This window comes from [Clostridium] saccharolyticum WM1 (genome assembly GCF_000144625.1).
GTDB lineage: Bacteria > Bacillota > Clostridia > Lachnospirales > Lachnospiraceae > Lacrimispora > Lacrimispora saccharolytica.
Genome location: NC_014376.1, coordinates 3,512,357 through 3,627,699, shown reverse-complemented (window position 1 = coordinate 3,627,699; position 115,343 = coordinate 3,512,357). Strand labels below are relative to the sequence as shown.

Genomic DNA, 115,343 nt, shown 5'->3' with positions numbered 1-115,343 from the left:
CAAGGCGCAATGTGGAGCAGGGAGGAGTAACCGTGGAAGGAGAAGCTGTTTCCGATGGAAAGGCTGTATTTACGAAAGATCAGCTGTCCGGAGATGGGGTTGTGGTAAAACGGGGTAAGAAAAAATTTGTAAGGGTAATTGCAAAATAATTAAAAGAGCAAGACAGAATCCGGCTGAATTCAGCCGGATTCTTCGCGTTTATGGCCATGAAGGTTTAATTTCCGGATTCTTGATGGAAAGTGCAAAACAAAGCTTTTCGCTGTAGGTCTCTAATTGAAGGAGAGCTTCATACTCGTTTTTCAGTTTCTCATAAACATTTAAGATGGGCTGGCAGCGGATAGAGGTAGTTTCCAGGATCTCATCAATATGTTCCATGGCAAGGTCAACGATATATGGATCCAGGAGACCGTCATGCTTCATTCTGGTAAGGATGGTCAGTATGCGGTTTGTGGGGAAAGCGGTTTTATAGCTTCTGGTGCCGGTCAGTGCGCTGATGATATCCGCAATAGCCACCAGCCGTTCTTCTGTAGTCAGATCCTCAGCGTTCAGCTTTTTGGGGTAACCGGATCCGTTTAGTTTTTCATGGTGGCGCAGGGCAATGCGTTCAATGGATTTGTCAATGCTGCCACCAAATATTTTTTCCGTGAAATTCACATGGGTCCTCATAATGGACATGGCTTGTTGGCTTAATTTCCCCGGATATTCCAGGATCTCCACCGGGATGGCGATTTTACCCAAATCATGGAGCAGGGAGCCGCACAATACCAGATTCAGCCGGTGTTCACTCAGGGTAAGGAGTTTTCCCAGCTCGTAGCTGATGCTGGTTGTGGTGATGGTATGGGTTACGGTGTGATGGCTTCTGAAATCAATGATAAAGACCAGCATTTTCAAATATTCCGTAGTCTCTTCTTCGGAAAGGGGAATGCTGGTTAGGAATTCGAAGTATTCTGAATCTTTTCTCCATTCCATATCTATGGGTTCCTGAAAGTTAAGCCTGGATGCAAGCTCTACAATATGAGGTGCGAAGACATTGTTTGATCCCTGGATCAGCAGCTGGAGAGTTTCCTTCCAGGATCGCTTCTCCAGTGACATAGAGACATCAATGCGGTCTGCAATATGAAGGATCTGAGATAAGTCTTTTAATTTAGTACTGAGTTCATCCCCCTTTTCTAGAAAGTTCCAGGTGATATGGTGCAAAAGTACTGCAGGGGCCAGATCCTTTAAAGGGGAGAAATACCGAATGAAAAGATATCCGTAGAAGGAATGTTCCCAAATGTCATTGGTTTCAAATTGAATCATCCTGGATATTTCTTCTGTTTTATAGGCTCCTATATCGTGAAGCTGGGCCAGAAAGCAGATATCCCTCAGCTCCTGCCGGGAATATTGCCCCGTATTCCTCAGCATACGGGAAATAATATAAGCCACATGGGAACCATGTTCCGTCAGCCGTGGATCAATGTAATTACAGAAGCGCCGGATAATGCCAAGGACGCTTTTATTATTTAAATTATTTGTGTACTGCAGTTGCATGCATACTCCTCCTTTGTAAACTTTGCTCTAAAAACAGTTTACCATAGGAAACCATTTATGGAAAGAAAAGAAAAAAGATTGTTTTCCATAATATCGTTCGATAAACAGGAAAAGGTGTATGGAAAAGATTAAGGGGTATCTGCCGTTTTTTTCCGTATAAAACCGATTTCATTGACTAAGGTATACGTATATGTTAAAATTAATCAGAGATCGAAAGCAATGAAAAGTCAGGTAAAGTGAGGTTATGGATCTATGGAGAGTAAATACAGGCGCCTTTATAAGGACCTTCTTGAAAAAATAGAAAGGCGGGAATACCGACCGGGAGATAAGCTTCCTGCGGAAGGGGAATTGATGGAGATTTACGGTGCTTCCCGTGATACGGTGCGAAAGGCACTGGAGCTTTTGGCAGAGGATGGCTGCATCCGTAAGGCCAGGGGAAAAGCCGCTGAGGTGGTGGATAAGAGCAAATTTAACTTCCCGGTTTCAGAGATTGCGAGCTTTAAGGAAATTTACCGGTATTCAAATTCAAAGCCAAGGACATTTGTGGAGAATCTGGAAATCGTCAAGAATAACAAGAAACTGATGGATGCGCTGCAGATCGGCCCGGAGGATGAGGCCTTTGTACTGGAACGGGTCCGGGAAATCGATGGAGAAAAAATCATCATAGATAAGGATTATTTTTCCAGGAAAGTAGTGGAAAACCTTCCTTTGCGTGCGGCTCAGGATTCCGTTTATGAATATTTAGAAAACGAACAGGGACTTAAAATCGGCTTTGCCATGAAAGAAATCACCGTCCATATGGCTACGGATGAGGATTACCGCCTCCTTGATATGGGCCGTTATGATATGGTGGTGATTGTAAAAAGCTATACGTACCTGGAAGATTCCACCTTATTCCAATACACGGAATCACGCCACAGACCGGACAAGTTTAAGTTCGTGGATTTTGCCCGCCGGAAGCTATAAGAATCCGTTTCTCCTGATGCTTCCATCTTCATAGGCTGCTGCGATCTTGTCAGATCCGGACAAGTACCGACTGCAGGCTGTTTAAATTCTCTTTTCTGCATATTGACAAAGATATACGTATATGTTATATTGAAATTACAAAATTAACATATAAGTTTAAGTGTGGTAAAAACATGTATGAAGGGAGTATGAATATGGGTAAGTATGAAAGCGATGCAAGAAAGCTATTAGAGTATGTGGGGGGAAAAGAAAATATCGGTGCAGTAAGCCATTGTATGACCAGAATGCGTTTTGCGCTGGTGGACCCGGGGAAAGCAGACACAAAACAGATCGAGGCACTTTCCTGTGTCAAGGGCACCTTTACACAGGCAGGTCAGTTTCAGGTGATCATTGGAAATGACGTACAGTCTTTTTACAATGACTTTGTATCGGTATCCGGTGTGGAAGGGGTATCTAAGGACGAGGTAAAGAAAGAGGCAAAGGGGAACTTAAACCTTTTGCAGCGGGCCGTGGCAGATATTGCGGAGATCTTTGCTCCTTTGATCCCGGCGATTATCGTAGGAGGTCTGATTCTTGGCTTCCGCAACATCATAGGAGAGATCAAGCTTGTAAACGGGGGAACGGAAACGCTTGTTCAGGTATCCCAGTTCTGGTCCGGTGTTCATAGCTTCCTCTGGCTCCTTGGTGAAGCCATCTTCCATTTTCTGCCGGTAGGGATTACCTGGTCTGTTACTAGAAAAATGGGAACAACCCAGATCCTTGGTATTGTTCTGGGACTGACCCTTGTATCCCCCCAGCTTTTAAATGCCTATGCCATGGCATCCGGCGCGGAAGTTCCGGTCTGGGATTTTGGATTTGTAAAAATGGAGATGATCGGCTATCAGGCCCAGGTGATTCCCGCCATTCTGGCAGGATTCGTACTGGTCTACCTGGAGAGATTTTTTAAGAAAATTACCCCCCAGGCAGTGTCCATGATTGTAGTTCCTTTCATGTCCCTTTTGCTGGCAGTAATTGCAGCACATGCAGTGGTAGGACCCATTGGCTGGGCGATTGGTTCCTGGATTTCAAAGATAGTTTATGCAGGGCTTACTTCCAGCTTCCGCTGGCTGTTTGCAACCTTATTTGGTTTTGTATATGCGCCACTTGTTATTACCGGCCTTCACCATATGACAAATGCCATTGATTTACAGCTAATGGCTGAATTTGGAGGAACCATGCTGTGGCCGATGATCGCGCTGTCCAATATTGCACAGGGATCTGCGGTTTTAGGAATGATGTACCTTCAAAAAAAGAATGAGGAAGCAAAGCAGATTTCCATACCTGCCTGCATTTCCTGTTACCTGGGAGTTACAGAACCGGCCATGTTCGGTGTGAACTTAAAGAGAGGATTTCCGTTCCTTTCTGCCATGATTGGTTCTGCCATAGCTGCTACGGTTTCTGTGGGAATGAATGTTATGGCTAATTCCATTGGCGTAGGCGGCCTTCCTGGTATTCTGTCTATCCAGCCCCAGTATATGGGAATCTTCGGACTTTGCATGCTGATTGCCATTGCAGTGCCTTTTGCACTGACAGTCATAATTGGAAAGAAGAAAGGGACCACGTAATGGAGAGCTTTAAGAAATCATGTGTGTACCAGATTTATCCCAAGTCCTTTCGGGACAGCAACGGCGACGGGATAGGAGATTTAAAGGGAGTGCTGGAAAAGCTGGATTACTTAAAGCGGCTGGGTGTTGACTACCTCTGGCTGACCCCGTTTTTCCTGTCTCCTCAAAATGATAACGGCTACGATATCCAGGATTACTGCCGGATCGATCCTCTGTTCGGGACCATGGAGGATTTGGAAGATCTGATTGCAAAGGCCGGAGAACTGGGCATGGGGCTGATGCTTGATATGGTTTTTAATCATACCTCCACAAGCCATGAATGGTTTCAAAAGGCACTTTACGGTGATAAAAAGTTCCAGGATTACTATTTCTTTCAGGAAGGGGTCCCTGGAAATCCACCGACCAACTGGCAGTCCAAGTTCGGAGGAAGTGCGTGGGAATTTTCGGAGGATGCAGGGAAATACTACCTCCATTTATTTGACAAGACCCAGGCAGATCTAAACTGGGAGAATCCCATGGTACGGGAAGAGATAAAAAGGGTAATCCGCTTCTGGAAGGAAAAGGGTATCAAGGGATTCCGGTTTGATGTGATCAATCTGGTATCCAAGCCGTCTGCCTGGGAAGATGATGAGGAAGGGGATGGCCGCCGGTTTTACACCGACGGCCCCCGGATCCATGAGTATTTAAGGGAAATCGTTGTGGATACCGGTCTGGATGCTGATGATATGATCACGGTGGGAGAGATGTCTTCCACATCCATTGACCACTGCATCCGCTATACCAACCCTCTGGAAAAACAATTTAAAATGTGCTTTAATTTTCATCACTTAAAGGTGGATTATAAGGGAGGAGACAAATGGTCTCTAATGCCCTATGACTTTGAAAAGCTAAAAAAGATTTTCCATACATGGCAGACCTGTATGGCGGAAGGGGATGGCTGGAATGCGGTGTTCTGGTGCAACCATGACCAGCCCAGGGCAGTATCCAGGTTCGGCGACGACGGAAAGTACCGAAAGCAGACTGCAAAGATGCTGGCAACAGTCATACACGGTATGAGAGGTACGCCATACATTTATCAGGGAGAGGAAATCGGCATGACCAATGGGTATTTTACGGATATTACCCAGTACCGTGATGTGGAGAGCCTTCATTACTTTGAGATTTTAAAAGAGCAGGGGAGAGAGGAAGAAGAGATTTACAGGATTTTAAGGGAAAGATCCAGAGATAACAGCAGGACTCCCATGCAGTGGGACGGAGAAGGGCAGGCCGGATTCACATCTGGCACTCCCTGGATCGGCGTCAACAAAAACTATGAAGAGATCAACGTTAGGGAGAGTCTGGCTGATCCTGACTCGGTATTTTTCTACTATCAGAAGCTGATTAAGCTGAGAAAAAGCTTCCGGGTGATCCGGGAAGGAAACTATGAGCCTGTCCTGGTAAAGCAGGAAGGGATATTCGCTTATAAAAGAAGATTTCAGAAAGAAAGGCTTCTGGTCTTTGCTAATTTTACCGGAAGGCCCCAGGAGACCGGAGGAAATGAAAACCTGGAGGACTGGGAGATTTTATTATCCAATTATGCCGATCCAAAGATCCATGGAAAAAAGCTTGTTCTGGACCCTTTTGGAACAGTTATGCTGTATTGCTGTGAAAAGGCTTAAAGACCCAGCAGGTGCTGTACCAGGATTTTGATCCCCATAAGGATTAAAATCAGCCCTCCGGCAAATTCCGCTTTCGACTTATAACGGGTTCCAAATACGTTTCCAACTTTAACTCCAAGGATGGACAGGGTAAAGGTGGTGGCTCCGATAAAGGAAACCGCCGGAACGATCTGTACCTGGAGGAATGCAAAAGTGACACCTACTGCAAGCGCATCAATGCTGGTGGCAATAGCCAATGGGATCATGTTTCCGGGGGCCATGGGGGAAGCCTCACATTCTTCCACCTCTTTGCGGAAGGATTCCTTTATCATGTTAAAGCCGATGGCTCCCAGCAGGATAAAGGCGATCCAGTGGTCAAAGGAGGTAATGGCCTCCTTAAACTGCGAACCAAGCAGGTATCCGATGAGGGGCATACCGGACTGGAATCCCCCGAAATACAGGCCTGCAATGACCGCATTGTTCCAGTTCATCTTTGGCATGCATAATCCCTTGCAAATGGAGACGGCAAAGGCATCCATGGATAAGGCTACCGCGATGATGAACAATTCCAGTAATGACATATGATATTCCTCCTGTGTATTAGCTTAATAAATATATGCCCCGGAAAAAATGGATAGAATGTTCAATCCTTTTTATTCAGCCGTATTTTTTCCAGATATTCCAGCAGCTCCGGGTCCAGGTTATCGAAGAGACGATTTTTCTTTGAAGGAATCCGTTCTAAGTGTTCTTTCTTAATCTCAAAGTTTGTCTCTTCGATTTCTTTTTTTAAATCTCTGGCAGAAAGGCGTGTGCATCCTTTTCCCAAAATGATGACCTGTTCCAGCTTATCTGAGGTGGCTACCCGGACCTGGTACTGTCTGCCGATCTGCTGGGAGATCTTTTCTATGTACTGGTCTGCGGTCTCAGCCTCCTTGGTGAAGATTACGTGGATGTTGTGGTAATTCATGACGGTACCCGGGTTACCCCTAACCTTATATCCGTCAAAGACAAGAAGGACATTGCATTTTTTATAGCCCTGATAGTTGCAGAGCACATCCTGAAGCCTGGTTCTGGCGGAGTCCAAGTTGGTCTCCGCCAGTTCTTTTAGCTCAGGCCAGGCAAATATAATGTTGTAGCCGTCCACCAGCAGATAATCGGAACTCATTTTTTGCCTCCTAAAGAAGCAAGCAGATATGCTTGCGTACTCGGTTTGTGCCTAAAGTTTCTTGATGCATTTTATGTAAATCCGTTGAAACAGGATGGTGCTTAAAACCAGGGACATGGTCTCAGCCAGAGGGAAGGCATACCAAATCGCATGAAGACCAAAGACTTTGGCGAAAATATAAGCAATAGGCAAAATACATAAAAGCTGTCTGGCAACGGATACGATAAGGCTGTAGACTCCGTTTCCAAGAGCCTGAAAAACGGAACCAATGATGATGCAGTAGCCGGCGAAGAGGAAGCCTAAGCTGATGATGCGAAGGGCGGGAACGCCGATAGAAATCATGTGCTCAGAAGCATCGAACAGCTGCAGAAGCTGTACCGGGAACGCCTGGAAAATAATCAAACCCAGAAACATGATGGAGACAGAACCAATGATGCTTGAGCGTATGGTCTTCATAATACGGTCCCTGTTTTTGGCTCCCCAGTTATAGGCAACTATGGGTACCATACCATTATTCAGTCCAAATACAGGCATGAAAATGAAGCTTTGGAGTTTAAAGAAAATGCCGAATACGGACACAGCGGTTTCGGAAAACAAAAGAAGGATCTTATTTACTCCAAAGGTCATGACAGATCCTATGGACTGCATGATAATGGATGGCAGCCCCACCTTATAAATATTCGTAATGGTCTCTTTATGGGGACGGAAGCCCCGCATGTTTAAATCCACGTCAGGATTTCTGGTCAGGTTAAAATAAAGCAGGAGCATCATGGCGATGATCTGGCCGATAACGGTTGCAATGGCCGCGCCGGCAATGCCCAGCCGGGGTAAACCAAAAAGTCCGAATATGAGAATGGGGTCCAGAATGATATTGATAACGGCTCCAAGTCCCTGGGTGATCATGTTGTAGATGGTGCGTCCGGTAGACTGCATGATCCGCTCCAAGGCGATTTCCAGATAAACGCCGAAGGAAAAGATCGTACAGATGGAAAGGTAAGCAGTTCCCTGGCTGATGATCTCCGCATTGTCTGTCTGCACTGTAAAATAGAACCTGGAAAAGAGAATTCCCAACAGGGCGGAAACAATATAACTGAGAATAAAAACGAATATTCCGTTAACTGCAGCCAGATTAGCCCCTTTCTGGTTCTTTTCTCCTAAGGACCGGGAAAGGAGGGCATTAACCCCCACACCGGTGCCTACGGCGATTGCTATGATCAGGTTTTGAATGGGAAAGGCAAGGGATACTGCAGTAAGGGCTGTTTCCCCGATCTGTGCCACAAAAATACTGTCGACCACGTTATAAAGCGCCTGTATAAGCATGGAAATAACCATGGGAAGTGACATGGTCAGTAAAAGCTTGTTTACCGGCATGGTTCCCATTTTATTTTCTTCAGGTCTTAAAGCATCCATTGTTTCAGACATAAAAAAAGCCCTCCCTATGTGATAGTAAGCGTGATCATAATTGTAACCTTTTCGACAGGAAAAGTCAACATTGTATGAATTTTTAGGTTCTTTTTCCATTGCTGGAGAGAATTTGTGAAAAATAAATATTGCAGGTTAAAATAGATTATGATATTATAAGTGCAATTCATTGTAGTGAAGTGATGAACTGTTATAAAACAGGCCTGAACAGGGAATCATGAACCTGCAGGAGTTCAGAAGATATACTGAGAAAGGCAGAGAAGGAGACTCTGGCCTATGGACCTCAACAGGAAGAGGGCGTCACCGACTGAGAGCGCCGTCATGTGGGACTTGGCTAAGGGAACACTCCGGAGCCGATATGCCGAAGCGGCGGTCAATCTTTTTTCATAGGACTGACGGTGACTGAGTAGGCTTATCCGTACACATGCGTTAAATGTTTGAGTGGAGGCATTTGCTTATCCGGCTGTCATATCTGCGGCTGGAGGAAGAGGCAGTTGTCTCAATGCGGGTGGTACCGCGGGAACTTATAGCCATATAAATCCCGTCCCGGAATATGTAACTGTATTCCGGGACGGGATATTTTGTTGCAGTTAAGCCATGCTGAAGTATTTGCACAATTCGTGTGTGGGAGCTTGCTCACTAAGCGCAAAATGTGCAAATACTGAAATTATGAATGGCATGGCGGAACGGCTGCAACCCTTTACCGGAATCAAAAACAATTACATTCAGGTAAGGAGAATACAGATATGGAATTTATCAGTGGTGTAAAAGAGAAAGATACGGTCTCCATGGACCGCATAAGATCCGGCGGCTATGAGGGCCGGACGGTAAGAATGGAAGGAAGCGTCCATACCATAAGGGATATGGGAGAGGTTGCTTTTGTGATCCTACGAAAAGCCGAGGGTCTGGTACAGTGTGTATATGAGGAAGGCAAGACGGATTTCGACATAAGCCTTTTAAAGGAAGAGTCTGCGGTCAGGGTCACCGGAGTCGTTTCAAAGGAAGAGAGAGCTCCCTACGGGTTTGAGATCCGTCTTTTGGGGATCGATCTGCTGTCCCAGCCGGCAGAGGCACTGCCCGTGGCAATCAGCAAGTGGAAATTGAACACTTCCCTAGAGACTAAGCTGGCTCTGCGTCCTATTACCCTTCGAAATCCCATGGAACGGGCTAAGTTCCGCCTTCAGGAAGGCATTGTAAGAGGGTTTCGGGACTTTCTCCATTCCCAGAATTTTACGGAAATCCGTACACCAAAGATTGTAGCCCGCGGAGCAGAAGGCGGCTCCAATGTATTTAAACTGGACTATTTTAATAAGAAGGCAGAGCTGGGCCAAAGTCCCCAGTTTTATAAACAGACCATGGTAGGCGTATATGACCGGGTTTTTGAAGTGGCTCCTGTCTTTCGTGCGGAAAAGCACAATACAACAAGACATTTAAATGAATATACCAGCATGGACTTTGAAATGGGATACATTGACGGTTTTGAGGAAATCATGGAAATGGAAACAGCCATGCTGCAGTATACCTTTGGACTCCTTTGCGAAGATTATGAAGCTGAGCTTCAGATGCTTAAGGTCTCTCTTCCCAATGTGTCCAATATTCCCACCGTCCGCTTTGCAGAAGCAAAGGAGCTGGTGGCCGGAAAATACAACAGAAAAATAAGAAACCCCTATGATCTGGAGCCGGAAGAGGAAGTACTCATCGGCCGGTATTTTAAGGAGGAATATGGCAGCGATTTTGTATTTGTTACCCATTATCCCTCAAAGAAGCGCCCTTTCTATGCCATGGATGATCCGGCTGATCCTAAATTTACCTTAAGCTTTGACCTGCTGTTCAAAGGGCTGGAGGTTACTACGGGAGGTCAGAGAATTCATGATTATGATACCATTCTTAAAAAAATGGAGGCCAGAGGCATGAACCCGGAAGATATTTCTTCCTATTTAATGATATTCCAATACGGTATGCCCCCCCACGGAGGTCTTGGGATCGGCCTGGAACGCTTAACCATGCGTCTTCTTGACGAAGGGAATATACGGGAGACTACGTTGTTTCCAAGAGATGTGACAAGGCTGGAACCATAAACACCCTGGGGGTATCCCTTTATGCCCAAAATGCGCGGGCAGAGGAGAGGAAAGGAGATAGGAAAAATGGCGCACATCATTGATGATGATATGATAGAATATGTTGGTATCCTGGCAAAGCTGGAGCTTGACCACGAGGAAAGGGAAGCGGCGAAAAAGGATATGGGCCGTATGCTGGATTATATTGATCAATTAAACGAGCTGGATACGGCCGGCGTGGAACCCATGTCCCATGTATTCCCGGTGCACAACGTTTTCCGTGAGGACGTAGTGGAAAACGGTGACGACAGGGAGAACATCTTAAAAAATGCCCCTGACAGCAAAGATGGAGCCTTTAAGGTGCCGAAAACAGTGGAATAGGGGGATTCTTATATGACATCGAAAGAAATATTATCCCTTACAGCGGTGCAGTTAGGGGAAAAAATAAAATCAGGAGAGGTCACCTCCGTAGAAGCGGTAAAAGCAGCTCTGGGCCAGATAAAGGCCATGGAGCCGGTGCTTAACAGCTATGTGACCATAGCGGAAGAAGATGCATTAAGGCAGGCGAAAGACGTGCAGAAACAAATCGAAAACGGAGAGCTTACAGGCCCATTGGCAGGTGTACCGGTAGCAGTGAAAGACAATATCTGTATCCAAGGTATGAAAACTACCTGCGGCTCAAAAATCCTTTCTGATTTTGTTCCTTCCTATACAGCCTCTGCAGTAGAGAATTTAAAAAAGGCCGGGGCAGTGATCCTGGGGAAAACCAATATGGATGAATTTGCCATGGGAAGCACCACGGAAACATCGGCCTACGGAGTAACGAGGAACCCGTGGAATCCGGACCATGTTCCAGGTGGTTCCTCCGGCGGTTCCTGTGCGGCAGTTGCGGCGGCAGAATGCTTTTATGCCTTAGGCTCGGATACGGGAGGTTCCATAAGGCAGCCAGCTTCCTTCTGCGGAGTTACGGGATTAAAGCCTACTTACGGAACCATTTCCAGGTATGGACTGATTGCCTATGGCTCTTCCCTGGACCAGATCGGTCCTGTTGCCAAGGACGTGACGGATTGCGCTGCGATTTTAGAGGTACTGGCTTCCCATGATGAGAAGGACAGCACATCGGTGGAGCGGAACGATTGTGACTTTACCCAGGCTTTAAAAGAGGATGTGAAAGGAATGAGGATCGGCATTCCTGCAGATTATCTGGGCCAGGGTCTTGATCCTGAGGTGAAGGAGGCTGTGTTAAAGGCCGCCGGGGTTTTAGTGGAAAAGGGAGCTATCGTGGAGACCTTTGATTTAGGGATGGTGGAATATGCCATTCCTGCCTACTATGTGATCGCTTCCGCTGAGGCCAGTTCCAACTTATCCAGGTTTGACGGGGTCAAGTACGGCTACCGGGCAAAGGATTACGAGGGACTTCACGGCATGTATAAAAAGAGCCGTTCCCAGGGCTTTGGGCCGGAGGTGAAACGGCGTATCATGCTTGGCTCCTTTGTATTAAGCTCCGGGTATTATGATGCATATTATCTGAAGGCCTTAAGAACAAAGGCACTTATTAAAAAGGCATTTGACCAGGCATTTTCAGTGTATGATGTGATCCTGGGACCGGCTTCTCCGTCTACAGCACCAAAGCTGGGGGAGAGCTTAAGTGACCCATTAAAAATGTATTTGGGGGATATCTATACCATTTCCGTAAATCTTGCCGGACTTCCCGGTCTTACGGTTCCGTGGAGCAGGGATACCAGGGGGCTGCCCATTGGAGTCCAGTTTATCGGAGACTGCTTTAAGGAAAAGAACATTATCAAGGCAGGCTTTGCCCTTGAGCAGAGCAGAAGCTATGAGATGCCCCCCATGGCAGGAAAAGGGGAAGGAGGAGAGGGAAATGAGTAAACAGTATGAGACCGTCATCGGCCTGGAGGTCCATGTGGAGCTGGCCACGAAAACAAAAATATTCTGCGCCTGCTCTACGGAATTCGGCGGGGCGCCAAATACCCACACCTGTCCGGTATGCACCGGTATGCCCGGCTCCCTTCCGGTCCTTAACAAGCAGGTGGTGGAATATGCGCTTGCGGTAGGCCTTGCGGCAAACTGCCGGATCAACCAGTCCTGTAAGTTTGACCGGAAGAATTATTTCTACCCGGATAATCCCCAAAACTACCAGATATCCCAGCTTTACCTTCCGATCTGCCATGACGGCTGGGTGGAAATCGACACACCGGCAGGAAAGAAGAGAATCGGGATCCATGAGATCCACATGGAAGAGGACGCGGGAAAGCTCATTCATGATGAATGGGAGGACTGTTCCCTGGTGGACTTTAACCGGAGCGGAGTTCCGCTTATAGAAATCGTATCAGAGCCTGATATGCGAAGCGGGGATGAGGTGATTGCCTATTTGGAAAAGCTGAGACTGATCATCCAGTATCTGGGAGCATCCGACTGCAAGCTCCAGGAAGGCTCCATGAGGGCTGACGTAAACTTATCCGTCCGTGAGGCTGGTTCGGCTCAGCTGGGCACCAGGACGGAAATGAAGAATTTAAACTCCTTTAAGGCCATTGCCCGTGCCATTGAAGGGGAGAGAAAACGTCAGATCGAATTGATCGAGGAAGGGAAGCCGGTGGTTCAGGAAACCAGACGGTGGGATGACAACAAGGAATCCTCCTATGCCATGCGGTCCAAGGAGGATGCCAGGGATTACCGTTATTTTCCTGACCCGGATCTTCCTCCTGTGGTCATCAGCGATGAATGGATCAACACTATAAAGGCCAGACAGCCGGAGCTCAGGACGGAAAAGATGGTCCGCTATCAGGAAGAGTATCATCTTTCGGAGTACGATGCGGATATTATCACTGCCTCCAAGCATATGGCAGATATTTTTGAGGCAGTCACCGGGATCTGTAAAAAGCCCAAAGAAGCCGCAAACTGGCTTATGGTAGAGGCCATGAGGCTTATAAAAGAGCACGAAATGGAACCTGAAAATATGACATTTTCTCCGGAAAACCTTGCAAAATTAATCAATTTAGTGGATAATGGTACCATTAACCGTACCGTGGGCAAGGAAGTTTTTGAGAGAATTTTCGCAGAAAACATTGATCCGGAACAATATGTGGAAGAAAAAGGATTAAAGGTTGTCAATGACGAAGGAGAACTGCGCAGGGTAATTGAGGGAATTGTTACTGCAAATCCGCAGTCCGTGGTGGATTACCGCAATGGAAAAGAAAAGGCCTTTGGGTTCTTAGTAGGCCAGACCATGCGTTCCATGAAGGGAAAAGCCGATCCGGGAGCGGTCAACAGGATACTAAAGGACCTATTGGGTTAAAGGAGTCTATATGAGGAGGAAAATAAAATCTATGAAGCCGTATGTTGAGATGACGAAGGAAGAGTTACAGGAACTGAGAAAACAGCTATCCATGCAGTATAAGGAGTTTCAGGGAAAGGACTTAAAGCTTGACATGTCCAGAGGGAAGCCCAGTACGGAACAGCTGGATATATCCATGGGAATGATGGATGTTCTGAGCAGCAATGATGACCTGACCTGTGATGACGGCACAGACTGCCGCAACTATGGGGTCCTTGATGGGATCAAGGAGGCAAAAGAGCTTCTGGCCGACATGATGGAGGTTGCACCTGACCACATCATTATTTATGGCAATTCCAGCTTAAATGTCATGTATGATACGGTTTCCCGTTCCATGACTCACGGTGTTATGGGAAGCACTCCCTGGTGCAAGCTGGATAAGGTGAAATTTCTCTGTCCGGTCCCGGGATATGACCGGCATTTTTCCATAACCGAATATTTTGGCATCGAAATGGTGAATGTACCCATGACCCCAACAGGTCCTGATATGGATATTGTGGAAGAACTGGTGGCAAAGGATGATTCCATCAAAGGAATCTGGTGTGTACCAAAATATTCCAATCCTCAAGGAATATCTTATTCCGATGATACGGTACGCCGATTTGCCCGTTTAAAACCGGCCGCCAAGGATTTCCGCATTTACTGGGATAATGCTTACACCATCCATCATTTATATGACCGGGACCAGGATCATCTTATTGAGATTCTTGCAGAGTGCAAGAGAGCCGGAAATCCGGATATGGTTTATAAATTCGCCTCCACCTCAAAAGTCAGCTTCCCTGGTTCCGGTATTGCAGCCATTGCAGCCAGCCAGAACAACCTGGTGGATATTATGAAGCAGTTAAAGATCCAGACCATTGGTCATGACAAGGTAAACCAGCTGCGGCATGTACGGTATTTTGGAGATATTCACGGCATGGTAGAGCATATGAGAAAGCATGCAGATATTATGAGACCCAAATTCGAGGCAGTGATCCAGATCCTGGACAGAGAGCTGGGCGGTCTTGGAATCGGAGAATGGACCAGTCCCAAAGGCGGCTATTTCATTTCCTTTGATTCTCTTGACGGATGTGCAAAATCCATCGTGGCAAGATGCAAAAAATCCGGCTTAGTCATGACAGGAGCAGGGGCAACGTATCCTTATGGAAAGGATCCCAGGGATAACAATATCCGCATAGCCCCTTCTTATCCTCCTTTATCTGATCTGATCCTGGCTATGGAATTATTTGCTCTTTGTGTGAAGATCGTCAGCATTGACAAGATCCTTGCTGAGAGAGAAGCGTAAAAAAAGATATAAAACAGAAGCGCCGGAAAATGACTTTGGTTCGTCATTTTTCAGCGCTTCCTTTTATTTCAGACCCAATTAGGCCGGTAACTAGTCAAATAATACCAGGTTGATGAACGCCTGGAATGACTCCGTCTGAAACTTGTCCTTATGGAATACCACGTGGTTCATGCAGCTGATGTCCAGGTTTTTCACCTCGATCTCAACAATTTCCCCTTTTTTTAAGGATTCATCAGCAAAGATTCTGGGAACGATGCCGATCCCGATATTTTCCTTTACCGCCTGGAGGATCACATCCGAATTGGTGCTGGACCAGAGGGGCTGGGCCGATAGATTGTTCAGCGCCAGTGCACAGTCAAAGGTATCCCGGAGGGTACAGCCCTGTTCTCTCAACAGAAGGGGTTCCTCAATCAGCCGGTCCAGTGCCACCGGCTGGGCAAGACGCTCAGCAAAGGGATGGCCGGGAGCGCAGATCACTGCTATGGGATAGGAGGAAAACGGGATCTTCTCCAACTGCTCCTCAGGGATAACGCCCTCAATCAGGCCGATATCCAGTTCGTTTTTCAGAAGCTTATTTGTAATCTCCTGGGAATTGTTTATGGTGACATTTAGCTGGGTATCCGGATTTGTAAGAGCAAAGCGGGATACCACTTTAGGAAGCAGGTATGTGGCCAGGGTTACACAGGAACCAATTCGTAAAGGAGCCTGAAGATGCAGGATGCCGGAATAATTTTCCAGATCCTGATACAGTTCCAGGAGAGGGATGACCTTAGACAAATAAAATTTTCCGTTCTCATTGATGACCACTCTGCGGGATACACGGTCAAACAGAGGGGAGCCAACGGATTCTTCCAGTTCATTGATGGCGTGGGAGATGGCTGGCTGGGTCATGGACAGCACTTTGGCTGCTCCGGTGATGCTGCCCTCTTCACACACCGTTTTAAAGATAGTAAGATGTCTTAAGTTCATATCAAAGATCCTTCCATTACCAAGATGTTATATAATAATTTTCATTATATCATTTTGATAATGATATGAATAGGGATTTTGAAAAAAATATAAAATTAATTAAAGCTTTACCATCATCAGATAGGTGGCTCCGTAGCTTCCATCCCTGTATTTAAAGGAATGTTCCCTGGTACCGTAAATTTCGAAGCCAAATTTTTTATAGAGAGCCATTCCCCGCTGATTATCGCATACCACTTCCAGCTCCAGCTGTTCATAGCCCATATCCCGGGAACCTGCCATGATGGCTTCAAGGAGATGGGAACCGATCCCAAGCCCCCAGTATGCCTTGTATGTGGAGATGCCAAAAGAGGCCCGGTGGGAATAACGTTCCATGGCTCCGATGGGATTGATCCCGGAATTTGCAACAATTTCTCCGTTTATCACGGCGCAGACCATCAAATCCTTCTGGCTTTTTAAGTTGGAGGAAAGGAACTCCTCCTCCTGCTGAAGGGGCATATTGATCTCATCCGCGTACCTGGCCATATAATTGGTTTCTTCCGAGGTTTTGCGCATAAGCTCCAGAATGGCGGCAGCATCCTTGGGACCTGGGCTTTTTAAGATGCAGGAAGTTCCGTTTTTTAACAGGATTTCTTTTGGTTTGTATTCCATGGTTTGATTACCTCCTGAAAGGAATAAGTAAACAACTGCCTGTGCCAATGCCTGCAGATTTTTTTTCCGGTTCCCGGCAGACGGCGGGAAAGTTTCCTGCTGAAATAGCGCTGCTCAAGAAGACTTGCCTGCTCAGTGACCTGGCGGGCGCAGCCCGGGAACTCTACGCCATCCAGGTCAGTGAGATGCCTTTACCGCAGTTCACAATTTCTATAAAATACTTCAGTTGTTGCAATGAATCGGATGCTGTTCTCCCATAAAGATAAATATGAATGCAGTTTTAAAGTCTTTTTGCAATGGCCTTTATAAATTCTTCACTGCTTAATGCCGTTTTATTTGGAATGGTGGTGATGAGGGCCAGATCCTTTGTCATTTCACCGGACTCAATGGTGTCTATAGTCGCCTGTTCCAGTTTGTCTGCAAAAGCAGCCAGTTCTGCGTTTCCATCCAGTTCTCCCCGCTTTCTCAAAGCTCCGGTCCATGCAAATATGGTTGCAACGGAGTTTGTAGAGGTTTCCTCCCCTTTTAAATGCTTATAGTAATGGCGCTGTACGGTTCCGTGGGCAGCTTCGTATTCATAGTCCCCATCGGGAGACACCAGGACAGAGGTCATCATGGCAAGGGAGCCAAAGGCAGAGGATATCATATCGCTCATGACATCGCCGTCATAATTTTTGCAGGCCCAGATATAGCCGCCTTCTGATTTCATGACCCGGGCGACCGCATCGTCGATCAGGGTGTAGAAATAGGTAATACCGGCCTCCTTAAATTTACCCTCATAGTCAGCTTCAAAGATTTCCTGGAAGATGTCCTTGAAGGTATGGTCATATTTCTTTGAGATGGTATCTTTTGTGGCAAACCATAAATCCTGGCGGGTGTCCAGTGCGTAGTTAAAGCAGCTTCTGGCAAAGCTTTCAATGGAGCCGTTTAAGTTGTGCATTCCCTGTACAATTCCAGGACCATCAAAGGAATGTACCAGCTCCCGGGCTTCGCTGCCATCCTGAGCGGTATAGACAAGCTCCACCTTTCCAGCTCCCGGGATCTTCATTTCCGATCCTTTGTAAACATCACCGTAAGCATGTCTTGCTATGGTAATGGGCTTTTTCCAGTTGATCACACATGGTTCGATTCCCCTGACAACAATGGGTGCACGGAACACGGTTCCGTCCAGGATCGCCCGGATGGTACCATTGGGACTTTTCCACATTTCTTTTAAGCCGTATTCCTTTACCCGGTCTGCGTTGGGGGTGATGGTGGCGCATTTGACTGCAACCTTATATTTTTTAGTGGCAATGGCAGAGTCAATCGTCACCTGGTCGTTTGTCTCATCACGGTATTCCAGGCCCAAGTCATAGTATTCTGTCTTTAATTCAATATATGGCAGCAGAAGGTGGTCTTTGATCATCTGCCAGAGAATTCTGGTCATTTCATCCCCATCCATTTCGACAATGGGGGTTGTCATTTTAATCTTATCCATGTGTTTGTCCTCCTTAGAAATGTACGTGTTATGCTATAGTATACGATGAATTATAAAATCGCACAAGCCTGTCTATGTAAATTTATCCAGCCATTTTTGAATATTATACACTGTTTCCGGTTCAATGAAATGCTCTACCTTTTCTACCTGCTCCAGTTCATTGGAATTCTGGTTGATATAGCAGAAAAAACGGCGGAGAACTTCGTGGCGGAATAATAAATATTCTCCCAGCTCCATGCCGTCCTCTGTCAGGGATACCGTACCGTATTTTTCAAAGCGTACCAGTCCCTGTTTCCTTAAGTTTCCGGTCATTTTGGAAGCGGAGGAAGGCTTTACATGGAGGCATTCTGCCAGCTCTTTGATCCGCACAGGCTGGCCGTCACTATGGAGCCTGCATATCATTTCCAGATAATCTTCCATGGAGGAGGTGATTTGCGTATGCTCCAAAAGGGAATAACCCTTTAAGGTATAGAAATTATCGGTTAGGGCCATGGTGCCCTCCTTTCTTTTCACCTAAGAATATTACTTATATTTATTCCTTCCTCCGGGAATCTATGAATGGGTGGATAAAAGGAGGGAGGATTCCTTTTTTATACCAAGCAGAAGTGATTAAGAAAAAATGTTTACATCAGTACATAATCCGTGTATAATAAATTCTTACAAGTGTAAGATTAGAGAGAACTATATTGTACCATCATAAATTACGGTAAATATGATGATTTCCGGGTTTCATTTTTTGGAACGGACAACATTCGTCACGGTCTTTCCCTGAATTCATACGGCAGATACCTTCCTTATCTGGCCGCTTCGGATGTATCCGGGGAGGCTATGGTAGAAGTGCTGGAAAAGAAGCACATCCTGTCCGGGGTGGATATTCAGGAAGGCAGCGTCCGCATTGATTATGGTGGGGAAAGTCTTTCTTCCATATTAGGATATACGGGGCCGGTATCCGACGAAGAACTGGAAGCAGGGAAGCGGGAAGGTACGGTTTGCACGAAACAGTCTATGATAGGAAAGGGCGGGATAGAAAAATCTATGGAAGGCTGGCTTCGGGGCCGGGATGGTATGGAACAGTTTTATACGGACGTCGTGGGAAACCGGAATATGCCCCGTATGAGAACCCGCAGATAGCCATAACCGTGGGGATCGCCAACGGTTACAGCTCCGGCAATGTGGTTGGAGCAGGAAAAGGAATTTTCAATTATTATTTTCATCTGGAAGTACCCGCTGATATCCTTACCGGGACGGCTTCCGGGGTGTCCAATAATCTGAGGACAGATTTTGCGGACGGATTAACAGGAGGTATGCTATGAGGCGCAGAAAAAAGAGATTTTTATTCAGTACTGTTTGTACACTTATTATTTTGCTTGCTGGCCTGGCAGGGGCAGCCCTGTTCTTTCAGATACAGGGGAAAATCGGAGCATCAAGGAAAAAGCCGGATGCGCTGTTCCTGGAATACGTCGAATATCTTTCCAGAGCCGATTATAAGGCAATGTATGGGATGCTGGATGAGCAGAGCCAATTAAATATCAGTGAAGAGGATTTTATCACCAGGCATAAAAATATATACGAAGGAATCGGGGCCAACGGAATAACTGCTGAGATTAAGCAGGTAGAAGAAAAGGACGGAGAGGCAGCGGTCAGCTACACCATGAGCCTCAGCAGTATTGCAGGGGAAATCATTTTTAACAATCAGGCGGAGTTCCGGAAGGAAAAGAAAAAGGGCTATGAAATGGTGTGGAATGACAGCGTGATCTTTCCGGAGCTGGGGAGAACCGATAAGGTGAGGGTAATTACGGACAAAGCGCAGAGAGGAAGTGTTTTTGACCGGAACGGGCGGCTTCTTGCGGGAAAAGGCACCGCGTCCTCCGTGGGCCTGGTTCCCGGAAAAATGAGGGAGGACTCTGCAGGAGATTTAGAGACCCTTGGAAAGCTCCTAGGAATGCCGGCTGATTCAATCAAGAAGAAATTATCTGCCAAGTGGATAAAAGAAGATTCGTTTGTTCCGTTAAAGACCATTAAAAAAGTAGATGAATTAAACTTAAATTCCATGGAGCCCAGGGAGGACAATGTTAAAAATAAGGAATTTCAGGATCAGCTTCTGACTGTTCCGGGAGTCCTGATCACAGATACACAAGTTCGCTATTACCCTCTGGGGGAGAGCGGGGCCCATCTGGTGGGATATGTCCAGTATGTAACGGCAGAGGATCTTGAAAAGCATCCGAATGAAGATTATCTGACAGACAGTGTGATCGGCAGAAGCGGAATGGAGGCTTTGTTTGAGAAAGAGCTGAAAGGAACCAATGGACGGACGATTGCCATTGCAGACGCAGGCGGAGCCCTTAAAAAAACCCTGGCTGCAAAGCCCCGTACAGACGGAAGAGATATTACCCTGACCATTGACAGCACCCTTCAGATGGAAATTTATGAGGCATTCAAGGAAGATAAGAGCGGTACGGTTGCCATGAATCCATATACCGGCGAAGTACTGGCTCTTGTCAGCACGCCTTCCTACGATGACAATGATTTTATCCTTGGAATGTCTGAGGAAACATGGGCGTCTTTAAATGATGACGAGAGAAAACCCATGTTCAACCGGTTCCGTCAGAGATTCGCACCGGGATCTTCTTTTAAGCCGATAACCGGTGCTATCGGGCTTACCACCGGGGCTATTGATCCTAATGAGGATTATGGAAAGGAAGGGCTAAGCTGGAGAAAGGATGAAAGCTGGGGAAATTACTATGTTACCACTCTTCATGATTACAGCCCCGCTATCCTGGAAAATGCCTTTATTTATTCGGATAACATTTATTTCGCAAAGGCTGCTTTAAAAATCGGCTTTGATGATTTTATGTCAGGTCTGGATAAACTGGGATTTAATCAGGAGCTTCCTTTTGATATATCCGTAGCAAAGTCTCAATACTCCAATACGGAACGGATCGAAACCGAAGTGCAGCTGGCTGACAGCGGGTATGGACAGGGGCAGATGCTGGTTAATCCCATACACCTGGCATCTCTTTATACCATGTTTGCCAATGAGGGAAATGTCATCAAGCCTTATCTGCAGTACAAACCGGAACCAGCACCGGAAGTCTGGCTGCCGGGGGCATGTTCCCCGGAAATTGCGGACAGGATCCGGACAGCCCTTGGCAAAGTCATCAGTTCCCGGCATGGAACCGGACATGGGGCATACCGGAAGGATATGGAACTTGCAGGAAAGACTGGAACAGCCGAGATCAAGGCATCAAAAGACGACACAAATGGTACGGAGCTTGGCTGGTTTGCTGTCTTTACAACAGATCCCAGTCTGGAGACTCCCATTCTTCTGGTCAGCATGGCAGAGGATGTAAAGGACCGGGGAGGAAGCGGATATGTGGTAAGAAAGGACAAAGCAATTTTGGATTCCTATATTCCAGGCGGGCGGTAAAAAAGGCGGCTGTACCGGTCTGAATTTGGTATGCACTCTCCGTTCTTTTGTTAAAATTCGTATTTATTATCAATAGGATATTAAGAAAACATGCATAAACATATACTAAAAATCCCTAAGATCAAAATCTGGGGATTTTTTAGTGTATGTTTATGCAATTTTTTTTATCTGGCTGAAAAGAAATTGTAATTTAAATAAAAATAAAATAGTCAAATGAAAAAGTAATTCTACTTTACACTGAAAAATACCGAATGTTAGGCCTAAATTCTTTTTTTACAAATGAAAAGTATTCTAAAAGTAAAAAAATCGCGTTAGAAAGCGATCAAGAAAGTCTGTTTTGGATAATCGAACATAAGTTAAGACACACCAAACAGACGATTGAAAAAAATGTACAAAAGTAATTTTCACTAGGGGCTGTCCTTTTATTTAAACGTACATTTAACGGTTGTAACATACTTGAGCAATATTATTAGGAGAGATAATGAAAAGAACGTATGTTCGAAAAAAGTATTGACAATAGGATTATAGAGTATTATAATCTAGATGTCGACAAGAGAACGTATGTTCGAATATTATTATAAAATCAGAGATTGTTACGTGGCAAAATGTATGTAGCAGTTAAATGATCAGAAGAATATTTCAAGAAAAATTCAAATTAAAAGAGGAGAAATAATATGTCAAGTACAAATAAAACATCATTAGGATTAAATATGTGGGAAGCATCGGATAAGCCGGTTAGACAGGATTTTGTCAATGATAATGTTATTATTGATGAGAAGATAACTAAATTAAATAGTGATTTAACTGCATTGAACAATAAATTAGTTCTTAATGCAGAGAGTAAATATCTGGCAAACAAGCAATACGCTTTGCTAAATACAGGCGGTAACAGTTGGATAAATATTAGCTTGTTCGATCTGGGTATTACAGGTAAAAACTGCCAGACTATTGTGCACCTACAGCTTGCGTGTCGTGGACTACTGGAAATGGCTTCTGGGTAACCTATTGTCATCGTTATGATGATACTACATTACAGGTTGGGTTTAATACTTCACTAGCATCAGCTTTCCGCGTTACTCTATTATTTGGACTCATTGATGCCTAAAATGATCATTTACGGTACTTTTACCGTTGTCAAATCATAAGTATTTACCCAGCCGTTCGCATCAGTAATTAATCTGTTTGTCTGTAGATTCATAGTTTGATATATTTGCTTGGTCTTAGCGTCGGCAATAACAACATTATTATTTACGTAGTACATGACTGCCATTTGTTCTAACATGGCATCAATTTGCGCTTTAGTATAGTATCTACTATCATGATCAGTAGATGTCTTATGTGCAGTTAAATTGCTATTTGTGTTTGTTAAATCACTGGCATTTGCCTTCAAGACTAAATCACTATATTATTGAGTAGTGGACCAAAACGGCCCTATCTTTTACAATAATGTGGAAGGAGGGCTTTAACAAATGATAGAGCAGATTTTGGAAAAAGTAATCAATACTATGCTGCCGCACCTGGATAGTGGACAGATGGAGCAGTTGCATAATGCACTGTATATTAATTTTCACGGCGTGGAAGTAAGGGAAGAATGTTACGAGGTAGCAGAAACGGGTATTGACGGCGACGCCTTAAAGGTTAAGATGTTCGTGGCAAGCAAAAAGGCAGTTAACCGACAGGAAAATACCTTAAAGCAATATACAACGGAGATCTGCAAGATGCTGGATTTCCTGGGGAAACGGATTGAGGACATTACCGCCATGGATCTCCGATATTATTATGGGGTCATGAGGGAGCAGCACGGCATTAAAATGACCACCATGCAGACAAGGCTGCATTATTTATCCAGCTTCTGGGATTTCCTCACTACAGAGGAGCTTGTGACCAGTAACCCGGTTAAACGGGTAGGGATCCTGAAGCTGGCCAAGACCATCAAAAAGCCGTTTTCCCAGGAAGAAATGGAAGCACTTAGGGTTAATTGTACGGTACTGAGGGACCGTGCCTTAATGGAGTTTTTGTACAGTACAGGTGTCAGGGTGTCAGAGCTGGCGTTACTGAATGTTTGTGATATAGAAATGGGGCGGCAGGAGTTGATTGTATTTGGCAAGGGAAGTAAGGAAAGAAAGGTGTATTTGACGGATAATGCTAGGTTTTACTTAAAGAGATACCTTAAGGAGCGCATGAAGGAGGAGGGGATAACCGAGGAAGAATTGGAAAATAAGCCTTTATTTGCAACACTAGATCAGCCTCATGCTCGCCTAACTGTTGCCGGAATCCAATACATGTTTAGGCAACTTGGGCGGCGTGCAGGTGTGAAGAAGGTCCATCCGCATCGTTTCCGGAGGACTATAGCTACTGATCTTCTGAATAGAGGGATGCCGGTAGAGCAGGTGTCAAAACTTCTGGGACATGAAAAACTAGATACGACAATGATCTACTGCACAGTCCAGGAGGAAAATGTAAAAGAGTCTCACCGGAAGTTTGCATAAATAGCTGAAATGGATTGATTTTAAGTAGCTGGAATCGGGTACTTTATTAAGTTTACCCTTTTTCCAAACAAAAGCTGGGAATGAAGTAATAAGGAGATATGAGAGATGGCTTAATAATATAGTGATTTAACTGCATTGAACAATAAATTAGTTCTTAATGCAGAGAGTAAATATCTGGCAAACAAGCAATACGCTTTGCTAAATACAGGCGGTAACAGTTGGATAAATATTAGCTTGTTCGATCTGGGTATTACAGGTAAAAAACTGCCAGACTATTGTGCACCTACAGCTTGCGTGTCGTGGACTACTGGAAATGGCTTCTGGGTAACCTATTGTCATCGTTATGATGATACTACATTACAGGTTGGGTTTAATACTTCACTAGCATCAGCTTTCCGCGTTACTCTTTTATTTGGACTCATTGATGCCTAAAATGATCATTTACGGTACTTTTACCGTTGTCAAATCATAAGTATTTACCCAGCCGTTCGCATCAGTAATTAATCTGTTTGTCTGTAGATTCATAGTTTGATATATTTGCTTGGTCTTAGCGTCGGCAATAACAACATTATTATTTACGTAGTACATGACTGCCATTTGTTCTAACATGGCATCAATTTGCGCTTTAGTATAGTATCTACTATCATGATCAGTAGATGTCTTATGTGCAGTTAAATTGCTATTTGTGTTTGTTAAATCACTGGCATTTGCCTTCAAGACTAAATCACTATTTAGTTAAGTCAATTGCCCAAAAACGAAATACGGCAAAAAATCGCATGATACAAAAACGGAATATATCATAATACAAGTGCGGAGTAATAGAGGAAAAACTCCAAATACAATCAATTATAAAACAAAACTAAAATTACAAATAGACAATGAAAGGAGAAACCTATTAATTATGAACCGACCGGAATGTTTACATATCCCCGCCCTCCACGAAGGAGAACAAGCGGAAATCAGTTGGGGAGCGGTGGAAGCAGATAAAAATTATATTGTAGAACGGGTATTTAATGAATCTTTTTTACAGGTTCTGTCCGGTTACACCTGGGATAATTTAGAAAGTATCAATGAACCATGGAGCAGGTATGATCAGGATGCCCTTACCTGGCAACAAATCGAAACCAGAACAGGCAAAGGTCAGCACTGGGAACGCCTGGATTATGATCAGTTAAGCTGGTTGCAGCTTGAGAATCCTTCCTATACCTGGCAGCAATTAGAAAGCCGGGAAATCAGTTTTGAAATATTTAAAGGATTTGGAGTTGAACGGCCCGGCATTGAGCAGGGACGTACCTGGTTGGAATTGGACGAACATAAAAAAGCCTGGAGCAGCCTGGAATCATCCGGACATTCATGGGATGAAGGGGAGAAGGTGACGCTGTCTGGCATATCCTGGAAGAGTATTGACTCCAGATGGCTGACATTGAATGAATGGGAAAGAAAAGGCTTGACGTTCCATGAATTGGATACACAGAAACAGATTGAAGAACACCGGGGAATGACAGATTCCATCCCAATTGGGGCGTCCAACGCAACGTACCGGATCAAAGCATATGGTTCTGAAGGTGATGAATCTGATTATTTAGAGACAGCACAATTGCCGGTGATTCCTGTATTTTACCGCAGCAGTACCATGGAATACCCGGTAAAGACCGGAAAACGTTACGCAGTCCTCCTGAAAGCCCAGGAGGTCAGCGGTCTGGAGAAAATCCGCATGAATCTTCGGTATGATCCATACTTACTGGAATTGACCAGCCTCGCAGCCGGCAGTCTAAGAAGCATAACTAAACCAGGATATTATCCGGAAGAAAATTTAAAAATATATTCCAGTATTCCGGGAAAGCTGTGGTTTCAATCAACCAGACAGTTAAACCAGAATGAATGCTTTAGCGGTTCTATTGCGTTGATAGAATTTATCGCCAAGGGAACCGGGAGTGCAGCAGTATCATTATTTTAAGATGAAGAAGGGAATAGATGGACGATAAAAAGATTATAAAGGATTACATGAATAAAAATAAATGGGAAGTGCCTGATACAAAGACGGAAGAGGACGTATCAAGCGGAGAAGAGAATGAAGCAAAAAGCCGGGAAACACGATTTAGCCGGGCAGCACTGCCTACGGAGAAGGAAGAATTTTCCGATATAAAACAGTATCCAGAATCCCCATTTACCTATTTTGAAACAAATCAGGTAAATGTTCAGTTAAGCACCGGCAATGTTCAATATGAGACAACCGACTTTGTACTGCCCGGCAGGGATGGCTTTGACGTATCCATTGCCAGACGCTATGATTCCGGATGTGCCAATTTAATGGATATGGATCCATATGTCAAAGATAATAAGCTAAAAACAGGTTCTAAAGATAACAGTTTTTATGCCAAAACTTATGGGCTGGGATATGGCTGGTCCTTTGTCCTGCCATCCATTGAGACTGTACCGTATCTTAAATGTTCTTTTATGGTAGTACCGGTTGATCCTCCGAAGTCAATTTTAATGGGACTTCCCGCTTTTGATTATTTTCTGCATCTGGAAGACGGCAGAAGTTTAAAGATAAGCCGGTCCTCAGACTCATTTGTGGATCATACTCTAAAAGATATCAGGATTATCACCAGATCAGGTATGATTCACCACCCATATGCAGCCGGTATTACAAAAGCTTATGATATTATAATTGAATACAAAAATGGTAATAAAGATTATTTTAAAAATTTATATGGAAATGATGGAGACAGGGATAAACTGACGCCCCAGAAGTTTACACTGGCTGCCCGGCAGGACAAGTTTGGAAATGTGATTTGTTACGATTTAAAGGATTATGGCGGTATGGTGATAGTAGACACCTGGGGGCGTACAATCAGCTTGGAAAAGACCGATTACGGACTTATCTGGAGATTGCCGGAAAGCACAACAGGAAAAACATGTGAACTTTCCTACCAAATCGATCAGACGCAGCCTCTTAAGCTTACCGGAGTAACAGACCCCGCAGGCCGTAAGACACAGTACAACTACTATAATCCAGAAGATTACAAGGGAGTTATGAGTTATGCCTCCAAGAAAGCAGTAGGAAATACTACTGGAAATAGGGTACGCAATTATTTGCTGTTAAAGAGCGTCACATACCCAAATCTTGCATCCACTCAGTTGACATATGGCAGGGAAATCAGCATTGTAAATGATGCCGGTGGAAAGCTTACCCATTTTGCATTGACAATGAAAAAGGATCTTGCTGAAGGAAGTGAGTACAACCGGGCAGAATACAGGTACAGGCTTGATTCCGGAGTTTCCTACGAGTACGGCAATGGCACGTATATCGAATATGCAGAAGTAAAACATCGTCAGGACATTTTGGAAACCCATCAGTTTGATGGGGAAGGACAGCTAATAAATAAGGAGGTTCGTTATCAGAATGCCCTTATTTCAAAAGGCGTTTATCAATATAGTAATAAACTACTCGTGTCAGCCGTTGATCAGGTATTTGACAGGAACAATAAATCCCAGTTTCTGAAAAAGGAAACCAACTGGACTTATTCCTCCGATCAAAAAGCAAATGTCATTAAGTATAAGGAAACCTATCCGGATGACCATTCTAGTGATCAGGAAATCAATACAAGCTATGATGTCTACAGCATCGTTCTTGAAACAGAAAGAAAAAAAGGCTCTGACCTGATCATAGAAAAAAATGAGCTTCATGAGGATTTGGGAAAGCGAGTTATAAAATATCATCTGGTCTATGAAAATGGAGTCTTAAAAGAAAAGACAGAATATGATTATAAGGATGGGGCAAATCCCTACTGTGTGACCAATGAAAGAAAATACTTCCTGGCAGACAGCGGGAACCTGGAACAGTCAGGTGAATATGCGGAAACGATTTATAAATACAGCTCTCCTTCCAGTGCTAACAGCAGATACACACATAGCGTTATATCAAAAGAACAAAGCGACATCCGAGATGCAGACGGCAAGCTCTGTGATCCAATTAAGAAAGAATTCCAATATGACAACTGGGGAAGGCTTATCTCTAAAAAGGATTCCAGGAATCAGGTAACTACCTACCGCTATGACGAACTGGGACGGATTGTAGCAGAGACGCTGCCTCTGGTAGACGGCCAGCAGGACATAAAGGAAACCTATTATAATGACCATTTAAACTATATCACGGAAACAGATGCGAACCACCAGAAAAGAAGAATTCAATACACACCATTTGGGCAGATTCAACAGGTCTGTCTTGCCGTATCCAAGGAACCGACTTCCGGCGATGTCGTGCTTCAGGATTTCCGGTATAATTCATGGGGAGAGCTTACAGAAGCAGTCACTTATGATGGGAACGGCACAGCAACGGATAATATAAGAAAAACGGAACGTTATACTTACGATTCTTTTGGCCGGGTGCTGTCCCGCACGATTCCCCAAGTGGGCTATGAGGAGAAGTATGAATACCATGAGGTATTTACCGATCCAGATGGAATAAAATACTTACGCGAGGTAAAAAAAGTCATAGGAGACGCCTCCGCTCCGGATATCGTGACAGAATGTTATAAAGACCAAAAAGACCAGGTTAGGAAGGAGATCTTAGCCGGAAAGAAGGTGTTTTCCTACGAGTATGACAATGCAGGAAACAATGTCCGGAAAATTGATGCCGGGAACAATGTGGAACGCTGGGAGTACGATTATGCTGGCCGCATCGTAAAATCCATACGGACAGACTCCGGCCAGGAGCGAATTACCAGCATTCAATATGATGGGCTTGGCAATAAACGGTTCCAATGGGATGAAGCCGGAAAGAAGACAGTATTCCAATACGATAAGGCAGGACGTCTTGTTCAGATCACCACGCCGTTTGACCACCGCAGCCGGATTGTAAAATATTACTATGATGGAGCCGGAAATATCATAGGGGAAAAAAAGGAACAAAAAGATGGATGGCAGGAGACTCAGTATGTTTATGATGCCAGGAACCGACTGACCGATACCTACCAGTACTTAAGCCCGGGCAACTGGATTAAGACCACCTGCCGGTATGATGTGATGAATCAGGTCATTCTAAGGAGGACCGGGGATACCCCGTCCGGCGAAGGGCGGGAGGTAACAAAATACACCTATGACCGCTTTGGGAATGTCACGGCAATGACTGATGCCCGTGGTAGTACGGAATACTATGAGTATGACAAAGCCGGAAGACTGCAGAAAAAAATGGACAGGAACAAGGACCAGACTGTTTATCAGCATGATGCCCTGGAACGCCTGCTAAAAGAAACCGTGCAAAAGAGAACGCCTGATGGTATGGTAATTAGCGAGCGGGAGTATGCCTATGGAAAGAACGGCAAGCGGATTCGGGAAGTCAGCCGGGAATCTGTGGGGGGAAAACAAACCGCCCTCCTGGAGACGAAGTACCTCTATAATCATAAAGGCCAGCTGGCCCGCCAGGAGGATCCGGGAAATGTGAGGAAGGATTATACTTATGATATATATGGAAACCGCCTGTCCTTTCAACTGACCCGAGAAGGGAAAGCAAGCCCTGATGTCGGTCTGTATTATACGTATGATGACTTATATCGTTTAAAGCAGGTAAGAAAAGACAGTGCTGCCGGGGTGATATTGGCAGAGTACGAATATGATGAAAAAGGCAACCGTAAAACCCTCCGCTATCCGCAGTCCGGTATGGAGACCGTCTATCAGTATAATGATGGTAATAGGGTAATCTCTCTGGAGAATAAACGGCAGGGAACCGTGATTTCTGCATGGGAATACGGCTATGATGTGGATGGGAATATTCTAAGTAAGATCAACAAAGCCGGTTCTTCCCCAGTTGCCATATCCTATCAATATGACCGGCTGGGCCGTCTGACAGAAGAAGATTATTCTGGATGGAAGCGGACGCTTTACACCTACGACGCCTATTCCAACCGTGTAAAAATGATGGTGGAAGGAAGAACAAAGGATGAGTTGGTCCGTGTTACCAGCTATGAATATGGTTTGAACAACCGGTTGGAAAAGGAAACAAATAAGCAGGGGAAAATAACGGAAACGTACCGGTACCGTTATGATGAGAATGGAAATGAAACCTTCCGGATTTGGGAGAAAACAGCCCCTACGCCGGACTATCCGGGAAATGTCAGGTTATCGGGGACCTATCGAAAAGAGGTTCCAACGGTTTATGAGTGGAGACATTATGATGGATTCAACCAACTGAGCCGGATCAATCAGGATGACAAAGAGATTACATATCAGTACCGGGGAGATGGCCTGCGCCACAGTGCTGAGGTGCGGAAACTGACCGAAAGCCAGGGGAAAACAAATTTATATTGCTGGGATGGAAGCGATATTGTAGCGGAAGTGACTGATAGTAGCAAGATTAAAACCTATTTAAGGGGAATCAATGTAATTGCCAGTGAAATAGATCGTGTGGTATACTATTATATATTTAATGAACATGGGGATATAACCCAACTGTGGAGTCAAAGCGGAACGTGTAAAGCCTCGTATAAGTATGATGCTTTTGGAGTGGAGAGAAACCCAGATAAGGAGGATGAAAATCCGTTTCGGTATTGTGGGGAGTATATAGACTTAGAGACGAATACCTATAACTTAAGAGCAAGGTATTATAGATCTGTGACTGGTCGATTCCTAAATGAAGACATTGTTGAAAATACAATCCGAAAAATGCCAAATGAGCAGATAGTCACCGATCCGCTCAGCCTGAATAAGTATACCTATTGTCACAATAATCCAATTATGTATCATGATCCAAGTGGATATGCTGCAATACCATCATGGTTAAAGACAGCTGCTAAAATAGCATTAGGTGTGGTGATAGTTGGTGCTGCAGTAGTACTGTCAGCTGCGACACTTGGAGTATTACCATCAGTAGCGTTAACAGCTGTTGCAACGGGGGCAGCTATTGGTGCTGGGGCAGGTGTTTTAGCTGATGTTGGGGTTCAATATTTCACTAATGGTATGTCTTTTAAAAACTATAATATTGATAGTACAATTATTGCAGGCGTTCAAGGTGGAGTGTCTGGAGCATTTGGAATGACAAATTTTGGAGTAGGATATCAAGTGTTTGCAAATACCGCAACTGCGGGAATTGGATCAGCATTAAAGGGAGATAGTACTAAGGATATTATTTTTAACACAGTAGTTGGAGGTTTTGCAGGATGGGCAGGTGGTTCAGGATCAGGACCAAAAGGTTTACGTTACTCGGAGTTACGTGCATGGAAAGTATCTACAGGATTATATTTAAAAGGTTTAATAAAGAGCACAGTTGTTTCTAATGGCTTTGGAGTAATAAAGCTTTACGCTGAGGAGATGTGGAATAATATTAATAATATGTTGAAAAGTAACAATAATGCAATGAGAGATGGTTCTGCGGCTAGCAGGACTTTCACGAATTATAATGGTACTGTAGTGGAGCAATCCCAGAACATAAAAGAGAGAGCATTAAGACAATTGAATAAAACCTATTATAAATATAAGCTAGCATTTTAAATTAGATTTAAAGTGATGACTATCCCACATATCAAGAATCAAAGATGTAAGTATCTTAAAGTCATTTACTACTTCGTTAAAAAGATTATGGGCAAAAATTAAAATTAAGAAGGTGGTTACATTGAGAAAAGTATAAAGGATGTATATACATAGTGGTAGATTTTTATGTGATTTATTACCTATCGGAGTTAAAGCAAAGGATACAATGGACAATACTGATTCCCCCTACAAAGCCAAGGAAAACCCCACTTTTTAGGAAAACAAAGTGCTGCCGCACCGGTCTGATTTCACCGGTACGGCAGCATTTTTATGGCAACTGAGTATAAATTTCTCTATCATTTAAAATATCCATTGTAATTTTTCCCGCCGTAGTACCGTTCGCCTGTGCTTCCCCCTGAATATTGGTTGCAAACACATAGGTTTCCCCCCCGCTCTCCACAAACCCGATGAACCAGCCATTCACATTTTCCCCATCCACAGTTCCTGTTCCTGTTTTTCCGTACAGGGAAGCACCCTTGGAGGAAGAGAGGAATATGGATTCTTTTACTGCTTTTATAGTTTCCTGACGGAAGGGAAGCTTGTCCTGGCAGAAACGGGCCAAAAGCTTCACCTGCTCCACCGGTGAAATCTTTAAAGAAGACTCCAGCCAGTAACGCCCCAGGCCGCCGGATAAGTCCCTGTTGCCATAACTTATGGAGTCCAGACATTGTTTTAAACGGGGAAGCCCGGTTTTTTCGTCCAGGGCAGTAAAATACCAGTTCACCGAATGCTCCATGGCAGAGTCAAGAGTCTGGTCGTGATTCCAGGAATTAAAAGGATAGCTGGTCCCATCCCAGGAACGCAGGGAGGCTTCCGGTGTTATGGATCCATGTTCCAGAGCGGCTAAAGCACTGTAGATCTTATAAGTGGAATCCGGAGAAACTCTTCTTGTTCCGGCTTCCCGGTTGTAAATGCAGTATTGGTCTGAATTCAGCTCATACAGAACAAAGCTGCCTTTGTATCCGCAGAAATAGGAGGTTAAATCCAGCTCTGTCACATTGTCTGAAGCAAAAACATATTGGGAACCGGTGTAGGCATCTGCAGACAGCACCGGTGTACAACCAAGCACCACGACGGTGATCACGGTGAAGAGAATTCTGCTTTTCACCTGATACCACCTGGATTCCCTGCGGTAGCAGGCAATGTTTAAGATGCGTTTTTTAATTTCTTTCTTTGAACCGCCGATTCTGGCAGCGGAATAGGAAAAAAGGGATATTTTTTCTGCAAAATTGATCAGCGTGCTTCCATAATCGAAGTAGCTGTCCGGTTCCAGCATGGATAAGACCGATGAATCGCAGGCGATCTCCCGGTCGCTTCGCATTTCCCTGAAGGCAAACCAGACAAGGGGATGGAACCAGTAAATGATCTGTGCCAGGGCCATAAGCCTGTTTACCAGAAGATCCTTGTGTTTGCAGTGTATAAGCTCATGGAGAAGGATATAACGGATCTCCTTTTGGGAAAGCTCGGAAAGCATATGAATGGGAACGATGATGCAGGGCTTCCATAATCCGGCGGCAATGGGAGAGGAGATATAAGCACTGCTGTAGACCGGAATTTCTTTTTTTATACCCGATTCTTCCCTGCATTTTTTAAATAAGTCCCGTACCTCCTTGTTCTGAAGAGGAAGAGAGGACTTTTTCAGCTGCCTGATTTTCTGACAGGAGTAAATGTTAAATCCGGCCATGAATCCCATGCCGGCCATCCAGATTCCGGTTAAGACAGAGGGAAGGGCCGGAGGCGCAGCACGGCTTACGGAAACAGAAAAGTCCTGAAGGATATATTCGGTGGACGCCGCGGTTTGATAGGCAGCCCCTATGGTTCCGGTATTCCCGGAGGAAAAGGAGCCGCCTAAAAACTGCAGCAGCTTAACTGCACATCCGGGAAACATTACAGAACAGGGAACAAACGGGACAGCCAGCACAAACAGAAATAAAAACCACAGATGGTACCGGATTCTCGGTGTCAACTGATGTTTGAATGCTTTTCTGGCCAGCAGGATAGCCGCCAGAAGGACGGTCAGGACGATGCTGTTAAGACAAAGGCGTATCATATAAGAATGAGGTATCATCAGAGTTCCTCCTCCTGGCCGCCCAGAAGAAGCCTTCTTAACTCTGCCAAGTCCTCCTTTGATATATGGTCACTGTTTATATAGCTGGTCACCATACCGGAGATCTTTCCATTGTAAAAACGGTCTAAAAAGTGATCATTTTCTTTCTTTAAATATTCTTTTTTTTCCACAAGAGGAGTATAGACGAAAACACGGCCTTCCTTCCGGTAGGTGACGGCCCCCTTTTGGACCAGTCTTTTTAAGAGTGTGTGAATGGTCTTTGGGTTCCAGCTGGTAGTCTTCGTCAGTTTGTCCGTCACTTCGTTGGTACTGATGGGGGCATCATTCCATAACACCTTCATTACCTCATATTCTGCTTCGGATATTTGCGGAAGATGGTTCATATGCGGTCTCCTGTTCTTACATTTGTAATAAAAATATTATAAGAGCAGGAAGCCGGTATGTCAATGGGGGAGGATTTGTCGGGGAGGCTGTTTACTCCGAAGTTGATAGAATGAAAATATAAACCGATTTTAAACATGCAACCGTCAGATATTGCATTTACTTAACATCTGTTTTTCCGTAAAATAAATCCATAAACAAATATGGGAGGTTAAAGGGATGAAATTAAAGAAATTAAGCTGCATTCTGATGGCAGGACTGATGACAGCAGGAACACTGGCCGGATGTTCAGGGGGCAAGACAAATGCAACAACAGCGGCAGCAGGAGGACAGACCACTGCCCAGGCAGGAACGGAGCAGACCCAGTCAGCAGGTGGGGCGAAGACGGTTATTAAGGTCTGGTCCAAAGACCGGCATGACGCCACCTATGTTCAAAAAAAGGTTGATGAATACAATACCAATAATACCGATAACATTCAGGTGGATTACCAGCTTTATACGGATAATTATGTACAGGCCATTGATATGGCGGTACAAAGCGGGGAGCTTCCCGATATTTTGGTACAGCAGGAGCAAATGTTTGATAAATATGTAAACGAAGGGCAGTGGGCAGACCTATATGATTACATGGACTCTGATATGAAAGAATATTTTAAGTCCGTGATTTATCCCGGTTACAATGAATTGGATGGAAAGCTGTATTTCATACCAACCAGCGGAACCACCTGCCGTCTTTTCTATAACAAAGAGATCTTTGAACGGGTAGGAATCACGGAACCGCCAAAAACCCTGGAAGAGATGGTGGAGTATGCCAAAAGAATCAATTCCCAATTATCCAAAGAAGGAATTTATGGATTTGCAGAAAACATGAAAAGCGCCAGTTCCGGCCTGCAGCGTTCTATGTGCATCGGCTTGGAGAGAGAGACAGGACTGGTCCGGGGATACGATTTTGCAAAGGGAGAATATGACTTTACCCAGTGGGCAGATACTTTAAAGCTCTGGAAGGAACTGCTTTCTGATGAATGTGCCTTTCCTGGATGTGAATCCCTGGATATCGACCCATTAAGAACCCAGTTTGCTGCCGGCAAGATCGGTATGTATATGTCCTACAGCCATGCAGAGCCAGGGGTATACCAGAACCAGTTCCCAATGGAATCTTCCAAATGGGACTGTGTTCCCATTCCTACCGTTGGCGGAAAGACCACAGGAAAGCAGTATTTTACCGGTACCGGAAGCTATGTGTTAAATGCCAAGAGTCCTAACGTAGAAAAGGCATTTCAGGTTTATAAGGATATTTTTGCAAATGAGGATTATTTGATCGGATATTACGAAGGCGGATTTGGCGTTAGCATCCTTCCAAGCGTTATTGGAAAGGCAAAGCCAAGCGAAGATTTCCAGAATAAAAAGTGGCTGCTTATCAGCGACATGGATGCACTCCTTCCAAAGCCTCCTCACAGTGCTTTTGCATCGGGTATGGTGGTGGAAGGTGAGGATATGTATAAAACCTGCGAATCCATTTATTACGGAGATGCGGATATTGAATCTACCTTAAAGGATTTAACGGACCGTTACAATCAAGCGTATCAGGAAGCAGTGAAAAACGGAAGCGGTCATGAAGTAAAGATTGAAAACTATGACCCGATGAATCCAACGTTACAGTAATTTTTAAAAGAGGGGCGCAAGCGAGGCCCCTCTTTCTTTGAAAAGAAAGGAGTATGCAGATGAAAGACTGGAATAGCAGAAGTGTCCTGCCAGACAGTAAAACAGTGAAAAAAAACCTGCAGGCCTATTCGTTTATGCTGCCCAACTTAATTTTGTTCACCGTCTGTTCCCTCTATCCGGTGGTGTGGACCTTAAAATATGTGTTTTACCAGTACGGGGGTTATGGAACCGGTGTACCAAGATTTGTCGGCCTTGGGAATCTGGCCAGGGTGTTCCGGGATAAGGTTTATTGGGAAAGTGTGGTCCATACCTTTACCTATGGTTTCGGAAAGGTGTTTATTATCCTTCCTCTGGCCTTTTTCCTGGCGTTTCTCTTAAATCAGCAAAAACGGGGGAATGGTGCCGCACAGAGCATTATTTTTCTGCCTACTATTATGAGCTCCGCGGTCATGGGACTGGTGTTTTATCTGCTATTCAATGCCTATAATGGGGAGGTCAACCAGTATCTGACGGCAGCCGGTCTCATACAAAGGCCCATTAACTGGCTGGGAAAAGAGCATGCCATGAAAACCCTGATCCTGACGGCGGTCTGGGGCGGCGTGGGCAATTACATGGTGTATTTTATAGCAGGAATTCAGCAGGTATCCGGAGAGGCCTTAGAAAGCGCAAGGATTGACGGGGCCGGAAGACTTCAGACCATCTGGTACATCATCATTCCCATGCTCGGGCCAATCTTAAAAATTATTCTTATGCTGGCCATCACCTCAGCATTTCACGACATTACCAATGTAATGGTCTTAACCGAGGGAGGGCCAAACAATGCCACCATGGTCATGTCCCTGTACGGATACCGTTACTTCTTCCCCATATCGGCGGCTGAGGCAACGGTCCCCCAATACGGGTACGGTGCTGCGGTCAGCGTCGTATCCGCAGTGATTGCAGGTCTTGTAACGGTTGGATATCTGCAGATATCTAAAAAACTGGATGATATCTATTAAGGAGGCGGCAGCATGAAAAACTGGAATAAGAAACACATATCAAAGGCCGCCTGGTTTCCTATGGCTGGAAAATGGTTATTTCTTGTAATTATGATTGTATTTACCCTTTATCCGGTTATTTATACGGTGCTTGGGTCCTTAAAAACCAATGCAGAGCTGACCCAGGGAGGAGGTTTTTTCCCTAAGGAATGGCATTTTGAAAATTATTACCAGGCGTTTATTCAGGCAGACTTTACAAAATACACATTTAACAGCATCCTGGTCAGCGTTTCCGTTACCCTTCTGGCTGTGGTTACCTGTTCTCTGGCCGGTTTTATTCTGGCCAGAAGAGAGTTTGCTGGAAAAAAGGTACTCCTGGCCCTTTACTTATCCATGATGTTCGTATCCTTAGGTTCGGTTACCTTATATCCGATTTACGAATTACTGCGGGCATTTCAGTTAAATAAGTCCATATTAGCCCTGATTGTGGCCCTTACAGGTGGGCAGGCCACCAATGTTTTTCTGGTCATGGGATTTACCAAGGGGATCCCCAAAGAACTGGATGAAGCAGCCATAATTGACGGCTGCAGCTTATACGGAGTTTATTCCCGGGTCATTCTGCCCTTAAGCAAGCCAATTCTGGCAGTAGTCGCCCTGTTTTCTTTCCGGAATGCCTGGAATGATTATATCACCAGCCTGATCATGACCATTTCCATGCCAAGGCTTCAGACTCTTACCGTGGCGGTTGTCCAGCTGAAATATTCTGTCAACGCAGCAGCCGAGTGGCACATTATGCTGGCGGGAGCTTCCATCGCCATCATCCCCATCCTGATCGTCTATTTGTTTGCGAACCGGCAGTTCATTGCAGGCCTTACGGCAGGTGCGGTAAAGGGATAGAAAAAAGGGCGTATCCTGTGATATACTGGTAAAAAGCAGACGAGCAGGAAACCGGGAGGAAAGCATGAAGAAATTTTTTAACAATTTAAGGTTCCGCAGCAAGATCATCTGGCTGTTTGGGATCATGTTTTTCTTTACTACCGCCATCAGCGGATTATCCTATTACCGATACGCCTCCAATGATATTGAAGAAAATTTTAAAGTGGGGGCAGAGGATGTTCTGGCCCAGATCGTGGACACCTTAGGCTTACGGCTGGGGGTCATTAACCAGAGGGCCAAGGGAATGCTGACCAATTATACCTTTGTGGTAACCTTTTCCGATTACCTCAATAATCCCAATGACATCAATCTGGTGAAAGCCCTGGGAACCATTCCGGACTTTATGAGAGACTTTGAGACCGGGGAGGGGCTGATTCACTCCACCTACATTTATACGGATAAAGGAAGCTTTGATAATTATGTCCGCATGAGAAACTGGGAGTTTGATTTTAAGGAATCCGTTTTTTACAAAAGCTATCAAGAAAGCGGAGGCGGGGCCATCCGCTGGTTCCCGGTATGGAAAGATGAAATATTTCAGGACAATGACCAGGTTATCCCCTGCGTTTGGCAGTTCAGCGTTCAGGGCTATGTGGGAATGGAATATCTGGTGATCCAGTTAAAGAAAACAGAGCTGGAACGTCTTTTGGAGGGAAAATACGAGTTTTTCGATAAAATACTTATTTTGGATGAGACAGGAAATATTATGACAGGTTCCCCTGATATGGACCAGGCAGAACTGATGAAGCTGTCGGAGGCCAGGGAAGAGGGGAGCAATGTCATTACCAGCGATTATCAGTACGAAGGTGATTCCTATCTGGTCACCTATGAGCGGCTGAAGGAAAACGGCTGGCAGATCTATGGACTGAAATCAAGGCAGAGCTTATTGGGAAGCTTAAACATTTTAAGAAACACGATTTTTGAAATCATGGGAGTCATATTCTTAATAGGAGTAACGGTTATCCTGCTGTTGTCCCACCAGATGACGGATTCCTTAAGAAGGCTGGAAAAGCGTATGAGCTGTGTGGAAAAAGGAGACTTGGGAGTCCGCTTTTTCTATCCCTACAAGGATGAGGTAGGCAGCCTGGCAAAGTCCTTTAACTATATGATCGGAGAGATCCAGAGCCTGGTGAGGAAACAGGGGGAGACCATTGAGGAGTTAAAGCGGGAACGGGATTATGTGGCTGAAGTTCAGAAGCAGAAGCGCAAAGCCGAGTTAAATGCCCTGCAGGCTCAGATCAATCCTCATTTTCTCTATAATACCTTAAATGCCATCACCTGGCAGGCCGCTGATCAGGGGGCAGAAGAAATCAGCATCCTATCCAATTCTCTGGGAAAGTTTTTCAGGATTGGATTAAGCAAGGGCGCCGAGGTGATCTCCCTTGGGGAAGAGCTGGAGCATGTGACAAGCTATCTGGAAATCCAGAGCATCCGGTATCATTCCCGTTTCAGCTATGAAATCCATGTAAATGACCGATGTCTGGACTTTCGCATGATAAAATTGGTTTTGCAGCCCCTTGCTGAAAATTCTATTTATCACGGAATCAAAGAGAAACAGGGAGCAGGTATTATAAGAATATCTGTCAGTGAGGAAGGAGCCGGAAAAGAAACGGTTGCAGAGCTTGCAGTTTGGGACAATGGGGCAGGGATTCCGGAAGAAAAGCTTGCTTTTATCAATGAGACCTTAAAAAAGGGCGGAACGGACTGTGAAGCAGGCTATGGCATTTACAATGTCAATGAAAGGATCCGGCTGTTTTATGGAAAAGACTATGGACTGCATTATGAAAGCAGCTTCGGACATTGGACAAAAGCGGTCCTTAGGATTCCGGCAATGCCGGGGGAGGTGGAGTGATGTACCGTATATTGATCGCAGATGACGAGGACTATGTCAGAGACTTACTGGTGAGAAACATCCAGAATTCCGCACTGGAAGTGGATGTGGTTGCGGTGGCAGGGGACGGAGAGGAAGGGCTTAGGGAAGCCTTGCTCCATAAGCCGGATATTATCATTACGGACATTGCCATGCCCTTTATGAATGGCCTGGAATTGATCCGCAGGATTCAGGAAGCCGGGCTTTACAGTAAAAATGTGGTCATAAGCGGCTACGATGAATTTGATTATGCGAAGCAGGCCATTTCTCTTGGGGTCAAGGATTATCTGTTAAAGCCTTTTCTGCCCAGGGAAATGACTGATGTGTTAACAAAGGTAATACAGGAGCTGGACAGCCAGAAGGTGCTGCAGCAAAACATGAGCCTGTTAAAGGAACAGGCCAAGAGCCGGGCTGGTCTTGCCAGGGAAAAGGCACTGAAGGCTCTCCTTAAGGGAAAGGAGTGGGGAGAGGAACCGGACTTTATTCTGGAAGGCAGGTTTTATGCAGCAGGAGTGATCCGCATGGAAGGCGGAGCATGGGATTTTGGCAGGCAGGAGCATGTGGAGGAATTTCTCATGCTCATACGGGAAGGGTATCTTTCTGCCGGAATCAGCCTGTATGCGGTCAGCTTTGACGGGATCCAGCTGGCAGCCATCTGGTTCGGTGACGGGGAAAATGAAGAGCATTTTCTTAAAAGGATCGGGGCTAGCTTAGAAAAAATCAGCGGAAGCCTGGAGAAGTATTACCATATTCAGATGAACGGAGCTCTTGGCCATGCTTACCGGAGTCAGACAGGGCTGGCGGATTCTTACCGGGAAGCCATGGCTGTGTGGCGGGGAAACTTAGACGCAGCTAAGAGATTCCTGTTTTATGGAGAGGAAAACAGCCGGAAGGAGGAAACCAGCAGCAGCCAGATCCGGGAATGGAAAAACCAGATCCGGCTTTCTGTGCGTGCCGGACAGGAGGATGGGGCTCTTACGGGGCTTTCCGGCCTGATGAAGTGTTATGCCTCCCTGTCCAACCGGAAGAACGATTATGTGGGCGTATCTGTGGGGGAACTGGTTTATGCCATTCAGAATGATATGGAGCAGGATGGATATGACCGGGCAGATACGGAGCCACTATCCTATATGCAGGACCGGATTACTTACGGAAGCTTAATGGATATGAACCAGATGCTGGCTTCCTATATTGAAAAATGCTGCCGGGTGGTACGGGAAAACTCAGAGGAAACCAAGGCGGAGGCAGTAGTGAAGCGATTGAAGCAGATCATGGAAAATGATCTGCATAAGACGGAGCTGGACTTAGAGGCAGTGGCAGCAAAGGTGCATTTCAGTCCAAGCTATGTCAGGCAGATTTTCAAGCAGTATACGGGGGAATGCTTTGGAGAATATTTGATCCGAAAGCGAATGGAACGGGCCGGGAGGCTGCTCCAGAAAACAAGCATGAAAATCCAGGAGGTAGCAGACCAGTGCGGGTATGAAAACCAGAGGTATTTTGCCAGCAGCTTTAAGAAGTTTTATGGCTGTACTCCTACGGAATTTAAACTAGCGGTGGAAGAAGAGCATTTATATTAGGAGGGTTCAGAAAAATGATTCAATTTACGGAACAGGAAATCCGTCATTTAAGGGAAAAGTTCCAAAGACAGCGGTCAGCCGTTAACCGTATGAAGGAAGACGTGAAAGAAATCATGGCAGAGCCGGTTCTGGTTCCAAAAACAGGAATCGCCAACTGGTCTCTTTATTATTACTGCCCGGATTGTTCCGTAAGGCTTTCCTTTGACCGGAAAGATCCATATCATCATGGCTGCCCCTCCTGCGGGCGGATGTATTCCGGTGAACCGTATGACAGTACCTGGTGGGGGATCATAAACAGCAGGAATTATACGGCGGCATTTCAAATGGGACTGATCCATCTGATCACCGGGGAAACTGCTTATGGAAGAAAGGCAGTGGATATCATGATGGAATATTCCGGTTACTATAAGGATTATGAAGTCCACGGCAATATTCCTTACAACGGGCCTGGAAAGTCCGGCGCCCAGACTCTTGATGAGGCCAATTTCCTCAGAAGCTTTGCTATGACCTATGATCTGTTGTCTGATTTCATGACAAAGGAGGAGAAAGCGTTCATTGGAAAGGAAATGCTCATCCCCGGGGCGGAATTTCTCATGGAACACCGGCATAACCAGCTGCACAATCATGAAGTGATCATCAATTCTGCCATTGGGATCATTGGCCTGATCTTCGGGATTGACCGGTATGTCCGGTTTGCAGTATATGAACCTTATGGAATCCTGTATCAGCTGGAAAAGGGAATGCTTGCGGATCATATGTGGTTTGAGGGAGCGTTCGGATACCATTTTTACGCTCTTACCAGCTTCTTTGCCTATGAAAAGTTTGCCCTTCATACGCCTCACAGCCATATCAGACACCCCAATTACAAGGCCATGATGGAGCTTCTGGTATCCTATGTGGAACCGGGATTCCGTATTCCCATGCTTAATGATACCAATTACGGACATACCTCATCAAGCCTTTATTTATATGAATTTGCTTACCGGGAGCTGGGAGGGGAAACGCTTCTTTATGTACTGAACCGGCTTTATGAAGCAGAAAAGAGAGATCATTTAGAAGCGTTTATTTATGGGGCCGATGAACTGCCTCCATGTACCATGGAACCTGGGAATTATCATGTGGAAGAAGGGCAGTCAGGGAGTACGGTGTTAAGGGGGAAGGATGGCAGATATCTGCTGTTTAAGCATGACCGTTACGGCGGGGAGCATGACCACTACGACCGGCTGGATATCAGTTATCTGGCCTGTGGAAAAAGGATTTCCCCGGACCTTGGAACCACCGGATACGGTGCGGTTATGCATTATGATTATTATAAGAATACAGGCACCCACAATACGGTTACGATCGGAGAAGAGAATCAGGCTCCGGTGAATGCAAGGCTTACCCGCTATGAAGAAGCGGATGGAGCCGTATATGTGGAAGCGGAGGCGGACTGGACCGCACCTTATGAAATGCCTGACAGCTTTACCATTGTGCAGTGGAAGGAAGAACATTACCGCCCTGTGAAAATGGTAAGAAAGATTGTATGGGCGGAGAACTATTTTGCGGAAGTATTCCAGGTTAAGGGCGCAGATAAAAATCTCCCGGTGGACTGGGTCATGCATTTTTCAGGATCACGGATCAAACAGCCGGAAGGAGTCCGGATAGAAACCTTTTCAGACAGGAAGCCATACAGTTATTTCCATCACATGAAAAAGACTGTTCCTGCAAAAGACCAGTCCAGCATTGTCCACGAGTATCGGGATGGGGGCATCCATACCCGGATATTTTCCTGGGGCCAGGGGAAGGAGCTGTATGCCGGTATGGGTCCGGATAATCCTTCTGTATCTGATATCAACTACCAGATCGAACGGGCCTTTGGTCCGGAGGTTGTATTTGCTCATGTGGTCACCAGCAGCATTGGACCGTGTCCTGTCAGGAATGTAACCTTTGCTCCAGATGGGGAGCATGTGTCCATTCGGGTGGAAGGAGAAAGAGACGGAAGCCAATGGAGCCGGTTCCATAAGATGTAACTCATTAGAAAAGGGCTGCCTGCCAACAGGACAGCCCTTTTCAAGAGTTAAGCAGCCGATTGTTCTTCTTCTGCAGCCGCATTTATAAGCAATAAAATTATATGTAACCGGATTTTTAGTTTCTGCATATGTTAGGATATGGAAACATTTAAGATAACATGGAGGCAGAAAGGATGTCAGAAAATTTTCGTTTAGCAGATTTAAAAAGGGGTCAGAAAGCGGTAATTGCAAAACTGGCTGCCTATGATGATATGAGAAGGCGCTTGCAGGATATCGGTCTTATTGAAGGAACCACCGTGGAATGTCTGGGGAAAAGTCCTTTGGGGGATCCTACGGCATTTTTAATTCGTGGTGCGGTAATTGCACTCAGAAGTGAGGATTCAGGCCGTGTTTTGGTTCAGTCGGGTGCTGAGAAGAAGGAAAACCACCATTATGGCGGAGAAATGGTGGCTGCCACCGTTTCGTTGGAGGATCAGGTATGGGATTAAGCAGGGAGTCAATGGGAATAAAATCTGTGGACTGTGGACTGGAAATTAAAAAGCGGAAGGATGAGGATAAAGTCATTGCGCTGGCCGGCAACCCCAATGTGGGCAAGAGTACGGTGTTTAACCAGCTTACTGGAATGAATCAGCATACTGGGAATTGGCCGGGAAAAACCGTAGCCAACGCTCAGGGCTGGTGCAGTTGCGGGGGTCAGGGTTATGTTATGGTAGACATTCCCGGATGCTATTCCCTGATGGCTCATTCTACCGAAGAAGAGGTGGCCAGAGACTTTATCTGTTTTGAAGACCCGGATGCAGTGGTGGTGGTTTGTGATGCCACTTGTCTGGAGCGAAATCTAAATCTGGTTCTGCAGATTCTGGAAGCTGCTTCCAACGTGGTGGTCTGCGTGAATCTTATGGATGAGGCCAAAAAGAAAAAGATATCCTTACGTCTTGATTTGCTGGAACAGCGCCTTCAAGTTCCGGTTGTGGGAACTGCGGCCAGGAGCAATAAGGGTCTGGATCAGATTTATGCCGGCTTAAGGCGCTGTCTGGAGCAAAAGGAAGAGGAAGGGGAGAGACCTGTTCTCATCCAGTATCCCCAATATATTGAAGAGGCCATTGCCAGGCTTTTGCCTTCTGTGGAAAAGGCAGGAAAAGGAAAGGGAGAGGCACGATGGCTGTGTGCCAGATTGCTGGATGCCAACGAGAATCTGATGGAGGCCGTAAGGAAATACCGGACCATGGTGGCCGAATCCGGAGAAGTGGCTGCCTGCCTGGCTGAAATCCGGGAGGAATGGAAGGCCGCCGGGATTGATCAGGAGCAGGTACGGGATGATATGGCGGCTGTTTTCGTGAAAGGAGCGGAATGCTTATGCGAGGGAGTGGTGAAATATGAAAGCCAGACCTATGACCGGAAGGACCGGAAGCTGGATCTGCTTTTTACCAGTAAGGCCACCGGCTTTCCCATTATGTTCCTGATTTTGCTTGGGACCTTCTGGATCACCATTACAGGAGCTAATTATCCCTCAGAGATGCTGAGCACCGCGCTGTTTAAAGTGGAAGCATGGTTGGGAGGTCTGGCAGATGCCGCCGGCGTTCCTGTCCTCTTGTCTGACTTGCTGATACACGGGGTTTACCGGGTCCTGGCCTGGGTGGTATCGGTTATGCTTCCGCCGATGGCAATCTTTTTCCCATTGTTTACTCTTTTGGAGGATTTTGGATACCTTCCCAGAGTAGCGTTTAATTTGGACCGCTGCTTTAAACGGTGTTCTGCCTGCGGAAAGCAGGCGCTGACCATGTGACAGAAGAAATCTATGCTTTTAATTTTATCATAATTGGCTTGACACTTTTTTAAGGAAATGGTATAGTTACACCTATGAACTGTAACTAAAAATAGTACAGAATAAAACCAAAGGCCGGTAAACGATGGCATACGCTTAAAAGGAGGTACAGTATTTGGGATTTTCTATTGATGTGAGTATTCCTGTTTTGACCGTGTTTCTTCAAGGGGTAATCAGTTTCTTTTCTCCTTGTGTTCTTCCTCTCATCCCTCTTTATATTGGGTATCTGTCCGGAGGAACAGGAGTCCGCGGAGAAGACGGACGGATCTATTATAAACGCAGCAAAGTCATGCTTCATACACTATGCTTTGTACTGGGAGTCAGTTTTGCATTCTTCCTGCTGGGGCTGGGTTTTTCTGCTCTTGGCAGCTTTTTTAAATCAAACCAGCTTCTATTTGCCAGAATAGGGGGGATCCTGGTGGTCCTGTTCGGTTTATACCAGCTGGGGGTCTTTGGATCCTCTTCGGTGCTGGGTAAGGAACGGAGACTGCCTTTTTCTCTCGGCACACTGGCCATGTCTCCCCTGACTGCGCTCATTATGGGATTCACCTTCAGCTTTGCCTGGACGCCCTGTGTGGGACCGGCTCTTGCCAGTGTGCTTCTCATGGCCGCTTCGGCAGCCACGAAGACCATGGGATTTGTCCTGATCGGAGTGTATACGCTGGGATTTGTCCTTCCCTTTCTGGCTGTGGGATTTTTTACTACTTCCGTGCTTGAATTTTTTAAGGCCCATGGGAATATAGCAAAAAATGCAGTAAAAGCCGGCGGCATACTTATGGTATTTATGGGGATTTTAATGTTTACCGGAAAAATGAATGCAGTGACAGGATATCTTTCCTCTATTCCGTCTCCCGCGGTCACAGAATCAAAAGCGGTGCCTGAGACAGAGGCGGCCACGGAAGCCTTGGAAGAAGAGTCTGTACCGGTGCAGGAGAAGCAGGAAGAGTCCGATGCAGAGAATCAGCCCCTTCCTGCGGTTGATTTTACTTTAACAGACCAGTTCGGCAACTCTCATTCCCTATCAGATTATAAAGGAAAAACCATATTTTTAAACTTCTGGGCAACCTGGTGTCCCCCATGCAGGGCGGAAATGCCGGATATACAGAAAATATATGATACAGCCAATATAGATGGGGACGATGCCCTGATCATTCTGGGAGTAGCAGCTCCTGATTATGGAAGGGAAAAGGATGAGAAAGGAATCAAACAATTCCTGGAAGAAAACGGATATACCTATCCGGTGCTGATGGATCAGGATGCAGAGCTGTTTACCGCCTATGGAATCTATTCGTATCCAACCACGTTCATGATCGACCGGGATGGAAACGTATTTGGTTATGCAAGCGGCCAGCTTTCCGAAGATACCATGCGCAGTATTATTGAGCAGACCATGAAGGGCCAGCGGAAATGATCCGGCAGTATCTTCTGATGAAACAGACAATGAAAAGATAAAAGGCCTAAAAAGGGCATTCCAGAGATCGGAAGGATCTTGATGTGACCCCAACAAGTTAGACTTTATAGCGAAGTAGTTTTAAACTGCTTCGCTATTTTTTATGCAGCCAGGAGGCTGAGTCTGTATTCTACAGGACTCATCCATCCCAGTTTTTCTTTAATTCGTTTCTCATTGTAGTATTTTATGTATTTCTCAATAGCTGACTTAAGCTCTTCATAACTATAGTAAACTACACCATAATACATTTCTTGCTTTATAAGTCCAAAAAAGTTTTCCATAACCGAATTATCGTGACAATTTCCTTTTCTGGACATGCTTTGAAATATCTTGTTTTCCTTAAGCGTACGAACATACGCTTTCATTTGATAAGCCCAGCCTTGATCTGAGTGGAATGTACGTCTATATTTACAATCCTCTGTTTTTTCTATTGTTTTGTTTAAGGCATCCATTATACTTTCTGCAGATGGTTTCTGTGATATGCCATAACTGATTATTTCTCTATTACACATATCCATAAATGGATCCAGGTAAAGCTTCCTGATATTCATTCTTCCTTTTTCATCTATTTCATAATACTTAAATTCAGAGGTGTCGGTCGTAATCTTCTGGTGTGGAATATAAGTTTCAAATCGTCTGTGAATTCTATTCGGAGCAACCTTTCCTACTTTGCCTTTATAAGAACTGTATTTGCGGCTTTTCCGCGTGAACGATATCACCTGAAGACCAAGCTTTTGAATAATCCGTTGAACCCGTTTCTTGTTTACAATTAGTCCTTGTTTTCTTAACTCTCCATAAATGCGACGATAGCCAAAATCTTTGTTATTCTTTCGTATTTCAAGGATCTTTTGCTCGAATTCTTGATTTTGGTTTTTTCTATCAAAACGTTTCTGCCAATACATATATGTTGCTTTAGGAAAACCTGTGATTGCGAGAATGTCTTTTAGTTTGAATGATCCTCGGAGGCTGTGGATGATTCTCGCTTTTTGTTCTGAGGTGTTCCCTCTAAACGCAGCCTCCTCAGTTCTTTTAAATACGCATTCTCTATTTTTAGTTTTAGTAATTCATCCTCGAGTTGCTTGATATACTCATTATTATCTTTTAATGAATCTGGCACATCCCGGGCTATCTCTTTAGGTTTATCCATTTTTCTTCGCCGTCCTTTACGCTTTGGTCTCAAAGCATCAGGACCAGCAATTCTGAAATCATTAACCCACTTGGTAATTAACGGTGGATTATTCATTCCAACTGTAAGAGCGAGCTCCTGATAAGAAACCTCTGTTGATAGATATAACTCTACCACATGAAGCTTAAATTCGAAAGAGTACGTTTCATTTTGACGAGAACGTCTCAGTCCTTCGTCACCGAATTCTTTATATGCAGCAACCCATTTTCGTATCATTATCCGCGAAACATTATATTTCTTGGACAAAAAAGCATAACCACCTTCACCAGACTCATAAGCCAATACCATTCTTTTCTTTAAACCAAAACTGTGTTTTGCCATAAAAAACTGACCTCCCATAAATTAGATTTTTCGGTCTAACTTATGGGGGTCAGTTCATCTTCGGAATGCCCTTTTTAAGTCTGATTACTAGGATGGGTCTTTTTTCAGGACTCTTCGCAGACGGTCCCGGTTGTAAATAAGATGAAGCGTCATGGCATCCTGCGCACCAATGGCATCATTATTTTGTATGGCGTTTACAATAGCCATGTGTGTTCTGATGGTTTCCTCTTTTAACTGGGAATGGGTGATGTCAATAAACATATCAATGGCATGCATAATCAGTGGTTCAAGCTGAGGTACGATGACATTTTCGCTGATCTCTGCGATCTTGGCGTGGAAGAGTGCATCGGCCTCTGCGTGGGGTTTCCCTGCTTCGCAGCATTCAGCCACCCGGTTTGCCAGGAGGAGAAGCTCCTGGGCTTGTGCCGGAGTAGCCTTTGAAGCGGCCAGGGCGGCCACCCGGGGTTCGATCATCATGCGGAACTCCAAAAGGTCGGTTACCAGCTTTTCCTTATTTTCTATAAAAGTAAAGCCCAGAGGATCGTCGGACACCCCCGTATTGTGGCAGACGTAAATTCCGGATCCCTGCTGGACCGTGAGAATATTGCGGGAAACAAGAGCGCGTATGGCCTCCCGCAAGGTGCTTCGTCCCACCCCCATAAGGGAGGAAAGCGTGGTTTCGTTAGGAAGCTGAGCTCCTTCCCTTAATTTGTTATCAATGATGTATCTAATGATTCTTTCCGTAGTCTTGTCGGCAAGAGATTTATTCGTTGAGGCCATAGTAAATTCCTTTCATTTGCTCAATCATCTTATATGATTATATACGTAATTTAAGATTCCTTCAAGTATGAATCAATCGCATAAATAAGAAGTATTTTAAATATTCAGCAGATGAATTTGAAATAGCAGTAAGATTTAGAACGGTAAAAGAGCAAAATTAAAAGAAAAATACTAGAAAAACATGGTGAAATCAAAGAATCAAGACAAACAAGCATTGACAATCATGTGATGAATTTATATAATTTAGGGATATAAAATATAGGAGGAATAAGAAAGGAGCGTTATTATGGTTAGTCAGGGGATACGAAAGCTGGCTCCGGAAATGGACCCGCTGCGGATGGGGATGGGCTGGATGGCAGATGATCTGTCAAAAATGCAGATCATGGTGGAAAGCACCTTTGGTGACAGCCATCCGGGAAGCGCTCACCTGCTGGAGCTGGTGAACAGAACGGCGGATGGGGTGAAGGAGAAGGGGGGAAAAGCGGCGAGATATTTTACAACCGATATTTGCGATGGTATGGCCCAGGGCCATGACGGCATCAATTATTCCCTGGTATCCAGGGATATGATCTGCAATATGATCGAAATCCACGCAGGTGCCACTCCCTTTGACGGAGGGGTATTTATTTCAAGCTGTGATAAGGGAGTTCCGGCCCATCTCATGGCAATCGGCCGGATAAACATGCCTTCCATTCTGGTAACCGGGGGCGTCATGGATGCCGGTCCGGATCTTCTTACCCTTGAGCAAATTGGAAAGTACAGTGCCATGTGCCAGAGAGGGGAACTGGAGCCGGAAAAGCTGGAATACTACAAGCAGCATGCCTGCCCATCCTGCGGGGCCTGTTCGTTTATGGGAACGGCATCCACCATGCAGGTGATGGGAGAAGCTCTTGGGCTTATGCTTCCTGGATCAGCTCTTATGCCGGCAACCTGTCCGGATTTAAAAGAAATTGCTGGTAAAGCCGGCCATCACATAATGGAGCTTGCGGCAATGGGCAGAAAGCCAAGAGATCTGGTCACCATGGAATCCTTTGAGAATGCCATTATGGTGCATGCGGCCATATCCGGCTCCACCAATTCCCTGATCCATCTTCCTGCCATTGCCCATGAATTCGGCCTGGAAATTGACTCGGATATGTTTGACAGGCTGCACAGGGGGGCCCATTACTTACTTGACATCAGGCCCGCCGGAAAATGGCCGGCCCAGTACTTTTACTATGCAGGCGGAGTACCAAGGATCATGGAAGAGATCAAGTCAGTGCTTCATCTGGATGCAAGGACAGTGACCGGTAAGACTCTGGGTGAAAATCTGGAAAACTTAAAGCAAAATGGATATTATGACAAATGCGATGAATATTGTGCAAAGGCAGGAGTGAAAAAGGAAGAGATCATCCGGCCCTTTGAGGAGGCAATCGGCAGGGATGGTGCCATTGCCATATTAAAAGGAAATTTGGCTCCGGAAGGCGCCGTGATCAAGCATACCGCGTGTCCTGAGGAGATGTTTCAGGCAGTGCTGAATGCACGCCCCTTTGACAGCGAGGAAGAGGCTATTGATGCGGTTTTAAAGCACCGGGTGAAGCCGGGAGATGCCGTATTTATCCGCTACGAAGGCCCAAAGGGAAGCGGAATGCCGGAAATGTTCTACACCTCTGAGGCCATTTCATCAGACAAAGAGCTTGGACGCACCATTGCCCTGATCACAGACGGACGTTTTTCCGGGGCATCGACAGGACCTTCCATCGGACATGTTTCACCGGAAGCAGCTGAAGGCGGGCCTATTGCCCTGGTAGAGGAAGGAGATATGATCCAAATCGATATTCCAGGCAGGATCCTTGCCATAGTAGGCGTAAAAGGCCGGCGGAAAACAAAGCGTGAAATGGAAGAGATCCTAAAGGAACGACGGGAAAAATGGCAGCCTAGGCCGTCGAAATACCAGTCCGGAGTATTGAAAATATTCAGTGAACGTGCAGTATCCCCCATGAAGGGCGGCTACATGGAGTGATAAAAATGAGGCGCTGTAAGTGTTTTTGCGGTGCAGTGCTGAATTGTATATGATTGTTTTTTTAGAATTATCAGAAAAAGGTATGGCAGGAGCCATATCTTTTTTCGTGTATAAGGGGTACCAGGGACTTTCACAGTGCCTGGCGGTTTTACGTCATATGATACAAGCCGGTGGTAATATGATTTTCCTGGAGGCGATTGTTATGAAGTTACTCAATCAGGGTACCTATGAGGAGAAAAATATCACTGTAACAGTAGAGCGTGTTTTTACAGGAGAGAAAACGGCTAAGGAACTGGTATTGGAAATGTTAAAGAAACGGCGTGAATCTGGGGAGTTACCGAAGTGAATGAATGAATATCGATTCAAAAATGACAAAAGATATGGTCATCAGATCCATGTGAATAAAAGATCTATCCGGCTTATCGTCACGGATGAGCCGGATGGATCATTTCCATATCACCGGTATTCAAAAGAAATGGACTGGCTTAAAGCTAAAAATTAAATTTAAGATGTGTAACAAAAAAAATAATGGAAATATTCCAAGATGTAACCAGTTTGTAATTGTAATTTCATATTATATGTAAAGGAACTGTTAACGGAAGGGTATAAGACTGAAATAACATTAAGTGGAAGGGGGAAATTGGTATGGTAGAAAGCCATTGCTGTTACGTCTTAGAGATTTCCGGGTAAAATTGCCAGTTTCAATTATTTCTGCAGGAATAGGAAGGCAATTAGAAAGGAAAAGAGGCAGCGTCTGCAGTAGTAGCCAAAGATTACCATGCGTTTACCCCTAATTAAATTGGTATTATTTAGATAGCATAGGCTGAAAAGGAGAGTTGTATGAAGAAATTAAAAAGAAGGTTCAGGCAGAGCCTGGCAGGTTTTCTTTCCTTTTGTTTGACTATGACATCATTTCATATGGTGTCCTGGGCAGACGTGGGGAAGGCATTTGAAAATGAAAATGCCACATTTTTTATAAACGGAGATGATTTGCGGGAATCTGCACAGGCTGCAGTTGATTCAGGCAAAATATTCCATGTGGAGGACTTAGGCCTTGGAGAGGAGGATCTATCCTTAAAAAAAGAATATGAAAAATTATTTGGAAGAGGTCTGGTTTATGAGTTTATGCCCAGCTATGACTTGGATGAAGAAGCCGGTGCCGATGGTGCCGAACTGCGGATGTTCGTCCGGGTTCCGGATAATCAGGAAGGGTATCTTCTGAAAGGTGAGGAAGAGGTCATCTTCCTGTATGTAAATGAATCAGAAAGCAGAATCACGTTCCGTTCCAATATTGACGGATACCTGACTCAAAAGGTCAGCGTAAAAGCTTTTTCTGAAAATGCTTCGGTCCTTCCCGGTGCCGGCGAATCCGCAGGAAAGCCAGACACGGATACACCTTTAGGAAGCGGTGTAACTCAGGAGGAGACAACAACAGCCGGTGAGCCAGAGGAAAATCCCAGTGAAACTACTGGCAGTGAGACAGTGGGAAACCCCGGTGAATCTTCAGGCAGTGAGACAGGAGGAAACTCTGGTGAACCTACAGGCAGTGAGACAGAGGGAAACACCAGCGAACCTTCAGGCAGTGAAGCAGAGGGAAAACCCAGTTTACCTTCAGACCGTGAGACAGAGGCAGTCCCCAGTGAGTCCCAGGCCGTTGGTGAACAAGATACAGAGGCAGGAAATCCTGAGAATGTTTCTGAAGGCAACGGAGCTGCGGAAGCAGGACCCACCGTTGACAGCAGCAATCTGGAAAAAGGAAATGACAACAGCCAGTCCGGGAATGAAAATAAGGCGGCGGAAGGCCAGGAGCCGGTCAATACCCAGGTTTCTGTTTCAAGGCATTTGCTTCCCGTACTCACAGATGCTTCCTACCTGTTATCCACAGCCTCGGAAGCGGATGAAGCTTCCGTCAGCGGAACTTCCAGAGGAAAGTCATATGGTGCAGTGGTTCTGGATGAATCCTGCTATGCAAGGGCATATACTGCTACTTTAAACCAGCTTCATGTTGATGTATCAGCAGAAGGCTATAGGGTCACCTATGCAGCAGATCCGGTTGGAACCGCATATGCAGAAGGACCTGATCTAATCGGAGAAAACGATACTTTCTCCTTTACCGTAACGCCGCAGATTGGTTATGAGATCAGTGCTGTTACAGTGAATGGAGAGGCCGTAGTAGCTGATGAAACAGATAATTCCGCTGCATCAGACCTTGGGACACGGCACTATACCATAACGGAGGTTACCGGGGAACAGGAGGTTATGATCACCACGGCCGCCACCGGAGAGCATCCGGAGTTCCGGTTTGAAAAAACGTTAAACGGTGTGACTGTCAGTCTTCATGCGGAACAGGGCATTCTTCCGGCAGGAACAGAGGCTAAGATTGCAGAAGTAACGGATAAAGTAAAGGACGCTGTCAAGGGAAAAACCGCAAAGGCGACCGGGGAAGAGGGTACGGTCCATGATGTGCTGGCTTATGACATTAAGCTGTATTATAACGGAGAGGAACTGGATAACAGCTGGAGCGATTATGGATATGTTGATGTGACCTTTTCCGGGGCTCCGATCAAAGAAAAGAGCCAGGCCGCAGACAGCATTGACATTTCCCACTTAGCTATGGATGTGGATGTGACATCAGAAACGGTTAACAAGGTTTCAGAAGAAGATGTGACAGCTTTAGAGGCTGTTGCGGCTCCGATCATGGCCGGAAGCGAAAATGCAGTTGATGAGGTTTCTTTTGAAGCAGAGCATTTTTCTACCTACACCATTCGGTTTCTCAGTGTATTAACATGGGCTGATTTGAAGATCCATCTGATGGATATAAATACCGGCAAAGAATTGATATATTCAAATGGAATGATTTCAGAACCAGTTATACCGGAAATTCGATATGGTGTTTCGCATTATGCAAATATGATACTTGATGAACTGAATTTAAGCGGAGCGTATAGTTTTATTAAAGCCACCTTAAAAAATAATGTGGATAGTACCAGGTTGCAGTATTTTTATTATAGCTGGGGATGGCTGTATAATTATGAAACCTCGGAACGGATCAATGGCCATGTTTATTTCTGGTTCGGTTCCAAAAAGTCTACACTGACTTATGATGCGAATACGGGGCAGCTGCCTGTTCCCGCTCCCCAGCAATATGAAAAAGGAAAATCGGTAATGATTGAATTTAATCCGCTGCCGGCAAAAACCGGATATGTATTTCTCGGATGGGATGAAAATAAGAACGTGGCTTCCCCAATGTATACAGAAAGCGGTACCAGATCCTTTCTTATGCCTGATAGAAATGTAACATTATATGCGATATGGGGACCGGCAAGTGCAACGCCGTTTTCTGTAAAGTACTGGCTGCAGAAATCTGGTACGGCAGGAGATCAGGCCGGTGATTTTGAGCTGGCAGCCGGATCTCCGGAGACAAAATATGGTGTTACCGAAAGTAAAATCTATGATAGAGCTTATGCAAAAACCATAAATGGATATTTGTATGCGGAAGGACTTATTGATCATAAGACCGAAGAAACGGTCAATGGGGATGGTACTTCCGTACTGGATCTTTATTATCTCAGAAAATTTAAGATAGAGGTAACGGCAGACTCCGGGAGCAGAGCCTATGACGGCACCCCATTAACGGGGGGGTATCAGTTAACAGGCGGAAACCTTCGTGCCGGAGACAGGATGGAGGTGGTATTAAGCGGCTCCATAACAGAGGCGGGACAGATAGCAAACCATATTGAAAGCATTGTAGTTAAGGATGCTGCTGGAACGATTGTTACGGATAAGTACGATATCGTATCCAATGACGGAATACTCACGGTAACCAAAGCACTGGTGACCGTGACGGCTGAAAACAAGACCAAGAAATACGGAGAGGATGTTCCGGCTCTGACTTATAGGGCAGAGGGACTGAAGAATGGAGAAACCCTGGAAGGTCTTAATGTGAAGGCAGAGCCTTATACGGGAGCCACAAAGGCCAGTCCGGCTGGGGATTATGTGATTGCCTTCAAAAATCAGGTAACGGAAACAAAGAACTATGAGATCCGCTATCAGGATGGAACCCTGAGTATCGGAAAATACCCGGAAACCATTGTAATTAAGGCGTTGGATGGAAATAAGGTATACGACGGAACAGAACTGGCCAATGCCGGATACCGCATGACCGGAAGTCTGGTGGAGGGAGACTATATTGATCAGGTTGTTATGACTGCCGATTCCAGAATAAAGGACGCAGGCACGCAGAGCAACCGCATAGACTCCGTTGTCATCAGAAATGAGGCCGGCCAGGATGTAACAGAAAACTATTCAGGACTGACAATGGCAGAGGGGACGCTGACCGTTACCAAAGCTCCTGTGACGGTGACGGCTGAAAATAAGACGAAGAAATATGGGGAGAACCTGCCGGCTCTGACGTATAAGGCAGAAGGTCTTAAAAACGGAGAAACTCTGGAAGAACTTAAGGTAAATGCAGAGCTTTATACAGAAGCAACCAAGACCAGCCCTGCAGGAAATTATGTGATCACATTTAAGAATCCGGTAACGGAAACAAAGAACTATGAGATCAGCTATAAAGATGGAACCTTGAATGTAGGGGTTTACACAGGAATTGTTGAGATCAGGGCACTCAGTGATATTAAGGTATACGACGGAAAGGAATTGACGAAAGCTGCGTACAGTGTGAGAGGAAGCCTTGTCAGCGGAGATTATATTGATAAGGTGGTTATGACTGAGGATTCCAGGATAACGGATGCAGGCCAGCAAAAAAACAGCATTCAATATGTTGTCATTAAAAATGCAGCCGGAGAGGATGTTACAGCCAACTATGGTAACTTAAAGCTGACGGATGGTCAGTTGATCGTGACGAAGGCCCCTGCTTTTGTAATAGCAAATTCAACGTATAAGGTATACGGAGAATCCAACCCCAGGCTGGAATACGAATTCAAAGGATTTGTAGATGGAGAGACACCCTTAAGTCTGGGGATAGAACCAAAGCTGAAAACCAATGCCAATGAAAAAAGTCCGGTGGGGATTTATGCCATAACCTTTGATGCTCCAGTGACTAGTACGGCAAACTATTTCATCACCTATATCCCCGGAATCCTGGTGGTGAAACGGAATGCATCGGATATCGTGATTACAGCCAAAAGCGGGACCAAGGTATATGACGGAACGGCCCTGACTGAGGCGGGATATGAAGTAAGCGGCCAGCTTGTCTCAGGTGATTATGTTTCCAGCGTTGAGATGACCGGGGATTCTGTTATAACGGATGTGGGAACACAAAGAAACAGGATAAAATCAGTGGTGATTAAAAATGCGGCTGGAGAAAATGTGACGAAAAACTACAGCAGCTTAAAGACTGCGGAAGGAACTCTTGTCATAAGCCAGGCACAGGTACTGGTAAAGGCGGAAAATAAGGCAAAAAGCTATGGAGAGGATCTGCCTGCTTTGACCTATACGGTGGAAGGACTTAAAAAGGAAGAAACCCTTGAAGGGCTTCATGTGACCGTGGAACCTTATACGGAAGCGACAAAGGCCAGCCCTGCCGGGGATTACGTAATTTCTTTCAGGAATAAGGTAGAAGAAACAAAGAATTATAAAATCACCTATGGGAATGGAAATTTAAGTATCGGAAAGAATGAAGAAGCCCTTGAAATCACTGCGTTAGATGCAGAAAAAGTATACGATGGAACAGAACTGGCCAGAGCAGAATACACGATGTCCGGTAACCTGAAAGCCGGAGACTATATTGATAAGGTTGTCATGTCAACAGATTCCAGAATAACAGATGCAGGCACACAGAAAAATAAGATAGACTATGTTGTCATTAAGAATCTTGCGGGTCAGGATGTAACAGAAAGTTATGCAGGACTGATCCTGGCAGAAGGGACTCTGACCGTAAGGAAAGCCCAGGTCACGGTGACGGCTGCAGACAAGACAAAAGGATATGGGGAAGAAGTCCCGGCACTGGAGTATACGGTAAAAGGCCTGAAAAACGAAGAAACGCTGAAAGGATTGGGGGTAAAGGTCACATTGGCCACAGAAGCGTCAAAGACCAGCCCTGCCGGTGCTTACCGTATCATCTTCAAGGATCCGGAAACGGAAACCAAAAACTACAAATTCAGCTATGAAGATGGAATCCTGATGGTGGAAAAAAATGGGGAAGCCATTATCATTACGGCATCAGATGCAGAAAAAGTATACGACGGAAAAGAACTGTCCAGGTTTGAATACAGCATGGCAGGAAGTCTTAAATCAGGTGATCATTTGGATCAGGTCGTCATGACAGAAGATTCCAGGATAACCAATGCAGGAACACAAAAGAACAGGATTGCCCACGTTGTCATTCGGAATGCCGCCGGCTCTGATGTGACGGACAGCTATACAGGACTGGTTACAGTCCCTGGTACCCTGACGGTCCACAAGGCAAATATAACAATAACTGCGGCCAATAAAGCAAAGATCCAGGGAAGTACGAATCCGGAATTGACTTATAGCATTCAGGGTCTTGTAAATGGAGAAACCTTAGAAGGGCTTGGGCTTAAGCTGCAGTTAACCACGGAAGCCACTGGAAGCAGCGCTGCCGGCAATTACGCCATTCGGTTTGTTGATCCGGTTTCAGCTATAGAAAATTATAACGTTTCTTATGGGGAAGGCGTATTGACGGTAGAGAGAAGAAGCTCAGGAGGAAGTTCTGGCGGAAGCTCAGGAGGAGGCGGCGGTTTAGCACCTAATTCCGGCCGGCCATATGCATCAGGTGGTCCTGGAGATAATGCCGTTACCATAGAGCCGGAACCTGTTCCGCTGGCTGCTTTACCGGAAAATGGGAATGTTGCAGACAGTCTTCTTCTCATTGATGACGGCAGCATACCCCTGGCAGGTCTTCCAAAGACCGGGGACCGATCTCCAATTAACGGCTTAGCCGCACTCTTATCAGGATTTTTGCTGGCCGCATATGCAGCCGTCAGCCGTATGAGAAAAGAAGAAGAAAGATGATTTATAAGTACGGCAAGTAAAGTTAAATATGAAGAGAGGAGGGGCCGGACAATGGCTCATCTATAACTGTTGGGCGGAACCTTTCTCAATATAAGTTGAATCAGTGCTGAAAACGTACCTTACGGATTTCAGCACTGATTTTTCATGTACTTAAATGAAGGAAATTCCGGGAGGCCTTCGCCTGTATCTTATATGAAAATGAAATGGTGCAAAATAGGAAGACACGCAGGAAAATTTCGTATATATTAGGAATAGAAAAAGGAGGCGGTTTTATGAAATATACGGCATTTATAAAAACCACACTGGGAATGATGGGGATATCGGAAACGGATGGGGTTGTTACGGATTTATTTTTTTCAAATAATGTCTGTGAAACCTCCGGACAGAAAACACCTTTGCTGGCGAAAGCGGAAAAGCAGATCGGGGAATATCTGAATGGGACAAGAAGAGGATTTGACCTGCCGCTTGCTTCTCAGGGGACGGAATTTCAAAAAACCGTATGGGAAGCCTTAAGAAGGATTCCATATGGAGAAACACGAAGCTATAAGCAGGTTGCGGACATGATCGGACGGCCGAAAGCATGCCGTGCCGTTGGAATGGCAAATTATAAAAATCCGGTTTTGATCCTGACACCCTGTCATCGGGTCGTCGGCTCAGACGGCAGACTGACAGGCTATGCCGCAGGTCTGGAAGTCAAGGAACAGTTATTGGAGCTGGAGCGGACTTATGCCGGCCGTTGAAATGAAATACTTTGACTACAGCCAGATGGAAGTGGAATATCTCTCCTTAGCAGATCCTGTGCTGGGCGCCGCGATGACACGGCTGGGCCGGGTAGAGAGACAGATAATTCCAGATCCGTTTGCAGCCCTGATTTACGCTGTCATAGGCCAGTTGGTATCTGCAGCCTCCGCAAACACCGTATGGAGCCGCATGCAGGAACGTCTTGGCGATATCACTCCGGAAAACTTGTCGGCTGTTTCCGCCGATGATATCCAGGGATTGGGCATGATCATGAAAAAAGCCGTTACCATCTCTGGCTTGTCAAAAGACATTTTTCAGGGAAAGGTACGTCTGGATGATTTGCGGGATCTGCCGGACCAGGAGGTCATCCGCCGTCTGACCGCTATAAAAGGGGTGGGGCTTTGGACCGCCGAAATGCTGCTCATCAACTGTCTGGAACGCCCTGATGTTGTCAGCTGGGGCGACATGGCCATTCGCCGGGGGATGGAAAAATTATATGGTCTTCAAAAGCTGACAAGGAGTGAATTTGAAGGGTTCCGAGATCGGTACTCCCCCTATGGTTCGGTGGCTTCCATATATTTATGGAAACTTTCTCTTTTATAGGGCGGATCAAAAGCCAATCCGGACAAGAAACGTAGCCATGAATCATTTCACAAAAAAGAAAGGGAGTATGTCAATATGCTGACAGAAGAGGAAAAGTGGAAGGCAGCTCTGGCATGTGATGAGACTTATGACGGCAGATTTTACTATGGAGTAAAAACAACGGGGATTTTCTGCCGTCCCTCCTGCAAATCCAAAAGCCCCAGACGTGAAAATGTAGAGTTCTTCGATACCGCGGAGCAGGCCCGTGATAGCGGTCTGCGCCCCTGTAAGCGCTGCCGGCCTGATTTGCTGGAATTTCAGCCGCAAAAGGAGCATGCGGAAAAAATTAAAGCAGTATATGATCTTTATTTTTCCGATCATTGCCGCTTAACGGAAGAATTAAAAGGCCTTGGATTAAGCAGAAACAGAATCTTCCAGTTATTTCAGAAGCAATATGAAAAGACTCCGGCAGAGTATTTAAATGGCTTACGGGTAGATAAGGCAAAGGAACTCCTGGCCAATACGCCGGATAATATTTTAACCATTGCCTTTCAAAGCGGCTTTGAGAGCCTTTCGGCCTTTTATTCGCAGTTTAGGCGGATCACAGGTAAATCTCCCAATGAATACCGGAAGTATCTTACACAGCAAAAAGCAGATAAGAGTCTTTTTAAGGATTAAGATTGCGCCAATATATGCTTTCACCGGGAAAGCCTCCATAGTATATGGTACAAACCTGCTGGAATAAGATTTTTCAGGAGGTGTATAAGATGGATATGTTCAATCAGGCAGGCTGCGGGGAGAAACGCTTCATTTCTCCCTGCTACAGGGCCGCGCTTTACATGCGCTTGTCAAGGGACGACGATGGTGAAGGGGAAAGTTCCAGCATCAGCACCCAGCGTAAAATGCTTTGCTCCTATGCCATGGAAAATGGCTTTGACATTTATAAGGAGTATGTGGATGACGGATACAGCGGGACCAATTTTGACCGTCCGGCCTGGAATCAGCTGTTAAGGGATATAGAAGCAAAACAGGTGAACCTGGTGATCACCAAGGATTTGTCCCGCCTGGGCCGGGATTATATTATGACAGGCCAGCTTACGGAGATCTATTTCCCTTCCAGGGGGATCCGTTACATAGCAGTGAATGACGGATATGATTCTGACAGTCCCTGGAGCGATATTGCACCCTTTAAAAATATCATAAATGAAATGTATGCCAGGGATACGTCAAAAAAAATACGCAGCTCCTTTCAGACAAAAATAAAAGAGGGGGCATTTATCGGTAATTTTGCCCCCTTCGGCTACCAGAAGGATCCGGAGGATAAAAATCATCTTATCGTTGACCCTTTGGCGGCTGTTATTGTCCGGGAGATCTTTCAATGGGCAGAGCAGGGAGAGGCTCCGGCCCGGATCGCTGAACGGTTAAATCAGAGAAAGGTGCTGACACCTGCCCTGTACCGCTGCGCAGGACGGCCCTATTTAAATCCGGACTCTTACACAAAGAGGAAGGAATGGACCTCAGGCACGGTCTGTAAGCTGTTAAGCAATCCCGTATACTTAGGCCAAATCGTCCAGGGAAAGACGGCAAAGGTTTCCTTTAAAAGCCCCATGACTTTTCGGAAACCCAGGGAAGAGTGGGTTGTGGTTGAGGATATGCATGAACCGCTTATTTCCAGGGAGGTTTTTGATCGGGTAAGAAGGCGGAGTGTTTCCCGTAAGAATCCTCCGGAAACAGGTTTTATCAACATTTTTTCCGGATTTGCCATGTGCGGGGACTGCGGAAGAAATATGTCCTCCACAGGAACAGGTAGGGAAATGGAATCCCGCAAACTGGTATGCGGAGGGTATAAACTGTACGGAAAAAGGGAATGCACCAATCACTACATGGATTACAGGCTTCTTTACCATGTGGTATTGAATGAAATACGCAGTCTACTTTCCTTTACGGAAGCGGAAATGAAAGAGATTGATGAAATGCTGCGGGAACCTTACAATATTAAGGAAAATCCTGTTGAAAAAAAAGCGGCTGATTCGCTGAAAAAGAGGGAGAGGGAGCTGGACCGGATGATCGGAAGGCTCTACGAGGACCGGGTAAATGAAAGGATCGGGGAGGACCGGTTTTGTAAAATGCTGGAGTCCTGGGATAAGGAAGTTAGAGAAATCAGGCAAAGCCTGGCCTTAATCCAAAGCCCCTGTCTTTCTGGGGAGCAGAGAAAGCCTGCTGCTTCCGGCATGCTTTCTCATTTGCTGGAGGAAATAAGCCGGGAAGATGGACTTTCCTCTGAGCTGCTGGGAAAATTCATAGAAAAGATCGAAGTTTTTCAGTCCAGTAAGGAGGAAGAGGGAGGGAAATGCCGTAAATACCAGACAATCCGGATCTATTACAGGATGCTGGCATCAACAGAAGATCCAGATGGTCCGGCATAGATTTCCTCTGTCATGTGCATGGGGTTTGGCTGTAATGCGGCAGGTATCATTGGCTGCCGGATCATTGACTCCCCAAGAGAACGTCTGATCGCCATGATCACAAACAATTTTGTACCATGCAACGGGCGTTTTCCAACTATGATCGCCATTATCACCATGTTCTTTGTAGGAGGAGCCACCGGTATTTTTTCCTCCGTATTATCGGCAGCAATTTTATCCTGCGTGATCATTCTGGGGATCGTTATGACCCTGGTTATATCAAAGCTTTTATCAGCCACCATATTAAAAGGGGTCCCTTCATCCTTTACCCTGGAGCTTCCTCCCTACCGGAGACCTCAGATCGGAAAGGTCATTGTCCGCTCCATCTTTGACCGGACTTTATTTGTTCTGGGCCGTGCCATTGTAGTAGCGGCACCGGCAGGCCTGGTCATCTGGCTTTTGGCTAATATAACCGTGGGAGGCGGGACCCTGCTGGCTCATTGTTCCGGTTTTCTGGATCCCTTTGCCAGGCTCATGGGCTTGGACGGCGTCATTCTTCTTGCCTTTATCCTTGGCTTTCCGGCCAATGAAATCGTGGTACCCATTATCATTATGGCTTATATGGCGGAAGGCAGCCTGCTGGAAATCAGTGATTTATCTGTCTTAAGGGAGCTTCTTGTGGCAAATGGCTGGACCTGGATCACTGCAGTCAGCACTATGCTGTTTTCCCTGATGCACTGGCCTTGCTCCACCACCTGCCTTACCATCAGGAAAGAAACACAGAGCATGAAATGGACGGCTGTTTCCTGGCTGGTGCCTACGGTAACCGGGTTTGTGGTATGCTTTTTATTCACGTCCATTGCAAGGGCCTTAACCTGATGTTTAAAATTTCCTTTCTTTGTCGACAATAGGGGTAGAATACCCAATGGGAAAGGAGGGTGAAGCGTGTGAGCCGAATTTATCACGTTTACGCCCTGTCAGACCGGTTGAAAGCCAAAAGAATCGAAGGCGAGATTGCCAAGGTTGACGGGGTGAAAGATATCAGAATCTCGGAAGACTTAAATGAAATGAATATTGAGGTTGATACGGGAAAAATATCTGCTGTCATGGAGCGGGTGGTTAACATCTGCAGCCGGATATCCTACGGTTGTGAAGTGAAATATAAGTTTATTTAATTGGATACGAAAAAAAGGCGGCCAACAAGGCTGCCCTTTTTTCATGCGGATCCTCAGTGAATGCTTTTCGCATACTCACCTATTTTTTTGTCCATATTGGAAATATGCTTTGTAAGCCAATCCAATACCATTTGGTTGGCATTTAAAATCACCAGTAAGTTGCCCCCGGAAGATTTATATTCATTTCGTATCTTTTCTAATTGTGCGATGAAAGCGGTATGAGCCTGTTTCTGCTCGGCATAACCGGGATAGTGGATACTCATCATATACTTCTCTTCGTCTGCAAAGTGTTTTTTTGTGTAGTCATCCAAAAAGTTAAGAAGCTCTCCCACATATTCCTTGGCCTGGTTGTTTTTTCCTGCCTCAAACAATTTTTCTGCTTTCTCAAACCACATTTTATGCTGATCGTCAATCATTGATATCCCTACGGATAAATTCGGTGTCCACGGCATAGCAATTCCTCCTAAGTTAATTAAAATTTTATTGATCTTCTATTATTTTATACCTAAATTCCAGAAAATTCAACTGCTGTTACATAATGGAAGAGCATTTTACTTAAATATTTCGAAAAATCTATCTTCACTTATGGGCAGTACATGGAACGGGTGAAAACTCCGGCCAAAATATGCAGATAAAATTGACGTTCCCTCCCGGGAATGCTATAATTTTTATTTAGTATATATTAAGGAAGAACAACCCCCTGAGGGGAACCAGTATGCCCAAAAGCATGGGCAGGAAAGAGGAAACATGGAGACAGAAGGAATCCGTCTGAATAAATTTTTAAGTGAAGCAGGGATATGTTCCCGAAGGGAGGCGGACCGCTTCATTGAGGCGGGAAAGGTTTCCATTAACGGAAAGGCAGCTGCCACCGGCCAGAAGGTCCTTCCGGGCCAGTCTGTTACCATAAACGGCCGGACGGTTCAGGCAGGAAAAGGAGATCAGAGCCATAAGGAAGAACCGGTTTTTCTGGCAGTCCATAAGCCAAGAGGCATCGTATGCACGACATCCCATAAGGACCGTGCTCCCAACATAGTGGATATGGTAGATTATCCTGTGAGGATCTACCCTGTGGGCCGTCTTGACAAGGATTCCGAAGGACTGATCCTCATGACCAACCAGGGCTCCCTGGTGAATAAAATGATGCGCAGCGGAAATGCTCATGAAAAGGAATATCTGGTGAAGGTCAACCGCCCGGTCACTGATGATTTCATCCGTACCATGAAAAAGGGAGTATTTCTTCCGGAATTGAATGTGACCACTAAGCCCTGTTTTGTGACCAAGGCAGGAGAAAAGGCGTTCCGCATCGTACTGACCCAGGGACTGAACCGCCAGATCCGCCGAATGTGCAGCCAGCTTGGCTTTGAAGTTCGGATGTTAAAACGAATGAGGATCATGAATATTGAACTGGGAGATTTAAAGCCCGGAGCTTACCGGGAGCTTTCAAAAAGAGAGTACCACCAGATGAAAGAGGCATTAAAAGGCTCAACAAATCTTTCCTATAAAGAACAGAAAAAGGAGAAATCTGATGGACGCTAACATGAGCAGAATGAAAGAACTGGTGAATCTTCTGACGGCGGCTGGTAAGGCTTACTACCAGGAAAGCCGGGAGATCATGAGCAATTTTGAATATGACAGGCTTTACGATGAGCTTAAGGAGCTGGAGGATGAGACAGGGGTCATACTTTCCAAAAGCCCCACTCAGAATGTGGGATATCAGGTTTTAAGCGAGCTTCCCAAAGAAGCCCATGAAACCCCTATGCTTTCTCTTGACAAGACAAAGAGTGTGGAAAGCCTGCAGGAGTGGCTGGGCAGCCAGACCGGAGTGCTGTCCTGGAAGCTTGACGGGCTGACCGTAGTTCTTTCTTATAATCGAGGGACCCTTCAGAAGGCCGTGACCAGGGGAAACGGAGAGATCGGAGAGGTCATTACCAATAACGCAAAAGTATTTTCCAATATTCCTTTGAATATATCCCATATGGGAGAACTCATCCTGCGGGGGGAAGCAGTGATCAAGTACTCGGATTTTAACCGGATCAACGAGGAGATCGAAGAGGTGGCTGCCAAATACAAGAACCCCAGGAACTTGTGCAGCGGTTCCGTAAGGCAGTTAAACAACCAGATCACAGCCCAAAGAAATGTGAATTTTAAAGCATTTTCTCTTGTAACAGCAGAAGGTGCTGAGTTTAATAATTCCAGAAAAGAGCAGTTTGAATGGTTGAAGAGGCAGGGCTTTGATGTGGTGGATTATGAAATGGTGACAAGGGATACCCTTCCGGAGGCGGTAGAGACATTTTCCAAGAACATTTCCAGCTATGACATTCCCTCGGACGGGCTGGTGCTTCTGTTTGATGATATCGCTTACGGAGAAGCTCTTGGCCGTACATCCAAATTTCCCCGCAATGCCATTGCATTTAAGTGGGCCGACGAGATCCGGGAAACAAGGCTTGACCACATTGAATGGAGTGCATCCAGGACCGGCCTCATCAATCCGGTTGCTATCTTTGATCCTGTGGAGCTGGAAGGGACCACGGTAAGCCGGGCCAGCGTCCACAACTTAAGCATTATGGAAGCCTTAGAGCTGGGAGAGGGGGATGAGATCACGGTTTATAAGGCCAACATGATCATTCCCCAGATCGCCGGCAATCTGACAAGGAGCAAAAAGATACGGATTCCTGATCAATGTCCTGTGTGCGGAGGAAGTACGGAGATTCGAAGGGTAAATGATGTCAAAAGCTTATACTGCACCAATCCGGACTGTCAGGCCAAGCGGCTGAAAGGCTTTTCCCTTTTTGTCAGCAGGGATGCCTTAAATATTGACGGTTTGTCCGAGGCGACCTTGGAGAAATTCATCGGTGCCGGATATATCCGGGAATTTGCAGATATTTTCCACTTGGAGCAGCATGAGGAGGCCATTACCCAGATGGAGGGCTTTGGGCGGAAATCCTATGACAACCTGATCCAGGCGGTGAAGAAAGCTTCCCATACCACTCTTCCAAGACTGATCTACGGCCTGGGGATTGCTGGTATCGGCTTGGCAAACGCAAAGATGCTGTGCCAGGAATTTAAATCTGATTTTGGGAAAATGCGCAAAGCAGAGGAAGAGGAGCTGACCGCAGTTCCCGGCATTGGAAAGGTGCTGGCCGATGCCTGGATCACCTATTTTAAAGAAGAGAAGAACAACCGGATGGTGGACCGCCTGCTGTCAGAAGTCACGATCCAGGGAGATGGAGAGGTCCGGAGCGGCGGAATCTTTGAAGGCATGGTATTTGTCATGACTGGCTCTGTGAACCACTATGAAAACCGGAAAGCCCTTCAGGAGGATATTGAAGCCCATGGAGGCAAGGCAGCTGGCTCTGTGACTTCCAGGACCACTTATTTGATCAACAACGATACAACGTCTAATTCTTCCAAAAATAAAAAGGCAAAGGAACTTGGAGTGCCTATTATATCAGAAGAGGATTTCATAAAGTTGAAAGAAAATCTTCTTTAACCATGAGTTTGTGAACCAAACGGATATGCTGGCATATCCGGCTGGTTCATTCGTATACGAAATGCTGGAGGAATAAATTATGCCCATTAAAGTACAAAAGGATTTACCTGCAAAAGCCATATTGGAAAAAGAGAACATTTTTATGATGGATGAGGACCGGGCTTTAAGCCAGGACATCCGCCCTCTCCAGATATTGATCATAAACCTTATGCCTGTAAAGGAAGAGACAGAGACCCAGCTTCTCCGGGCGTTGTCCAACACTCCCCTGCAGGTGGACTGTACCTTTCTGATGCTGGAGAGCCATACTTCCAAGAATACGTCAGCCAGTCATTTAAATAAATTTTATGTTTATTTTGATGAGGTTAAGAAAAGAAAATTTGACGGCATGATCATCACCGGAGCACCGGTGGAGAACATGGAATTTGAAGAGGTCAATTACTGGGAAGAGCTAATGAAGATCATGGAGTGGAGCAAAACCCATGTGACCAGTTCCCTTCATATTTGCTGGGGTGCCCAGGCCGGTCTCTATTATCATTATGGCATACAGAAGTACAAGAGAGAAAGCAAGCTTTCAGGCATCTACCGGCACAAGGTTCTGGACCGGAAGGTCCCTCTTGTCCGCAGTCTGGATGACTATGTCATGGCTCCCCATTCCCGCTATACGGAGGTGAGGAGAGAGGACATAGAAAAACATCCGGAGCTGATTATCCTGGCGGAATCCAAAGAAGCAGGGATTCTTCTGGTTATGAGCCGGGATGGAAGGCAGGTATTTGTCCAGGGGCATCCGGAATACGACCGCATGACTTTGGACGGAGAATATCACCGGGATTTGGGAAAGGGACTGGATCCCGAGATTCCATGCAATTATTATGAAGATGATGACCCGGATACGGTTCCTGTGTTAAACTGGAGGAATGGAGCCAATACGTTGTATGGGAACTGGCTGAACTTTTATGTATATCAGATCACTCCTTATCTTTTGGAAGCGGAAGATGGGGAATCCTATCATTTATAAGGCTTAGAGGTAATTTACCTTATTAAAAGCACTCGACAACTTATATTTTCATAAAGCGAAAAAAATTGAAGATTATTACTCAGAAGAAATTTTTTCTATAGATTCAGAATTTACTGGGCGGTCGGAGGAAATGAGACTACTGTTACATTCAGCGTAGGGTATGGGTGGAAGAATATTATAAAGTTAAAAGGCATTGGATTTTGATGTGACCCCAACAAGTTAGACTTTATAGCGAAGTAGTTTTAAACTGCTTCGCTATTTTTTATGCAGCCAGGAGGCTGAGTCTGTATTCTACAGGACTCATCCATCCCAGTTTTTCTTTAATTCGTTTCTCATTGTAGTATTTTATGTATTTCTCAATAGCTGACTTAAGCTCTTCATAACTATAGTAAACTACACCATAATACATTTCTTGCTTTATAAGTCCAAAAAAGTTTTCCATAACCGAATTATCGTGACAATTTCCTTTTCTGGACATGCTTTGAAATATCTTGTTTTCCTTAAGCGTACGAACATACGCTTTCATTTGATAAGCCCAGCCTTGATCTGAGTGGAATGTACGTCTATATTTACAATCCTCTGTTTTTTCTATTGTTTTGTTTAAGGCATCCATTATACTTTCTGCAGATGGTTTCTGTGATATGCCATAACTGATTATTTCTCTATTACACATATCCATAAATGGATCCAGGTAAAGCTTCCTGATATTCATTCTTCCTTTTTCATCTATTTCATAATACTTAAATTCAGAGGTGTCGGTCGTAATCTTCTGGTGTGGAATATAAGTTTCAAATCGTCTGTGAATTCTATTCGGAGCAACCTTTCCTACTTTGCCTTTATAAGAACTGTATTTGCGGCTTTTCCGCGTGAACGATATCACCTGAAGACCAAGCTTTTGAATAATCCGTTGAACCCGTTTCTTGTTTACAATTAGTCCTTGTTTTCTTAACTCTCCATAAATGCGACGATAGCCAAAATCTTTGTTATTCTTTCGTATTTCAAGGATCTTTTGCTCGAATTCTTGATTTTGGTTTTTTCTATCAAAACGTTTCTGCCAATACATATATGTTGCTTTAGGAAAACCTGTGATTGCGAGAATGTCTTTTAGTTTGAATGATCCTCGGAGGCTGTGGATGATTCTCGCTTTTTGTTCTGAGGTGTTCCCTCTAAACGCAGCCTCCTCAGTTCTTTTAAATACGCATTCTCTATTTTTAGTTTTAGTAATTCATCCTCGAGTTGCTTGATATACTCATTATTATCTTTTAATGAATCTGGCACATCCCGGGCTATCTCTTTAGGTTTATCCATTTTTCTTCGCCGTCCTTTACGCTTTGGTCTCAAAGCATCAGGACCAGCAATTCTGAAATCATTAACCCACTTGGTAATTAACGGTGGATTATTCATTCCAACTGTAAGAGCGAGCTCCTGATAAGAAACCTCTGTTGATAGATATAACTCTACCACATGAAGCTTAAATTCGAAAGAGTACGTTTCGTTTTGACGAGAACGTCTCAGTCCTTCGTCACCGAATTCTTTATATGCAGCAACCCATTTTCGTATCATTATCCGCGAAACATTATATTTCTTGGACAAAAAAGCATAACCACCTTCACCAGACTCATAAGCCAATACCATTCTTTTCTTTAAACCAAAACTGTGTTTTGCCATAAAAAACTGACCTCCCATAAATTAGATTTTTCGGTCTAACTTATGGGGGTCAGTTCATTTTTCTCCAGTGCCTTTTATAGTACTAATAATTCAAAGTGATATAGAAGGGAGTCAATATGTCATTTTCAGAGAAGAGAAGCAATTCAGTGAAAACTCAATCTACTTGCGAGATGAAGATGCGGATATTATAGACATGCCACGGTTCAAGGCAGATGGAACTTCTAAACATAAGACTGGCATAAGAGAATCAACCAAAATAGGAATAATGCAAATGCAAAGAATAACAAGGGAGATTTAAACCTCCCTTGCGTCACGGGATGATGCCTAATTGGATGTAATTCTAGGTTTATGGCCTTCACCCGGAAGAGTATAAAATGGATCAATATAATCGCTATATGATGCGGTTTTCGGACGATGATCTGTCTGGGTAACATTTTTAGTACTGACATTATTGTCTGTAGCACTGTCCTGTTTGTTGGAAGATATATCCTTGCTATTCAAGATTGATGCTCCTTTCGTTTTTTAGTAGTGTCTGCAGAATAAAAAATAATATACAAGTTGTTAAGGATTTCGCTCAATGGAGAAGGAAGGAATCCATTTTCTTCCGAAGCAATATTCTTAATAATTAAACTTTCGGATTGCCTTCAAGATATTACCGGGGATATCGGGAAGTAAAAAGAGAAGCCAATAAAAATCCAAAAAGAAAACTAATAACCATCAATATTGGGTTAGTAGATTTTTTAAGCAGTAATTCATTCATAAAAACTGGAGTTTGATGAATTATATACATTGAGAACTTAATATTGATTGTTCGTAATAGTTAAGATAAAATAGACGAGTAACTGAGTGAATAACAAGTAGTCATATAGTCTATATGAGGTACGGGTATGAAGATTGAAAATTTGTCTGAAAAATATCGAGTGAAACGAATTGAAGAAACAGATATACCAGAAGTATATGCTCTCTGTAAAAGCAATCCATTGTATTATCAGCATTGTCCGCCAAATGTAACAATAAGCAGTGTGAAAGAAGAACTTACAGTATTGCCAAAGGGAAAAAAACTAGAAGACAAGTATTATCTTGGATTTTATCATAGTGAATTGCTTGTTGCAGTAATTGATTTAATATCTGGTTATCCCAATGGAGAAACCGTATTTATAGGTTTTTTTATGATAGATCAGCATATACAAAAAAAAGGGATTGGAACTTCCATCATTTCAGAAGTCTGCCGATATTTAAAAAAAATAGGGTTTACTTATGTGAGGCTTGGGTATATAAAGGGAAATCCGCAAAGTGAAGCTTTTTGGACTAAGAATCATTTTATAAAAACAGGTGAAGAAGTGCAGACGGACAGCTATGTTATTGTTGTAATGCAACGAACGCTGTAAAAGTATATATAATAAAAACTACTGACTATCAGGATTGAGCTGGTAGTTTTTTATTGTAATAAACCAGATACAATGCCAAATAAAATTAATTTACATTGGAAGCGAAATATTGATAGATCGTAAGTTTAGTGGTATTCTTTTCATGAAGATGTAGCAGTAATTTTATAAAATGACAGTGGGAATTAGACAGGAATGATGGGAGTAAATAGGTGATTAAAATACATGATGAAAACACGATAACATTACAATCATTAAAACCGGATTGCTCACAATGTAGTGGACTATGTTGCACTGCGTTGTTTTTTTCGGAAATGGACGGCTTTCCGGAAAATAAACAAGCGGGAAAGCCGTGTTTTAATCTTCATAAGAATTTTCGATGCAAAATTCATGGAGAGCTTGAAAAAAGGAAAATGAAAGGCTGCATCGGGTATGATTGCTTCGGCGCAGGTCAGCAGGTAACACAAACCATTTATTCGGGACAAACGTGGCAAAATACACCAGGGTTAGCAAAAGAAATCTATGATGTATATATTGCGGTGTTTCAACTTTATCAAATACGCTATTTTTTGCTGGAAGTTATGTCGATAAATCCAGCTAAAATGTTGCGGAATAATATCAAACCCCTAATTGAAGAAAATGAAATAATTTGTAATTCCAAACCCCAAGATATTTTAAAATTTCATATAGAAAATTATAGAAAAAAGGCAAATGTCTTTTTAAGACAGGTTTGCAGTTTGCTGCCAAAGAACTTGTGCTGCTTAAACAAAAAATGTCCATCAGATTTTTTAGGGAGGAATTTCAAAAATAAAGATTTTAGTGGATTGGATTTAAGTACAAAGCTGTTAATAGCTGCAGATTTCAATAATTGCGTGTTCAATGGAACAATATTTTTAGGGGCTGATACGAGAGACGCAGACTTTAGCAATGCGGATTTAAGTGATGCAGTGTTTATAACCCAAGGACAAATAAACTCTGCAAAAGGTAACCGAAACACGAAATTGCCCCAATATTTAGATTATCCATTTACATGGAGATAATATATTGAAGAAATTTGCAAAACTAATTTTACAATAATCAGTTGGCAATATTATTAGATAAAATCCAATTCATAGAGGAGTGGTAAAGTGGAACTTCATTTGGTAAAATTAGAAAAAAAATATAAAATGCATCTAAATGATATGATGGAAGAATGGTATGCCTCGGGAGAAAAAATCGTTCCATATGCAATCGCAAGATTTGACTATCATGATTTTGATCACTATATGAATAGTTTGGATAACAACGTTGAAGAAGAAGGATTTGTACCATATTCCACTTTTTTTTGCTTAGATGAAGAAAGAGATTTGTTTGTTGGAGCTGTTAATATCAGGCATTATCTAAACGAATCTTTGTTATTGAATGGTGGACATCTTGGAGATGGTGTACGGCCTTCGGAAAGAAGAAAAGGGGTTGCAACCAAAATGATCGGTCTTGCCCTTGAGGAGTGCAAAAAGATTGGAATAGATAAAGTATTAATGGTATGTGATAAAAAGAACATAGGTTCCGCAAAAAGTATAATGAATAATGGTGGTGCCTTGGAAAATGAAATATTAGTGGATGGAATCGTGGAGCAGAGATTTTGGATCAGTATGGACTAAAATTCCAGCAGGGAAAGTACGTGTATATGAAAATTTATTCACTGACTTAAGATTCATTCGTATAGAATAAGAAGGATGAAAAATAGGATAAGTAATGAACTATAGTTGGTATTAGATCCCGGAGATAAGATAATATATTTAATGAAAACGACCCGCATGTATGGTATGATAATAGGAAAGAGGCAGAGATCTAATAATGGACAAACAAAAGAATGAAAAGGAACGTAAAGAATTAAATAAAAAACTCTTAAAGGATACCTACAAAGACGAAGTTAAAAAAAGAAATAAAGTAAAAGTATTTGAATATTTAATTAATTTTATTGCCGTGTTCATTGCACTTTTTTTGTCAGATTTGATAGTAGAAGTATTATCAATTAAATTATGGATCACGGATATGATTATAAATGCTGTGTTGATATTTGCAATGCATTCTATTAGTTCAGTTTTAGTAAGAAAAATATGGAAATAGGATGGATCAGCAGAAGAAAGGAAAAGCAATGAAGGAATTAAAAACAGTAGAGGAATCCATGGTAGAACAGGTTCATCTTTTGATGCCTTCCCACATTAATGGAAGTGGCAGGCTTTTCGGCGGCCAGCTTCTGGAATGGATTGACGTCGTGGGAGCGATAACTGCCAAACGTCATGCGGAATGTAACACTACGACAGTTGCGATTGATAATCTTCAATTCAAAGCAGGAGCCTTTATTAATGACACCATTGTGTTAATAGGAAGGTTAACTTATGTGGGGAATACCTCAATGGAAGTAAGAGTGGATACCTACTCGGAGGATCTTTCCGGGTTACGAAAACCGATTAACCGTGCCTATTTGGTATATGTAGCAATTAATGAAGAGGGAACTCCGGTTAAAGTTCCTAGACTTAAACTGACGACAGAGGGACAAAGAGCTGAATGGGATAGTGCGTTAAAGCGAAATGATTTACGTAAGTTAAGACGCAAGGAAGGCTTCTAGGAATTGCAACTGGAAAGGGTGAACCAGTATGCGATAAAGGTCATGGAGTTTATAGACCATAAATGCATACCATTGTCCCAATAGATGCATGGGACTTTTTACCATAAAAAGATAGGATCAATGATAGAATATGAACAATAAAAATATATTGATTACAATACTTGTGATTCTCTTAACGTTAAGTTTTATTGGCTTTAGCAAGTCAAATAAAAAAGACAAGGAGGAGTATCTTAATAGCGGATCCAGGATTGATGAGCATGCGAAAAGCTTTATGCCTGTCATTGAGGATTTACCCAAATATCAAGATATATCATACAAATACAATCATGCTTCCTTCATATTATTTGAAACAGATACCATTTTGCTGGTTGTTAACTATGATGAAGAAACTTATAAAAGAGAAAAGGAGAATTTAACAAAAAAGTATAAATTTCTAGACCATAAAGTTGTTTCAGATTTTGATAAAAGTAAATATTATATTCCTGAATATGAATTTTCAATAGACAATTACGATTTTAAGGTAGTAGACGGATATGACAATTATCAGGCGGAATATCCAAAGTCATTCGGTATGATTGGTACTTCTGATAAAAAAAAGAGTATATCATATTTATATTTCTACGATTTTGATTTAGATTATATACAAGAAAGTAAGGAAAGTCCTATGGCCGATTTTGTAAAAAAATATTATAAATATGACTTTTCGAAATAATCCACTTTCATATTGATTTAGTTCGTCGTTTCATGAAATTTCATTTGTATAAGCGGTAGGGAGGAAGGCTTATTGATAAGCTTTCCTCCCTTGGCTTATTTATATCCTACCTATAGGGCATGTTAAGAGCAGGCGGTATTTTCGCCTGTTTTCCACACAATTATAATTAAGGTTCGTATTCAATAAAACTGATTTTACTCTTATCAGGACTATGAGGAGCCACCTCTGTATTGGCGTATCCCAGCAGCACGGAACATCCAAATACATAATCATCAGGGAACCCCAGACGTTTGCTGAACTCGGCCGAGCGGGTCCCGCTGGCAAATGCCAGACCTGTAAAACCGCACATAATATTGGCTATGCCCAAAGAGGTTGCGGCCAAAGTGATATTCTGACACAGAATCCCGCAGTCAATCAGTGCGGGAGCATATTGTTCCGGATCAATAGGCACAACAATCATGCATGGTGCCCCATAAAATAATCTGCCTCCATGTTCTATGATCTTATTGTACAAGGACTGATCCTCCATGGCGGCCAGATAGGACAAACCTTCCGTTTCCAAATCGTTCATTAAATCTTGGTCTTTTACAACAATAACCCTCCACGCCTGACGGTTCATTCCGCTTGGTGCCTGTATTGCAGCTTCTGCAATGGCCTGGAGGATCTCGTCCGGAAGCATATCTTTTTTATAATCACGGCAGGAATACCGTTTCCCTATTACCTTCAATGTTTCATTCAATGCATTTTCTCCTTTTCATATTCGGGTTCATTTATGCAATCATAACATACATAAATAAACATTCCAATCGACGGAGAGTAGACTTTGTTTTATGATCTCAGATAAAGAAAAAGCCAGGGTGCTTTTGTAATATGACGGCATAACGGAATTTTCTGCCAATTGATCCATTTTTTGCGCGTTGTTCAAAGAAAAACCAGCATGGTATACTGGTAAAAAAATGAGAGAAAAGGATCAAGTAAAGTGATGAAAGAAAGTAAAAACAAGAAAATTTTTCTATCTGTTTCCGTTTTAATGCTGATCATTGTGGGGTGGTTCTTCAGCTGGGTAGCATTTGCTGAAAAGCCTGATAAAATTACTGTGGAATCTTCCCAAAGCGCTACAGCCGTCATCGCTGCAGACGCACCGGTTCCCCTTTCCCCAAAAGCCAATACAAATAAATCTAAAAAGGCTGTGATCCATGACGCAGAAACATCAGCCACGACTGCCGCAGAAACATCAGCCACGACTGCCGCAGAAACGTCAGCCACGACTGCCGTAGAACCCTCTTCCACGCCCGCTGCGGAACCGGCTGCAGCACCTGCCGTGGAATCATCTGGAGCACCTGCCGTGGAGCCATCTGCTGCGCCTGCCACAGAACCCTCAAAAGGACAGGCCGGTAAATTAGTCGGGTATTACGCAGCATGGGCGGCCTATTATCATTTCTATCCTAACCAGATCGATGCCGGGAAGCTGACCCACATTAATTATGCATTCGCCAACATTGGTACTGACCTAAAGCTTACCCTGGGGTACCCTGATGTGGATCCTGAAAACATAAAACAATTAAACTCCTTAAAAAATACATATCCGGATTTAAAAACCTTAATTTCCGTAGGAGGATGGAACTGGTCCGGGAAATTCTCAGATGCGGCCCTGACAGAGGAATCCAGAACTACATTTGCAGACAGCTGCGTTGATTTCATGATTAAATATGGCTTTGATGGAGTTGATTTAGACTGGGAATATCCGGTCAGCGGAGGCCTGGTGGGAAATGCAAAGCGTGGAGAAGACAAGCAGAATTTCACTCTGCTTCTTAAAAAAATCCGTGAAAAGCTGGATGCGCGGGGGGCAGCTGACCATAAGCATTACCTCCTGACCATTGCAGGTGGAGCGGATAAATCTTACATCAACAATGTGGAGCTTTCAAAGCTGGCACAGTATCTGGATTACGCAAATATCATGACGTACGATCTTCATGGATACTGGGATGCGAACACGGATCTCCTTGCGCCCTTATATGAAAACGACGATCCTTCCCCCCAGTATAAAACGAGTGTGGACAGAGCCGTTACTGCCTGGCTCAATGCCTCCTTTCCAGCAGAAAAGCTGGTAATGGGCATTCCATTTTATGGATATTTGTATTCCTCTGTTAGGGATTTAAATAACGGGTTATACCAGCCCTTCGGCGGTTCCAGTTCCATTGGGTATCAGGACATTAAGGATAGGTATTTGAATAAATCTGGATATACCGGTCATATCCATCCTCAGTCAAAAGTACCCTGGCTGTTCAACGGTACGATCTTTATCAGTTATGAAGATCCTCAATCCATAGGCCATAAATCCGATTATATCAAATCAAAAAAGCTGGGAGGCGCTATGGTCTGGGAATTGAGTCAGGATCGGGGCGGTGAACTCCTTAATGCACTTTACCAAGGATTGAAACAGTAGGAGAAAAGAAAACAGGCGGCAGTCCCTTTACCCTATGGAGAGAGTAAGGGACTGCCGCCTGTTATTATTGCCTGGTGTACAAGGTGCGTCATTTTATTTTACCAGAGTGCTGAGTCCCGCTACCTCATCCACCGGCAGGGAAAAGGCGATGGCATGCTCTCCGGTTTCTTTCATTACCGTTTCGCAGATGGATTTAAGGACCTCCTGCTTATCCGTATGGGGAACCAGGATGAGAAGTATCTCCTTTTCATTGGAAAGAGTCAGGCCAAAAAGCTTTTTGGAGTCAACTGTACCGACTTCCCTGGCTTTGACCAGGGTCCCTCCCTTGCAGCCGGCATTTCTGGCAGCGTCCATAATGGGAGCAGAAAGGCCGGTATTGATGACAGCAGCAATTAGTTCATATCTGATCGTATCTGACATTAAGCGAACCTCCTTGTAATAATCTGTGACAGTCAGCGGATCCCCTTCCGGAAGCGCTGCTTCTAAGATACGGGAAGCGGCTGCGCTGATTCCTGTTAAGGATATGGTAAAAACGATGCCGTAACCCGGTTTTCCAAGCTCCAGTGTTTCGTGCAGAGCAGATAATATGCGTTTGGCAGCTGTCTCATCCACGATTCCGATAACCAAATCTTTTTCCGGCTCATCAAGCCCCAGGCAGTCCTTAATGGCAGAGCTGGCGGTTCCATGGCCTCTGGTAATGAGAAGCAGTTCCTGATGATGTTCTTTAAAAACGGAAGCTGCTTTTTCGCCTTTCCCCCGGTCCACGATCACCGTGATCCAGTTTATTTTACGATTGGAAATCATCAGCCTCCTCCTTTCCTAATTCAATAAATTCAAGCTCCATATTAAGGAGCGGTGCATTGGCCGGAACTCCGGCCTTTTTTGTCTTGTAATGATAGGAGACGCCGATAAGCTGTATTATGATCAGAGGTGTCATAGCTACCATAGCCACGATACCAAAAGCATCCGTAACAATGTTCCCTCCCAGAGCTTCGCAGGCTCCCATGGCAAAGGGGAGCAGGAAGGTGGCCGTCATAGGACCGGAAGCAACACCGCCCGAATCGAAAGCAATGGAAGTAAAGATCGGCGGGACCACAAAGGAAAGTCCAAGGGCCAGCGCGTAACCGGGAAGGAGGAGGGCCAGAAGGGGAAGGCCTGTTATAACTCTTAAAATTGACAACCCCAGGGAAATAGCCATACCAATGGATAATCCGGTCATCATGGTCTTTTCTGATATGGAGCCTCCGGTAATATCCTCTACCTGCTGATTTAAAATCTGTACGGCCGGTTCTGCCTTTACAATAAAATAACCGATAAGCATACCAATGGGGATCATGACCCAGTTATATGGGAGGGATGCTAGCTGCTGTCCTAAATATTTGCCGGCAGGCATAAAGCCTACATGAACGCCAGTGAGGAAAAGGGTCAGTCCTATGTAGGAATAGATAAGTCCTACCAGGATTTTGATCAGCTGCCGTTTCCTCAGCTTTAAGAAGAAGACCTGAAATATAAGGAAAAACAGCAAAATGGGAAACAGAGCCAAAAAGACCTCCCAGGCGTAATGAGGAAGCTCTCGCTGAAATGCCAGCCAGAGGTCCTGGGAATTATTTATGGAAGGAATCGCCATAGGCGAATAATCAGCGGCAGAGGATTCATAGGCAAGGCCCAGAATCATAACGGAAAGGATGGGGCCCACAGAACACAGGGCAACAAGGCCGAAGCTGTCACTGTCTGAATTTTTTCCCCGGCCGATGGATGAGAGGCCGGCTCCGAGAGCCATGATAAAGGGCACGGTGATGGGGCCTGTGGTAACTCCGCCGGAGTCAAAGGCAACTGCCAGAAATTCTTTTGGCACAAAGACGGACATAACAAAGAGTACTCCGTAGCAGCCCATAAGAATACGGGATAAGCTCCAGCTGAACAGGGTTCTTAAAAATGCATAAGCCAGGAACAGCCCGACGCCTCCTGCCACAGAAAGGATCAGGACCATATCGGGAACAGCCGGCGTCTGTCCTGCCAGTACCTGAAGATCCGGCTCTGCAATGGTAATGATAAAACCAATGATAAAACAGGCAAAAACAATGAGCGGAAGCTTTTTTGATTTTGCCAGATGGGCACCCGTTTTTTCTCCGATGATCATCATGGACATATCGACACCCAGAGTGAAAAAGCCCATACCAACGGTTAAAAGGGTTGCGCCTACCAGAAACAGCATCAGTGGGTCAAGAGGCATGGGAGTGATGGTTATGCACAAAATCAACACGACACATGTAACGGGCAGGACAGATGATAAAGATTCCACAATTTTTTCTTTTAATTTCTGGTTCAAATAAATACCTCCTGTTGTCCGTTTTTTTATGATAGGGATTCTTAAGAATGTTAATCCGCACAGAGTTGTGCGTGAGCCTGAGACATTATCAGCTCTTGAATAGTTTAACACAGAATTAGTTGCGAATGCAACTAAAATTTGCCGATGATTGATTACAACTGGATAAAACTGCTTGATTCAACCGCCGATCAAGGTGCAGTTTCCGGTGTTTTCAATATCATATCCCTTAAATGGAAGAAGGCTGTTTTTAAATTCCCGGGAATTAATTGTGGCTGAAATGCTTTGAAAAGCCGGATGATCCATAGCTGCTTTTGGGAAGACCAGGTCCATGGAGGCGGCGGACAAAGGAATAAAATCCAGCTGGGGATACGCGGACAGGTGGGATAGAGCACCGATGCCTGCATCTGTATTCCCTGATGCCACCGCATTTGCAGCAGACATATGGGACAGGCATTCCTTTTCGTATCCGGAAATGGAAGCCTTCTCAATATGATGGGCCGAAAGGCTGGAATCCATGTAGATCCGGTACCCGTTTCCCTTCTCTCTGTTGATGAACCGGATATCCGGGCGGCACAGATCCTTTAAGGTATGCAGGTTTTTAGGATTTCCCTTTTTGACGTAAAGGCCGGCCGGAAGGCTGCAGATGTGAAGGATTACGGCCTCCTTACCAGGCAGCAGGCTTTGGATCTGCTGGATTTCCTGCCCTTTCCGGCTGGTGCAAAAAGAGGTAAGGGCCATATGAGTCTTATCGTAGTAAAGGGAATACAGGCTGTTATAATCATTCATATAGGAATGAAGGATTGGGAGGCTGTCAGGACGAAGACTTAGCTGGCTGCGGAGCAGCTCCACAACTCCCGATTCCTGGCTGCTTATGATGAGGCCGCTGGTATTAAGAAGGTAATCCATTTGCCGTATGGCGGCATCGGCGGTAAAAAGGGGAATATCCATGATCCGGGGAAGAGGCTCCTCCGTCTGGATCTTGCTGCCCAAATTTGGGGCCTTTAAATACTCGTCCAGCTGTTCCTGGCTGATCCTTATTTGCTTGCCGACCTTTGAGGATTTTAGTTCTCCCCGTTTGATCAGCTCATATACCGTTGATTTTTTGATTTTAAGCTGGTTTGCAACTTCCTGGGTGGTATAAATTTTTTCCATGCAATTTCCTCTATGCTTCCTGTGAGTTCCCTTGTTTATAATTAGTTATAGCATATATCATTTCATTGTCAATCAAAGGCGGTTAGAAACTTTGAACTGAGGGCATAAATCCACCAGTCCCGATATTATTATAAAATTATATTGGCATTGACAGGAAATGAAATATCAATTAAAATGAATTGGGGATTACCAAACGGTATAAAACAGTACAAAACCCAATTAAAATGAATAACAATTAGCTGTTATTCCAATGAAAAACCAGGAGGAAGTATTATGAAATCGGGAAAAAAATTATTGGCGGTAATGATGGCAGCAATGTTTGCTGCCGGTACGGTTGTGGGGTGCGGCTCTGCCGGTTCGGCTGATACAAAGGATGCACAGGCAGAGACAACTGGAAAAGAAGAGACCGTCAAGGCTGAGGAAACTACGGCAGCGGAGTCCACAACGGCTGAGGCAAAAGGGGGAAACGTGGATCTTTATGTCTTTGTTGCAGCCAGTTTAAAAAATACTATGGAAAAAATCAAAGAAACCTATGAAAAAGATCATACCAATGTTAATATTATTTATAATGCGGACAGCTCCGGTACCCTTCAGAAACAGATCGAAGAGGGCGCTCAGTGTGATGTGTTCTTCTCAGCTGCCACCAAGCAGATGGATGCCTTAAAGGAAGGCGGATTGGTAGTCGATGGATCCGTTACCGATCTCCTTGAAAATAAGATCGTTCTGATCAAGCCAACGGGCGGAAAAACAGAAGTAACCGGTTTTGACAATATCACTAAGGCATCAAGCCTTGCCCTTGCAGGAGAGGATGTACCGGTAGGCCAGTATGCCAGAAAGCTGTTTACCAACCTGGGTACTTTAGACCAGGTGATGAAGATGGAAATCAACGAAGGTGCCAATGTAACCGCAGTTTTAACAGCCGTAGCTGAGGGCAGCAATGAAGTAGGCGTTGTCTATGCAACCGATGCAGCATCTATGGCTGACAAGGTGGAAATCATAGCTGAAGCTGACAGCTCCATGATCGACCCTGCTGTATATCCTGTGGGCCGGATCCTTAACAAGGAAGCAACCGGGGAACAGGCAAGGGCAGCCGCGGAGTTTAAGGAATATCTGGTAAGTGATGAAGGCGTGATGAAGCTGTTTACCGATGCCGGATTTGCAAAATCCTCAAAATAAACATACATGAGTAAGGGGGTGAAAATCTATGCTTGATCTAATAAAAACAATCGATTGGAGTCCCCTTTTTATTTCTCTTAAAACGGGGGTTCTGGCAACGGTTCTGACCTTTTTTCTGGGGATAGGAGCAGCAAGACTGATCATGAAGGTGAATACTACGGCAAAATCCATAATCGATGGGATCTTGACTCTGCCTCTGGTGCTGCCCCCTACTGTGGCAGGATTCTTTCTTCTTTTAATCTTCAGTCTTCGCAGACCCTTCGGCAGATTTCTCTTTGAGGAATTTGATATAAAAATGGTACAGACCTGGCCTGGTTGTGTTGTGGCAGCTTTTGTTATCGCATTTCCCTTAATGTACCGGAATGCAAGGGCGGCCTTTGAACAGGTGGATGTTACTATGATCCATGCCGGAAGGACCCTGGGACTTTCAGAAAGGAAAATTTTCTGGAAGATCATCGTTCCCATTGCAGCTCCCGGACTGGCTTCCGGAACTGTTTTAGCCTTTGCAAGAGCCATTGGGGAATACGGGGCAACCGCCATGCTGGCAGGAAACATACTTGGTAAGACCAGAACGGTTTCCGTTGCGATTGCTTCTGAAGTGGCTTCAGGAAACTGGGATAAGGCTGGATTCTGGGTATGTGTCATTGTTATTTTGTCATTTCTTATTGTTGCCGTTATTAATTATATATCCGGAAAAAATATGAAATTTGGGAACAGGTGGATCTAATATGTCATTGCAGGTGAACATCCGAAAAAAGTTTTCAGGATTTGATTTAAATGTGGAGTTTGAGACAGACGGGGGCTGTATGGGGATCCTGGGAGCCTCCGGCTGCGGAAAAACCATGACCTTAAAATGCGTGGCAGGAATCGAAAAGCCGGATTACGGACGGATTGTCTTAAATGGGAAGGTATTGTTTGATTCGGAAAAGGGGATTCATCTGCCTGCCAGGGAGCGGCGTGTAGGTTACTTATTTCAGAACTATGCCTTATTCCCTACCATGACCGTTGAGGAGAATTTAGGGATCGTGGTTCCGGGAAAGAAAAAGCATAAGCTTCCCCTTGTTGCGGAACAGATCAGGCGTTTTCAACTGGAAGGGCTGGAAAAAAGGTATCCTTCCCAGTTGTCCGGCGGCCAGCAGCAGAGAGTGGCCCTTGCCCGCATGCTTTTATACAAGCCTGATATGATCATGCTGGATGAGCCTTTTTCCGCTTTGGATGGGTATTTAAAGGATACCCTTCAGATGGAAATGCTGGAACTGATCAGGGACTATCCCGGGGATGTGCTCATGGTTTCTCATTCCAGGGATGAGATTTATAAATTCTGCGGACATATGATACTTCTTTCAGAGGGAAATACTATATTAAAGGGCTGTACAAAGGACATTTTCCAAAGACCGGAAAGAATGGAAGCCGCAAGGCTCACCGGCTGCAAGAATATTTCCTCCATAGAAAAAATCAGTGATTACCAGCTTTACGCCTGTGACTGGAAAATACAGTTAAAAACAGCAGAAAAAATCGGAGACTCCATCCGGTATGTGGGGATTCGGGGCCATAACCTGATCCCGGCCCAGGGACCGGAAGAGGAAAATGTGATGAAGACCGAATTGTCCGGAATTGCCGATACTCCTTTTCAAAGGCAGTATCTGTTTCGGAACGCAGAGGATGATACTTCTGTAAAGATTTGGTGGGTCCGGGATAAAACGGATATAGAGGAAGAAACGGTTCAAAGCATTCCGCCGTTTATCCGGTTCCCCAAAGAGGATCTCCTGCTGTTGCTTTAATTTTTTTACATCCAGGAATTGTTTGACAATGAAAATACAAATGCTTACAATCAATTTATCCAAAGCAGTATAATCTTTCGGTTTACAATCCATAATTACTGCTATATATTTCCACTCCTGCCCATGCTTTTTAACAAAGCCGCACCGTCTTTTGAGGGAAAAGGTATTCCCAAAAGGTGGTTCCCCAGGACAGGACCGGATGAGAGGAGACAGATCAGATGAAGCTCAGTGCAAGAAATCAGTTCAAGGGAAAAGTCGTTGGTATTGAACCGGGTGCAGTAAATGCCATTGTAACCCTTGATATCGGCGGCGGAAACATCATATCTGCCACGGTTTCCATGGCAGCGGTTAAGGATTTAAAGCTGGAGGTGGGAAAGGATGCCTATGCCATCATAAAAGCCACTTCCGTAATGGTAGGGATCGATTAAAATCATAAATTAAAAAAACGGACTTATGACAGTCCGTTTTTTCATTCCGTTATGTAAGCCATAAACAGTTACTTCATGAACCCCTTAATGATGACTGTGCGTTTCTCCTTTCATAACATGGGCGCCAAGGAGAAGCATCAGATAGAATATGCTTAGTACCGTAATATGGAAAGCGGTTTTTATGAATAAAGGCATTTTCCGGAAGGGATCTGCCACGGAAAAAGCCGCAAAGTAAATACCGATGGCCATCACCATAAGGGCCGCCGGCTTTACGATCATATCCCATGCATTCCATACAAAATCCACCTTTTTCCGGAGGGTCAGCACATGCATCGTGGCCAGAAGCAGTTCGCTGGCAAGTGTTCCTGCCAGATAAGCGAAAATCCCAAATCTGGGGATTCCAAAGAGGACAAAGCCGAGACGGATCAGCAGTGCGATGGCATTCTGGATAAAGGTGACGGAGGTTTTCCCCAGGCCGTTTAATATGCTTCCCATGGTGGTCACCAGATAGAGGAAGGGACAAAGCCATGCCAAAACCGTCATATAGGTTCCGGCAGTATTATCCTTAAATACGCTGACGCCTAAATCGTCACCAAAGAGGGTGAAGATGCCGATGCAAAGGATCCCTACATACAGGCAGTAACGAAGCGACATGGATATGGCATCACTGATCCGGCCTTCGTTTCCTTCTGACTGGGCTTCTGCTACCGTTGGCAGCAAAAGTACGGCAAGGGAATTAAAAATAGTGGATGGGAACAGAATAAAGGGCAAGGCCATTCCTGTCAGAACACCGTATACGGAAAATGCCGCCGAATCCGAAAGTCCTGACATCTGAAGCCTGCTGGGAATCAGAATTGCTTCTGCACTTGCAAGAATATTTAAGACCAGACGGTTCCCCATGAGAGGAAGGGCCAGGTGCATAAGCCCAGGAGCAGTTTCAAGAAAGGAAGAAGAAACTGCCGTAACGCCTGAGGGCATTTTGGGCGAAAAAAAACGATAGGCAACAACGGTATAAAGAGAAGAAACGATTTCTCCTATCAAATGCCCCATAACCGCTAACTGGACCGTGATTTTGATTCCGGATTCAATCATAATATCCGCAATGAGGAACACGGCTGCGATTCTTATGCTCTGTTCGATGACCTGGGCAAATGCCGGGACATGAGGCCGCTGCATACCATAATAATAACCATTGATGCAGGCGTGGATGGCCGCACATGGGACAGATACCGCAATAAAAAGTAGAAGAGGGGCGCAGCGGGGTTCCATGAGGATGTTGACTGCCAGGAAATCCTTAAACCGGATGATGGCATATGCCAGAATTATGGAGATTGCCACTGAAATTACCAGGCCGGTTCGGAAAATGGAACGGCCTTTTCTCACATTAGCGGCTACGGACTGGGATATGGCGGTCTGTATGGATCCGGCGCACAAGGCAAAGCAGACACCAAATACCGGATGGACCAGATTGAATATTCCAAGTCCCTCTGCACCAATGGTCCGGGAGAGAAAAATCCGGTAAAAAAACCCAAGCAGCCTGGTGATGAGCCCGGCAGAAGTCAGGAGCAGGGTTCCGGTAAGCAGTGCATATTTTCTAGGCGAAAGTTTTAGGGGAAATTTCAGAGAATCCTTCATGCAATCTCCTGAAAAAGAGAATTATTATAATATATGGATCGGGCCACTTCTTCATGACATATATTACAGCTTATCCATGCAATCAAAAGCTTCTCCCAGGCAGAACTGTATGTATAATGAGAATCATTCCTATTGAAATTCTAGGAAATGTGTGTATAATAGAAATTGTAGATGAAGCTTTTAACTTTAGGACTACAGAAAGGCGGAACTAACAATATGAAACAACTGATTTATCTTGACAATGCAGCGACTACAAAGACGCGGCCAGAGGTCGTGGAAGCCATGCTGCCTTATTTTACGGAGTATTATGGAAATCCTTCCTCCGTATATGAGTTTTCAGGCATCTCAAAGAAAGCCGTAACAGAAGCCAGGGAGACGATTGCCAATGCTCTTGGTGCCAAGGCAAACGAGATCTATTTTACAGCAGGCGGATCTGAATCCGATAACTGGGCGCTGATTGCAACTGCTGAGGCTTATGCTGCAAAGGGAAAACATATCATCACCAGTAAAATCGAACACCATGCCGTGCTTCATACTTGTGAATATCTGGAGAAGCAGGGCTTTGAGGTAACCTATTTAAACGTGGATGAAAATGGGATCATAAAGCTGGAAGACCTTAAAAAGGCCATCCGCCCTGACACCATCCTTATTTCCATCATGTTTGCCAATAATGAAATAGGAACCATACAACCGGTCAGGGAAATCGGAGAGATTGCAAAAGAGCATGGAATCCTGTTCCACACGGATGCAGTCCAGGCATTTGGCCATGTGCCCATCCCTGTGGATGAATACCATATCGATATGCTAAGTGCCAGCGGCCATAAGATCAACGGTCCAAAGGGCATTGGCTTTCTCTATATCAGAAGCGGCATTAAATCCCGGTCCTTCATCCATGGAGGAGGACAGGAAAGAAAGCGCCGTGCCGGTACGGAGAATGTACCGGGAATCGTGGGCTTTGGAAAGGCTGTGGAGCTTGCAGCAGCAGAAATGGATGAAAGAACGAAAAAGGAATGTGAGCTCCGCAATTATCTGATGGACCGGGTTATGGCAGAGGTTCCCTATACAAGAATTAACGGCCACAGAAAAAACAGGCTGTCCAATAATGTGAATTTTGCTTTTCAGTTCATTGAGGGAGAGTCCCTGCTTATCATGCTGGATATGAAGGGCATCTGCGGTTCCAGCGGATCGGCCTGTACTTCAGGTTCTCTGGACCCGTCTCATGTGCTCCTTGCCATTGGCCTGCCTCATGAAATTGCGCATGGATCCCTTCGTCTGACCTTAGATGACCACAATACTAAGGAAGAGATGGATTATGTTGTGGAATCCATTAAAGAAATTGTGGAAAAACTGCGCAGCATGTCCCCGCTCTATGAGGATTATATCAGACATCAGGGAAAGTAATTCAAGTCTCGTCTAAAAATGTGGATACACCCTGTTAAGATCATTTTGCTGGTGTAACGGGGTGGACTCTGTCAGGAGAACCTGGGCAGAGCAATGGAGATATTACCTAGAAATGGAGAAAATAGATTATGTATACTGAAAAAGTAATGGATCATTTTGAGCATCCAAGAAATGTAGGGGAAATTGATAATCCCAGCGGTATGGGTACCGTAGGAAACGCCAAATGCGGCGATATTATGAGAATTTATCTGGATATTGATGATAATCAGATTATCCGTGATGTAAAATTTAAAACCTTTGGCTGTGGGGCGGCAGTTGCCACCAGCAGCATGGCGACAGAGATGGTAAAGGGAAAGTCCGTTCAGGAAGCAATGGCCGTGACCAATCAGGCCGTGTGTGAGGCCCTTGACGGATTACCGCCGGTAAAGGTGCATTGTTCCCTTCTGGCAGAAGAAGCTATTCATGCTGCCTTATGGGACTATGCAAAGAAAAACGGAATCGAGATTGACGGCTTAAAGAAACCAAAGTCTGACATCGGTGAGGAAGAAGTGGAAGAAGTATATTAAAATGCCGGGCGTTTGCTTACCCGGCAGAAGAAATGGAAACACCTTGTAGGTGTACCTTAATGTCCGAAGAACAGGGCAGGAAAGTGGTACGTGAGACTATGAGCAAAGCGAAAGTAGTAGTAGGAATGTCGGGAGGCGTAGATTCTTCTGTAGCAGCGTGGCTGCTTAAGGAGCAGGGATATGATGTCATAGGCGTTACCATGCAGATATGGCAGGATGAGGATACCGGGACCCAGGAGGAAAACGGAGGCTGCTGCGGCTTAAGTGCTGTGGACGATGCCAGACGGGTGGCCTGGGACCTGGGGATTCCTTACTATGTCATGAACTTTAAAGAAGAATTCAAATCCCAGGTCATTGATTATTTTGTTGGAGAATACCAGAAGGGGCGGACACCTAATCCGTGCATTGCATGCAACCGTTATGTCAAGTGGGAGTCTCTTTTAAAGCGCAGCCTGGATATAGGAGCGGATTATATTGCCACAGGCCATTATGCCCAGATCGAGAAGCTTCCTAACGGAAGATACGCACTGAAGAAGTCCGTGACAGCGGCAAAGGACCAGACCTATGCCCTTTACAATTTAACACAGCACCAGCTATCCCATACCCTGATGCCGGTAGGCGCCTATTCCAAAGACCAGATCCGTGAAATAGCGGACCGGATCAACTTAATGGTGGCCCATAAGCCGGACAGCCAGGAGATCTGCTTTATTCCGGATAATGATTATGCAGGATTTATCGAAGAAAGTGCCGGAGAAAAAGCGCCGGAGGGGAATTTTGTGGACCTTTCCGGCCAGGTCATCGGCCGGCACAAGGGGATTACCCATTACACCGTAGGCCAAAGAAAGGGATTGAATCTGTCCATGGGCCGCCCGGTTTTCGTGGTGGAGATCCGCCCGGAGGCCAATGAAGTGGTGATCGGAACCGGCGATGATGTATTTTCCCAAACCCTGAGAGCAAATCACATTAACTGGATGGCTGTTGACGGACTTCATGGAGAAAGCATGAGGGTATTGGCAAAGATCCGTTACAGCCATAAAGGAGCCATGTGCACCATACGGGAAGCAGAGGATGGGGTGGTGGAATGCAGGTTTGACGAACCCCAGCGGGCCATCACTCCCGGACAGGCCGTAGTATTCTATGAAGGAGATTATGTTGTGGGAGGAGGAACCATACTTTGAGGAATTTAAGAAAACCAAATGGGTGGCTGTTATTGGTCCCGTTCCTTCTTTGTATTTTTGTACTTGCCGGATGTGCAAGGAAATATGAAACTGTAAAAGCCCCTGCCCTGGAAGAGGCCCAGGGAGGACTAAGTGTAGTGGAAGGGGAAGAAACAGCCCCTGTGTCCATTGCAGAGGACAAGACCGAAGAGGCTCCGGACGGAAAGCCGGCGGAGACAAGCTCTCATGAAGCCGCTGTGACCATGGAGACTGCCCCTGCCTTTGCAGCGGCCGACGAGACGGTGTATGTTACCGGCTCTCAGGTAAATATCAGAAAATTCCCTTCATCCCAGGGTGCTATTCTTGGAACCCTTGAAAAGGGGGCTTCCTTAAAACGGACCGGATACAGCGACAACTGGAGCCGGGTTATTTACAAGGATAAGGAATGCTATATTTCAACCCAGTACGTGTCAAAGGACAAGCCTGCACAGGAGACGGTAACTGACGCTCCTGCTGTTTCCGGGAACGGGACGGGCAAGCTTATTGCCATTGATCCAGGGCACCAGGCAAAGGGCAATTCTGAAAAAGAGCCCATCGGGCCCGGCGCTTCTGAAAAAAAGGCAAAGGTGGCTTCCGGAACTCAGGGAACGGCAACCGGGATTCCGGAATACCAGCTCACCCTGGCTGTTTCCTTAAAATTAAAGCAGGAACTCATTAACAGAGGGTATCAGGTCTATATGATCCGGGAAACCCATGATGTGAACATCAGCAACGCAGAACGTGCTCAAATGGCGGATAAAAGCGGAGCGGATATATTCGTCAGGGTTCATGCCAATTCTTTAAATGACAGCAGCATTCAGGGGGCACTTACCATGTGTCAGACGTCTAAGAACCCCTATAATGGAAGCCTGTACAGCAAAAGTCTTTCTCTATCCCAAGCTGTTGTAAACGGAATCTGCAGCCAGACCGGATTTAAAAACCGGGGAGTCCAGGAGACGGATTCCATGAGCGGCATCAACTGGTGCAGCCTACCGGTGACCATTGTGGAAATGGGCTTCATGAGCAATGCGGATGAGGACAAGAAGATGGCCACCGAGGAATACCGGGACAAGATCGCAAAAGGAATCGCCGACGGAATCGATGCGTATTATAAATAATTAAAATAGGACAGCCTTTTCGGTCCCTCTTCCAGCATGAAAGAGGGACCGAAGGGCTGTTTTACTATATGGGTCAGGCATAAATGAATAAGAGACGGCATACATTTTCCTGAAATGCGGCTGAAAAGCAAGGAGAATGGAATCATGGCAGACTACGGACTGGCGTTGGCAGGCGGCGGTACCAGAGGAGCGGCTCATGTGGGAGTATTAACGGCGCTGGAGGAGGCAGGACTTCTTCCTGACCGGATCGCAGGGGCCAGTGCCGGAAGCATTGTTGCGGGACTTTACGCATCAGGCATGAAAACCGGGGATATGCGGGAAACAGTGCGGTGGCTGTCCAGACATGGAAGAAGCCTGATTGATCCGGATATGTTAGGGATCGCCTTATTTCTTCCCCAAATCCTGCTGGGCAGAGAGACAACGTTAAAAGGGCTTATCAAAGGGAACCGGCTTCAGCGTTTTCTGTGTGATTTAACCGATGGACTGGATATACAGGGAAACTGCGGGGGCCTGCTGATTCCGGCTGTGGATATAAACAGCGGGGATACGGTCACTTTTACCAACTTATTCAGGGAAGAGATTCCCTATTCCGCATTAAGGCAGGAGCATGTGAAATGGGAACGGAGCGGACTTCTATGTGATATTATGATGGCAAGCTCATCGGTCCCGGCCGTGTTCTGTCCAAGACAGATGAACGGCTTTCTTCTTGTGGATGGAGGGGTGACCAATAACCTTCCTGTGGACCTTTTTATCGCGGCGGGAGAATCAAGAGTCCTTGCGGTAGACATTGGAGAAGAATATGAGATGCCCCATGACTATTCCATTATAGAGACCGCATTCCATTCCTTTTCCGTTATGAGCAGGGAGCTTAAGGACTGCCGTTCCAGCGGAGAGCTTTTGCTGTTAAAGCCGCCTATGCCAAGGGGAGCAGGGCTTTTAACCTTTGAATGTATGGAAAAGTGCATGGAAAACGGTTATGTGTATACCAAAAAAATGATGCCCAGGATCAGGCGGGTACTGGAAAAAAGATAAAAAGGTGATATATTAATACTATAACATTCATGAGAAACAGAATTTGTTGGATTTTGCAACAAGTACATACGGTCAGGAGGAAAGAAGATGGATTTATCATTCAGATACGCGGAAAGAAGGGATACTGCCCTTATTTTGAAATTTATAAAGGAACTGGCAGAATACGAAAAGATGCTTCATGAGGTGGTGGCTACGGAGGAACTGCTGGAGGACTGGATTTTTAACAAGCAAAAGGCCGAGGTGATGTTTGCCATGGCGGATGGGAAGGAAGCAGGATTTGCTTTATTCTTCCATAATTTCTCTACGTTTTTAGGAAGGGCCGGAATCTACCTGGAAGATTTATATGTGAATCCGGAATACAGAGGTTGCGGAATCGGAAAGGCGTTGTTAAAGAAGCTGGGGAAGGTTGCAAAAGAACGGGGCTGCGGAAGGCTGGAATGGTGGTGCCTGGACTGGAACAAGCCAAGCATTGATTTCTACCGTTCCATGGGAGCGGAGCCGATGGAAGACTGGACGGTATACCGCATAGCCGGCGAGTCGTTAAACAAGCTGGCAGATGATTGATAGATGTTGTATTATTACCATTAAAAAGGGATGTACCAGGGAACCTGTTCCTGGTACATCCTTTTCTCTTAATTACTTAATTGTTTTTTCAACTTCCTGCATCTTCATCGCCCTTACCTTTAAAGGAAGACCAAACAGAGTGATGAAGCCGTCTGCGTCATGATGGTCATATAAATCACCGGTGGTAAAGGAGGCCAGAGATTCGCTGTATAAGGAGTATGGGGAGGTGGTTCCTGCTTTTATGATATTTCCTTTGTAAAGCTTCAGTTTCACTTCTCCTGTCACATACTTCTGTGTGGATTCCACAAATGCCTGAACTGCTTCACGGAGAGGTGTAAACCATTTCCCTTCATAAACGATCTGCGCAAATTTATTGCCCATATCCTTTTTCACTTCCATGGTAGCACGGTCTAATACCAGTTCCTCTAACTGCTGATGAGCCTCAAGGAGGATGGTTCCGCCAGGGGTTTCATAAACGCCCCGGGATTTCATTCCTACAACCCGGTTTTCCACGATATCCACAATGCCGATGCCGTGCTTGCCGCCCAGCTGGTTCAACTTGGTAATGATATCAGAAACCTTCATTTTTTCCCCATTAACACTGGTAGGAATGCCTTTTTCAAAGGTCATTGTCACATATTCTCCTTCCTCAGGAGCTTTTTCGGGGGATACGCCTAACACTAATAAATGGTCATAGTTGGGCTCATTTGCCGGGTCTTCCAGCTCCAGGCCTTCATGGCTGATGTGCCATAGGTTACGGTCACGGCTGTAACTGTTGTCCGCGGAGAAAGGAAGGTCGATTCCATGCTGCTTGCAGTATTCGATCTCATCTTCCCTGGATTTCATGGTCCATACGTCAGTCATACGCCATGGGGCAATGATCGTTAAGTCAGGAGCCAGAGCCTTGATGCCCAGCTCAAATCGGATCTGGTCGTTGCCCTTTCCGGTAGCGCCGTGGCAAATGGCGGTAGCGCCTTCTTTCCTTGCGATCTCCACCAGTCTTTTTGCTATGGCAGGACGTGCCATGGATGTGCCTAATAAGTACTTGTTTTCGTAAACAGCATTTGCCAGCACACATGGAACGATGTAGTTGTCACAGAAGTCATCCACCAGATCTTCAATATATAATTTGGAAGCGCCGGATAACTTTGCCCGTTCCTCCAAACCGTCTAATTCATTACCCTGGCCGCAGTCGATGCAGCAGCAGACTACTTCATAATCAAAATGTTCCTTTAACCACGGAATAATGGCCGTGGTATCAAGGCCGCCGGAATAGGCCAAAATCACTTTCTCTTTCATTTATACATCCTCCTGATTATCATTGGTTTTTTTTTATTGGACTTTCATAAATATACACCAAAAACCTAAATAATGCAAGGGTAAAATGAAAAAATACAAAAAAAACTTGCATAATATACGCTATAGATGTATAATTATGAACTATAAGCAATAGAAATACCTGGTGGGGTCTTTTGTTTTGGTATAGAAGCCTGCAGGATTATGCATAAAATGCAGAAATAAAAAAATAAATCAATCATGAAAAAATATAAGGAGAGATGAATATGATTAAGGCTGGAATCATAGGATCCACCGGCTATGCAGGCGGTGAGCTTGCAAGGCTTTTGCTCCAAAGAGATGATGTGGATATCATATGGTACGGATCCAAAAGCTATGTGGATCAGAAATACGCTTCAATTTATCAAAATATGTTTCAGATTGTGGATGATTCCTGTCTGGATGACAAGATACAGGCTTTGGCAGAAGAGGCAGATGTGATATTTACGGCGACTCCCCAGGGTTTTTGCTCCTCCCTTATGAATGAGGATATATTAAGGAAGACAAAGATCATTGATCTAAGTGCCGATTACCGGATCAGGGATGTGGCTGTCTATGAAGAATGGTATAAAATTAAGCATAAGTCTCCCCGGTATCTGAGGGAGGCGGTTTATGGACTTGCGGAAATCAACCGGGAGAAGATCAAAGCTGCCAGGCTGATAGCCAATCCGGGATGCTATCCTACCTGCTCCATCTTATCCATTTATCCATTGGTAAAGGAAGGGCTCATTAACCCGGACACCATGATCATCGACGCCAAATCCGGGACCTCCGGTGCCGGAAGAGGGGCCAAGGTGGATAACCTTTACTGCGAAGTCAATGAAAACATAAAGGCATACGGCGTTGGCGTTCACCGCCACACTCCGGAGATCGAGGAACAGTTATCCTATGGGGCAGGACGTCCGGTCACCATAAGCTTTACTCCTCATTTGGTTCCGATGAACCGGGGGATTCTTATAACTGCCTACGGAACACTTACAAAATCTGTTTCCTATGAGGAAGTAAAGGCAGTCTATGACAAATATTATGCTCACGAGTATTTTGTCCGGGTCCTGGAGAAGGATGTGGTTCCACAGACCAAATGGGTGGAAGGCAGCAATTTTGTGGATGTAAACTTTAAGATCGATCCGAGGACGAACCGTGTGGTCATGATGGGGTCTATGGATAACCTGGTAAAGGGAGCAGCAGGACAGGCGGTGCAGAATATGAATCTTCTGTTTGGGCTTCCGGAGAACAAGGGGCTTAGGCTTATCCCCATGTTTCCCTAAGGACTGCAGATGAAATGCTTAAATGAAGGAAAATACTATGACCATACGCACTATGAAATTGGAGGATTATGACCAGGTATATGAACTCTGGTCAGGAATTAAAGGCTTTGGGATCCGCGCCTTAGACGATTCTAAGGAAGGTGTGGAACGGTTTATGAAAAGAAACCCCGGCACCAGCGTGGTTGCAGAAGCGGATGGAAGGATCATTGGATGTATCCTCTGCGGCCACGACGGCCGGCGGGGCTGCATGTATCACGTTTGTGTGTCAGAGGAATACCGGCAGAACGGGGTTGGAAAAAGGATGGCCCTGGAAGCCTTGGAAAGGCTGAAGCTTGAGGGGATCAGCAAGGTAAATTTAATTGCTTTTCGGACCAATGCTTTAGGCAATGAATTCTGGAAAAAGAGTGGGTGGACCTTCCGGGAAGACATCAATTATTACGAATTCACCTTAAATGGGGACAATATGGTAAACTTTATTGAATAAAAAAGGAGATTGGATATGAAGTTAAAACGGATCTGTGCAGAATTCTCCGTATGCAAGTTATCCCGTTCGGCGGATTTGGCAAAGCTTGATATGACATCAGGATTCTGGTTTTTGGGTAAGACTGACCAGGAAGTGTCACTGGTATGTGAAACTCCGTTGGTCCCCTGTCATACAGAAGAAAGGGAGGACGGTTTTATGGCATTCCGCATAGAAGGAATCCTGGACTTTTCCCTGATTGGGATCTTATCTGAACTATCAACAATACTGGCAGATCACGGCATCGGAATCTTTGCAGTATCCACATTCAATACGGATTATATTCTTGTGAAAAAAGAAAATTATGAAAGTGCTTTGATGCATCTGGAGGCCGCAGGTTATACGGTCACCGGACCTAAGGAGGAAGATTGATATGAAGCATATCGACGGAGGAGTTACGGCAGCAATAGGATTTAAGGCGGCTTCCACGGCGGCAGGAATCAAGTATAAGGACAGAAAAGATATGGCAATGATATACAGCGAAGTACCCTGTAAGGCAGCGGGAACTTTTACCACTAATGTTGTGAAAGCAGCGCCTGTTAAATGGGATAAGGTGGTTGTGGAAAATTCTTCTTACGCCCAGGCAGTGGTTATTAATGCGGGAATCGCCAATGCCTGCACAGGAGAAGAAGGTCTTCGTTACTGTATGGAAACCGCAGAAGCAGCGGCAGACTGCCTTTCCATTTCTGTCAGTTCCGTGCTGGTGGCATCTACCGGAGTGATCGGCAAACAGCTTCCCATGGACCGCATTGTGGCAGGAGTGAAAGCGATGGCACCGGCTCTTAAGGGCAGCCAGGAAAGCGGAACGGCTGCAGCCATGGCCATTATGACTACGGATACCGTAAAAAAGGAAGTTGCGGTTCAATTTGAAGCCGGAGGAAAGACCGTTACCATAGGCGGCATGTGCAAGGGGTCCGGTATGATCCATCCCGACATGTGCACCATGTTAAGCTTTGTCACTACGGATGCGGCTATTTCCAAAGAGCTTTTGCAGGAAGCCTTAAGAGAGGACATCAAGGATACTTACAACATGATTTCCGTAGATGGGGACACTTCCACCAATGACACGGTACTTCTTCTTGCAAACGGTATGGCAGGGAATGAAGAAATCCGGACGAAAAATGAGGATTATAAGGCATTCTGCAAGGCGCTTAATTTTATTAATGAAACCCTGGCAAAGAAAATGGCAGGTGATGGGGAAGGCTGTACCGCGCTGTTTGAGGTGAAGATCGTCGGGGCAGAAACAAAGGAGCAGGCGGTTACTCTTTCCAAATCCGTCATCACTTCCAGTCTGACCAAAGCTGCCATTTTCGGCCATGATGCCAACTGGGGAAGGATCCTTTGTGCCATGGGATATTCCGGGGCTATGTTTGATCCGGAAAAGGTGGATCTGTATTTTGAAAGTGCAGCAGGGAAGCTGAAAATCATTGAAAACGGTGTCGCCCTTCCCTACAGCGAAGAGGAAGCCACAAAGATTTTATCAGAGCCGGAAGTGACGGCAACTGCGGATATTAAGATGGGAGAGGCGGCTGCAACGGCCTGGGGCTGTGACCTGACCTTTGATTATGTGAAGATCAATGCGGATTACCGATCCTAGCGATTGTTGATGGATCAAAGATTATATGGGGCCTTACAGGCATCCCTTTAAGCCGGATAACAGCAGGAAAGAGGAAAGGAGAACTATATGGAACTGGATCACAGCATAATGGAAAAAGCGGAGGTGCTGATTGAGGCCCTTCCTTACATACAGCGTTTCAACCGCAAAACCATTGTGGTAAAATACGGCGGAAGCGCCATGGTGGATGAGGAACTGAAAAAGCAGGTCATTCAGGATGTGGTGCTTTTAAAGCTGGTCGGCTTTAAGCCGATCATTGTCCATGGCGGAGGAAAGGAGATCAGCAGGTGGGTGGAAAAGTCGGGTATGGAGCCGCATTTTGTCAATGGCCTGCGGGTAACTGATGAACCTACCATGGAGATTGCAGAGATGGTGCTTAACCGGGTCAACAAAAGCCTGGTGCAGATGGTCAATGAGCTGGGGGTAAAAGCCGTGGGAATCAGCGGAAAGGATGGCATGATGCTGAAATGCCGGAAGCGATATTCAAACGGAGAAGACATTGGATTCGTGGGAGATATTACAGAGGTGGATCCCCAAATCATATATGATTTACTGGAAAAAGACTTTCTTCCCATTATCTGTCCTGTGGGCTTTGACGGGAATTATGAGACCTACAATATCAACGCCGATGACGCGGCCTGCGCCATTGCCACGGCCATGGAGGCAGAGAAGCTGGCTTTTTTGACAGATGTCGAGGGCGTTTATAAGGATTTTCAGGATAAGGAATCCCTTATTTCGGAAATGTCCATGGAAGAGGCCCAGGAATTTATGGAAAGCGGGATGCTGGGAGGAGGAATGCTCCCCAAGCTTCAGAACTGTATTGATGCCATGAAACAGGGAGTATCCAGGGTACATATCATGGATGGACGGATACCTCACTGCCTGCTTTTGGAAATATTCACGAACAGGGGAATCGGTACAGCTATTATAAGTGCAGGAGAGGAGCGGTTTTATCATGCGAAGTAAGCAGGAATACATTGAGAAAGCGGAGTCAGAGCTTTATAAGACCTATAACCGTTTTCCTGTTGTTTTTGACCATGGGGACGGTGTCCGCCTTTATGACACGGATGGAGTGGAGTATCTGGATTTTGGAGCCGGGATTGCAGTAATGGGTCTGGGTTATAATGACCCGGAATTTAATGAAGCATTAAAGGCACAGGTGGATAAGCTTCTTCATACCTCCAATTTATTTTATAATGTCCCGGCTGTGGAGGCGGGAGAGCTGATCTTAAAGGCCTCCGGCATGGATAAGGTGTTTTTTACCAACAGCGGGACCGAAGCGGTGGAAGGTGCTTTAAAGATAGCAAGAAGATATGCGTACAATAAGGATAGCAGCCATGACCACGAAATAATCGCCATGAAACACTCGTTCCACGGCAGAAGCTTTGGCGCTCTTTCCGTAACAGGCAATGACCATTACCAGGAACCGTTTAAGCCTTTGCTTCCGGGAATCAAATTTGCTGATTTTAATGATCTGGACAGTGTGAAGGAACTGGTGAATGATAAGACCTGCGCCATAATCATGGAAACGGTCCAGGGGGAAGGGGGCATCTACCCGGCCGGCGAGGAATTTTTAAAGGGCGTAAGAGCGCTTTGTGATGACCATGACATGCTGCTGATCCTGGATGAGATCCAGTGCGGAATGGGACGGACCGGTGAGATGTTTGCCTGGCAGAAATACGGCGTAAAGCCGGATGTGATGACCGTGGCAAAGGCTTTGGGAAACGGCGTTCCTGTGGGAGCGTTCCTGGCAGCAGGAAAGGCCGGGGCAGCCATGTCCCCAGGTGATCATGGGACCACCTACGGCGGAAATCCTTTTGTAACGGCTGCTGCATGTAAGGTGTTGGAACTGTTTGAAAAGCGGAAGATCGTAGACCATGTAAAAGAGATGGGAGAGTATCTTACAAAAAAACTTAATTTCCTGGCGGACCGGTATCCTGTCATAACCGGCCGGAGAGGCACAGGGCTGATCCAGGGCCTGGAGTTTTCTGTGCCGGTGGCCTCCATTGTGAACCAGGCACTGATCGAGCAAAAGCTGGTGCTCATCAGTGCCGGGGCTAATGTTATCCGCTTTGTTCCTCCGCTGGTCATTGAAAAAGAGCATGTGGATGAAATGGTAAAGAAGCTGGAAGAAATATTGAAACATCATTCTTAACATTTTTGCCGGATTTGTCGTAATATATATAAATAGCACGAAAGGTGTTATGAAAAAAAGTGAAATGATATATTTTTACTAAGAGAATTTGCTTTTTTAATCATAATCCTTATTCACACCGGCAGAATCGTTATATTGGTCCTGATATTCGTTTTTGAAAGAAAAGATAACCCAAGGAAGAAACATAAAGTGGCTTTCAACGAAGAGAAATAAGGAAGCAGATTTAAAAGGGAAATTACTTTTAAATAATGGAGGGACAAATATGACAAATGAAAAACAAAAATCAATTAAGAACAAGGTACCTTTTATAAACAGTATTCAGTTTAAACTCATTCTAAGATCCGATGGTTTAGTTTGCATTGGTTTGGCGATTATCCTGTTGATGCTGGCGGTAAAAATCAGCGATAAAGCATTCGCAGACTTTAAAGAAAATGCAAATAATCAATTAAGCATTGTTGAAAACTATATTAATGATTTTTATAATAAGCTGGATGAGAATATTAATATGATTGCAACAGATCCGACAATTATTAAAGCAGATGATACAATAACCAGTTACAAGAAGTCTAAAACAAAAACTGATATGACACCTTCTAAGAACGGAGGCATTGAACAGGAAATTTTTGAAGTATTTAATCATTATGCGAAAAATCATCCGGAAACAATCTATGTTTATGCCGCTACGGAAGGCGGAGGATATGTTGTATGGCCGGAAAGCAGTATTAATAAAGAATATGATCCTACCACAAGAGAATGGTATCAGGATGCAATAAAAGCAAATGGCAAAATAATAAGAACTTCTCCATATATTGATACTGCAACGAATTCTTTAATTACCAGTAATGCGAAAACATTAACCAATAGTCAGGGAAAAGTGATTGGTACAATAGGAATAGACGTTTCACAATCCGTTATTAGTGAAATGTTAAGTAAAATGAAATTGGGTAAAACAGGATTTTCTATGATTGTACATAATTCCGGAATTATTATGGCAGATGGTAATAATGCAACTAATAACTTTAAAAAACTTGATGAAACAGGTATTAATGGAATTGATAAAATCCTAACTGATAAGGATTTGAAAATCAAGATTGATAATCAGGAATATGTAGGCTTGACGAGAAAAGTTGAAGGCACAGATTGGATATTGGCATCTTTTATTTCGGAAAAGGAATTAAGGGAAAGCTCTAAAAATGTTATAACATCAGTAGTTTTGATTGGAATTTGTATACTCATAGCAGTAGTTTTACTTATGAGCTTAAGCATAAGAGACATTATTATTCCATTAAAGAAGCTTACAGTTATTGTTGATGATCTCTCACAAGGAAACCTTGATACTGAAATTAACATTAAATCAAAGAACGAAATTGGAAGCTTGGCGCGGTCAATGGAAGTTTTGACTACAAGGCTAAAGACTTATATTGCATATATCAATGAAATATCCCAATTATTGGCTCAGATCGGCAATGGAAACTTAAATTTAAGTTTCACCCAAGCATATGATGGAGACTTCACGAAAATTAAGGAGGCACTGCTGCAGGCAACCGATAAGTTAAATAATACACTGTTAGAGTGTAATTCCGCAGCAGACCAGGTTTCTAATGGTTCGAATCAGGTATCCTTAGGGGCACAATTACTTGCAGAAGGAACAACGGAACAAGCGAGCAGCACGGAAGAGCTTTCTGCAACAATCAGTGAAATTTCACAGCAAATCAAGCGTAATGCTGGAAACGCACAACTTGCAAACACCGAAGCCATATCTGCAGGTGAGGAAGTTAAAAATAGCAATGGCAAGATGCAGGAAATGATCGCTGCAATGAATGAAATTAATGCAAAATCTGCTGAAATCAGTAAAATTATCAAGACAATCCAAGATATTGCATTCCAAACAAATATCCTGGCACTTAATGCCGCTGTTGAAGCTGCGCGTGCCGGTGAAGCAGGAAAGGGTTTTGCCGTTGTAGCCAGTGAAGTCAGAAACCTGGCACAAAAATCAGATGAAGCAGCAAAAAATACTACAACACTTATTGAAGAAACAATACACGCCGTGGAAAACGGCGCCAATATAGCTGACAGCACGGCACAATCAATGGGAAATGTTGTAGAAAGTTTCGATAAGATGATTGGTCTTATCAATGAAATAGCACAAGCTTCCAATGAGCAGGCATTAGCTGTATTACAAGTGACTGCAGGTATTGATGAAATCTCGACGGTTGTTCAAACAAACAGTGCAAGTGCGGAAGAAAGTGCTGCAGCAAGCGAAGAACTTAATAGTCAGGCACAATTATTGAAAGATTATATCAGCCAATTTAAGTTAAAAGGCCTTAATTTTTAAACTGCCAAAATGAAAAGTAAGCTTCATAGCCCTTTTCGTAACAGGGCGGACGGACAATATGACTGCATGGCAGATATACGGCTTAAAGCCGGAGCCTGTGCTTAAGCATCCGCCTGAATGTGTTAGCCGGGGTTTTCGGAAGAATTTCTGAAGGCTCCGGCTTTTTTTCGATGAATGACAGAGAAACAATAGCTGATATTACTGCTTCATCAATTCCGGCTCAATCCTGTTAATATAAGTTTCAAGGGAATTCCTGTCAATGAGCGAAGGGATGACCCCTTGCCTGGATACACAGAAGCCTGCGGCGTAAGCGGCGATTCTGGCAGATGCTTCCATGGAATAACCTGATGATAAATAGGCAGCCAGGGCCGCAATGAAAGCATCTGCAGCTCCAGTGGTATCCACAGGAGGAAAAGGGGATGCAGGCAGATATCCCTTAAAGGAGGGATCCTTAATATAACAGCCGGAATGCCCCAGGGTGATGATCACCGTCTTTGCCCCCTGTTTTATGAATTCAGCAGCTTTTCCTTCCACATCTGGAATCGTAGGGCACAAAAGTTCTGCTTCTTTCCGATTCGGTACGAAGATATCAATCAGCTTCATAAGGGAAGGGCGGATAGACTTCATGGCAGCAGGCTTTAAAATATTTTTTGCTCCATATTTTTTTGCCAGTCCGGCAGCCGTTTCTATGGCATCTTCAGGAACTTCGGTTTGAAGCAGACAGTAACCGGAATGCTCGAAGGCCCTTTCATGAAAGACAATGTCCTCAGGTCTCAGTTTCTGGTTGGCTCCGGTGAGGATTGTGATCATGCTTTCCCCGTCATCCTGGACATGGATATAGGCTTTTCCAGTTTCTGCATGGGCATCTCTTTTTAAACCCATAACATCTACCCTGTTTTCTTCCATGCAAGTATATATTAAGTTGGAATCATAATCGCTTCCAACCTTCCCGATGAGAGAAACCTCATTTCCCAGCTTTGCAGCGCCAACGGCCTGATTGGCTCCTTTTCCCCCCGGAATAACGGAATGCCTGCTGGTACAGACGGTCCGTCCCGGCTGGGGAAGTTCGTCTACGTTTAAGGTTACATCGATGTTAACGCTTCCAACCACCACGATTTTTTTTCCGTTGGAGGTAAAGGGGAGGCCAAGGCTCTGTGTATTTTCCAGTGGAAAATCCACCTGAAAGGCAGAAGATTCCTCTTCCCGTTTCTCGCATGTTTCAATAAGACGTTTGCAGACAAATGTCCCGAATTCGTAATAAGGGATACGGATGCTGGAAATGCCTGGGAAAGCAATGGTCTCACGCCCATCATCTCTTAAGCTTATAAGGGAGAGATCCGATGGAACCTGAATCTTAAGCTTTGCCATATGCTCCATGAGAATAAGAGCCGACGTATAATGGGTACTGATGATTCCGGTCGGGGTGTGGGTCAATATGCCGTTGTACCAGTCTTCTGATTCAAGAGGAAGGATCATGGAGCTGTTAAAAGGGATGCTGTGGTTGAACAGGCATTTCTTAAACCCTTCCACAACCATGCCAGACCGCAGGCTGTTCTGCTTCGTGAGACAGCCCAGCTTTGTGTGCCCATGGCGGATCAGGATTTCAGTAGCAGCATATCCCATGCCTGCAAAATCAATGAAACAGGAAAAAGGATCCTCTCTGCAGTTGATCCTGCAGACCTCTATGCCCTGTTCCTCAAAGTAATGCTTATGTTCCAGGCTGTTTTCGTTTACCGGCTCCCATATGACCCCGTCAACATGATTTTTGCATAGGGAGGTAATATGCTTCAGTTCATTTTCTGAACGGTTCATGCTGTCATAAATCAAAATACTGTAGCCGCTTTTTTGAGCTGCGGTTATGATGCCGTTTATCATCTGGCCGGTTTTCTCCATGGACATAAGGAGGAGGCCGATCATAAAGGTTTTTGCCTCTGGATTATTTTTCACCGTACTGTACGGGGTATAATGATAGTCTTTTACGATTTTAAGGACCCGGTCTCTGGTCTCAGGGCTTATGTTTTTATCTTTGTTGTTTACTATTTTTGATACAGTGGATATTGATACACCTGCCAGCCGGGCGATTTCCTTGATTGTCATTAGTCTTTCCTCTCTGAATGGATGTTTATAATAAAAAAACAGTAATATACAGCCTATTATGTGTCAGATATTCGCCTTTGTCAATGTTTCATTAAGAAAGTATGGATAAAAGAATATAAGAAAATGTTTTAATAAAATATTTTTTTGTGCAAAAGTACTTGACATCTGACCCTTGGGATGGTAGCATGAGCGTAGAAGAGATGCAGATGAAAAAGCTGTATTATTTTTAAACAAAAAGGAAAAACGTTTTACCAAAAAGAGAAAGGTAAAATGATATCCTTTTTCACTATATTTTTTAAGGAGGTATATCAATGAAAAAAAGATTTTGGAGCATTCTGGTGACGGCAGCGCTGGCAGTATCGCTGACCGGCTGTTCCGGCGGTGCAGGAGCAGGGAAAGAGACTGGGAAAACAGCTGAAACAACGGCTGAGACGACGGCACAGGCCGCATCAGAGAATGGGACAGCAAAGGAAAAGGCAGGAGCCGGAAAAAGGGTATGTATTGTGTATTCCGGAAACTTAGGGGACAAGTCCTATAATGATTCCTGCAATGAGGGAGCAAAAGAGGCTGCCGCGGATTATGGAGTAGAAATTAAAAATCTTGAGGGAACATCCGCAGAGGAATGGGAAGCAAACTTTTTATCCGCCTGCGAGGACGGTTATGATCTTGTAATCTGCTCTTCCTCTAATTTTGAAGAGTACATGAAAGAACATTGTGCCAGCTATCCTGATGTGAAATTTGCCATCATTGACACCACGGTGGAAGGCGATAACATTGTATCCATCAGCTTTGCACAGAATCAGGGTTCATTTCTTGCTGGTGCGGCAGCAGCGATGTTTACCCAGAAAACAGACATTGAAGGGGTAAACCCGGACAAGATCATTGGCTGGGTAGGAGGAATGGATATTCCGGTTCTACATGATTTCTTTACTGGATATGAGCAGGGAGCAAAGTACATAGACCCGGATATCAAGGTTCTTCAATCCTTTGCAGGAACATGGAATGATCCGTTAAAGGGCAAGGAGCTGACTCTGGCCCAGTTTGATCAGGGAGCGGACATCGTAATGAACGTAGCCTCCGGTACAGGCCCTGGAATTTTAGAAGGAGCCAAGGAAGCAGGAAAATATGCCATAGGTGTGGATTTAAACCAGGATAATGACCAGCCGGGAAGCGTGCTGACTTCTATGGTAAAGCGTGTGGACACAGCCTGCTATCTGGCAATCCAGTCCGTGGTAGAAGGTACGTTTAAAGGAAATTCCACTTCTTATCTGACCATAAAGGAAGAAGGCGTGGGCCTGACTGATTTCAGCGTGATGAAAGAGCATCTGGGTGATAAATTCCCCGAAGACATTGTGGAAAAAGTAAAAGAGCTGGAAGAGAAAATCGTTTCGGGAGAAATTGTCGTAGAGAATTATACCGGTTTCGGTGCAAATAAATAGCAGGAACTGAAAAGAATGGAGAATGGTTTGGATTTCCTGATACCCCTCGGGTTTCCAGACCATTTTCAATCAAAAGGTACATAAGGAGGCTCCTGCCATAAGAAAGAGAGTGAAAGTTTGAGCGAATATGTGATTGAAATGAAGGACATTGTAAAGTCATTCGGAAACGTTCATGCAGTAAAGAGCGGGCAGTTCACTTTAAAAAAGGGGGAAATCCATTCCCTGATCGGAGAGAACGGAGCCGGAAAATCCACCATGATGAAGCTGCTTTACGGCATGTATCCCATTGATGAAGGAAATCTCCGGATTCATGGAGAGAATATCCCGTCGATCACTCCTAAAATTGCCATTGAAAAAGGAATCGGAATGGTCCATCAGGAATTTATGCTGGTCAATGAACTGACGGTATTGGAAAATATAATTTTGGGGTTTGAACCCCGTCATGGAATTACCATTGATTTTGATAAGGCCAGAAAAACGGTGGAACAGTATATCAGCCAGTATGGAATGGATATCCAGCTTGGTAAAAGGATCAATCAGATATCAGTGGGTGAGGCACAAAGGGTGGAGATCATTAAAACCTTAACCAGGGGAGCCAATGTGATCATTCTGGATGAGCCTACGGCGGTCTTAACACCCCAGGAAACCAGGCAGCTATTTGTGATCCTTCAGAATTTAAGAAAAGATGGGAAATCCCTGGTGTTTATCTCCCATAAGTTAAATGAGGTCATGGAGATCTCTGACCGCATCAGTGTCATGCGTCAGGGAAATTATATCGGAAGCGTAAATAAGGAAGAAACTTCCCCGTCAGAGCTTGCAAAAATGATGATCGGAAGGGAAGTATTTTTAAATATGGAAAAGACCCAGGCAAAGCCGGGGGAAAAGGTTTTGGAAGTAAAAGATGTTTGGGTTTCCGGAGAAAAGGAAATCTCAAAGATCCGCGGGGTATCACTGGATGTCAGGGAAGGAGAGATCGTAGGCATAGCCGGAATTGACGGAAACGGGCAAAGTGAGCTGATTGAGGCGATCACAGGACTCCGTCAGGTGGAAAAAGGATCCGTGCTCCTGGACGGAAAGGATATAACAAACTTAAGCCCGAAGAAGATCCGGAAAGGCGGCCTGTCCCATATCCCGGAAGACCGCAACACGAGAGGCTTAAACCGGTCCATGAGCATCAAGGAAAATCTCATAGCCGTTTCAGTCAGTGAACCGCCCTTTTGCCGGGGACTGGTACAAAACCAAAAGGATATGCTGGAATATGCAAAGAAACTGTCTGAAGTTTTTGACATCCGTCCCAGGGACCCGGAGATATCCACCCAGTCCCTGTCAGGCGGTAATGCACAAAAGGTAGTGGTTGCAAGAGAAGTTTCCATTGGGGGGAAGCTTCTGGTTGCATCCCAGCCTACCAGAGGTGTTGACATCGGTGCCATTGAATCCATCCGGAAAATTCTTCAGGAAGTCAAATCCAAGGGAATGGGTGTTTTGCTGATTTCCGCCGACTTAGAGGAGATTCTGTCTCTTTCAGACCGGATTGTTGTCATGCATGAGGGCAGGATAACAGGAAGGCTGAAAGCAGAGGAGGCAAACGAAGATAACCTGGGATTACTGATGATGGGCGGAGCCGGGCCGGCTGAGGAAAGGGGAAGCACAACATGAATGTAGCGGTAAAAAGCATAAAGAAAATTTTACTTACTATGCTGCTTGCATTGGCGATCGGGGCCTTATTTATTCTTTTTATCGGGGAAAATCCCCTGGAAGCCTATGGGGCTCTGCTGCGGGGAGCCTTTAACGGAAAGCTTAAGATCGGCACCACCCTGGCCAGTTTTACGCCTCTTCTCCTTACCTCCTGTGCCTTTGCCGTAGCGGCAAAAGCCGGAGCATTTAACGTAGGAGTGGAAGGGGAAGTATTTCTGGGAGGAATAGCTGCCGCATATATCGGGATCAACTGGACGTTTCTTCCGGCTCCTATTCTATTAATCGCCTGCTTTCTGGGAGCAATGACAGTGGCGGCATTGTGGGCCCTTATTCCGGCAGTGCTGAAGGCCTATTACAGAGTAAGCGAGGTTTGTGTGACCATACTCATGAACAGCGTGGCCCTGTACATAACCTCCTATCTGGTCAGCGGCCCCATGAGTGCAGGCGTTGCCAATGCCCAGTCTCTGCCTGTGACGGTGAACCTGCCTCAGTTTATGAAACCCAGCAGTGTCAACGCAGGACTTTTCATTGCCATGATCACAGTGGTTCTGATGATCTGGATCTTAAACAAGACAACCTTCGGATATAAGGTAAAAACAGTGGGAACCAACCCGGATCATGCAGAATATGTGGGCATCAGTCCTAAAAAGATTTTCATACAGTCCATGATGTTAAGCGGAGCATTGGGCGGGATGGCCGGATGCATTGAGGTTTTGGGAGTTCATGGATATTTTTTGAACAATTTTGCAGCCGGGCTTGGTTCCAATGGTATGCTGGCCTCCCTGATCGTTAAAAACAATCTGGTTTTTGCGCCTTTTGTTTCCTTTTTCCTTGCAGTGTTAAAATCAGGAGCCATGGGGATGCAGCAAAGTACCGGAGTGCCAAAATCGATTGTTGACACCATAACAGCCGTTTTCATTATTGTGGCCACCATGGAGCTTTTGTTTCAGTTTAAAGATAAGAAAAATAAAAAGGAAAAGAGCAAATAGGAGGAGGCAGGACTATGGAATTAGGAAAAATTTTCAGTGTATCCTTGATATATGCAACCTTTCGTTCTGCCACGCCTATTATTTACGCGGCATTGTGTGCAGCCATTACCCAGCAGGCGGATATTTTGAATATCGGAACAGAAGGGATCATGCTGACCGGTGCATTTGCGGCAGTAGCGGTCAGCTATTTAACCGGGAGCTGGGCCCTTGGAGTGGCAGTCGCCATGATAGCAGGTCTTATTATGGCCATGATCATGGCAGTGGGCCATATCCGATATAAAGCGGAGATCTGCGCCATTGGCATGGGAATCAATTTATTTGCACTGGCCATCACCAAGTTTCTTTTAAACAGCGTATTGGGAAAAAGCGGTACCTTTTCAGAACCCGGGATCATTGCGATCCCCAGGGTCAGCCTTCCGTTTCTGGCCAAGGTTCCGTTTTTAAAGGAAATTTTTGATAACTGGTGCATTACCGAATGGTTTGTCATTGTACTGATTGTTCTGGTCTGGTTTATATTTTATAAAACGGTCTGGGGCCTTCGTCTTCGGGCAGTGGGCCAGTTTCCCATGGCGGCCCAGACGGCAGGAATCAATGTAAATTCCATGAAATACCGGGCCATTGCCATATCGGGTCTGATCGGAGGACTGGCAGGTGCCCATTTATCCCTGGGATACAGCAAAATGTTTACGGAGAATATGACCAATGCCAGGGGATTTATGGGAGTTGCAGCCATGTATTTCGGAGGAGCCCACCCAATCCTGACTGCGGCCGGATGTCTGGTATTCGGATTAACCGATTCCATAGGTGCCAGGCTTCAGGCTTACGGGGTGCCGTCTCAGCTTGTGCTTTTAATGCCTTATGTGGTGACCATTGCCACACTGGCAGTGTCCATGGCATCGAAGCTGTCAAGGGAAAAGAAGAAAAAGAGTGCTTTGGCAAAAGCTTAAAAAGGAGAACGATCAATGGAAAAACAGAAGGTTATCCTGGACTGCGATCCGGGACACGATGATGCGGTGAATATACTGCTGGCAGGAAAAAACAGCGGGATTGAAGTACTGGGGATTACCGTGGTGGCAGGAAACCAGTCTCTTGAAAAAACCACGAAAAATGCCTTGAATATCTGCCAGTATTTAGGGCTTAATATTCCGGTCTATGCCGGCTGCGGACAGCCTATGATCCGGGATAAACAGCTCCTTGCAGGAGATATCCATGGAGAAAGCGGCCTTGACGGTCCGGTCTTTGAACCGCTAAAGAGGAAGGAAGAGGCGGAGCATGGGGTACAGTTTATAATCCGCGCTCTGATGGAGTCAGATGGTGATATTATTCTGGTGCCGACAGGCCCCTTGACCAATATTGCCATGGCAATGAGAATGGAACCACGTATCATACCAAAAATAAAAAGAATTGTTCTCATGGGTGGCTGCTATCAGCTGGGGAATGTAACACCGGCTGCTGAGTTCAATATCATAGCCGATGCCGATGCTGCTCATGTGGTATTTACCAGCGGACGTCCGATTACCATGGTAGGGCTTGATGTGACACGGAAGGTGCTCTGTTATCCCCAGGTGGTAGAACGGATGGAAAAGATCGGAACCCCGGCAGCGCGTCTGTTTGTGGATCTTATGGGCCACTTTAATAAGAGCCAAAAGCAGGTTTTCGGCTGGGAGGGAGGGCCTCTTCATGACCCGGTGACCATTGCTTCCATTCTTGATCCCAACCTTCTGGTGACGAAACCCATGTATACGGAAGTGGATATCAGAAGCGTACAAAGCTATGGCAGGACGAATTGTGACTTCTTTGGATACAGCCACAGAGCTGCCAACGCCGATGTGGCGGTGGATATTGATGTAGACCGTTTCTGGGATCTGATCGAGTCGGGGATTAGGGCCTATGGCTCATGAGGTGAATGATGGAACGGTTAAGAGAAGTACTGGAAAGAAACAGGGAAGAATATGTTAAATATTTATCAGAACTGATTGCCATTGATACCCAGGATCTTGGACATGGAATCGCAGGTGGAAGAGAGAAGGAAGGACAGGAATATCTGATCCGGTTATTGGAAGAGATTGGGGCGGACCAGATAGAACGGGATCCTATGACAGAGGAGACCATCGCAGCCTCCATGGAGAAATTCGGGGAAGGCAATCCCGGCCATGATTATAAGGACCGCTTTAATGTTTATGCTGTTTTTAACGGGCAGAAAAGCAGAAGCTTAATGTTTAACGGCCACATGGATACCATGCCTCCCGGGGATGTGTCCTTATGGAACGTGCCTCCCCATGCTCCCGGGATTGCAGACGGCAGGCTGTACGGTCTGGGAGCGGCGGATATGAAAGGGGGGCTTATGGCTTCCGTCATGGCTGTGAAGCTTTTAAAGGATGCTGGTATTCCTCTTCCTGTCCGTGTCCATATCTGCTCCGTATGTGACGAAGAAGGCGGAGGCAATGGTTCCATTCAGGCTGTTATGAGAGGAAAACGGGCAGATGGAGTGGTGGTCTGTGAACCCACATCCGGAGAGCTGATCCTGGCCCATATGGGATTTGTATTTATGAAAGTACGGGTCACTGGAAAGTCCAACCATTCCGGAGCAAAATGGCTGGGGGTCAGTGCCATTGAAAAGGCAATAAAGATCATAGAACGTCTGAATGAACTGGAACATGGCTGGCTCCTTGCCTATAAGCACCCCCTGCTTCCGGCTCCGAATTTAAATGTGGGAACCATCCATGGAGGAAGTGCTGGGTCCACGGTTGCAGGTGACTGCGAATTTGAGATGTGCATCCACTATATTCCCGGGCCAATGAGCCATAATCAGGTGGCAGCTGAAATCACGGATGAGATCAGACGTTTTGCGGAAAGTGATTTATGGCTAAGGGATCATATGCCGGAAATCAGCATTTATCAGTCCGGCGGTCCTTTTGAGATGGAACGGGGGCCGTTTGTAGACAGCTTTGAAAAAGCGTTTGAAAAAGCGGTGGGAAAACCAGTGGTAATAAAGGGATCACCGGCTGGCTGCGATTCCAGGCTGTGGAGGAACATGGCCGGATGTCCAACCATTCAGTATGGGCCCGGAAATCTGGAACAATGCCATTCCGTAAATGAGTATATCCCGATAGAGGATTATCTTAAGGCGATTCATATCTATGCACAATTGATTTTAGAATGGGGAAAGGAAGACAGGACAGATGATTAAAAAAATTCTATTGGCAGGAGAATCCTGGATGAGTTATACTACACATGTAAAGGGGTTTGATTCTTTTTATACCTCTACCTATGAGACCGGAGAAAAGTGGCTCAAAAAGGCCCTGGAGAAAGCAGGTTATGAGGTGACGTTCCTTCCGAACCACCTGGCATCAGACGGATTTCCATTTACGATGGAAGAGCTAAAGCAGTATGACGGAGTCATTTTATCCGATATCGGAGCCAATACACTGCTGCTTCCGGCCGCTACCTTTGCTCAAAGCCGGAAGATGCCGGACCGCAGCAAGCTCATCCGGGATTATGTTCTGGATGGAGGCGCTTTGTTGATGATCGGTGGATATCTGACATTTTCCGGCGTGGATGCAAAGGGAAAATGGCATGATACAGCTGTCCAGGAAGTTCTTCCTGTGGAGGTTTTGACTGTGGATGACAGAATGGAGCACTGTGACGGAGCAAAGCCTGTTGTAAAAGAAGGCCATAAGGCAATTTCCGGAATGCCGTCAGACTGGCCGGAGGTATTGGGATACAATAAGACCGTGGCAAAGCCGGAGGCAATGGTACCTGTTACCATTGAAGAGGATCCGTTCCTTGCATTGGGATTTTACGGAAAGGGAAGAAGTGCAGCCTTTACCACGGATTGTGCCCCCCACTGGGCACCGCCGGAATTTTGTGAGTGGGAATATTACGATCAGCTTTGGAAGGGAATCCTGGACTGGCTGACGGAAAAATAGAGGATTGAGAATGGAAAAGGAAGGCTGGGAAAAGGAAAGCTGGGAAAGGGAAGCGGTACAGCTTTTACAGGATTTAATAGGGATCAGGACAGTCAACGGCAAAGACGGAGAAAAGCCGGCAGCAGAATATATCTGCCAATACTTAAACAGCCGCGGGGTGGAGGCCTTTGTCCAGGATATAGGAGAAGGAAGGGGCAACGTCATTGCCCTGATCCAGGGAGCGCATGAAGGAAAGGGAATGATCTGGAACGGACATCTTGATACGGTGGATTACGGTTCACTGGAGAGCTGGGACAGGCCGCCCTGGACACCTGTGATGGAAAACGGCTGCCTCTTCGGGCGGGGAGCCAGTGATATGAAGAGCGGACTGGCTGCCATGGTATATGTTCTGGGAAAGCTGGGGGAGACCGGGCAGAAGCCTGGGACAACAATCCAGTTTCTTGGAACATGTGACGAAGAGCGGGGAGGAACCGGGGCAAGGGCAATTATTTCCGGCGGATATATGATGGAAGGGTCGGTTTTACTGATCGGAGAACCCACCGGCTGTACCGTGGGGATCGGACAAAAGGGCTGTATCTGGCTGGAGTTGGAGGTAAAAGGCAAGACCAGTCATGGGGCATATCCGGAAGAGGGCTGCAATGCAGTCTCCTGTGCATACGAAGCTGCGGAATGTCTGGGAAATTGGATCCGCCTCCACGACCATCCGGTCCTTGGTAGGGCAACCGCCCAGATCACGGAAATACAGGGAGGAATACAGCCAAACATGACGCCTGATCTGTGTACGGTTTTAATGGATATCCGTACGGTGCCCGGACTTACCTGTGAAAGTATTCTCAGCCGGCTGGAGACCATATTTCAGGATATCAGCCGGAAATACGGTGGAATCCCCGGTCTGGTTCCCAGGATTAAGAATCACAGAATTAGCATTGAAGCGGACAAGGCTTCTTTAGGTGTTGCAACGCTTGTAAAAAGCATGGAGGCAGCCGGGATTCCGGAAGCCTATTCCGGAATCTCCTATTTTACAGACGCTTCCATACTGGCAGAAGGAAGAGAAGGGCTGACAACCCTTTTATTTGGACCAGGATCGGCGGATATGGCGCACAAGCCCAATGAATGTGTACGAATCCCGGATTACCTCAGGGCAATAGGAGCATTGACCAATATGGCAGCAGTGAGGATTGAGGATGAGAGCAACAATTAAGGATATTGCAGCAGACACAGGACTTTCTGTAACGACTGTTTCTCTGGTGTTAAACGGAAAAGCTTATAAGATACCGGATGATACAAAAAAACGGATCATGGAAGCGGCAAAGAGGCTTAACTACCGGCCGAATCAACTGGCAGTCAGTCTGGTTAAAAAGAGAAGCAAAACCATTGGCCTTATTATTCCTGATATTGGAAACGTCTTTTATGCCCATATGGTAAAGGGAATCGAAGAGTGCTGCAGGGAATCAGGGAGAACCCTGATATTGTGCAATACCAACGATCGTCATGAAAGAGACATGGAATATATCCATTTACTGGCGGATCAGGGAGTGGACGGGATTATTTATGTCATGTCCAGAGAAAGCGACGAGACAGCCGGTAAACAATCCGTTGAGTTATTGGGGCAGCTGCAGATGCCTTTTGTCCTTCTGGACCGTTTTCTTACAGATGCGGACTGCGGGGAAATAATCCTGGATCATGAGCTGGGCGGATATCTGGCCGGGAGGCATCTGGCGGAGCTTGGCCATAAGAGGATCGCCTGTGTCACCGGACCCGCCCGGCTGGCAGATTCCGGGAGAAGATTAAAAGGATATGTCCGGGCCCTTGAGGAATTTCAGATTCCTTTTGATGAAACGCTAATTTATGAAGGCGATTATACCATGGAATGCGGGACCCGTGCGGTTGATGCCCTGATGCCCCATGGTTTCACGGCAGTATTTGCCTGCAATGACCTTTCTGCTTTTGGAGTATGCAGGCAGCTGTCCAAATATAATTTAAAAGTGCCCGAAGACGTATCGGTGGTAGGGTATGATGATGTTTTGTATGCGGAGATGATGGCAGTTCCACTTACAACGGTCAGACAGCCCGTATACGAAATGGGAGTAGAATCTGTAAAACGGCTGATTTCCCAGATAAAAGGGAAAAAATCAGAAAATAAGATAACGGTATTTGAACCGAAATTAATGATAAGAAGCAGTACCGTGGGAATGGGACAGGAGTGCAGGATATGAAGATATTGAATTTTGGTTCTCTGAATATTGATTATGTTTACCAGGTAGATCATTTTGTCAGAGAGGGGGAAACCACATCCTCCGTTTCTCTGGAGATCTTTTGCGGCGGAAAAGGCTTAAACCAGTCCCTGGCATTGAGCAAAAGCGGCGTTAAGGTCTGGCATGCAGGTGCGGTTGGGGAACTGGATGGCGGAATCCTCATTGACCAGCTGGAACAATTTGGCATAGATACAAAGTATGTTAAGCGTCTGAAAAGCAAGACTGGACATGCGATCATCCAAAAGAATCAGGAAGGACAAAATGGCATTCTTTTGTATGGCGGTGCAAACCAGGAAATTACAAAAGCTCAGGCAGATGAAGTTTTAAGTGCGTTTGGAGAAGGGGATTTTCTAATTCTGCAAAATGAAATCAATGAAGTGGGTTACATCATGGAGCTGGCATATGGGAAAGGCATGAGAATCGTTTTGAATCCCTCCCCAATGAACTCCAAAATATGGACCTATCCTCTTCATTATGTGGAGTTTTTTATATTAAATGAGATTGAAGCTGAGGATATCTGCCAACAGCCGGGCAATGGCAGAATGCTTCTGGATCAGCTTGCTGAAAAGTTCCCTGACGCAAAAATCCTTTTAACTCTGGGCCAGGATGGTTCTTTATTCAAAGACGGCGATTCCGTGTATGAACAGGAGATCTATCCGGTCCATGTGGTTGATACCACCGGGGCCGGGGATACCTTTACCGGCTATTTTATTGGAGGACTGGCTCTGGGAGAATCTCCAAAACAGGCCTTGGATCATGCGGCAAAGGCTTCTTCCATTGCAGTATCCAGAGCAGGAGCCGCGCCTTCCATTCCTGCAAGAGACGAGGTTATGAATGGTTATGGAGGTTAATGCAAGAAAAGGAAGCAGCCGCAGCCCAAGGGGCAGTGGCTGCTTCCTTTTTTAAGAGGCTGAATTCCTGTTCAGTTCCCGGAGTTCCCGGACCCGCAGAAGAACAGGAAGCAAAACTCCGGCTGCAATCAGGCTGAACAAATTCTGCACCAGATTAAAGGGAACATTCGAAACGGCTGCCGGCCAGTCATATACGGCAAGCTCAAACAGAAAATAGCCGCCTGTAACTGCTATGCTGGATCCTATTCCGGCTGCCAGAAAAGGCAGCGGCCGAAAGCTTCCTCCATGCCCTTTGAAAGGCAGATGCAGGTACAAGTACCCTCCTGCAAATGCCGCCAATGCTTTAATGATCAAGGTAGCCGGTGCATAAAAGACATAGCCGGACAGCAGATCTGCCATCATAGAGCCAATTCCTCCTGCAGCCGCCCCGGCCACTGGTCCCAGAAGCATGCCGCTTAACAATACCATTCCGTCTCCCAAATGGATATACCCGCTGAAAGCAGAGGGTATATGTATTACCATCGTGGCGGCAGCGGTAAGGGCTGCCATCAGGGCGCTGAAAACGATTTTTTTCGTCCGGTTCTTATTCATATCTGTTCCTCCCTCAAAGATCCTATATATTTTTGTAAACTCTATGATATAGAAAAACTGGTATTTTATAAATATCCAATTTGAATAAAATTATACATACCAGTTTTCATCGGATTAAGTTGAACTTGTTTTTTTACGGAAACCCTTATATAATAATGAAAAATAAAATGCGGCAGGAAAGGCGGACCAATCGATATGATACAGGACTATTCCATTCATACATTCCTTGAACAATTATCTTCCAAAAGCCCAACGCCAGGCGGCGGCGGAGCGGCGGGCCTTGGCGGAGCCATAGGAGCGTCTCTGGGAGAAATGGTGGTGAATTTAACCCTTGGCAAAAAGCGGTATGCCCATGTGGAAGAAGACATGCAGTCTTTCCTTGAAAAGCTGGAAGTTTTAAAAAGCGAATTTTTAAGACTTGCAGATGAAGATGAAGTGGTATTTGCTCCCCTGGCGGCCGCATACGGCCTTCCCGCTGGTACGGATGAAGAAAAAAAGCATAAGGATGAAGTCTTGGAAACCCATCTTTTGGCTGCCACCCTGGTTCCGCTCACGGTTATGGAACGGGCCCTGGAAGCCCTTGATATCATGGAGGTTCTGGCGGAGAAGGGAAGCCGGCTGGCTGTCAGTGACGTAGGCGTTGGTGTGCAGTTCATCCGATCCGCTCTGTTAGGAGCAAAGATGAATGTATCCATCAATACAAAATCCATGAAACAGCGGGAAAAGGCCGGACAGCTTCAGGCCCGGGCGGATCAGCTGGCAGAGGATGGGATCAGAAAGGCAGACACCATTTATGCAGGAGTAGAAACTGCGCTAAAGGCAGAATGAGGAGGAGCAAGACGTGATAACCTTAAAAGGGGCAGATGTGTCTGCAAAAATCAAAGAACAGGTGGAAGGTCTTTTGACGGGAAGGACGGGAAGGACTCCTAAGCTTGCCATTGTACGGGTGGGAGAGCGTCCTGACGATTTATCCTATGAGCGGGGTGCTTTAAAGAGGTTGGAAGGCTTTGGTCTGGCTGGGCAAAGCTTCCCATTTTCCCAGGACATCACAGATGATGCGTTTAAGAAAGAATTTGCAAAAATCAACGATGATCCGGATATTGACGGTATCCTTCTTCTGCGTCCTTTGCCAAAGCAGATAAAGGAAAAAGACATTATCCATATGATTCATCCGGAAAAGGATTTGGATGGGATATCTCCGGAGAACATCGCAAAGGTATTTGCCGGAGACGATACAGGTTTTGCTCCATGCACGGCGGAGGCGGTGGTGGAGGTTTTAAAGGCCAATGAGATACCTTTGACTGGTAAGAGAGTTGCAATCGTGGGCAGAAGCATGGTAGTAGGACGCCCCTTATCCATGCTGATGCTAAAGGAAAATGCAACGGTTACCATCTGTCATACCCGAACAGAGAACATAAAGGAAACCTGTAAAAATGCCCAGATTCTTGTGGCAGCCGCCGGCCGTGCCAGAATGGTTGATGTTTCTTATGTTGGACAGGATGCCGTGGTAGTGGATGTGGGAATCAATGTGGATGAATACGGAAAACTTTGCGGGGATGTGGACTTTGATTCCCTGGATGGGACTGCTTCCATGGCAACTCCAGTACCTGGGGGCGTTGGAGCAGTGACAACGGCTGTGCTGGCCAGGCATCTGGTGATGGCGGCTATAAAAAATAAAACAAGAGAGATAATATAGAAAAACAAAACAAGCGATATGGGAGCTTTCCGCTCCTTCCATACCGCTTGTTTTTTCGTTATCCGTTTACCGCCTGCCGCTTCACCTGCCCAATGGCTCCCAGTACAGGAGGGAAATACAGGATCACAACGGTTACGATCAGTTCCGGCAGAATATAGGTGGCGTTATAACCTAGAGTATAAATCATTGGGTTCATGCCTTCCGGCGTATAGGAAGCAAAGAATATATAACCCGAAACCACATGGCATAAGTAACGTCCCGCAACACCCGCCGTATATCCGGTCACAAGTCCGTGCTTTTTATTGCGGAACAGTCCGGAAAGCCCCAAAGCGCCGAAGGCCAGGGGATAGTCAAGGAGAACCTGGAGGGG

The 115,343-nt window shown here is 45.2% G+C and carries 94 protein-coding genes and 1 pseudogene (2 of these 95 running past the window's edge); 72 read left to right on the top strand and 23 right to left on the bottom strand.

Translation table 11 applies throughout. The features are described 5' to 3' along the window. A protein-coding gene (tyrS, locus tag CLOSA_RS16880; RefSeq protein WP_013273957.1) for a tyrosine--tRNA ligase crosses the window boundary here: on the top strand, nucleotides 1-149 show its end. The gene continues 1,075 nt to the left of window position 1, outside the view; the window shows 149 of its 1,224 coding nt (coding positions 1,076-1,224); its start codon lies beyond the left edge, outside the window; its stop codon occupies nucleotides 147-149. A 49-nt stretch (nucleotides 150-198) separates the two neighbouring features. Here tyrS and CLOSA_RS16875 read toward each other — a convergent pair whose 3' ends face one another. Then, nucleotides 199-1,530 (bottom strand): HD-GYP domain-containing protein, encoded by a 1,332-nt coding sequence (locus CLOSA_RS16875; RefSeq protein ID WP_013273956.1) that lies wholly within the window; start codon nucleotides 1,528-1,530, stop codon nucleotides 199-201. 252 nt (nucleotides 1,531-1,782) lie between these two features. Between CLOSA_RS16875 and treR the strand changes: the two genes are divergently transcribed. From treR to treC, 3 genes are all read left to right on the top strand, one after another. After that, nucleotides 1,783-2,496 (top strand): trehalose operon repressor, encoded by a 714-nt coding sequence (treR, locus tag CLOSA_RS16870; protein ID WP_013273955.1) that lies wholly within the window; start codon nucleotides 1,783-1,785, stop codon nucleotides 2,494-2,496. Nucleotides 2,497-2,690: 194 nt separating this feature from the next. Beyond that, nucleotides 2,691-4,100 (top strand): PTS system trehalose-specific EIIBC component, encoded by a 1,410-nt coding sequence (gene treP, locus CLOSA_RS16865; RefSeq protein ID WP_013273954.1) that lies wholly within the window; start codon nucleotides 2,691-2,693, stop codon nucleotides 4,098-4,100. Then, nucleotides 4,100-5,758, top strand: coding sequence for an alpha,alpha-phosphotrehalase (gene treC / locus CLOSA_RS16860; RefSeq protein WP_013273953.1), 1,659 nt, complete (start codon nucleotides 4,100-4,102; stop codon nucleotides 5,756-5,758). Before treP ends, treC begins: the two co-directional genes overlap by 1 nt. Here treC and CLOSA_RS16855 read toward each other — a convergent pair. The 3 genes from CLOSA_RS16855 to CLOSA_RS16845 form a co-directional block, all read right to left on the bottom strand. Next, on the bottom strand, nucleotides 5,755-6,318 hold the full coding sequence (locus tag CLOSA_RS16855) for a manganese efflux pump MntP (RefSeq protein WP_013273952.1): 564 nt from the start codon (nucleotides 6,316-6,318) through the stop codon (nucleotides 5,755-5,757). The two genes, treC and CLOSA_RS16855, sit on opposite strands and share 4 nt — an antisense overlap. Nucleotides 6,319-6,380: 62 nt before the next feature. Then, nucleotides 6,381-6,902: an NYN domain-containing protein gene (locus CLOSA_RS16850; RefSeq protein ID WP_013273951.1), complete on the bottom strand. Its 522-nt coding sequence runs from the start codon at nucleotides 6,900-6,902 to the stop codon at nucleotides 6,381-6,383. Between the two features lie 51 nt (nucleotides 6,903-6,953). After that, on the bottom strand, nucleotides 6,954-8,324 hold the full coding sequence (locus tag CLOSA_RS16845) for an MATE family efflux transporter (RefSeq protein WP_013273950.1): 1,371 nt from the start codon (nucleotides 8,322-8,324) through the stop codon (nucleotides 6,954-6,956). Between the two features lie 746 nt (nucleotides 8,325-9,070). Here CLOSA_RS16845 and aspS point away from each other — a divergent pair. The 5 genes from aspS (at nucleotide 9,071) to CLOSA_RS16820 (ending at nucleotide 15,021) form a co-directional block, all read left to right on the top strand. Further along, nucleotides 9,071-10,402, top strand: coding sequence for an aspartate--tRNA(Asn) ligase (gene aspS, locus CLOSA_RS16840; RefSeq protein WP_013273949.1), 1,332 nt, complete (start codon nucleotides 9,071-9,073; stop codon nucleotides 10,400-10,402). Between the two features lie 66 nt (nucleotides 10,403-10,468). Continuing rightward, nucleotides 10,469-10,762 (top strand): Asp-tRNA(Asn)/Glu-tRNA(Gln) amidotransferase subunit GatC, encoded by a 294-nt coding sequence (gene gatC / locus CLOSA_RS16835; protein WP_013273948.1) that lies wholly within the window; start codon nucleotides 10,469-10,471, stop codon nucleotides 10,760-10,762. A gap of 12 nt (nucleotides 10,763-10,774) precedes the next feature. Next, a complete protein-coding gene (gene gatA / locus CLOSA_RS16830; protein WP_013273947.1) occupies nucleotides 10,775-12,271 on the top strand; it encodes an Asp-tRNA(Asn)/Glu-tRNA(Gln) amidotransferase subunit GatA in 1,497 nt (498 codons plus the stop codon). Beyond that, nucleotides 12,264-13,697: an Asp-tRNA(Asn)/Glu-tRNA(Gln) amidotransferase subunit GatB gene (gatB, locus tag CLOSA_RS16825; RefSeq protein WP_013273946.1), complete on the top strand. Its 1,434-nt coding sequence runs from the start codon at nucleotides 12,264-12,266 to the stop codon at nucleotides 13,695-13,697. Before gatA ends, gatB begins: the two co-directional genes overlap by 8 nt. A 31-nt stretch (nucleotides 13,698-13,728) precedes the next feature. Next, nucleotides 13,729-15,021, top strand: coding sequence for an aminotransferase class I/II-fold pyridoxal phosphate-dependent enzyme (locus tag CLOSA_RS16820; RefSeq protein WP_041708686.1), 1,293 nt, complete (start codon nucleotides 13,729-13,731; stop codon nucleotides 15,019-15,021). Between the two features lie 90 nt (nucleotides 15,022-15,111). Here the strand turns inward: CLOSA_RS16820 and CLOSA_RS16815 are convergent, their stop codons facing one another. The 4 genes from CLOSA_RS16815 to CLOSA_RS16795 all read right to left on the bottom strand — a co-directional run bounded on the left by CLOSA_RS16815 (nucleotide 15,112) and on the right by CLOSA_RS16795 (nucleotide 18,607). After that, nucleotides 15,112-15,990 (bottom strand): LysR family transcriptional regulator, encoded by an 879-nt coding sequence (locus CLOSA_RS16815; protein WP_013273944.1) that lies wholly within the window; start codon nucleotides 15,988-15,990, stop codon nucleotides 15,112-15,114. 99 nt (nucleotides 15,991-16,089) lie between these two features. Continuing rightward, a complete protein-coding gene (locus CLOSA_RS16810) occupies nucleotides 16,090-16,638 on the bottom strand; it encodes a GNAT family N-acetyltransferase (protein WP_013273943.1) in 549 nt (182 codons plus the stop codon). A gap of 280 nt (nucleotides 16,639-16,918) precedes the next feature. Then, entirely contained in the window at nucleotides 16,919-18,115 is a 1,197-nt protein-coding gene (locus CLOSA_RS16800; RefSeq protein ID WP_013273942.1) for an NADP-dependent isocitrate dehydrogenase, read from the bottom strand. 72 nt (nucleotides 18,116-18,187) lie between these two features. Next, a complete protein-coding gene (locus CLOSA_RS16795) occupies nucleotides 18,188-18,607 on the bottom strand; it encodes a metal-dependent transcriptional regulator (RefSeq protein WP_013273941.1) in 420 nt (139 codons plus the stop codon). A gap of 201 nt (nucleotides 18,608-18,808) precedes the next feature. Between CLOSA_RS16795 and CLOSA_RS16790 the strand changes: the two genes are divergently transcribed. The 6 genes from CLOSA_RS16790 (at nucleotide 18,809) to CLOSA_RS16755 (ending at nucleotide 31,519) form a co-directional block, all read left to right on the top strand. Further along, entirely contained in the window at nucleotides 18,809-19,246 is a 438-nt protein-coding gene (locus CLOSA_RS16790) for a hypothetical protein (protein WP_081443046.1), read from the top strand. A 178-nt stretch (nucleotides 19,247-19,424) separates the two neighbouring features. Continuing rightward, on the top strand, nucleotides 19,425-21,542 hold the full coding sequence (locus CLOSA_RS16785; RefSeq protein ID WP_013273940.1) for a penicillin-binding transpeptidase domain-containing protein: 2,118 nt from the start codon (nucleotides 19,425-19,427) through the stop codon (nucleotides 21,540-21,542). Between the two features lie 674 nt (nucleotides 21,543-22,216). Then, nucleotides 22,217-22,543: a hypothetical protein gene (locus tag CLOSA_RS16780; protein WP_013273939.1), complete on the top strand. Its 327-nt coding sequence runs from the start codon at nucleotides 22,217-22,219 to the stop codon at nucleotides 22,541-22,543. 468 nt (nucleotides 22,544-23,011) lie between these two features. Further along, nucleotides 23,012-24,031 carry a tyrosine-type recombinase/integrase gene (locus tag CLOSA_RS16770; RefSeq protein ID WP_013273938.1) on the top strand — a complete coding sequence of 340 codons (1,020 nt, stop codon included), beginning with the start codon at nucleotides 23,012-23,014 and terminating at the stop codon, nucleotides 24,029-24,031. Between the two features lie 901 nt (nucleotides 24,032-24,932). Then, nucleotides 24,933-25,988, top strand: a complete 1,056-nt coding sequence (locus tag CLOSA_RS16760; RefSeq protein ID WP_013273937.1) for a hypothetical protein — start codon at nucleotides 24,933-24,935, stop codon at nucleotides 25,986-25,988. A gap of 17 nt (nucleotides 25,989-26,005) precedes the next feature. Next, on the top strand, nucleotides 26,006-31,519 hold the full coding sequence (locus CLOSA_RS16755; RefSeq protein ID WP_013273936.1) for an RHS repeat-associated core domain-containing protein: 5,514 nt from the start codon (nucleotides 26,006-26,008) through the stop codon (nucleotides 31,517-31,519). A 307-nt stretch (nucleotides 31,520-31,826) separates the two neighbouring features. Here CLOSA_RS16755 and CLOSA_RS16750 read toward each other — a convergent pair whose 3' ends face one another. Both CLOSA_RS16750 and CLOSA_RS16745 read right to left on the bottom strand, forming a co-directional pair. Beyond that, complete coding sequence (locus CLOSA_RS16750) at nucleotides 31,827-33,626, bottom strand: BlaR1 family beta-lactam sensor/signal transducer (RefSeq protein WP_013273935.1); 1,800 nt, start codon at nucleotides 33,624-33,626, stop codon at nucleotides 31,827-31,829. Continuing rightward, complete coding sequence (locus CLOSA_RS16745; RefSeq protein ID WP_013273934.1) at nucleotides 33,626-34,009, bottom strand: BlaI/MecI/CopY family transcriptional regulator; 384 nt, start codon at nucleotides 34,007-34,009, stop codon at nucleotides 33,626-33,628. The genes CLOSA_RS16750 and CLOSA_RS16745 overlap by 1 nt, the downstream gene beginning before the upstream one ends. A 217-nt stretch (nucleotides 34,010-34,226) precedes the next feature. On the opposite strand from CLOSA_RS16745, the gene CLOSA_RS16740 reads away from it, so the two are divergent. The 9 genes from CLOSA_RS16740 (at nucleotide 34,227) to CLOSA_RS16700 (ending at nucleotide 46,274) form a co-directional block, all read left to right on the top strand. After that, a complete protein-coding gene (locus tag CLOSA_RS16740) occupies nucleotides 34,227-35,669 on the top strand; it encodes an ABC transporter substrate-binding protein (RefSeq protein WP_013273933.1) in 1,443 nt (480 codons plus the stop codon). Between the two features lie 59 nt (nucleotides 35,670-35,728). After that, entirely contained in the window at nucleotides 35,729-36,667 is a 939-nt protein-coding gene (locus tag CLOSA_RS16735; protein ID WP_013273932.1) for a carbohydrate ABC transporter permease, read from the top strand. 12 nt (nucleotides 36,668-36,679) lie between these two features. Continuing rightward, nucleotides 36,680-37,543 carry a carbohydrate ABC transporter permease gene (locus tag CLOSA_RS16730; protein ID WP_013273931.1) on the top strand — a complete coding sequence of 288 codons (864 nt, stop codon included), beginning with the start codon at nucleotides 36,680-36,682 and terminating at the stop codon, nucleotides 37,541-37,543. A 64-nt stretch (nucleotides 37,544-37,607) separates the two neighbouring features. Further along, nucleotides 37,608-39,431 (top strand): histidine kinase, encoded by a 1,824-nt coding sequence (locus CLOSA_RS21875; protein ID WP_013273930.1) that lies wholly within the window; start codon nucleotides 37,608-37,610, stop codon nucleotides 39,429-39,431. Beyond that, nucleotides 39,431-41,026: a response regulator gene (locus tag CLOSA_RS16720; protein ID WP_013273929.1), complete on the top strand. Its 1,596-nt coding sequence runs from the start codon at nucleotides 39,431-39,433 to the stop codon at nucleotides 41,024-41,026. The genes CLOSA_RS21875 and CLOSA_RS16720 overlap by 1 nt, the downstream gene beginning before the upstream one ends. Before the next feature lie 14 nt (nucleotides 41,027-41,040). After that, nucleotides 41,041-43,038: a heparinase II/III domain-containing protein gene (locus CLOSA_RS16715; RefSeq protein WP_013273928.1), complete on the top strand. Its 1,998-nt coding sequence runs from the start codon at nucleotides 41,041-41,043 to the stop codon at nucleotides 43,036-43,038. A gap of 173 nt (nucleotides 43,039-43,211) precedes the next feature. Next, nucleotides 43,212-43,526 carry a FeoA family protein gene (locus CLOSA_RS16710; RefSeq protein ID WP_013273927.1) on the top strand — a complete coding sequence of 105 codons (315 nt, stop codon included), beginning with the start codon at nucleotides 43,212-43,214 and terminating at the stop codon, nucleotides 43,524-43,526. After that, complete coding sequence (locus CLOSA_RS16705) at nucleotides 43,517-44,824, top strand: ferrous iron transporter B (RefSeq protein WP_013273926.1); 1,308 nt, start codon at nucleotides 43,517-43,519, stop codon at nucleotides 44,822-44,824. Before CLOSA_RS16710 ends, CLOSA_RS16705 begins: the two co-directional genes overlap by 10 nt. 154 nt (nucleotides 44,825-44,978) lie before the next feature. After that, the gene (locus tag CLOSA_RS16700; RefSeq protein ID WP_013273925.1) at nucleotides 44,979-46,274 is read left to right on the top strand and encodes a redoxin family protein; all 1,296 of its coding nucleotides are present in this window, start codon (nucleotides 44,979-44,981) and stop codon (nucleotides 46,272-46,274) included. Between the two features lie 140 nt (nucleotides 46,275-46,414). Here the strand turns inward: CLOSA_RS16700 and CLOSA_RS22280 are convergent. Both CLOSA_RS22280 and CLOSA_RS16685 read right to left on the bottom strand, forming a co-directional pair. Beyond that, nucleotides 46,415-47,820, bottom strand: a protein-coding gene (locus CLOSA_RS22280) for an IS3 family transposase (RefSeq protein ID WP_242647750.1) whose coding sequence is annotated in 2 segments (ribosomal slippage) — nucleotides 46,415-47,346 and nucleotides 47,346-47,820 — 1,407 coding nt in all. Because the reading frame shifts where the segments join, the coding sequence is not laid out codon by codon here. A gap of 87 nt (nucleotides 47,821-47,907) precedes the next feature. Next, nucleotides 47,908-48,600 carry a FadR/GntR family transcriptional regulator gene (locus tag CLOSA_RS16685; RefSeq protein WP_013273924.1) on the bottom strand — a complete coding sequence of 231 codons (693 nt, stop codon included), beginning with the start codon at nucleotides 48,598-48,600 and terminating at the stop codon, nucleotides 47,908-47,910. A 286-nt stretch (nucleotides 48,601-48,886) separates the two neighbouring features. Here CLOSA_RS16685 and ilvD point away from each other — a divergent pair, with 286 nt between their 5' ends. The 9 genes and pseudogenes from ilvD to CLOSA_RS16640 all read left to right on the top strand — a co-directional run bounded on the left by ilvD (nucleotide 48,887) and on the right by CLOSA_RS16640 (nucleotide 62,498). Continuing rightward, nucleotides 48,887-50,602, top strand: coding sequence for a dihydroxy-acid dehydratase (ilvD, locus tag CLOSA_RS16680; protein ID WP_013273923.1), 1,716 nt, complete (start codon nucleotides 48,887-48,889; stop codon nucleotides 50,600-50,602). Nucleotides 50,603-50,804: 202 nt separating this feature from the next. After that, nucleotides 50,805-50,948, top strand: a complete 144-nt coding sequence (locus tag CLOSA_RS22730) for a hypothetical protein (protein WP_157669031.1) — start codon at nucleotides 50,805-50,807, stop codon at nucleotides 50,946-50,948. Between the two features lie 494 nt (nucleotides 50,949-51,442). Further along, complete coding sequence (locus CLOSA_RS16670; protein ID WP_013273921.1) at nucleotides 51,443-57,595, top strand: doubled motif LPXTG anchor domain-containing protein; 6,153 nt, start codon at nucleotides 51,443-51,445, stop codon at nucleotides 57,593-57,595. 272 nt (nucleotides 57,596-57,867) lie between these two features. Then, on the top strand, nucleotides 57,868-58,335 hold the full coding sequence (locus CLOSA_RS16665; RefSeq protein WP_013273920.1) for a methylated-DNA--[protein]-cysteine S-methyltransferase: 468 nt from the start codon (nucleotides 57,868-57,870) through the stop codon (nucleotides 58,333-58,335). Further along, a complete protein-coding gene (locus CLOSA_RS16660; RefSeq protein ID WP_013273919.1) occupies nucleotides 58,322-58,939 on the top strand; it encodes a DNA-3-methyladenine glycosylase family protein in 618 nt (205 codons plus the stop codon). The genes CLOSA_RS16665 and CLOSA_RS16660 overlap by 14 nt, the downstream gene beginning before the upstream one ends. A gap of 75 nt (nucleotides 58,940-59,014) precedes the next feature. Next, nucleotides 59,015-59,596 carry a bifunctional transcriptional activator/DNA repair enzyme AdaA gene (locus CLOSA_RS16655; protein WP_013273918.1) on the top strand — a complete coding sequence of 194 codons (582 nt, stop codon included), beginning with the start codon at nucleotides 59,015-59,017 and terminating at the stop codon, nucleotides 59,594-59,596. Between the two features lie 89 nt (nucleotides 59,597-59,685). Then, nucleotides 59,686-61,344 carry a recombinase family protein gene (locus CLOSA_RS16650; protein WP_013273917.1) on the top strand — a complete coding sequence of 553 codons (1,659 nt, stop codon included), beginning with the start codon at nucleotides 59,686-59,688 and terminating at the stop codon, nucleotides 61,342-61,344. Nucleotides 61,345-61,356: 12 nt separating this feature from the next. Next, a pseudogene (locus tag CLOSA_RS16645) lies at nucleotides 61,357-62,202 on the top strand (nucleoside recognition domain-containing protein); the annotation flags it as partial. Nucleotides 62,203-62,270: 68 nt separating this feature from the next. Further along, nucleotides 62,271-62,498 carry a hypothetical protein gene (locus CLOSA_RS16640; RefSeq protein WP_013273915.1) on the top strand — a complete coding sequence of 76 codons (228 nt, stop codon included), beginning with the start codon at nucleotides 62,271-62,273 and terminating at the stop codon, nucleotides 62,496-62,498. A gap of 53 nt (nucleotides 62,499-62,551) precedes the next feature. Here CLOSA_RS16640 and CLOSA_RS16635 read toward each other — a convergent pair whose 3' ends face one another. Continuing rightward, the gene (locus tag CLOSA_RS16635; RefSeq protein ID WP_013273914.1) at nucleotides 62,552-62,950 is read right to left on the bottom strand and encodes a bacteriohemerythrin; all 399 of its coding nucleotides are present in this window, start codon (nucleotides 62,948-62,950) and stop codon (nucleotides 62,552-62,554) included. 295 nt (nucleotides 62,951-63,245) lie between these two features. On the opposite strand from CLOSA_RS16635, the gene CLOSA_RS16630 reads away from it, so the two are divergent. The 3 genes from CLOSA_RS16630 to metA all read left to right on the top strand — a co-directional run bounded on the left by CLOSA_RS16630 (nucleotide 63,246) and on the right by metA (nucleotide 67,003). Then, entirely contained in the window at nucleotides 63,246-64,034 is a 789-nt protein-coding gene (locus tag CLOSA_RS16630; RefSeq protein ID WP_013273913.1) for a pseudouridine synthase, read from the top strand. Continuing rightward, entirely contained in the window at nucleotides 64,024-65,988 is a 1,965-nt protein-coding gene (gene ligA, locus CLOSA_RS16625; RefSeq protein WP_013273912.1) for an NAD-dependent DNA ligase LigA, read from the top strand. The genes CLOSA_RS16630 and ligA overlap by 11 nt, the downstream gene beginning before the upstream one ends. Before the next feature lie 79 nt (nucleotides 65,989-66,067). Beyond that, nucleotides 66,068-67,003, top strand: coding sequence for a homoserine O-acetyltransferase MetA (gene metA / locus CLOSA_RS16620; protein ID WP_013273911.1), 936 nt, complete (start codon nucleotides 66,068-66,070; stop codon nucleotides 67,001-67,003). Nucleotides 67,004-67,265: 262 nt separating this feature from the next. On the opposite strand, the gene CLOSA_RS22275 is transcribed toward metA, so the two are convergent. Further along, a protein-coding gene (locus CLOSA_RS22275) for an IS3 family transposase (RefSeq protein WP_242647750.1) occupies nucleotides 67,266-68,671 on the bottom strand; the annotation gives its coding sequence in 2 pieces (ribosomal slippage) (nucleotides 67,266-68,197 and nucleotides 68,197-68,671; 1,407 coding nt in all). 887 nt (nucleotides 68,672-69,558) lie between these two features. Here CLOSA_RS22275 and CLOSA_RS16600 point away from each other — a divergent pair. The 6 genes from CLOSA_RS16600 (at nucleotide 69,559) to CLOSA_RS16575 (ending at nucleotide 73,379) form a co-directional block, all read left to right on the top strand. Continuing rightward, the gene (locus CLOSA_RS16600) at nucleotides 69,559-70,059 is read left to right on the top strand and encodes a GNAT family N-acetyltransferase (protein ID WP_013273910.1); all 501 of its coding nucleotides are present in this window, start codon (nucleotides 69,559-69,561) and stop codon (nucleotides 70,057-70,059) included. 209 nt (nucleotides 70,060-70,268) lie between these two features. Next, nucleotides 70,269-71,096, top strand: coding sequence for a pentapeptide repeat-containing protein (locus CLOSA_RS16595; RefSeq protein WP_013273909.1), 828 nt, complete (start codon nucleotides 70,269-70,271; stop codon nucleotides 71,094-71,096). 87 nt (nucleotides 71,097-71,183) lie between these two features. Next, nucleotides 71,184-71,696, top strand: a complete 513-nt coding sequence (locus tag CLOSA_RS16590; protein WP_013273908.1) for a GNAT family N-acetyltransferase — start codon at nucleotides 71,184-71,186, stop codon at nucleotides 71,694-71,696. A gap of 196 nt (nucleotides 71,697-71,892) precedes the next feature. Continuing rightward, nucleotides 71,893-72,165, top strand: coding sequence for a hypothetical protein (locus CLOSA_RS16585; RefSeq protein WP_013273907.1), 273 nt, complete (start codon nucleotides 71,893-71,895; stop codon nucleotides 72,163-72,165). A 1-nt stretch (nucleotide 72,166) separates the two neighbouring features. Continuing rightward, nucleotides 72,167-72,667 carry an acyl-CoA thioesterase gene (locus tag CLOSA_RS16580; protein WP_041708681.1) on the top strand — a complete coding sequence of 167 codons (501 nt, stop codon included), beginning with the start codon at nucleotides 72,167-72,169 and terminating at the stop codon, nucleotides 72,665-72,667. A 130-nt stretch (nucleotides 72,668-72,797) separates the two neighbouring features. Next, entirely contained in the window at nucleotides 72,798-73,379 is a 582-nt protein-coding gene (locus tag CLOSA_RS16575) for a hypothetical protein (protein WP_013273905.1), read from the top strand. Nucleotides 73,380-73,545: 166 nt separating this feature from the next. Here the strand turns inward: CLOSA_RS16575 and CLOSA_RS16570 are convergent, their stop codons facing one another. Further along, nucleotides 73,546-74,118 carry a nitroreductase family protein gene (locus tag CLOSA_RS16570; RefSeq protein ID WP_013273904.1) on the bottom strand — a complete coding sequence of 191 codons (573 nt, stop codon included), beginning with the start codon at nucleotides 74,116-74,118 and terminating at the stop codon, nucleotides 73,546-73,548. Between the two features lie 243 nt (nucleotides 74,119-74,361). Between CLOSA_RS16570 and CLOSA_RS16565 the strand changes: the two genes are divergently transcribed. Further along, entirely contained in the window at nucleotides 74,362-75,825 is a 1,464-nt protein-coding gene (locus CLOSA_RS16565) for a glycoside hydrolase family 18 protein (protein ID WP_013273903.1), read from the top strand. Nucleotides 75,826-75,918: 93 nt separating this feature from the next. Here the strand turns inward: CLOSA_RS16565 and CLOSA_RS16560 are convergent, their stop codons facing one another. The 3 genes from CLOSA_RS16560 to CLOSA_RS16550 all read right to left on the bottom strand — a co-directional run bounded on the left by CLOSA_RS16560 (nucleotide 75,919) and on the right by CLOSA_RS16550 (nucleotide 79,306). Beyond that, a complete protein-coding gene (locus CLOSA_RS16560; RefSeq protein ID WP_041709367.1) occupies nucleotides 75,919-76,626 on the bottom strand; it encodes a hypothetical protein in 708 nt (235 codons plus the stop codon). Continuing rightward, nucleotides 76,613-78,154 (bottom strand): DUF1538 domain-containing protein, encoded by a 1,542-nt coding sequence (locus CLOSA_RS16555; protein WP_013273901.1) that lies wholly within the window; start codon nucleotides 78,152-78,154, stop codon nucleotides 76,613-76,615. Before CLOSA_RS16555 ends, CLOSA_RS16560 begins: the two co-directional genes overlap by 14 nt. Nucleotides 78,155-78,331: 177 nt before the next feature. After that, nucleotides 78,332-79,306 (bottom strand): helix-turn-helix transcriptional regulator, encoded by a 975-nt coding sequence (locus tag CLOSA_RS16550; protein WP_013273900.1) that lies wholly within the window; start codon nucleotides 79,304-79,306, stop codon nucleotides 78,332-78,334. 273 nt (nucleotides 79,307-79,579) lie between these two features. Between CLOSA_RS16550 and modA the strand changes: the two genes are divergently transcribed. The 4 genes from modA (at nucleotide 79,580) to CLOSA_RS16530 (ending at nucleotide 82,691) form a co-directional block, all read left to right on the top strand. Then, nucleotides 79,580-80,482 (top strand): molybdate ABC transporter substrate-binding protein, encoded by a 903-nt coding sequence (gene modA / locus CLOSA_RS16545; RefSeq protein ID WP_013273899.1) that lies wholly within the window; start codon nucleotides 79,580-79,582, stop codon nucleotides 80,480-80,482. Between the two features lie 28 nt (nucleotides 80,483-80,510). Further along, nucleotides 80,511-81,209 (top strand): molybdate ABC transporter permease subunit, encoded by a 699-nt coding sequence (gene modB / locus CLOSA_RS16540; protein ID WP_013273898.1) that lies wholly within the window; start codon nucleotides 80,511-80,513, stop codon nucleotides 81,207-81,209. A gap of 1 nt (nucleotide 81,210) precedes the next feature. After that, nucleotides 81,211-82,263 carry a sulfate/molybdate ABC transporter ATP-binding protein gene (locus CLOSA_RS16535; RefSeq protein WP_013273897.1) on the top strand — a complete coding sequence of 351 codons (1,053 nt, stop codon included), beginning with the start codon at nucleotides 81,211-81,213 and terminating at the stop codon, nucleotides 82,261-82,263. Nucleotides 82,264-82,481: 218 nt separating this feature from the next. Next, on the top strand, nucleotides 82,482-82,691 hold the full coding sequence (locus CLOSA_RS16530) for a TOBE domain-containing protein (protein ID WP_013273896.1): 210 nt from the start codon (nucleotides 82,482-82,484) through the stop codon (nucleotides 82,689-82,691). 84 nt (nucleotides 82,692-82,775) lie between these two features. Here the strand turns inward: CLOSA_RS16530 and CLOSA_RS16525 are convergent, their stop codons facing one another. Then, nucleotides 82,776-84,326 (bottom strand): putative polysaccharide biosynthesis protein, encoded by a 1,551-nt coding sequence (locus tag CLOSA_RS16525; protein WP_013273895.1) that lies wholly within the window; start codon nucleotides 84,324-84,326, stop codon nucleotides 82,776-82,778. Between the two features lie 216 nt (nucleotides 84,327-84,542). Between CLOSA_RS16525 and nifS the strand changes: the two genes are divergently transcribed. The 6 genes from nifS to CLOSA_RS16495 all read left to right on the top strand — a co-directional run bounded on the left by nifS (nucleotide 84,543) and on the right by CLOSA_RS16495 (nucleotide 90,203). Continuing rightward, entirely contained in the window at nucleotides 84,543-85,727 is a 1,185-nt protein-coding gene (gene nifS, locus CLOSA_RS16520) for a cysteine desulfurase NifS (protein WP_013273894.1), read from the top strand. 128 nt (nucleotides 85,728-85,855) lie between these two features. After that, nucleotides 85,856-86,293, top strand: coding sequence for a Fe-S cluster assembly scaffold protein NifU (nifU, locus tag CLOSA_RS16515; RefSeq protein WP_013273893.1), 438 nt, complete (start codon nucleotides 85,856-85,858; stop codon nucleotides 86,291-86,293). Nucleotides 86,294-86,352: 59 nt separating this feature from the next. After that, nucleotides 86,353-87,471 (top strand): tRNA 2-thiouridine(34) synthase MnmA, encoded by a 1,119-nt coding sequence (mnmA, locus tag CLOSA_RS16510; protein WP_013273892.1) that lies wholly within the window; start codon nucleotides 86,353-86,355, stop codon nucleotides 87,469-87,471. Further along, nucleotides 87,468-88,607 carry an N-acetylmuramoyl-L-alanine amidase gene (locus CLOSA_RS16505; protein ID WP_013273891.1) on the top strand — a complete coding sequence of 380 codons (1,140 nt, stop codon included), beginning with the start codon at nucleotides 87,468-87,470 and terminating at the stop codon, nucleotides 88,605-88,607. The genes mnmA and CLOSA_RS16505 overlap by 4 nt, the downstream gene beginning before the upstream one ends. 144 nt (nucleotides 88,608-88,751) lie before the next feature. Further along, nucleotides 88,752-89,639 carry a patatin-like phospholipase family protein gene (locus tag CLOSA_RS16500; RefSeq protein WP_013273890.1) on the top strand — a complete coding sequence of 296 codons (888 nt, stop codon included), beginning with the start codon at nucleotides 88,752-88,754 and terminating at the stop codon, nucleotides 89,637-89,639. Nucleotides 89,640-89,726: 87 nt separating this feature from the next. After that, complete coding sequence (locus CLOSA_RS16495) at nucleotides 89,727-90,203, top strand: GNAT family N-acetyltransferase (RefSeq protein WP_013273889.1); 477 nt, start codon at nucleotides 89,727-89,729, stop codon at nucleotides 90,201-90,203. Between the two features lie 72 nt (nucleotides 90,204-90,275). On the opposite strand, the gene CLOSA_RS16490 is transcribed toward CLOSA_RS16495, so the two are convergent. After that, nucleotides 90,276-91,502, bottom strand: coding sequence for an argininosuccinate synthase (locus CLOSA_RS16490; protein WP_013273888.1), 1,227 nt, complete (start codon nucleotides 91,500-91,502; stop codon nucleotides 90,276-90,278). 263 nt (nucleotides 91,503-91,765) lie between these two features. Here CLOSA_RS16490 and argC point away from each other — a divergent pair, with 263 nt between their 5' ends. The 7 genes from argC (at nucleotide 91,766) to CLOSA_RS21865 (ending at nucleotide 99,431) form a co-directional block, all read left to right on the top strand. Beyond that, nucleotides 91,766-92,806: an N-acetyl-gamma-glutamyl-phosphate reductase gene (argC, locus tag CLOSA_RS16485; protein WP_013273887.1), complete on the top strand. Its 1,041-nt coding sequence runs from the start codon at nucleotides 91,766-91,768 to the stop codon at nucleotides 92,804-92,806. Between the two features lie 37 nt (nucleotides 92,807-92,843). Next, nucleotides 92,844-93,290: a GNAT family N-acetyltransferase gene (locus CLOSA_RS16480; RefSeq protein ID WP_013273886.1), complete on the top strand. Its 447-nt coding sequence runs from the start codon at nucleotides 92,844-92,846 to the stop codon at nucleotides 93,288-93,290. A 15-nt stretch (nucleotides 93,291-93,305) separates the two neighbouring features. Continuing rightward, complete coding sequence (locus CLOSA_RS16475) at nucleotides 93,306-93,698, top strand: ACT domain-containing protein (RefSeq protein WP_013273885.1); 393 nt, start codon at nucleotides 93,306-93,308, stop codon at nucleotides 93,696-93,698. 1 nt (nucleotide 93,699) lies between these two features. Next, nucleotides 93,700-94,923, top strand: a complete 1,224-nt coding sequence (gene argJ, locus CLOSA_RS16470) for a bifunctional glutamate N-acetyltransferase/amino-acid acetyltransferase ArgJ (protein ID WP_013273884.1) — start codon at nucleotides 93,700-93,702, stop codon at nucleotides 94,921-94,923. Nucleotides 94,924-95,010: 87 nt separating this feature from the next. Beyond that, nucleotides 95,011-95,907: an acetylglutamate kinase gene (gene argB, locus CLOSA_RS16465; RefSeq protein ID WP_013273883.1), complete on the top strand. Its 897-nt coding sequence runs from the start codon at nucleotides 95,011-95,013 to the stop codon at nucleotides 95,905-95,907. Next, complete coding sequence (locus tag CLOSA_RS16460; RefSeq protein WP_013273882.1) at nucleotides 95,897-97,096, top strand: aspartate aminotransferase family protein; 1,200 nt, start codon at nucleotides 95,897-95,899, stop codon at nucleotides 97,094-97,096. Before argB ends, CLOSA_RS16460 begins: the two co-directional genes overlap by 11 nt. 262 nt (nucleotides 97,097-97,358) lie before the next feature. Further along, on the top strand, nucleotides 97,359-99,431 hold the full coding sequence (locus CLOSA_RS21865; RefSeq protein WP_013273881.1) for a methyl-accepting chemotaxis protein: 2,073 nt from the start codon (nucleotides 97,359-97,361) through the stop codon (nucleotides 99,429-99,431). A 198-nt stretch (nucleotides 99,432-99,629) separates the two neighbouring features. Here the strand turns inward: CLOSA_RS21865 and CLOSA_RS16450 are convergent, their stop codons facing one another. Continuing rightward, entirely contained in the window at nucleotides 99,630-101,570 is a 1,941-nt protein-coding gene (locus CLOSA_RS16450; protein ID WP_278146430.1) for a PfkB family carbohydrate kinase, read from the bottom strand. 269 nt (nucleotides 101,571-101,839) lie between these two features. Here CLOSA_RS16450 and CLOSA_RS16445 point away from each other — a divergent pair, with 269 nt between their 5' ends. From CLOSA_RS16445 to CLOSA_RS16400, 10 genes are all read left to right on the top strand, one after another. After that, nucleotides 101,840-102,967: a BMP family lipoprotein gene (locus CLOSA_RS16445; RefSeq protein ID WP_013273879.1), complete on the top strand. Its 1,128-nt coding sequence runs from the start codon at nucleotides 101,840-101,842 to the stop codon at nucleotides 102,965-102,967. A gap of 138 nt (nucleotides 102,968-103,105) precedes the next feature. Beyond that, complete coding sequence (locus tag CLOSA_RS16440; RefSeq protein WP_041709359.1) at nucleotides 103,106-104,623, top strand: ABC transporter ATP-binding protein; 1,518 nt, start codon at nucleotides 103,106-103,108, stop codon at nucleotides 104,621-104,623. Next, the gene (locus CLOSA_RS16435) at nucleotides 104,620-105,651 is read left to right on the top strand and encodes an ABC transporter permease (RefSeq protein ID WP_013273877.1); all 1,032 of its coding nucleotides are present in this window, start codon (nucleotides 104,620-104,622) and stop codon (nucleotides 105,649-105,651) included. Before CLOSA_RS16440 ends, CLOSA_RS16435 begins: the two co-directional genes overlap by 4 nt. A gap of 14 nt (nucleotides 105,652-105,665) precedes the next feature. After that, nucleotides 105,666-106,598, top strand: coding sequence for an ABC transporter permease (locus CLOSA_RS16430; protein WP_013273876.1), 933 nt, complete (start codon nucleotides 105,666-105,668; stop codon nucleotides 106,596-106,598). A gap of 15 nt (nucleotides 106,599-106,613) precedes the next feature. Next, nucleotides 106,614-107,552: a nucleoside hydrolase gene (locus CLOSA_RS16425; RefSeq protein WP_013273875.1), complete on the top strand. Its 939-nt coding sequence runs from the start codon at nucleotides 106,614-106,616 to the stop codon at nucleotides 107,550-107,552. Between the two features lie 5 nt (nucleotides 107,553-107,557). Next, entirely contained in the window at nucleotides 107,558-108,841 is a 1,284-nt protein-coding gene (locus CLOSA_RS16420; protein WP_041708679.1) for a M20 family metallopeptidase, read from the top strand. Continuing rightward, nucleotides 108,834-109,580 (top strand): glutamine amidotransferase, encoded by a 747-nt coding sequence (locus tag CLOSA_RS16415; RefSeq protein WP_013273873.1) that lies wholly within the window; start codon nucleotides 108,834-108,836, stop codon nucleotides 109,578-109,580. The genes CLOSA_RS16420 and CLOSA_RS16415 overlap by 8 nt, the downstream gene beginning before the upstream one ends. A 10-nt stretch (nucleotides 109,581-109,590) precedes the next feature. Then, on the top strand, nucleotides 109,591-110,781 hold the full coding sequence (locus CLOSA_RS16410; RefSeq protein ID WP_013273872.1) for a M20 family metallopeptidase: 1,191 nt from the start codon (nucleotides 109,591-109,593) through the stop codon (nucleotides 110,779-110,781). After that, on the top strand, nucleotides 110,765-111,796 hold the full coding sequence (locus tag CLOSA_RS16405) for a LacI family DNA-binding transcriptional regulator (protein WP_013273871.1): 1,032 nt from the start codon (nucleotides 110,765-110,767) through the stop codon (nucleotides 111,794-111,796). Before CLOSA_RS16410 ends, CLOSA_RS16405 begins: the two co-directional genes overlap by 17 nt. Next, nucleotides 111,793-112,686, top strand: coding sequence for a ribokinase (locus CLOSA_RS16400; protein WP_013273870.1), 894 nt, complete (start codon nucleotides 111,793-111,795; stop codon nucleotides 112,684-112,686). The genes CLOSA_RS16405 and CLOSA_RS16400 overlap by 4 nt, the downstream gene beginning before the upstream one ends. Nucleotides 112,687-112,737: 51 nt before the next feature. Here the strand turns inward: CLOSA_RS16400 and CLOSA_RS16395 are convergent, their stop codons facing one another. Further along, complete coding sequence (locus CLOSA_RS16395) at nucleotides 112,738-113,277, bottom strand: ECF transporter S component (protein ID WP_013273869.1); 540 nt, start codon at nucleotides 113,275-113,277, stop codon at nucleotides 112,738-112,740. A 195-nt stretch (nucleotides 113,278-113,472) separates the two neighbouring features. Between CLOSA_RS16395 and CLOSA_RS16390 the strand changes: the two genes are divergently transcribed. Together CLOSA_RS16390 and CLOSA_RS16385 are read left to right on the top strand one after the other, a co-directional pair. Beyond that, nucleotides 113,473-114,105 carry a cyclodeaminase/cyclohydrolase family protein gene (locus CLOSA_RS16390; RefSeq protein ID WP_013273868.1) on the top strand — a complete coding sequence of 211 codons (633 nt, stop codon included), beginning with the start codon at nucleotides 113,473-113,475 and terminating at the stop codon, nucleotides 114,103-114,105. A 13-nt stretch (nucleotides 114,106-114,118) separates the two neighbouring features. Beyond that, complete coding sequence (locus CLOSA_RS16385; protein WP_013273867.1) at nucleotides 114,119-114,973, top strand: bifunctional 5,10-methylenetetrahydrofolate dehydrogenase/5,10-methenyltetrahydrofolate cyclohydrolase; 855 nt, start codon at nucleotides 114,119-114,121, stop codon at nucleotides 114,971-114,973. Nucleotides 114,974-115,031: 58 nt separating this feature from the next. On the opposite strand, the gene thiT is transcribed toward CLOSA_RS16385, so the two are convergent. Further along, nucleotides 115,032-115,343 carry the final stretch of an energy-coupled thiamine transporter ThiT gene (gene thiT, locus CLOSA_RS16380; protein WP_013273866.1) on the bottom strand. The gene runs 360 nt beyond the window's last position, so 312 of the gene's 672 nt are visible here — the last part of the coding sequence; its start codon lies off the right edge, out of view; it ends in the stop codon at nucleotides 115,032-115,034.

Excerpts from the sequence above, each read along its gene's own strand:
- CLOSA_RS16875 (WP_013273956.1), bottom strand. The coding sequence starts at position 1,530 with ATGCAACTGCAGTACACAAATAATTTAAATAATAAAAGCGTCCTTGGC.
- treR (WP_013273955.1), top strand. The coding sequence starts at position 1,783 with ATGGAGAGTAAATACAGGCGCCTTTATAAGGACCTTCTTGAAAAAATA.
- treP (WP_013273954.1), top strand. The coding sequence starts at position 2,691 with ATGGGTAAGTATGAAAGCGATGCAAGAAAGCTATTAGAGTATGTGGGG.
- treC (WP_013273953.1), top strand. The coding sequence starts at position 4,100 with ATGGAGAGCTTTAAGAAATCATGTGTGTACCAGATTTATCCCAAGTCC.
- CLOSA_RS16855 (WP_013273952.1), bottom strand. The coding sequence starts at position 6,318 with ATGTCATTACTGGAATTGTTCATCATCGCGGTAGCCTTATCCATGGAT.
- CLOSA_RS16850 (WP_013273951.1), bottom strand. The coding sequence starts at position 6,902 with ATGAGTTCCGATTATCTGCTGGTGGACGGCTACAACATTATATTTGCC.
- CLOSA_RS16845 (WP_013273950.1), bottom strand. The coding sequence starts at position 8,324 with ATGTCTGAAACAATGGATGCTTTAAGACCTGAAGAAAATAAAATGGGA.
- aspS (WP_013273949.1), top strand. The coding sequence starts at position 9,071 with ATGGAATTTATCAGTGGTGTAAAAGAGAAAGATACGGTCTCCATGGAC.
- gatC (WP_013273948.1), top strand. The coding sequence starts at position 10,469 with ATGGCGCACATCATTGATGATGATATGATAGAATATGTTGGTATCCTG.
- gatA (WP_013273947.1), top strand. The coding sequence starts at position 10,775 with ATGACATCGAAAGAAATATTATCCCTTACAGCGGTGCAGTTAGGGGAA.
- gatB (WP_013273946.1), top strand. The coding sequence starts at position 12,264 with ATGAGTAAACAGTATGAGACCGTCATCGGCCTGGAGGTCCATGTGGAG.
- CLOSA_RS16820 (WP_041708686.1), top strand. The coding sequence starts at position 13,729 with ATGAAGCCGTATGTTGAGATGACGAAGGAAGAGTTACAGGAACTGAGA.
- CLOSA_RS16815 (WP_013273944.1), bottom strand. The coding sequence starts at position 15,990 with ATGAACTTAAGACATCTTACTATCTTTAAAACGGTGTGTGAAGAGGGC.
- CLOSA_RS16810 (WP_013273943.1), bottom strand. The coding sequence starts at position 16,638 with ATGGAATACAAACCAAAAGAAATCCTGTTAAAAAACGGAACTTCCTGC.
- CLOSA_RS16800 (WP_013273942.1), bottom strand. The coding sequence starts at position 18,115 with ATGGATAAGATTAAAATGACAACCCCCATTGTCGAAATGGATGGGGAT.
- CLOSA_RS16795 (WP_013273941.1), bottom strand. The coding sequence starts at position 18,607 with ATGGCCCTAACCGATAATTTCTATACCTTAAAGGGTTATTCCCTTTTG.
- CLOSA_RS16785 (WP_013273940.1), top strand. The coding sequence starts at position 19,425 with ATGAGGCGCAGAAAAAAGAGATTTTTATTCAGTACTGTTTGTACACTT.
- CLOSA_RS16780 (WP_013273939.1), top strand. The coding sequence starts at position 22,217 with ATGTCAAGTACAAATAAAACATCATTAGGATTAAATATGTGGGAAGCA.
- CLOSA_RS16770 (WP_013273938.1), top strand. The coding sequence starts at position 23,012 with ATGATAGAGCAGATTTTGGAAAAAGTAATCAATACTATGCTGCCGCAC.
- CLOSA_RS16760 (WP_013273937.1), top strand. The coding sequence starts at position 24,933 with ATGAACCGACCGGAATGTTTACATATCCCCGCCCTCCACGAAGGAGAA.
- CLOSA_RS16755 (WP_013273936.1), top strand. The coding sequence starts at position 26,006 with ATGGACGATAAAAAGATTATAAAGGATTACATGAATAAAAATAAATGG.
- CLOSA_RS16750 (WP_013273935.1), bottom strand. The coding sequence starts at position 33,626 with ATGATACCTCATTCTTATATGATACGCCTTTGTCTTAACAGCATCGTC.
- CLOSA_RS16745 (WP_013273934.1), bottom strand. The coding sequence starts at position 34,009 with ATGAACCATCTTCCGCAAATATCCGAAGCAGAATATGAGGTAATGAAG.
- CLOSA_RS16740 (WP_013273933.1), top strand. The coding sequence starts at position 34,227 with ATGAAATTAAAGAAATTAAGCTGCATTCTGATGGCAGGACTGATGACA.
- CLOSA_RS16735 (WP_013273932.1), top strand. The coding sequence starts at position 35,729 with ATGAAAGACTGGAATAGCAGAAGTGTCCTGCCAGACAGTAAAACAGTG.
- CLOSA_RS16730 (WP_013273931.1), top strand. The coding sequence starts at position 36,680 with ATGAAAAACTGGAATAAGAAACACATATCAAAGGCCGCCTGGTTTCCT.
- CLOSA_RS21875 (WP_013273930.1), top strand. The coding sequence starts at position 37,608 with ATGAAGAAATTTTTTAACAATTTAAGGTTCCGCAGCAAGATCATCTGG.
- CLOSA_RS16720 (WP_013273929.1), top strand. The coding sequence starts at position 39,431 with ATGTACCGTATATTGATCGCAGATGACGAGGACTATGTCAGAGACTTA.
- CLOSA_RS16715 (WP_013273928.1), top strand. The coding sequence starts at position 41,041 with ATGATTCAATTTACGGAACAGGAAATCCGTCATTTAAGGGAAAAGTTC.
- CLOSA_RS16710 (WP_013273927.1), top strand. The coding sequence starts at position 43,212 with ATGTCAGAAAATTTTCGTTTAGCAGATTTAAAAAGGGGTCAGAAAGCG.
- CLOSA_RS16705 (WP_013273926.1), top strand. The coding sequence starts at position 43,517 with ATGGGATTAAGCAGGGAGTCAATGGGAATAAAATCTGTGGACTGTGGA.
- CLOSA_RS16685 (WP_013273924.1), bottom strand. The coding sequence starts at position 48,600 with ATGGCCTCAACGAATAAATCTCTTGCCGACAAGACTACGGAAAGAATC.
- ilvD (WP_013273923.1), top strand. The coding sequence starts at position 48,887 with ATGGTTAGTCAGGGGATACGAAAGCTGGCTCCGGAAATGGACCCGCTG.
- CLOSA_RS22730 (WP_157669031.1), top strand. The coding sequence starts at position 50,805 with ATGAAGTTACTCAATCAGGGTACCTATGAGGAGAAAAATATCACTGTA.
- CLOSA_RS16670 (WP_013273921.1), top strand. The coding sequence starts at position 51,443 with ATGAAGAAATTAAAAAGAAGGTTCAGGCAGAGCCTGGCAGGTTTTCTT.
- CLOSA_RS16665 (WP_013273920.1), top strand. The coding sequence starts at position 57,868 with ATGAAATATACGGCATTTATAAAAACCACACTGGGAATGATGGGGATA.
- CLOSA_RS16660 (WP_013273919.1), top strand. The coding sequence starts at position 58,322 with ATGCCGGCCGTTGAAATGAAATACTTTGACTACAGCCAGATGGAAGTG.
- CLOSA_RS16655 (WP_013273918.1), top strand. The coding sequence starts at position 59,015 with ATGCTGACAGAAGAGGAAAAGTGGAAGGCAGCTCTGGCATGTGATGAG.
- CLOSA_RS16650 (WP_013273917.1), top strand. The coding sequence starts at position 59,686 with ATGGATATGTTCAATCAGGCAGGCTGCGGGGAGAAACGCTTCATTTCT.
- CLOSA_RS16635 (WP_013273914.1), bottom strand. The coding sequence starts at position 62,950 with ATGCCGTGGACACCGAATTTATCCGTAGGGATATCAATGATTGACGAT.
- CLOSA_RS16630 (WP_013273913.1), top strand. The coding sequence starts at position 63,246 with ATGGAGACAGAAGGAATCCGTCTGAATAAATTTTTAAGTGAAGCAGGG.
- ligA (WP_013273912.1), top strand. The coding sequence starts at position 64,024 with ATGGACGCTAACATGAGCAGAATGAAAGAACTGGTGAATCTTCTGACG.
- metA (WP_013273911.1), top strand. The coding sequence starts at position 66,068 with ATGCCCATTAAAGTACAAAAGGATTTACCTGCAAAAGCCATATTGGAA.
- CLOSA_RS16600 (WP_013273910.1), top strand. The coding sequence starts at position 69,559 with ATGAAGATTGAAAATTTGTCTGAAAAATATCGAGTGAAACGAATTGAA.
- CLOSA_RS16585 (WP_013273907.1), top strand. The coding sequence starts at position 71,893 with ATGGACAAACAAAAGAATGAAAAGGAACGTAAAGAATTAAATAAAAAA.
- CLOSA_RS16580 (WP_041708681.1), top strand. The coding sequence starts at position 72,167 with ATGGATCAGCAGAAGAAAGGAAAAGCAATGAAGGAATTAAAAACAGTA.
- CLOSA_RS16575 (WP_013273905.1), top strand. The coding sequence starts at position 72,798 with ATGAACAATAAAAATATATTGATTACAATACTTGTGATTCTCTTAACG.
- CLOSA_RS16565 (WP_013273903.1), top strand. The coding sequence starts at position 74,362 with ATGAAAGAAAGTAAAAACAAGAAAATTTTTCTATCTGTTTCCGTTTTA.
- CLOSA_RS16550 (WP_013273900.1), bottom strand. The coding sequence starts at position 79,306 with ATGGAAAAAATTTATACCACCCAGGAAGTTGCAAACCAGCTTAAAATC.
- modA (WP_013273899.1), top strand. The coding sequence starts at position 79,580 with ATGAAATCGGGAAAAAAATTATTGGCGGTAATGATGGCAGCAATGTTT.
- modB (WP_013273898.1), top strand. The coding sequence starts at position 80,511 with ATGCTTGATCTAATAAAAACAATCGATTGGAGTCCCCTTTTTATTTCT.
- CLOSA_RS16535 (WP_013273897.1), top strand. The coding sequence starts at position 81,211 with ATGTCATTGCAGGTGAACATCCGAAAAAAGTTTTCAGGATTTGATTTA.
- CLOSA_RS16530 (WP_013273896.1), top strand. The coding sequence starts at position 82,482 with ATGAAGCTCAGTGCAAGAAATCAGTTCAAGGGAAAAGTCGTTGGTATT.
- CLOSA_RS16525 (WP_013273895.1), bottom strand. The coding sequence starts at position 84,326 with ATGAAGGATTCTCTGAAATTTCCCCTAAAACTTTCGCCTAGAAAATAT.
- nifS (WP_013273894.1), top strand. The coding sequence starts at position 84,543 with ATGAAACAACTGATTTATCTTGACAATGCAGCGACTACAAAGACGCGG.
- nifU (WP_013273893.1), top strand. The coding sequence starts at position 85,856 with ATGTATACTGAAAAAGTAATGGATCATTTTGAGCATCCAAGAAATGTA.
- mnmA (WP_013273892.1), top strand. The coding sequence starts at position 86,353 with ATGTCCGAAGAACAGGGCAGGAAAGTGGTACGTGAGACTATGAGCAAA.
- CLOSA_RS16500 (WP_013273890.1), top strand. The coding sequence starts at position 88,752 with ATGGCAGACTACGGACTGGCGTTGGCAGGCGGCGGTACCAGAGGAGCG.
- CLOSA_RS16495 (WP_013273889.1), top strand. The coding sequence starts at position 89,727 with ATGGATTTATCATTCAGATACGCGGAAAGAAGGGATACTGCCCTTATT.
- CLOSA_RS16490 (WP_013273888.1), bottom strand. The coding sequence starts at position 91,502 with ATGAAAGAGAAAGTGATTTTGGCCTATTCCGGCGGCCTTGATACCACG.
- argC (WP_013273887.1), top strand. The coding sequence starts at position 91,766 with ATGATTAAGGCTGGAATCATAGGATCCACCGGCTATGCAGGCGGTGAG.
- CLOSA_RS16480 (WP_013273886.1), top strand. The coding sequence starts at position 92,844 with ATGACCATACGCACTATGAAATTGGAGGATTATGACCAGGTATATGAA.
- CLOSA_RS16475 (WP_013273885.1), top strand. The coding sequence starts at position 93,306 with ATGAAGTTAAAACGGATCTGTGCAGAATTCTCCGTATGCAAGTTATCC.
- argJ (WP_013273884.1), top strand. The coding sequence starts at position 93,700 with ATGAAGCATATCGACGGAGGAGTTACGGCAGCAATAGGATTTAAGGCG.
- argB (WP_013273883.1), top strand. The coding sequence starts at position 95,011 with ATGGAACTGGATCACAGCATAATGGAAAAAGCGGAGGTGCTGATTGAG.
- CLOSA_RS16460 (WP_013273882.1), top strand. The coding sequence starts at position 95,897 with ATGCGAAGTAAGCAGGAATACATTGAGAAAGCGGAGTCAGAGCTTTAT.
- CLOSA_RS21865 (WP_013273881.1), top strand. The coding sequence starts at position 97,359 with ATGACAAATGAAAAACAAAAATCAATTAAGAACAAGGTACCTTTTATA.
- CLOSA_RS16445 (WP_013273879.1), top strand. The coding sequence starts at position 101,840 with ATGAAAAAAAGATTTTGGAGCATTCTGGTGACGGCAGCGCTGGCAGTA.
- CLOSA_RS16440 (WP_041709359.1), top strand. The coding sequence starts at position 103,106 with ATGAAGGACATTGTAAAGTCATTCGGAAACGTTCATGCAGTAAAGAGC.
- CLOSA_RS16435 (WP_013273877.1), top strand. The coding sequence starts at position 104,620 with ATGAATGTAGCGGTAAAAAGCATAAAGAAAATTTTACTTACTATGCTG.
- CLOSA_RS16430 (WP_013273876.1), top strand. The coding sequence starts at position 105,666 with ATGGAATTAGGAAAAATTTTCAGTGTATCCTTGATATATGCAACCTTT.
- CLOSA_RS16425 (WP_013273875.1), top strand. The coding sequence starts at position 106,614 with ATGGAAAAACAGAAGGTTATCCTGGACTGCGATCCGGGACACGATGAT.
- CLOSA_RS16420 (WP_041708679.1), top strand. The coding sequence starts at position 107,558 with ATGATGGAACGGTTAAGAGAAGTACTGGAAAGAAACAGGGAAGAATAT.
- CLOSA_RS16415 (WP_013273873.1), top strand. The coding sequence starts at position 108,834 with ATGATTAAAAAAATTCTATTGGCAGGAGAATCCTGGATGAGTTATACT.
- CLOSA_RS16410 (WP_013273872.1), top strand. The coding sequence starts at position 109,591 with ATGGAAAAGGAAGGCTGGGAAAAGGAAAGCTGGGAAAGGGAAGCGGTA.
- CLOSA_RS16405 (WP_013273871.1), top strand. The coding sequence starts at position 110,765 with ATGAGAGCAACAATTAAGGATATTGCAGCAGACACAGGACTTTCTGTA.
- CLOSA_RS16400 (WP_013273870.1), top strand. The coding sequence starts at position 111,793 with ATGAAGATATTGAATTTTGGTTCTCTGAATATTGATTATGTTTACCAG.
- CLOSA_RS16395 (WP_013273869.1), bottom strand. The coding sequence starts at position 113,277 with ATGAATAAGAACCGGACGAAAAAAATCGTTTTCAGCGCCCTGATGGCA.
- CLOSA_RS16390 (WP_013273868.1), top strand. The coding sequence starts at position 113,473 with ATGATACAGGACTATTCCATTCATACATTCCTTGAACAATTATCTTCC.